The sequence below is a fragment of the Paenarthrobacter sp. JL.01a genome, from assembly GCF_025452095.1.
GTDB lineage: Bacteria > Actinomycetota > Actinomycetes > Actinomycetales > Micrococcaceae > Arthrobacter.
The window spans coordinates 3,321,140-3,435,173 of the sequence record NZ_CP104877.1 but is presented as its reverse complement, the minus strand read 5'-3'; the positions used below and the strand labels follow the sequence as shown (position 1 = coordinate 3,435,173).

Sequence of the window (114,034 nt, the reverse complement as noted above, 5' to 3'; positions counted from 1 at the left end):
TCGCGGAGGATCTTCTGGTTCAGCTGCCGGGCGGCAAAGTTGTCCGGTGTTCCGTGGAAGGTGCTGATGATCTTGGCGGACAGCGGCTGGATGGGTTCGCCCACCAGGGCCCGGGTTCCGGCGCTGCGGACTTCGAATGATCCGGGGCTCACCTGGTTTAGCCCGGCCTGGAGCAGGCGCTCGGCCACGGGGGAGCGGCAGATGTTTCCGGTGCAGACGGTGAGGATCCTGAAGGGCTGGGGCGATTCCACGTAGAGCTCTTTCCTTGCGTTGGCGCGGGGCGGTTGAGGCCCCTCCCCAAGTTAACACGGGGATTCTCAGGAGCCTTGTCAACAACGCCAGAGCGCCGAAACAGGCTGAAGTCTTCCACGGCACCATGCGCTGAACGCTTGACGGCAATCACCCGCTCCGCATATTCTGAACGAACGGTCGGTAATTTATTAGGAGCAACCATGGCATCGCAGAATCTGCAGTCAGTGCCCGCTGAGCTGTCCCCGGAGGAACAGGAGCGGGAGGCAGCCGGTCAGGTGTACTTTGATCGCATCATCTCGGAGGACTCGCGCATCGAACCGCGCGACTGGATGCCGGCGGCTTACCGCAAGACTTTGCTGCGCCAGATCTCGCAGCACGCGCACTCGGAAATCATCGGCATGCAGCCTGAGGCCAACTGGATCACCCGCGCTCCGAGCCTGAAGCGCAAGTCCATCCTCATGGCCAAGGTCCAGGACGAGGCAGGCCACGGCCTGTACCTCTACTCCGCAGCAGAGACGCTGGGTCAGTCCCGGGACCAGATGATGGAAGACCTCATCGCCGGCAAGGCCCGGTACTCGTCCATCTTCAACTACCCCACGATTTCATGGGCGGACATGGGAGCCATTGGTTGGCTGGTCGATGGCGCGGCCATCTGCAACCAGGTGCCCCTGTGCCGTGCCTCGTACGGTCCTTACGGCCGCGCAATGGTGCGCATCTGCAAGGAAGAGTCTTTCCACCAGCGCCAGGGTTTCGAGATCCTGCTGGAGCTCTCCAACGGCACGCCCGCGCAGAAGCAGATGGCCCAGGACGCGGTGAACCGCTGGTACGCGCCGTCGCTGATGATGTTCGGCCCGCCGGATGACGATTCACCCAACTCCAAGCAGTCCATGGCCTGGAACATCAAGCGGTTCAGCAATGACGAGCTGCGCAGCCGGTTCGTCGGCATGATGGTGGAGCAGGTCAAGGTCCTTGGGCTGACCCTGCCCGACAAGGACATCCGTTTCAACGAAGAAACCAAGAAGTGGGAGCACGGACCCCTGGACTGGAACGAGTTCAAGGAAGTCCTGGCAGGCCGCGGCCCCTGCAACTCGCAGCGCATCGAGCGCCGCCGCGAGGCACACGAGAACGGTGCCTGGGTTCGGGAAGCAGCAGTGGCGTACGCCCGCAAGCAAGCAGAGAAAGTGAACGCAGCATAATGGCTCCCCACGGTAACCCTGAAGAACCGGCAAGCGCTGCCGGCGAGATCAAGCGCGAAGCCCCCAAGGTGGCTGCGACCACGGCGGAAAGCACGACGGCGGCACCCGCCTCAGCCCCCAAGGTCACCGCGGGTGGCGCCAAGGAAGAGCACCCCTGGTCCCTCTGGGAAGTCTTCGTCCGCTCGAGCCGCGGCCTGTCCCACGTCCACGCTGGCTCGCTGCACGCCCCGGATGCCGCCATGGCCCTCCGGAACGCCCGCGATCTCTACACGCGCCGCAACGAGGGCGTGTCCATCTGGGTTGTGCCGGCTGAGGCGATTTCCTCCAGCGATCCCGATTCCAAAGGTTCATTCTTCGAGTCGCCGCAGGGCAAGGATTACCGCCATGCGACGTACTACACCAAGAGCGAAGGCGTGAAGCACCTGTGAGTACCAACGAAACCGACTTCGCCATCGAAGGCCACGGCGACATCTCCGTCGGCGTCCACGGCGCCGGTGCTTCCGGCGATGGTTCGGCGAGTGCCACCCGCATCACTCCGGGAAATGCGCTCCGCCCGGAGGACATTGCCCTCGAAATCAGCCGCGGCCAGGTCAAGCCCAGTGAGGACGTGGCAGAGTTTGCGCTGCGTCTTGGCGACGACGGACTGATCCTCGCTCAGCGCCTGGGCCACTGGATTTCCCGTGCTCCTGAGCTTGAGGAAGACATCGCCCTGGGCAACATCGCGCTGGACCAGTTGGGCCACGCGCGCTCCTTCCTGACCTACGCCGGTGCTGCTTGGGGAAAGTCCGAGGACGACCTCGCCTACTTCCGCCGCGAGCACGAATTCCGGTCGGCGCACTTGTTCGAGCAGCCCAACGGTGACTTCGCGGTGACCATTGCCCGCCAGTTCATTGTGAGCATCTACCAGTTCGAGCTCTACACGGCCCTGACGGCATCCACGGATCCCACCATCGCCGCCATCTCCGCGAAGGCCGTGAAGGAAGTGGATTACCACCGCGACCACAGCGCACAGTGGGTCCTGCGCCTGGCCGGGGGCACGGACGAATCCCGGAAACGGATCATCCAGGGTTTCAAGCTGGTGTGGCCATACGTGGAGGAACTCTTCGAGGACGACGAGCTCACCACCCGCCTCAGCGAAGCCGGCGTCACTGTGCGGCCCTCCAGCCTCCGGGAAGCCTTTGATCGCCTGGCTGGAGAGATCTTCGCTGAAGCCGGGCTTGAGGTCCCCAACGTTCCCCAGTCCCTGGGCGGCGGCCGGCGCGGCAAGCACTCCGAGCACTTGGGCTACATTCTGGCCGAGATGCAGGTCCTGGCGCGCGAGCACCCGGGCGCGAGCTGGTGACTGGGATGGCTACCATGGCAAAGACCGCCGAGCAGCAGGCCTGGGAGATTGCCGCCACGGTCTGCGATCCGGAGATCCCCGTCCTCACCATCGAGGACCTCGGGATCCTGCGCGGCGTGCGGGTTGTTGACTCACCTGAGGCGGCGACCGCCGACGGCGCGCACGACGGCGGCCCCGCCAGTACCGCCGTCGAGGTCACCATCACGCCCACGTACTCGGGTTGCCCGGCCATGGATGCCATTGGTGATGACCTGCGAACTGCGTTCCGCGAGGCCGGTTACGCCAGCGTGGCCATCAACCTGGTGCTGTCTCCGGCGTGGACCACGGACTGGATGACCGAGCCCGGCAAGGCCAAGCTTGAGGAATACGGGATTGCGCCGCCAACGGGCCGTGCCGCTGCCGGTGGCCACTCGGGCCCCATCCGCCTGAGCCTGGCGGTCAAGTGCCCCCAGTGTTCATCGCTGAACACCAAGGAACTCACCCGCTTTGGTTCCACGTCCTGCAAGGCGCTCTTTGTCTGCCAGGACTGCAAGGAACCGTTCGACTACTTCAAAGTCCTCTAAGGAAATCCATGACCACCGAAACACAGACGGCCAGCCGCCGTCGTGCGTCTTTCCATAACCTGACCGTCGCGGAAGTCCGGCGCCTGACGGACGATGCCATCGAGGTCACGTTCGGTGTTCCGGCTGAGCTCGCCGGCCAGTACGACTACCTTCCGGGCCAGTACGTTGCCTTGCGCACCACCTTGCCGGATGAGAACGGTGAGCCGCACGAGGTTCGCCGCAGCTATTCGATCTGCGCAGAGCCGCGCAGCTTCGAGGACGGCAGCAGCGAGATCCGCGTGGCCATCAAGAAGGACCTTGGTGGGCTCTTCTCCACCTGGGCGAACGCAGAACTGAAGGCCGGCGACGTCCTGGATGTCATGAGCCCACAGGGCGCGTTCATCTCGCGGCACGGCAAGGACGGCTCCGCAGTCCAGCACAACGTCATGAATTCCATGAACCACCCGGAGGAACTGGCGGGGGAGCCGGGCAACTTCGTGGCGATCGCCGCCGGCTCGGGCATCACTCCGGTGATTGCCATTGCCCGGACGCTCCTCGCGGCGAACCCGGAAACCACGTTCGACCTCGTCTACGCCAACAAGGCGGCCATGGACGTCATGTTCCTGGAAGAGCTGGCGGACCTGAAGGACAAGTACCCCTCGCGCCTGGCGCTCCACCACGTGCTGTCCCGCGAGCAGCGGATCGCGCCGCTGATGACCGGCCGCATTGACGCTGAGAAGCTGCAGGCGTTGTTGTCCTCGGCGATCCACTCCGAGGACGTGGATGAGTGGTTCCTGTGCGGGCCGTTCGAACTGGTCCAGTTGTGCCGCGATACCTTGGCCGCGCGTGGTGTGGAGCCGGAGCATGTGCGCTTCGAGCTGTTCACCACCGGCCGCCCGGACCGTCCCGAGGGCCACGCAGGCCGTCCCGTTGTGGAGGACGAGTCGCAGGAGACGTACAAGATCACTTTCAAGCTGGACGGCCTCACTGGCGACGTCGCCAGCCCCACCCATGCTCGCGAGTCCATCCTTAACGCGGCACTGCGCGTCCGACCGGATGTTCCGTTCGCGTGTGCTGGCGGCGTGTGCGGCACCTGCCGCGCCAAGCTGATCACCGGTACGGTGACCATGGACGAGAACTACGCCCTGGAGCAGGACGAGTTGGACAAGGGCTACGTCCTCACCTGCCAGTCCCACCCCACCAGCGAAGAAGTGACCGTCGACTTCGACGTCTAAGGAGTCCCCATGATCGAGCTCGCCATTGCCAACGGCATCGCCGAAATTGTCCTCAACGCCCCGGAAAAGCTGAACTCGCTCAACGAGGACGCGCTGCTTGAGTTGGGCAAGGCGTACGACGACGCCGCTGCCGCCGCCTCCCGTGGCGAGGTGCGGGCGCTGCTGCTCCGCGGAGAGGGCCGCGCCTTCTGTGCCGGGCGCGACATCGCAGGCGTTACCCCGGAAACCGACGACGCCCAGGCCTACCTGGGCGGCTTGGTTGAGCCTTTGTTGAAGAAGATGGCAGCCTTTCCCGCACCCACTTTCGCTGCTGCGCACGGAGCCTGCCTGGGGGTCGGACTCGGGCTCCTGCTCGCGACGGACGTGGTGTACGTGGCGGAGAATGCCAAGTTCGGCTCGCCCTTTGCCAAGCTTGGGGCGACTCTGGATTCCGGTGGGCACTGGTACTTCACGGAGCGCCTGGGCATGCACCGGACGCTGGACCTGATCTACACGGCGGACCTCATCTCAGGCACCGAGGCCGTGGCCCAGGGCATGTTCAGCAGGGCCATGCCGGACGACGCCTTGCTGGCCATGACCCGCTCCATTGTGGAGCGTGTAGCTTCGGGCGCCACCCAGGCATTCGTTGCTTCCAAGGAGCTGGTGGCGCACATCCGCGACCAGCGCCTCGGACTTTGGGAGTCCATGGCCGAGGAAAACACCGAGCAGGCCCGGCTCTGCAAGACCGATGACTATGCCGAGGGTTTCCGGGCGTTCCAGGAGAAGCGGGCGCCGGTTTTCAAGGGGTAGTGCGCACAGCCTTGCGGGCACTCGGATTGGGACGCCCGAACCACGCTTGGAGGTTTCTCCAAGGTGCGTCCGCCTACGATGGTCAGCATGAAATCCGTCCGTGAGGTGCGCTCCGCCGCCGTCGTAATTAATGCGGCCTCGCGTCGAGGTACCGCAGCGAGCGGGCAGGCCGTGGAGATGTTGCGGCAGGCAGGACTACCGGTTTCTTCGGCGCATGCCGTTACCTCCGGCGCGGAACTTAGACCGACACTCGAGCGCGTGATTGCGGAGCAGCATGACCTGGTGGTTGTCGGTGGCGGCGACGGCACGGTGAGCTATGCCGCCGGGTTGTTGGCGGGAACCGCGACCGCCATGGGCGTCCTCCCGCTGGGCACTGCCAATGACCTTGCCCGCACGCTGGAGATACCTGCCGGACTCGCGGAGGCTTGTGCCGTGATTGCGGAGGGGAAGATCGTTGACATCGACCTCGGCAGGGCGGACGACAAGCCGTTCCTGAACGTCGCTTCCGTCGGTCTCTCCGTGGGCGTGACCGAGGCACTGAGCCCCAAACTGAAAAAGCGCATCGGTCCATTGGCTTACGGGGTCGCCACAGTCAAAGCCTATGCGCGGCATAAGCCCTTCCACGCCAGGCTGGAGTTCCCTGACGGGGACCACCCCACCTTTGAACTGGAGGACTTGCTGCAAGTGGCTGTGGGAAACGGCCGGCACTACGGCGGCGGCAACACGGTGTCCCCTATGGCCGGAATCGATGACCATCTGCTCGATATCTACGCCATCCTTGCGGCACCGCTCCGGGAGCACGTGAAGATCGCGCGGTTGCTCAAAGACGGAAGCTTCATAGATCACGATCGCGTCTTCCATCTGGCGACGCGACGGGTGCGGCTGGATACCGAGCGTCCGATGCCCGTGAACCTCGACGGCGAGATCGCCAGCGCGACGCCGACGGACTTCACGGTGCAGCGGAACGCGGTACATGTAGTTGTGCCACAGGGGACCACGAGCGCGACGTTCGATGGTCCGGCAAGGACCTGAACCCGAGGCCCCAATCCAGCCAAGCAAAAAGCGCTAGACGAATTCCTTGAGGAGTTTGTATCCGGCCACTTTGTCTTCCAGGGAGATGACGGCCATGTCGTGGTCTGTGGTGCTCACGTCGGTCAGGGCGCCGTAGGTGAAGGCCGGGGCAGGGGAGCCGCTCTTGAGACACGGGAAGGCGATGTATTCTCCGGCCGCAGTGCCGTCACCGGAGTAATCCTTCTCGGTGTGGTTCGTCGGCACTTCATATGAGCCGTACTCCCAGCACACGAAAGCGTCCTCGAAGCTGGCTCCGCGGAATTTTCCAGTGCGGGTATCCACCAGGTTTGAGGCCCAGTAGGTGCCTGCTATCAAGAACTCACCGTGACTCGCCGATGGTACGAGGCCAGTAACTCCCCAGCTGTGCACTTCCACCGGCTTGCTCTCCCAGGCGGCACTTCCCGTGAGGGGATCGTAGCCAACCACCTTCGAATGTCCTCCACGGTATGTGCCGGCGGGAAATTCGATGAAGCCGTCTACATACTCGCAGCGAACAGGGAAGGCGTCGCCACCCTCCAGCTTGGTGGCCTGAGTGCCCATGGCGTCAGAACACTCAACCTGCGAACCGTCCGCCGTCCACAGAACACGACCGCTGGATGCACGTAGCCCTACTGTTTTTGTTGTATCCCGCAAGTTCATAGAGTGGGTTTCCTTGGTCACTTTGTCGCGTGCGTAAGGAGTTGGATTGATACCGACCGAGCCAACGTAGAGGTCCAGTTTTTCGGAGTAAACGAAGTGCGCACCTAAATCCGTGCTGGCTCCCTTCCCGAATATCTTTTCCAGCTCCACTTCCCAGACGACCTTGCCGTGGCGGACACGGGCAAGTGATTCCACACCCCCGGACCCCATGGAGTACAGCTCCTTGCCGAGCGGCCGGAAGAATCCCGAAAGTGGGGTGATGTCCGGCTCGTCCTCGCCCAGGTCCAAATCCACCCAGTGCTCGAACGACCCGTATTCCGGGTCGAAGGCGATGAAGCACATGTCCCCGACGTCGCCGCAGGCGTAGGGGCGGGCTGTGACCAGTTCTGCCTTGCCGCGGTAAACTTCCTTGCCCGTCGTGAGGTCAAAGGCCACTGGGGAGGTCCACCAAGTGAAGCCGCTGTTGTCGGCCGGAGGGGTGGCTGCCTGTAGGAAGATGGCTGCGCTCTTCCCTGAATAGGTCTTGGTAACAATGGGTTCCAAGGCGGTTCCGGGGGATTCCAGCCCCGGGTGAACGGGCTGCTTCCACAATTCCCTGCCAGTGGCCACCGAAAGCGCGTGCGCCTCCACTCCGCCGGCAACGCGGGTGTAGACCAGTGCCACACCGTCGGCAACCACCGGCTGACCGATGGGTTCGAGCGCAACCTCCCAGGCCGCCGTCGCGGTTTCCTTGTTGCGGTCCGGCACTTCTGCGGAGGCTGGTGGCGTGGTTGCGCTGGATTCGGCCGGGCGGGGCAACGGAAGCATGGTGCACGCAGAAAGCAGGACGGCTGTGCCGATGGCCAACGCACTGAGTCCGAACGACGTGAAGCGGGCGCGGAACATTGCAGGTCGAGAATGAGTCAAAGATCCCCCAGAAAAAAGGCCATCGAGACGTGGCTCACATAGAGAATACAGCCACTGGAGTCAAGTCACAGCCATTGGCTGTGTGGCCGGACCTGAGGGCGTCTTCAGTCAGGCCGGCCACACTGGCTGCTGCTGGGGAAGGGGGGAAAGCAGCCAAAGGCACCGCTGGCTTCGTCGTCCAAAGGCCAGCCGGTGCTTCGTGATTGGTTGGCGAGGCTCCAGCCACCCCAACTGCGGCCGTCCCCCGTCCCCCATAAATCGGACAGCCTCACACAAATGCAGTGCGTATTGTGGCGGAATCGTGTCGCCATTCGTGGGGAGATTCCGTAGCCGCTGCCTTTGTGACCCGCAACACAGCAGGAAGCAGCCCGGTTTACACTGGAGGGGCGGCGCACGCCCCTGAACGTGGTCCGGCAATTCGATGGTGAGTTGGAGGAATCTGCATGCCAAGTGTCACTGCTGATGCAGCGCGCGTTGATGGCCTGAGGCTGTCCGCTCCCTCCGAGTACGCCCGCATTCTCCGCAAAGCCCACGAAGCCACCATTTCCGGCCATCCGGATCCCCGCATCCCGACGTCGTTGTTGGAGTCGTGGCAGCGATCGATTGCGCTGGGCATCAACCCTGAGCGGCACAGTCCGTTGCGCCGGCACGAGGTGGATGAGGCCCGCACGCTCGGCGCCGGTCATCCGTTGGCGCCCGTGATACCAGCGCTCACGCAACTCCTCGCCGACGAAACCCCGCACGGCAGGCACCTTCTGATCGTTACGGACCATCAAGGCGAGGTGCTGTGGCGCGTGGGCAGCAGCCATGCTTTGCAGCAGGCCGATTCTCTGGAATTCATTGAGGGCGCAGACTGGTCGGAGTCGGGAATCGGCACCAATGCCATTAGTGAAGCCCTTATTACAGGAGCGCCGGCGCAACTGCTCTCCGCCGAGCACCTTGTCCGTTCCCATCACGAGTGGGCCTGCACGGCCTCGCCCATCCGCGACCCACGCACCAGCCGGATCCTCGGGATCCTGGACGTCTCCGGGCCAATCAACACCGTCACCCCGGACAGTCTTCGCATGGTGCGTTGCGCTGTCCGCCTGGCCGAGGAGCTGCTGCGGTCCAGTATGCCGGCTGTCAGCGCGGGAGACGGTCCGCCCGCCACGCTGAAACTGAACCTTTTGGGGGACACGCCAACAGCAGAGGTCGACGGCGGTGCACGCCAACCGTTGACGCTCCGCCGGGCGGAAATCCTGGCTTTGCTGGCCTCGCGTTCGGGCGGCTGGAGCGCTGAGGAACTGGCCTATCACGTGCATGGTGAGGACGGCGCGGCCGCGTCGGTACGCACGGAGATGCACCGGATCCGTGCGGCCCTGGGGAAGGTCGTGGAGGCCAATCCCTATCGTTTCGCGGCCGGCATGGAGGTGGTCACGGACGTTTCCACGGTGACTGGGCATTTGCGGGCTGGGCGGGTTGGAATGGCGCTGGAGGTCTACAGAGCACCGCTTCTTGCGCGTTCGGGCAACCTCGCGATCGAGCTCCTCCGCGACGAACTCAACGCAGCAGTCGGCGCCTCCGTGCGGGCCAGTGGCAACCGGGACCTCATGCTGCGTTGGTGTTCCACCGACATGGGGGCCGATGACTTCCATGCGTGGGCTGCGGGCGGAGCAGCTGTCGGCAATGATCCACGCCTTGGATTGCTGCAGGCACGGATGGCCCGGAAGGATCGCGAGTTCGGAGCCTAGCCGAGGTCCAAGGTGGCGTCGGTGAATAAATAGATTTCGCTAGGAAAACTAGCTAGTTATTCTAGTTATATGTATGCTTACGAATGTTCCTGACGTTGCTTAGCCCCGGAGTCGTGAGTGTCTTGGTTACTTTCATCGAAGTCCCACCGCCTGGGCCCTTCAACGTCCCGGATGAAATCGACGACCACACCGGCAGCCGCATGGACTGCACCCGATCTACCCTGGACGGCACCTCCGCGCCGCAGGGCGGACGGGTGGCTCACTGCGGCACCCTTGATCTCGGCGGGCTGCTTCGGGAAACCGGGCAGGGAAGCCATGAGGCTTTCACGGAGTTCTATCGGCGCACCTCGCCCCGCGTGTTCGGGATGGTGCGCCGTGTAGTAGTCGACCCGGGCCTCAGCGAGGAAGTGACCCAGGAAGTCTTCATTATGGTGTGGCGGCACGCGGCGGCATACGATCCTGGACGGGGAAGCCCGACTACCTGGCTGCTGACGATCGCCCACCGCAAAGCTGTGGACAGGGTGCGCTCGCAGCAAAGCAGTACCGACCGCAACGCACGATGGGCAACAGCCTCGTACACCCGCCCCTATGACGAGGTCGCAACGTCCTCCTTGGACCGCATGGAATCGCTGCAACTCATGGACTCGCTGGCAGCACTGTCACCGCTGCAACGCGAGGCGATTGTCCTGGCATATTTCGGCCCCCTCACCTACCGTGAGGTCGCTGAAAGCCTTTCGAAACCGCTTCCCACCGTCAAGTCCCGCATCCGGGATGGCCTGAATCTACTCCGGGAGCAACTCAAGCCCGCCCGACGGTGGGAACGGCCAGCAACCATCACGGATGTACGAGGATCTTCACCGCCGTGTCATTGTGGTGGATCAGGGTGTTGAAACCCTTTTCCACCAGTTCCTTCAACGCGATCCTGCCCGTGATGAAGGGCTTGAGGTCAACCTTTCCGGCCACGTCCGCGCCTACGCCGTCGGTGAGCTCCAGGATCCGGACCTGAAGATCCTCCTGGCTGGGATCAATCACAAGATCTGCAACCCCGCTGGAGATCGCCTTTTCCTTTCGGGCTTCACTGAGTTCACTGATGACGGTGGTGACCCCCTGGCTTTTCAGAACGGCCGCCGTCAGCAATCCGATGGGTCCGGAGCCGCCCACCAGGGCGACATCGCCCGCTTTTGCCCCACTGCGCGTCACGGCGTGATGGGCTACGGACAGCGGCTCGATCAGGGCCGCTTCGTCCAGTGGAATGTCGCCGATTTTGTGGACCCACCGGGTGTCGACCACCACCATGCTCCCCAGGCCGCCGCCTCCGCCGGAGAGCCCAATGAAGCCCATCTTGGTGCAGAGGTGGTAATTGCCGGCTTTGCAGGGCGGGCACTCATCGCAGACGAAGTAAGGCTCCACCACGACGTTGTCGCCGACTTCAAGAGCCTGAACGCCATCTCCAAGCTCCACGATGGTCCCCGAAAATTCGTGTCCCATGGTCACCGGTGCTTCTTCCTGTGACAGGGGATGGGGGTGCCCCGGTGAGGGTACGAAGATGGGGCCTTCGAGGAACTCGTGGAGATCGGTTCCACAGATGCCGCACCAAGCGACTTGAATCTTGACGCTGCCGGGCCGCACCTGCGGCTCGTCGACGTCGTCGATCCTTATGTCGTTCCGGGCGTGAAATCGTGCTGCTTTCAAAGTTGCTCCTTAGCGCGTGTGGTGGGATGGCTGCAGGCTGTACACGGGGGTGGGCAATCCCTCCATTCGGGCCTTGAGCTGCAGGGCCAGGTACTTGGAGTAGTGCCTGCTCTGATGCAGGTTCCCGCCGTGGATCCAAAGGTTCTCAACATTGGTGGGCTTCCACATGTTGCGCAGTTCGCCCTCCCATGGGCCTGGATCTTTGGGGGTGTCGGAGCCGTAGCCCCAGCACTTGCCCACCTGATCTGCTACTTCGGGGGAGACGAGGTCCGCGAGCCAGCCGTTCATGGAGCCATAGCCGGTGGCGTAGATGATGACGTCGGCTTCGAGTTCGTCGCCGTTGTCCATGATCACGGCGTTCCCGGTGATTTTGCTGACCTGGCCGTTGGCGAGTTTCACCCGACCGTCGATGATCAGCTGAGAAGCGCCGACGTCGATGTAGTAGCCGGAGCCGCGTCGCAGGTACTTGAGGAACAGGCCCGAACCGTCAACTCCGAAGTCCAGCTCAAATCCGGCGGCTTCGAGCTGGGAGTAAAAGTCGGCGTCGCGCTTTGCCATCTCTTGGTACACCGGCACCTGCGCGGCCGGGAGGATGCGGTAGGGGAGCGAGGCGAACAGGAGGTCGGCCTTCTCGGTGGTCACGCCGTTGGCCAGTGCCCGTTCGGAGTAGAGGTCCCCAAGGGCAAGGTCCATCAGCGATTCGCTCCGGGCGATGTGGGTGGATGAGCGTTGGACCATGGTGACGTCGGCGCCGTGCTCCCAGAGATCGGCGCAGATATCGTGGGCCGAGTTGTTGGAGCCGATGACCACGGCCTTCTTGCCGGTCCAGTCACCGCCGCCAGGATGCTTGGAGGAATGGTATTGCTCACCGAGGAAGGTCTCGGCGCCGTCGAAGACTGGGATGTTCGGGTAGCCGGAAACGCCGAGCGCGAAGACGAGTTGCCGGGGACGCAAGGTGACCCGTTCGCCGTCGCGAATGACATTGACCTCCCAGGTGCCGCTCTTCTCGTCCCAACGCGCCTTGGTGCATTCGGTGTTGGACCAGTAATTGAGTTCCATGATGGAGGTGTAGTGCTCCAGCCAGTCGCCGATCTTGTCCTTGGCTGCAAACACGGGCCAGTCGTCGGGGAAGTTCAGGTACGGCAAGTGGTCATACCAGACGGGGTCGTGCAGGTGCAGGGACTTGTACCGGTTGCGCCAGGCGTCGCCGGGGCGGGCGTTCTTGTCCACGATGATGGTGGGCACGCCCAGCCGGCGAAGCCGCGCGCCAAGTCCAATGCCGCCTTGGCCGCCGCCGATGACCACCGCGTACGGCTGGTCCTCGTAGCCGAGGCGGGCAGCCTCCTCCTCTTTGCGTTCCAGCCAGGATTTCCGGCCTTTTTCGATGCTGTGGGTGACCCCTTGTTCGCGGTTGGGTCCCTTCTTTTCTTCGAAGCCCTTGAGCTCCTGCATGGTGGTCAGGAGGGTCCAACATTTGCCGTGGCGGAGCCGCAGGTGTGCATAGCCCCTTCCTTGCAGTGTTTCGAAATTCACCCAGGCTTCGGGGTTGGCGGCGTCGCCCGTGGCGTTTTCGACCAAGGTCCACTGGGCAGGCTGGACGTCTGCGAGAACGGCTTCCAGCATGTCCTTGATGGCGTCCTTGCCCTCGAGGGTCTTGAGATTCCAGGTGAAGGAGACGAAGTCGCGCCAATACGATTCGTCTTCGAAGAGTTCCAATACGGCGTGGATGTCCTGGCTGCGCAGAGCGTCGTCGAACTGCGTTAACCAGGCTTCCACCGCACCGTTGGCTGTGTCAGGCATGATTCCTCTTTCCGTTGCTGGCGAGGGGACACCATCCGGCACGTCATTGGCTGGAAAGTGGCCCACGTCACAAGTAAAGGTCGGAGGGGGTTACAAGAGGGTTACACGACGGGTTGGCGTCGACGGTCGACGGCGGTCGCGTCACCTCCGTTGGACTGTCGGCGCCCGGTGGTCAGCCGCCCATCTCGCTGACGGTGAAAGCCGTCAGAAAACCGACTGACGCGATGAGTCCGCTCAGCAAGTGGTGCTCTTCAAAGGCCTCGGGAATCATCGTGTCCGCAAGCATGGCCAGAATTGCCCCTGCCGCCGTGGCAGTGATGAAAGCGACCACCCCGGCCGGGGCGCTCTCCAGCGCTGTGAACCCGATCAGGGAAGAGATACCGCACAGCACCGCGATTCCGCCCCATACGCCGAATACGTATGCCGCGCTGCGTCCGGATTTCTTCATCCCAGCGGTACTGGAGAGCCCCTCCGGGACATTGGAGATAAACACCGCAGCAAGCATCGCAGGGCTGACTGCGCCGCCGGTGATCAGGCCGAGGCCCAGGACTACTGACTCGGGGATGCCGTCCAGGAGTGCGCCGACAGCGATTGCTGTCCCGCTGCCTGGGGACTCGGCCTCGCTTGGTTGCCGGTCACCGGAGCGCTTCCGATGTTTTGCTCCCCGTCGGGCCAGCAAGAAGTTCGCGCCAACATAGACCACGGCGCCAGCCAGAAAACCGGTGACCGTCGGCCAGAGCCCACCACCGCTGGCCGCTTCATCCACGAGGTCAAAGGCCAAGGCGGAGATTAGGACACCGGCGCCGAATGACATCACCGAAGACACGATCTTTGGCGGGATCGTCCACTTCCACGACAACGCCGCACCGAGCACCAAGGCGCCTCCGGCGATCGTTCCCCACATCAGGGCCTGCAACCACATCGGCAACGCGTTCTCCTCCCGCCTACCTCCACCGCCCGAAGCGGCAGACATCAATAGGTCGTAAGGTTACTTGCTATTTGGATATGGACCAAAACCCTTTTGTGAGGAGGGGCCGTTCACTGGGTACTGGTTCCCGTTGGAGCGGCGGGGCCGGGGCCGACGAGCTGTGTCCTGAGCCGGACGGGGATGCCGTTGGTTTCAAACTCGTGGTCCATGGACTGTTGGGCCGTGGTGAATTTATTGTTGGGGTCGTTTTGCAGGGCGAGTGAGTGGAATTCCCAGTTGTGGACGCTGGAATACACCTGCCCGTACTCATCCAGGTATCTTCCGTTGCCCTGGAGCCTGGCAATCCTGTACCAGGCGTTGCCGCCGTCCAGGCCGATGGCCCTGATCCCCTCGTCTGAGATGGCGTATGCGAGCCAGCCTTCAGCACAGCCGAGGACGGTGTAGTACTGCTGCTCATTGGCCGGGATGGGCTTGATCGCCCGGACTTGGTCGTTCCGCCGGATGTCGATACTGTCCGGGGTGCATGCTCCTGCGGCGGGTCCTGCAGGCGCGGTGGTCGGCGGTACCGTGGCCGGTGGCGGGGGCGGGGTGATAACCGTGGTCGAGGTCGGAGAAGGGGTCCATACCGGGGTTTCGGTTGGGGTCGTTGTTGGTGTGGGGCTGGCCGTCGCGGAAGGGGTGACCGTCGGAGAGGCTGTCGGCGTGGGGGTGGCCGTGATGCTCGGGGTGTCGGTAGTGGCCGGTGCCGGGGCCGATTGCGGGACAAGATTGTCTGCTACAACGACAGCACCGACGACGGCGGCAGCGGCCAGGACGACGCCGGCTGTCGCCGCCCAGCCGGTCCGGCGGGAGGTGCGGCCGGCGAGGGAAACGAGGTTGGGGTCATCGGAGAAGACATGCGACCGGCCCGGCAGGACACCGGGCGTGGTGCCGGGTTCGGGCACGTTTGGTTTGGCATTTTTCATGAGTTGTTCGATGCGGTCCATGGTTAGACTTCCCGTTCTGTCATGAGGTGTTGTGGTGCGGCTTTCGCAAAGGCTTTACGCGCCCGGTGGAGCCTGACCGCGGCAGCGGAGGCTGTGCATCCAAGGCTTTCGGCCAGTTCCGCGGTGGTCAGGTCATCCCAGTAGGAGAGCATCAGGATTTCCCGATCCCGGTCTTTGAGCTTGGAGAGAATCTCCGCAACGCTGGCCTGCTGCTCATCGTCGTCGGTGGTGACGGCCTGGACCCGGGCTTCTTCAGCCAGACGATGCATAAGTTGATCGCGACGGCTCCGCCCTTTGTATTCGTTGCCGAGCACATTCCTGGCCGTAGCTATCAGCCATCCGACACCGGGCGGCTCCGGCGGTTGCTTCTCCCACACGATACGGAACACGTCGTTGGCTAATTCCTCGGCCCGTTCGCGGTCGTTGATCCGGTACGCGATGTACTGGTAGATGCGGCTGAAGTGTTCAGCGTGAAGAGCAATCAGTTCCTGCTCTCTGGTAGCCAACATCCTTGTTCTGATCCCCCGGGGCTAGTGCGATGTGATGAGTCAACCCTTTAGTGTCCTGGGAAGCGGCGTTTCTTACATAACCGGAGAAAAAAGTTTCAGCTTTCTGTTCCGGTAACCCTGGGAACACGGCGATACCCGGCAAGCTCCCCCAATGAGCGTGCCGGGTATCTGGACCTGGTGGTGGTCAGGCAGCGTAGCGAAGGCTCGTCAGCAGTGCCCGCAGCTTGACGTATTGATCGCTTTTCATCCATGCTTCAGCGGTTTCAGGCGTCATGGACGCGTCGATCTCGGCTACCGCGGTAGCCAGCCCGTTCGGCATGATCATGAAGCTGTTCACGGAGGTGCTGTCGGGACCCTCTGTCATGAAGTAAGAAGACACAACACCCATGTAGTAGCGGACCGGAAATTCAGGGAAGGGATAGTCATCCCTCACGAAGACGAAGTGTGAAGCTCCATCACGGCTGTCGAACGCGCTGAGTTCCTGGGCATCGAGGATGGTGCGATTGACCGGCCCACCGACCAGACCACCGGTTCCTCCGCTGGTGATGCGAGCGACTTTGCCACCGGTTTCGTCGAAGATAGTGGCAGCCAGCGAGTTCTCCTTGCCGCCAGGGTGGTTTGCATTTTCGTTGTAGTCGTCCTGCTCGATCTTTGCGCTCCAGCCCGCCGGTAGATCAAACGAAATGTGCCCATCAGGGAAGGTGTACGTGCCAGTCACTGGAGTACCAAGTGAAGTGTGAGGTGTGGAGGGAACCACCGGGGAGACCGGAACAACCTCGGGGACGAGTGGTGTGGCAGGCGGAAGGGGTGCGGCGTCAGGTGTGTGGGGAACAGCGACCGGCGCTGCCGGAATGGTGGCAGCTTCCTGCCGTGGCAGCGGGCCCTCGTTGGCGGGCAAAGGTGCCGCCAGCAGGATGGGAGCACCTGTTTCTTCAGCGGTACTGGGTTCTGGCGTCGGCAGTACCTGTTCCGGGTCGGCCACCGTTGCCGGGGCCTGGGTGCTGGCTTCTGATGCTGGGGTGATAGCAGTACTGGCCCGCGGCGTTGCTGGTGCGCAGGCTGTGAGTGTCAGTGCCAGCGCAAGCGATGCGAGAGTGGCGGTCTTGGCGTGGCCGGATCGGTGGTAATTCATTGGTCTGGGTCCTTCCCCCAAGGAGTGAGTAAGCAGAATGGCCTGCTCGTACATGTTGTTTCCGGGGTGGGACGAATAATTACACGCGGCACCAATAATTTCTGCGTGCGGAACGGTCGACGGCGCTAGGGTCCGACGGCGGTCGCGTCGCCATCTGCTTGTGCTTGCCCAGGGTTAGGCTGGGGCTTCTCATGTTTGGGGGAATGAATGAAACGTGGCTGGAAGATTGGCTGCGCAGGGGCCGTCCTGCTGGCTTTGTCCTCATGTGCCGGACCTGGCATCGAAGAATTGGGACGAAGCGCAATCCGGGACCGCGCCGCAGACGGCATGGACTGGTTCACCGGGTTCACCTCAGCCGCTGATACCTCCGATCGGAACGCGGTGCGCTCAAGGTTGCAGGGAACCAACATCGCATACATGTACGGCTGGGACCCCGACGGAAATTTCTATGCGGACCGGTACTACCGCGAACACCTGACCACCAGTGGGGGTTGTGGGCTGAGCAGCGAACTGTCAGCGCCTGTGTGCGATACACGGAAAAACCCGGAGGGCCGGTCATGGAATCGGTAGCCTGTCCTGACGAGCCACCGTTTACAGAGCGGGTCGACGAACAGGTGGCCATTCCTTAAGGTGGCATCTTTCGGGCGCGCAGCAAGAGTGGTCTTGAACCGCCGGCAATGACTTAGATGGGAACCCTGCCAATCCTGGAATGTCCGACGATAACTAATGCCCGTCGGCTAACTTTTTCAGCCCTAGATTCTGCTCTTCCCACTGATCGGGGGTGAGGTCTGGAATATTCGGCGCGGACGGACGCAGGCCTACGAAACCGTCCAACTGCTCGCGAACGATGTCCAGGTGTCCGGCGTGACGATGAGACTCGGCGATCATGTGTACCAAAAGGCGTTCCACCGTAGTCTTCCGATGCTTTGTCCACCACTCCACTACGGCCGGTGAATTCAGTTCAACTCCATCGAACACTGCATCGACTGCGACGATGGTCTCGCGATAGATATTGACCGCGTCGACAAGCGTCATATCCGGCGGTGGGAGGAAGTCTGCCCGAGCGTCCCCTGCTTCGATAACGTGCCGTATAAGTACATTCTTAATTTCCCGTCCAAGACTTGAAATAAAGTATTGGGATTCGGTGACAGCCAGGTGGAGCAGTAGGCCCATGACATGGGTGCCTGTCGGAGTCAGGGGAGTACGCGCCTGGGCATCACTCAAACCCTCGCATTTCCACAAGATTGCTTCCCGGGCATCATTCAGATACTCACGAAGCTGCGCCCCTTGGTCATGGTCAGCGATCGGCATGAACTGAACGCTACACGGTAGTTCGCCTCTAATCCCTGACGGCTTGGCTGCACATACCCCTCCAACGTCATGTTTGATGCAGATCGAAGCTCAACAACATCATGGCCATGGCGGAAGTACTCACTCGCGACCGTGACGCCGGCAGGATCCCCCGGGACACAGACACCCATGCATGCCATGGCTGGTTTTGTTGGAGCGACGTTGCAAGGAATGAGCCAGCAAGCCCGCGACGGCGCCAGTAAAGAGGACCTTCTCATCGGGGGCTGTCCCCAAACAACGCGCCATCAGTAGGACTCACGGTACTGTCCACAGGCCCCAAGGGGGTTGACGACAATTTCCTCCAGTTGTACCATTTAGTACAGGTTGTACCAATTGGTACAACCTGCATTTTCCAAAGGAGTCCGCCATGTCTCGTCCCCCTTTCCCTCCGTACACCGAAGAGACCGCTATTCAGAAGGTCCGTGCAGCCGAGGATGGCTGGAACACCCGGGACCCCGAGCGCATTTCCCTCGCCTACAGCGAGGACAGCTGGTGGCGTAATCGCTCGACGTTTGTGCAGGGTCGGGCCGCCATCGTCGAGTTCCTCGCTGACAAGTGGGAACGCGAGCTCGACTATCGGCTCATCAAGGAGCTGTGGGCCTACACTGATGACGTCATCGCCGTCCGCTTCGCGTACGAGTACCATGACTCCACGGGCCAGTGGTTCCGCGCTTATGGCAACGAGAACTGGCACTTCGACAAGGATGGACTCATGACGCACCGGCACGCGAGCATTAACGACCTGGCCATCGACGAGGCCGAGCGTAAGTTCTTCTGGGACACTTCCGGACCCCGTCCTGCGGATCACCCTGGCCTGAGCGAACTCGGACTGTAATGCCACGCACCCTTCTTGAACGCTCGGACGCCGTCCGCGCCCTCGCCGGTGTTTTCCGCCGGCGAGGGTTTGAGAGCAGCTCCCTGTCTGTAATCCAGCAGGAAGCCGGCATCGGGCGGGGCAGTCTGTACCACTTCTTCCCGGATGGGAAAACAGACATGGCCAGGGCGGTTCTTGACCAGGTGAGCGACTGGTTCGAGGATGAGGTCTTCGCACCGCTTCGCTCCTCAACTGACGCCGCTGAAGCGGTCTCCGCGATGACTAAGGCGGTCTCTGACTACTTCGTTACCCGCGAGAACGTCTGCCTGTTCGCGGCAATGACACTCGGTGAAGAGAAGGAGACGTTCGCCGACGAGGTCAAGACATATTTCGCGGATTGGATCGACGCGTTGACCGCACTGCTTCAGCGCGGCGGGCTCAGCCCCGGGGACGCTCATGGCAACGCACTGGACGCCGTTGCGGTGATCCAGGGTGGACTAATCCTTACCCGTGCCTACAGCGACGAAACTACGTTCTTGGGGGTCATGGAGCGCGTCGAGCGTCGCCTCCTCGCGCAGCTCAACTGACCCCCGGACGCGCAGCCAGATCTCAATTCTTGTAACCAACGTGAGAGTCAGGGCGTATGAGACGGCGGTCTAGGTCCTACTCTTCTTCGTTCTCCTGCGCTGCGCGCTGTCGAAGAACCTGCCGGTCTTCCCAGATCCTGGCGCCGATGAAGGCACCTCCACCAATTCCAACGAGGGCCGTCACAACCAAGACCACCAGACTTGAATTGCCCTTTCCGAGAACAGAGAGCACCAACCACGCGACAGGCACACCTGAAGCGGTAACTCCGGCCGCAAAAAGGAACACAAACAATGGCTTCTTCATGCGTAGATCTCCCTGTGTCATACCAGCCATCGAGTCGCCATAGTCATGTTGTGCAGCGTTTGGGTCGCCTCTTTAGTGAAACTCTCAGTCGTCCTCTGACCGCGCTGCCCTTTTCAGCTCGGCGATCCGCAGCCGTAGGAAAATGATCGTCAAGACCAGGGCGTACAGAGCCAAGACGAATACCGCAATCACGAAGACTGCGTACAGAATGCCGATGATTCCGAAGGCCGGATTTAGATTCACTGATTCCCTAAGAGTCGTTGGGTCCCAATGCTAGGCAGGCTGCCGGTCGTTCGCTTGGATGGATAAAGGTGTGTCACCGGACCGCGGTCCAGCCGGCGGATTGCCCGTGACTAAATGTTGAACGGCCTCATTACCACCATGATCACGATTGCGAGCACGATATCGAGCACCGCCAGCACGATCCCAGGGGTGGCTTTAACCCCCTGCACCTCCGCCTTGCGGGCAAAGATAAAGGCCGCGATGCCCAGGGGAATTCCCAGGATGAAGATCCCTATGACGCCCAGGATGATCGACGTCTTCTTGTATGACCGGCCGAGCCTTCGTTGAATTTCGATCTCAGTGGAGTCGGTTACAGTCGTCATGGTTTCCCCCTGTTTTATTGGTATTCGGCTTGAAGGATAACCCGCGGACGCCCCAACTCCTGCAGTCCGTGTCCCTAAGTAGCCTTACCACCCCCACCCAAAACCGCCCTATCCTTAATTGATGAGCCACTCCGCCGAATCCACCATCGCCTTCGAGGGTCAGTTCGCCCGCGACTTCCCTGAGCTGGCCATTCCGTGGCGCGCGGAGGAAGCCCCGGATCCGCAGCTTCTGCTGCTCAACCAGCCACTCGCCGTCGAACTCGGTTTTGATCCTGACTTCCTGCGGAGCCCGGAGGGTGTGCGGCTGCTGATCGGCAATGACCTCCCGGAGACTGCAACCCCTGTCGCGCAGGGCTACGCGGGGCACCAGTTCGGCTGGTATTCGCCGCGGTTGGGCGATGGGCGCGCGCTCCTTTTGGGCGAGGTCGCCGACGTGGATGGGAAACTGCGCGACATCCACCTGAAGGGTTCGGGCCGGACACCGTTCGCGCGGAACGGTGATGGCCGGGCCGTCGTCGGGCCTATGCTGCGCGAGTACATCGTCAGTGAAGCGATGCACGCCCTGAATATCCCGACGACCAGGTCCCTTGCGGTCGTCGCGACGGGACACTCGGTTCCGCGTGAGACGGTCCTGCCGGGCGCGATCCTCACCCGCGTGGCCAGCAGCCACATCCGGGTCGGCAGCTTCCAGTACGCGAGGGCCAGCAACGACATCGAACTGCTGCGCCGCCTCGCCGACCATGCAATCGAACGCCACCACCCGTCGTCGAGCACTGAAGAGAACCCGTACCTCGCCCTGCTCAAGGGGGTCATAGCGGTCCAAGCGCGGCTCGTGGCCGAGTGGATGCTGGTCGGCTTCGTCCACGGCGTGATGAACACGGACAACATGACGGTGTCCGGCGAAACCATCGACTACGGTCCGTGCGCCTTCATCGACGGATTCGATCCCGGCGCGGTCTACAGCTCCATCGATGAGCAGGGCCGCTACGCCTACCGCAACCAGCCGTTGGTGGCCGAGTGGAACCTCGCCCGCTTCGCCGAGTCGCTGGTGCCCTTGATCCACGAGGACGAGGAGCAGGCCGTGGCGCTCGCGGTGGAGGCGCTGGGCGGCTTCCGGCAGCAGTACAGCGCCGTCTGGTTCAGCGGCATGCAGGCCAAGCTTGGGTTGCCTGAGGGAATGGACGACGCCGGTGCCTCGCCTCTGGTGGATGACCTCCTTGAGTTGGTCAAGGAGGCGCGGGCCGATTACACCTCATTCTTCCGTAATCTCAGCAAGGCCGCCCGGGGCGATGCCGAACCCGTCCGCGGCGCGGTCCTTGACCTTCCCGCGTTCGATGACTGGCTGGAGCGCTGGCAGGCCGTAGGGCCGGACGCTGATGCCATGGACCGGGTGAATCCCATCTACATTCCGCGCAATCACCTGGTGGAAGAGGCCCTTGCGGCTGCAACAACAGGGGATATGGGCCCGACGGCGGAACTGCTTGAGGCGCTCGCTTCACCTTTCGTTGAACGCCCTGGTTTGGAGAAGTTCGCTACTCCGGCACCTGAGAGCTTTGGCCCCTACCGTACGTTCTGCGGCACCTGAGTTTAATGCCAAGGGCAAGCGTCCCGAAGGGAATCGCTTGCCCTTGGCATGCCTCTTGCCTTTAGCTCCAGACGGCCCTGACCACCAGGTCTGCGCCCGCAGCAAGATGGTTGCCTGTGTGTCCTGCATCGAGAACGCATACGTCCTCGGCCTCGGGCGGCCCGGTGGATACCAAGCATTCAGCAGCTTGGAAGCTCAGAAGGTCTACTGGGAGGCTGTCGCCTATGTGAAGTTCACTCATGATGCCCTTTTGTTTGTCCGGGCATCGCTAAGCTTTGCTGGCCCGGGATTTTGGAGAGACTTCTCCTGTGCGCGCCGGACTTCATCAGCGATAACTCCATACTGCCTTGTTGGATGGCTCACGTCCACGTGGCCATCAGTTGGACTAGCCGATTTCGGTTTCCCTCACGATAGCGATGAGCTCCTTGCGCAGGCTCTCGGAGTCGAGGTCTACGTTGGCAAGTGCTGCATTTTCCAGGCCGTGGGACTGTTCCAGCAGATCCTTGCCCAGGGCGGTGATGGAGACCAGTTGGCCGCGGCGGTCGAAGCGGTTGGCCTCACGGACTATGAAGCCGCGTGACTCGAGCCTCGCAAGGAGCGGTCCGATGGTCTGGGCTTGCACGCGGATGTTTTGGGCCAGTTTCCCCGGGGCGATGGGGCCGGCGGCCGCGACCGCATCGAGTGTCAGGACCGCCGGGTAGGTCAGACCCAGCGGGCGGAGTTTCTCATTCCAAGCAAGTTCCACCAGCCGTGCCGCAGTGGACAGCAACCGGCTGGTCGGCCAACGTTCCATATCAGGCATTCAGGCACCCCCCGCCTTGTCGCTAATGATCAGGTTGCTTATTACATTACATGAATTGCTGCCCGAGGGAAGTTGATCACCTTACGTATGGTCGTTGCTGCCGTTTCGGGGTCCTGTGGATCTTCCTGTTCGACTCCGGCGTGGAGGCGAAATCTGATGGCCAAAGCGAAGTCGAATGGGAAGAAGTCCGCGAGTCAGCCCGGGCGTGGCGTAGTTCGGTCGTGGCAAGGGATATTCAGCTGGCCGAAGAAGGATCAGTATCCTCGTTCGATCTGACTGCTGCTCTTGAAGACGGCTCGAACGTCAGAGGCCGCTGGCGCCCGGTGAAGGCGTCCTCAAGGTTGCCGCTTCAGCCGCAGGTCCCCGGCGTCGGTTCTGACGTGCTCGTTTGGCGGGTGCCCGGGGCGGACAGTGCGACACTGATCATCCAGGTCATCGACCCGACGGTCGTAAATCCGAGGCCTAATACGGAGTGGCGTTCAACCTAAAGGTGAGCGGGTGGCCCGCTTAGGGTCACCCGCCCGGTCGGTGGGCGGGGAGTCAACGGTCTCCCATTTTCCGCGTGTGTCATAATATGCGTATGAATGCAGATAAGTGTGGACTGTCGGTCGATAGTGGTTTTGTCGAGTTGGCGGTTGAGGTCTTCGCGATGCTCGCGGACGCTACCAGGGTGCGGATTGTCCTGGCACTCCGCGATGGCGAGATGTCTGTGAATGAGCTCGCTGAGAGGGTAGGCAAGCCTCAGTCGGCAGTGTCCCAGCATTTGGCGAAGATGCGTCTGGCCAGGATGGTGTCCACCCGCCAAGAGGGGACCCGGGTGTACTACAGGCTGGAAAACGAGCATGCCCGGCAGTTGGTCGCCGACGCGATCTTCCAGGCCGAGCACAGCCTCGGGGGAACGCCACCGCACCACCACCAGCAAGCGGCGGGTGGGGCAGCATGAGCCGCGCAGATGGCGGCCGTGAGTCAGGGGCGGGACAGCTGACTGAAGCGGCCGATCTGCACGCACATGGCCACGAGCACGGCCATGATGGCCACCACAGTCATGACGGGTACAGTCACGGCCACCACCATCATGATCATGAACACCCGGGTGGGTTGAAGGGTTTCCTGCACGGACTCTTTGTCCCGCACAGTCATGACGCCGCGGATTCCGTGGACGAAGCCATGGAAAGCTCTAAAAAGGGCATTCGTGCACTGAAGATTTCGCTGGCTGTCCTGTTGGTAACGTCCCTGCTCCAGTTGGGTGTTTTCGTCCTCAGCGGGTCGGTGGCACTCCTGGCCGACACGATCCACAACTTCTCAGACGCCCTGACCGCTGTTCCGTTGTGGGTGGCCTTTATCTTGAGTCGACGGACGGCAACGAGGGCTTATAACTACGGCTTCGGCCGTGCCGAAGACCTTGCTGGGCTTTTCATCATCGCCATGGTTGCTCTCTCCGCCATCGTCGCGGCAGCCGAATCAGTTGTCAGGATCTTCCAGCCCCAGCCGTTGAGTAACCTTGGCTGGGTGTTGGCTGCGGGGCTGATCGGGTTCGCCGGGAATGAAATAGTGGCGGTGTACCGCATTCGGGTCGGCAAGGAAATCGGCTCCGCAGCGCTGGTGGCCGACGGGGTCCATGCCCGGACAGACGGATTCACTTCACTTGCTGTAGTCGCCGGTGTCATAGGGGTGTGGCTCGGTTTCCCTCTCGCCGACCCGATCATCGGTATCTTGATCTCCGCCGCCATCTTCGTCCTGCTATGGGGCACGGCCCGGGATATCGGACGGAGGCTGCTTGATGGGGTGGATCCTGAGTTGCTCGGACGGGTCGAAGACGCCATTGCACCCATAGCCCCGGTGAAATCGACCGTAAAACTTCGCTGGAGCGGGCACCGGTTGCACGTCGAAATCATCGCCCCCGTGGATCCGCACTGGACCATGTCAGAGGTCGCCGGCCTCCGGCACAGGCTGGAAGAGACAGTCCGGGCCAGCATCCGCAACGTCGGTTCGGTGACGATCGTTGCCAGCTAACGGCCCGTCCGGTCCCAGGGCCGGGGCACGTGGCGTCGGTGGTGCTCAGGACGCGTGGTGCTCCAGGCCGGATCATGGTCACTTCTCGTCGACCCAACGCGCCAGCGCTTCGATCGCCTCGCGTAAGGCGAGCCCGCGATCGGTCAGTGCGTAGGCGCGGGTGTTGTGTTTGAGGGGCAGGCGGATCAGTACTCCGGCGGTTTCGAGCTCACGGAGGCGGGTAGCGAGGATGTTGGTCGGCACTCCCAGGTCGCGCTGCAGATCGCCATACCGCTGTGGCCCTTCGAGCAGCCGTTCCACGATGAGCAACGCCCATCGTGCGCCGACTTTGTCGAGGGCCGCGGCGAGGTCGCTCACGCGGTCGGTTCGGTGTCCGGCTTCATCCAGAAGGGTGAGTAGTGGTAACCGTCGGGGTCGTCGAATTGGCGCTGGTACATGAACGGGTAGTCGTCGGTGTCGCCGACCCGGCCGCCTGCGGCGCCGGCGCGTTCGGTGAGTTCGTCTACCGCCTCACGGCTGCCGAGGTCGAAGGAAACCGTGACTTTCGACGGCGTGTCGGGTCCGCCGACCAGTTCCTCGAAACCGCCTACGCTCGCGTACATCTCGCGGCTGCCGAGCATGACGTACTGCTCGGGCGCGATCTCGAAGCATGAGACGTTGTGGTCTGACATCTTGGCATTGAGGGTCCAGCCAAGGGCGTTGTAGAAGGCAGTGGAGCGCTCGACGCTCTCAACGGGGCACGTGATAAAGAGGCTCATGCGGCCATACTTGCAAAATGCAAGTGCGACGTCAAGGCGTTGCCTCTAACGAAAATCCTTGCGGGCAAAACCGCTGATTCAGGACAGCTCGTAGGCTGGCCGTCCGCCATTTCGCTCGTCGCCATGCACCTGAAGTGCGCGGCGCATGGCCTGGCGGTTTTCTTCCACGGCGTCCGGTTGGCCGGCGACGCGGTAGAGGTCAGCGGCCCATTGGAACTCGTCGGCTGCGGACCGGAAGCGGGCTTCGTCAAAGAGGCGGCGGCCGATGTGGTGGCGGACGTACGCTTCTTCGTCGGGGGTGCGGACTGTCCGGAGTGCCTTTTCGTGCAGCACTGCGGCGTCGTGCCAGTGGTACTGCCGTTGATGGATCTGGGCCAGGATCAGGAGCAGCTCACGGCGATCGGATGTGTCGGAGTCGGACAGAAGCTTGCGCCCTTCTTCCAGGGCTTGGCTGTCACGTCGCAGCAAGCCCAGGTACCTTACGCGCTCCACGGGCGGACAGTCGCCTTCCAGTGCAGCTTCGAGTGCGGCGCGGTTGATCACCACGTCGCGGAATGTCGAAGGGTCAGTACGCCAAAGACTTGCAGTATCTTCCACCGTGATGTGCCCCCCATAGGACTGTTACGGAGCCGACTGGGTTCGCAACCGCCGTCGACGGCTAGCTGCGGAAGTCTCCATAATCTCATGAAGTCCCCACCCCGCAAGTCAGGCGTCAGTGAAGCTGGCTGTCCGGGGGAGTGGCGCGCCAAGAATGGAAGGGAACGGTTAGGCCAGCTCGCGTGGGGGCGCAGACGAGGGGACCGGCAGACGCGGTCAGTTCCGGTGCGAACGGCACTACGCGGACCAGTTGAAGGTCGCCCGACCCGGCGGCAGCGCGGATGGTCAGGGCGTCGCCCGAGCGGCTGATGCGCACGCGGACCCGGCCGCCGTTCCATTCCGGGACGGGCGCCAACGACCAGTCCGAGAAGCGGTCGGTGACCACCGCGCCCAGTTGTGCGGCGCCGTCGGCGAATTCCACACCCGCCTTCACCCAATGCTCGGCGCTGACGCGGACAAAAATCCCCGCTTGGTCGAACTGCTCCGAAAACGCGGCGGTGAACTCGACCTCCATGGCGCTGTCCTGCGGAAACGGAGTCAGCAGCGCGTGTTCGGTGTCGTGCACGAAACCGTAGGAGGTGACGCACCAGGCGTCGCTGCTTTCAGCTGCGGTCACCAGCAGGTCAGTTTCATGCTCGACGACGGCGACCGGCTGATTGGTCCACTCGCCGCGGCTCCACGGGATGTCGGTACTCATTGGGCTCCTTCATGTGCGGAATCGGGCAGGTAGTTCGCTCGTTGTCATAGGCAAAAGGTGAGTACAGGCTACCCGTGCGGAAGCCGGGCAATTGCCCTTTACTGAGTTCAGTGGATCCACGCCACAGCAGGACACAAGGAGGTGCAGGATGAACCGGATTGAACTGGACGACAGCGTCCTTAGTCTCGAAAACGGACTCCTGCACTTGGTGTGGAACCACGGTGTGCACATCGACGCGGGCAACGCCCGGGCAGCCATGGACGCTGTCAATAAGCTGGCCAAGGGCCGGTCCTTGCCCCTGCTGGTGGACATGGCCCAGACCGGATTCCTGAGTCATCAGGCGCGTGAAATCTTCGAAGAACCGTGTGCAGCTTCGAGGATCGCGCTGCTCGGCGAGAGCCCCGTTGACCGAACTGTGGTCCAGTTCCAACTACAAACCAGCCACGTCCCGTGTCCCACCAGGTTCTTCACGTCGCGGCTGGAGGCCTTGGCCTGGCTTGCGGAGGCAGTGCAGGCGATCCCGGGCTAGTCCTCGAAGTTCAGCTTGGCGTCGGCGCTTCCGGCCACCTTTTCCACGACTTCCTCGGCCACATCGCGGAGCTTCTGGTTGCGGTGACTGGAGGCCTGAGTCAACAGCCGGAATGCTTCGTCTTGGCTGATACGGCTTTGGGCCATGATCACGCCACAGGCCAGGTCGATGGCGGTTCTGCTGGCCATTGCAGCCTTCAAGTCCGCGTTGAGTTGTTCCATGGCCTCAATCCGGATGGCCAGGCGCAGGGTGCTGCCGGCAACGTCGGCGAAGGCTTCTGCTTCCTTAATGACTTCCTCGGTAAAAAGCCCAGGGGCCGGAGCGAAGAAGTTCAGAACGGCCTCCGAGGTTTCTCCGAGCAGCAGGGGCACGCCAAGTGCGCTGTGGCAGCCGTGTTCGGCCAGGAGCTTGCTGTATTCGGGCCAGCTCGTGTCAGTCTCGACGTCGGCAAGGAGTACCGTACGGCCCTTGTCCAAGGCATCCAGACACGGGCCTTCCTGAAGCGACTGCTCAAGCTTGTCCAGCTCCACTGCCTTCTCGCTGCTGCCCGCAACCGTGGCTGTGCGCTTGCGACGGCGAAGTGTCACCGCGCAGTCGATGGGAGCCCCGCTGCTTTGGCTGATGGCCGTTGCGGCGAATCTGGTCAGGCCGTCGAGGGTCCCTTTGATGTCGGCGGAGCCGGCTACCAGTTCGTGCAGCCCGCGGATGTGTTCGCCATGATCAAAGGTCTCCATGGGGCCAATGGTAGGCCACTCCCGCCAAGACTGGTCCCTGCTTTTGCCGCGTTACGCGGATGGACCGTCAGTGGTCTCAGGTGCCCCCATCTTGGACGGGTGTGCAGGCCTCCGGCGCTGGTGAAAATGTGAACCATTCCGGCAGTGCTGACGTGTAGGCGGCACGCACCTCAGGATCCTTTGTGGAGGTCCAGTCCACCACGCCCTTGACCTCTACCTCGTTCTTGTCCCACTCGAACCAGTTGATCATTTTCAGTTCCGGGTAGTCCCGTGGAATCGCGGGGTCGAAGAGCTGGCCCCACCATGCTTCTTTGATGGCCAAGGGGTTGGCGCCTTCGCCGGACGCCGTGGTAAGCGCCGCAGTTTCGGGGATAGCGACGGGCTTGTTTCGCTTGGCGCCGTACTCCGTGTAGAAGTCGGGAACTGCGAGGTCGTTTCCGCCGGCTCCGTTGTAGTTGCCCGTGAGCTGCTGGATGAACTTGCCCGGCTCGGGAATGACGTTGGCACCCCAGGGATAGGTGTTGCCCCAGTGGTAGAGGGACATACCGACCCAGTCGACAGCTGCGTCGCCGGGGTAGTAGGGGGCGTACGGATCGTCGGCCCCGGTGACTTGGCCGTCTTTGTCGGTGTCCAGGAGCGCGTAATCCGGGGTTCCGGCCACTGCTTCATATTTGCCGCCGCTGAAGGGGTAACCGCCGCCGTAGTTCGGCGCCCACATCATGGCACTGCCCGGAGCCTTTGCGTGGATTGCTGTGGCCACAACCTGATAGGCGGCAACGTAGGCGGTGGGTTGCTGGCCCCAGGCATACCAGGAGCCGTTCATTTCGTGCGCGAACCTGACGATCACGGGCACACCCGCGTTGTTGAAGCGTGCCAGCGTGGATGCCAGTTCTTCCGCGACCTCTGGAGTGACAGCGGCCAGTCCCAGCTTGGGTTCAAGGGTGAGCAGCATTGTGCCGCCGTTGGCGCGGATCTGTTCGTAGGCTGCGTCGACGTTCCGTTTGTCGGTATCCGCCATGGGGAAGTCCGTAAAGGTCACGGTGACTGCAGGGCGCTCGCCGAGGTTTTTAGCGTATTGCTCCAGGGTTTCGTGTTCCCAGTCGAGGTTTACCCCGGCCAGTATTCCGTCCTTGGGAGCCGACGGCGGCGTGGGCTGGCACGTGGGGAGCGGGGGAGGGGTGGCACCCGGCTGCGACCCAACGCAAGCACTCAAGCAGCTTCCCAGCACAATGCTTGCAGCAATGACAGCACCGATCTTTTGTGGTCCCCAAGTCATGGGTTTCAATGTAGCAGCGCAGCTGTACCATCATCACTATCACCGCATTCCCGCGCAGAGGAGCCGGAAGCCATGCCTGAAATATCCGATGGAATTGCCACCACTACCAGCAAGACTTTCAGCCGGGAAACGCGCGTCGCCACCGTCATTGACGCATCTCCATCCAAGGTGTGGGGATTGTTGACGGACGCCAAGAACTACCCGAACTGGAATTCCACAGTGGTCTCCATTGATGGTGACATCGCCCCGGGCTCCAAGATCACCTTGGTTTCCACTTTGGACCCCAGCCGCACGTTCAAACTGAAAGTCAAGGAATTCCAAGCGCCCACCAAGCTTGCATGGGGCGACGCCCTGGGAACCCGGACGTACACCATCACCGAAACCAATGATGGCCGCTCCCGTTTCGAGATGGCCGAGAAAATCGGCGGCCCTGTCTTCCCCCTTTTTGCCAGCAAGATTCCGTCATTTGACGGCAGCTTTACCCGTTTCGCGGCCGACCTGAAGGCTGCTGCCGAAAAAGCTTAAGAATCACGACGGCGGTGCGGGGCACCATGGCTCATGGAACAAACCTGTAGCCCATCCCTGGCTCGGTGATCAGGTGGCGGGGGCTGCCAGGTTCGTCCTCGAGCTTCCTTCGCAGCTGGGCCATGTAGACCCGCAGGTAGTTGGCTTCCTTGGCGTAGGCCGGACCCCACACTTCAGTGAGGAGCTGCTGCTGGGTGATGAGTTTGTCCGGGTTCCGGAGCAGGATGTCCAGGATGTTCCACTCGGTGGGAGTCATCCGGACATCTTCGCCCGCTTTGGTGATCTGTCGCCGTTCAAGGTCCACGGTGAAAGAGCTGGTTTCCACTGTGGTGAAGTTCTCGCTGGATTCCGTAGTTCTGCGAAGCACTGCCCGGAGCCTTGCCAGGAGTTCTTCCAACCCGAAGGGTTTGGTGACGTAGTCGTCGGCGCCCGCGTCCAGGGCCGCCACTTTGTCGTTGGATCCATGCCTCGCGGACAGGACCAGGATCGGTACGGCGCTCCATTCACGCACCGCTGTGATGACGGCGTTTCCGTCCATGTCGGGCAGGCCAAGGTCCAGGATCATCACGGCTACGGGCCGTTGGGCGGCGGCGCGAAGAGCTGATTCGCCGTCCGCGGCTGTCACCACGGTGTAACCCTGTCCCTTCAACGTAATGGCGAGCGCCCTGACAATGTGGGGGTCGTCGTCGACAACCAGAATGGTGTTCACTGGGGGCCTTTCGGGGCGGGAAAAGCAAGAGTTTCAGGTCGTTCCACGGCGGGGCCGGTGGAGAGAGGCAAACGGATCAACATGGTGAGGCCGCCTCCCGGAGTTTCTTCTGCGGTGAGGGTCCCGCCCATGGCCTCGGTAAATCCCTGGGCTACCGCGAGGCCCAGTCCTACGCCCGTTGTGGCAGGAACGTCGTCGAGTCTTTGGAAAGGCTGGAAGATCTTGAGGACATTGCTGGCCGGGACGCCTTGGCCATGGTCAATGATCCGCAGTTCTCCGGCGGGCCTGCCATCCAGTGTCGTTGTGCTGAATCCGCCGGTGGCCCCGGAGATCACCACTTCGGAGTCGGGGGCGTACTTGACCGCGTTCTCAACGATGTTCGCAATGACCCGTTCCAGCATTCCGGCGTCAGCGTCCACTTCGGGCATGTTCGGTGGCAGGTCCACCCTGACCCGTCCGGGAGCGACGCCGTGCAGGGCGGCGGGAATTACGTCATACCAGCGGTGGGGTTTGATGAGGGCGTTGACGGCGTCGGAGGTGATACGGGACATGTCCAGCAGGTTGCCCACCAAACCATCCAGACGGTCTGAGCATTCATCGATGGTGGACAGCAGCTCCTGCTCTTCCTCTTCCGTGTAATGGACACCTGTTTGGCGCAAACCTCCGACGGCGAGCTTGATGCCCGCCAGCGGCGTACGGAGATCGTGGGAGACTGCCCGGAGGATGGAGGTGCGCATGGTGTTGCTTTCGGCCAGCCGAGCCACTTCGCGGCGGGTGGCCGCGAGCTGGCGTCGTTCAAGCAGCGCGGAGAGGTGGGCACCAAAGGCTCCCAGAAGCCGGCGGTCGCTTGCGGGCAGGACCCGGCCAGTGAGAATCAGTCTGGTGTTGCCGTCAACCTGTTCAATGTTCTCGGTGTCGTCCGGGCTGGCCTCCGTGGTGCCTGCAGCTGACACCAGTTTCCACCCTGCCCGGTCATCGGACCGGTCTTGTGGATCAGCCGCCGAAACGTAGAGTGCCGCGCCATTGACCTGGAAAACCTCCAACGCCTGTTCCAGTAGGTCCTGCACCGGGTCCTCAGCCGTGGTTGCCCCACGCGTGAGGTCGGCCAAGGTCGCCGCCTCTGAACGTGCCCGTGCTGCTTCTTTGGAACGCCGTGCGGAGAGGTCCACCACCGCTGCCACGGCTGAGGAGACACCGGCGAACACCAGGAGGGCCAGTAGATTTTGTGGATCACTGATGGTCAGCGTCCCCGTGGGCGGGATGGAGAAGTAGTTCACCAGAATGCTGCTCCAGAGGGCGCCCAGGAGTGCGGGCCACAAGCCACCAACCAAGGCCACGGCGACCGAGCCGGTGAGCTGGATCAGCACTGCAGTGGCAATGTTGTGCGACGGCGCCGCAGCAAGTATCAACTGCAGCAGCACCGGCACAATGACAGCCATTGCAAAGCCAACAGCTACCCGCACCCGGCCCAGTTCGCGCTTTCTGGGCCGCTCCACTCCACGGCCGCCCAGCGGGTGGGAAACCATGTGCACGTCGATGTCACCGGAGCCGCGGACCACGCGGCTTCCCACCCCGCTGCCCAGCAAGCTTGCCGGGAACTTGCGGCGTGAAACACCGACCACAATCTGGGTGGCGTTCACACTCCGGGCAAAGTCCAGCAGGGCCCTGGCGGGGTCCTCTCCGGAAACGGTGTGGTAGCTGCCGCCGAGGTCCTTGATCAAGGTGCGTTGGGCTTCCAGATCCTGTGGTGACTCGGCTGCCACACCGTCGGCAGCGCGGACGTGGACGGCCAGCAGATCGCCGCCGTTCACCCGCTTGAGGATCCGGGCAGCACGCCTGATCAGCACTTCGCCCTCGGCGCCACCGGTCAGGCCGATGACGATGCGCTCGCGGGCCGGCCAACTCTCCTCGATCTGGTTCTCGGCCCGGTAGCGCGCCAAACCTTCGTCCACCCGGTCGGCCAGCCAGAGCAGCGCCAACTCGCGCAGCGCTGTCAGGTTTCCCACCCGGAAGTAGTTCGAGAGCGCGGCGTCGATCTTATCGGCGTCGTAGATCTTTCCGTCGCCCAGGCGCTGGCGGAGCAGCTCGGGGGAGATGTCCACCAGATGTATCTGGTCCGCACGGCGCACGACGTCGTCGGGTACTGTTTCGGCCTGCTTCACGTCGGTGATGGCACTGACCACATCGCCCAGGGACGCCAGGTGCTGCACGTTCACGGTGGACAGGACGTTGATGCCCGCATCCAGCAGTTCCTCAATGTCCTGCCAGCGTTTTTGGTTGCGGCTGCCGGGGATGTTGGTGTGGGCGTATTCGTCCACGATCGCCGTATGCGGGCGCCGGGCGAGGACCGCGTCCAGGTCCATCTCTTCGAAGGTGCTTCCCCGGTATTCCATGGAGCGCGTCGGCAGGACCTCCAAGCCGTGCGTGAGTGCCTGGGTGTCGGCGCGTCCGTGGTGCATGGCGAAGGCCACCACCACGTCCTCGCCGCGGCCCAGTAACCTGTGGGCTTCTTCGAGCATGGCGTACGTTTTGCCGACGCCGGGTGCTGCCCCCAGAAAAATCCTCAGTGTCGCCCGCGCCATAGCCTCATTCTTCCACTCTGAATCCGTAGCTACTCACGGGTTCGCGGCCAGCTGGGCAACCGCCAGATTCAGCAGGGTGACGTTGACCGACGGCTGGCCGAGGAACGCCTCGAGCCCACTGCTGGTCTGTTGCTCCACCAACGTCCGGACGTCCTCCGTGCTGAGTCCGTGGGCCTTCGCCACCCGCTCCACCTGGAGTTTCGCGTAGTCAGGGGAGATGTGCGGGTCCAGTCCTGATCCACTGGCCGTGAGTGCGTCCGCCGGGACGCTGGCAGGGTCAACGCCCTCGGCAGCGGCTATGGCTGCGCGGTTGTTGTTGACGGCGTCCAGGAGTTTGGGATCGTTGGGTCCCAGGTTGCTGGCTGAGGACGACGCCGGGTCCCAACTGACTGCCGACGGCCGCGCATGGAACCACTCCGGGCTCTGTGTGCCTGATGCGTCAGCGGCAGCCTGCACGATGAGGGCGGACGCGGCAGGCCGCCCGGCGGAGTCCTTCACGGTGGATCCGTTGGCCTGGGACGGCGCAACCAGCTGCCCCGCGCCGAAGACCACCAGGGGGTAGATCAACCCCAGCACGATGGTTGCCAGCAGCAGGAACCGGAACGCGGTCCCGGCTTGGCGAAGGTATCCGGAAATGGTGTTCATGGTTGGCTCCTAGCCGATGCCTGGAATGAGGGAGAGGACCAGATCGATGAGTTTGATGCCGAGGAACGGGGCAATCAGACCTCCTACCCCGTAGAGCAGCAGGTTCCGGCCCAGGGCTTGGTTGGCGGACACGGCCCGGTACTTCACGCCCCGCAGCGCCAGGGGGACCAGCACAATGATGATGAGCGCGTTAAAGATCACGGCTGAGAGAATGGCCGACGCCGGACTGGCCAGCCCCATGATGTTCAGCAACCCCAGCCCAGGGAACGCGGCCGTGAACAGTGCCGGGACGATGGCGAAGTACTTGGCGACGTCGTTGGCTACGGAGAAGGTGGTCAGCGCACCGCGGGTGATCAGCAGCTGTTTGCCGATGCCCACAATGTTGATCAGCTTGGTGGGGTCTGAGTCCAGGTCCACCATGTTGGCCGCTTCCTTGGCGGCCGGCGTACCGGAGTTCATGGCCACTCCCACGTCTGCTGCCGCCAGGGCAGGAGCGTCGTTGGTGCCGTCGCCGGTCATGGCCACCAGGCGCCCTTCGCCTTGCTCCCGGCGGATGACGTCCAGTTTGTCCTCGGGCGTTGCTTCGGCCACGAAGTCGTCGACGCCGGCTTCCGCCGCGATCGCTTTGGCCGTCACCGGGTTGTCTCCGGTGATCATCACCGTGCGGATGCCCATTTTGCGGAGCTCGGCGAAGCGGTCTTTCATGCCCGGCTTGACCACATCGGCAAGGTGCACTGTTCCCAGAACCCGCGCACCGCCGTCGTGCGTGACTTCGGCGACCAGCAACGGTGTGCCGCCTTGGGCGGAAATCTCCTGGACGCGGCGCTGGACTTCGGCTGGGAGGCGGCCGCCGGCGTCGGTCACGAAATTCCCGACGGCGGACGCGGCGCCTTTGCGGATCAGGCGCCCGTCCAGGTCCAGGCCGCTCATCCGGGTGCTGGCGGTGAACTCCACAACCGTAATGTCCGTGTAGGCGGTGCGCAGGCCGGCGAGGTCCGGGCCCCCGACACCGCGGGAGTCGGCGAGCTCCACGATGGAGCGGCCTTCCGGGGTTTCGTCGGCCAGGCTGGAGAGCCGGGCGGCGGCGGTGAGCTCATCGGTTTCGACGTCGTTGGCCGGGAAGAAGTTCACGGCACGGCGGTTTCCGTAGGTGATGGTGCCGGTCTTGTCCAAGAGCAGTGTGGTGATGTCGCCGGCTGTTTCCACTGCCCGTCCGGACGTTGCCAGGACGTTGTGCTGCACCAGCCGGTCCATGCCCGCGATGCCGATGGCCGGGACCAAAGCGCCGATGGTGGTGGGGATCAGGCAGACCAGCAGGGCAACCAACACGATGGGCGACGGCGTGGCGTTCGCCAGTGAAGCGAAGGGCGCCAGTGCCATGGTGACTACCAGGAAGACGATGGTCAGTGAGACGAGCAGGACGTGGAGGGCGATCTCGTTGGGGGTCTTTTGCCGCACGGCGCCCTCCACCAACTTGATCATGCGGTCGATGAACGTTTCCCCGGGCTCGGCGGTGATGCGGACAACGATCCTGTCGGAGAGGACCTTGGTTCCGCCGGTTACTGAGGACCTGTCGCCACCGGATTCCCTGATGACCGGGGCTGATTCGCCGGTGATGGTGGATTCGTCCACGCTTGCCAGGCCTTCGATGATCTCGCCATCGGAGGGGATGACGTCCCCGGCTTCACAGATGACGACGTCGTTGAGCTTCAGGTCTGTGCCGGGCACCTCTTTGGTGGTTCCGTCGTCCTGGCGGAGCCGTGCCATGACACCTTGACGGCTTGCCCGGAGGCTGTCCGCCTGGGCTTTGCCGCGGCCTTCTGCGATGGCTTCGGACAGGGTCCCGAACAGCACTGTCAGCCAGAGCCACGCTGTGACGGCGATGCCGAAAATGTCCGGTTTCAGGATGCTGATTACGGTGCATGCGGCCGCTCCCACCAGCACCACGAACATGACAGGGGAGTGGACCATCTGCCGGGGGTCGAGCTTCTTGAACGCGACTGGGAGGGCTGCCCGCACGGTGGCTGCATTGAGCTTGGCCGGCGCCTTGGTGTGGTGCCTGTGTTCTTCGGGAGCGCCGGAGGGTGTTCCGCTGGCAAGGTTGGTGGACTCCGCGGCCGGGGCCGTGCTGGAGTTGGTCATTTGATGAGTCCTTCTGCGAGGGGGCCCAGAGCCAGGGCCGGGAAATAACTGAGCGCCGTGAGAATGACCGTCACGCCCAGCAACAACGAGCCGAACAGCAGGCCATGGGTTGGAACAGTTCCGGACGAGACCGGGACTTTCCTTTGCCGTGCCAGCGACCCTGCAAGGGCAAGTACCAAGGCGATGGGCAGGAACCGGCCCAGGAGCATCGCCACGCCCAGCAGCATCGAGAGGTAGGGGCCGGAGCTGGTGATGCCCCCGAAGGCTGAGCCGTTGTTGTTGGCGCCGGAGGTGAACGCGTACAGCAATTCACTGAACTGGTGCGGTCCGGAGGCCGGGGCGTTCGCCATCACGTCAGGCAGAAGCGCCGAAACAGCCGCAAGAACCAGCACCAGAGTGGGCGTCACCAGGATGTAGAGGGCCGCGAGTTTCATTTCCCGTGGGCTGATCTTCTTGCCCAGGAATTCCGGGGTCCTTCCCACCATGAGCCCGGCAATGAAGACCGCGATGATGGCCAACACCAGCATGCCGTAGAGCCCGGATCCGGTTCCGCCAGGGGCCACTTCGCCGAGCATCATGTTCAGCATCGCGACGCCGCCGGCCAGGGGAGGCAGCGAATCGTGGGCGACGTTGACCGCACCGGTGGAGGTAAGTGTTGTGGAGGCGGCGAAGATTGAGCTCGCTGCCGGACCCAGGCGCTGTTCGAAGCCTTCACCCAAGCCGCCGGCCGCCGTCGTCGCCGTTCCTTGTGCGGTGGAAACCGCCCAAGCCATCAGGCACGTGGACGTCAACCAGAGAGCGCCCATCACAGCGGCGACGGTGTGGCCCTGGCGTTGGTCGCCCACCATCCGCCCGTACATGTACGGCAGTGCGGACGGGATGAGGAGGATGAGGAACACCTGGAACAGGCTGGTGAAGACGTTCGGGTTTTCGAACGGGTGGGCCGAGTTGGCGTTGAAGTAGCCGCCGCCGTTGGTGCCCAGGACTTTGATGGCTTCCTGCGAGGCCACGGGACCGCCGGGGATTGTTTGGCTGACGCCCGTGGCCGCGTTGGTGACGTCGGTGGACCAGAAGTTCTGTACGACGCCGCCAATCACCAGGGCGATGGCCGCCACCGTCGCTATGGGCAACAGGATGCGGAACGATGCCCGGGCGAGATCCACCCAGAAGTTGCCCAGACGGTCGGTTTTGGTCCTCACGATGCCACGGATCAGGGCGACGACCACCACGATTCCGACGGCGGCAGACAGGAAGTTCTGCACGGCCAGCAGGCACATCTGGACGAAGATGCCCACAGTGGCCTCCGGCACGTACGTTTGCCAGTTGGTGTTGGTGACAAAGGAGATGGCCGTGTTCATGGCGACCCACGGGTCAACGCCGGGCAGCGAGTTGCTGCCGGGGAGTACGCCTTGGAGGCGTTGCAACGCGAAGATGACCAGAATAGAGATGAGCGAGAAGAGCAGAACGCTGCGCAGATACACAGACCAGCTCTGTTCAGTCCCGGCGTCGACCCCCGCGAGCCGGTAGAAGATCCGTTCCGGCTTTGCGTGCTTGGTGCTGGAGAAGACCCGGGCCATGTACGTGCCCAGGGGCTTGTGGAGCAGAGCCAGAACCAGCACCAGGACGGCGACCTGGGTGATGAAGGATGCAGTACTGAAGACCACCCGGTGTCACCACTTTTCCGGGTTGATGAGCACTGCCAGCAGGTACCCTGCCATGGCCAAGCCGAGGACGAACAGGCTGACCCACATGATGGCGTCCGCGGTCATCGCCCACTCACCGGGCCTTCGCCGTCGACCATCTTGCCCAAGAGGTGGGCCACCCACATCACGATTCCCATGCAGACCAGGAGAATCACCACAACAGCCACGTCGGCCACTGGAACGTCCTTTCATCAGTGCCCCTTTCTTTGGGGGCTGATGTCAGTCAACTCCTCGAAAAAGGGCGGAAAGGGGTTCCTTACGGTTCCTTAATGCGGTGGTGGGAAATCTTGATGCGGTCTTAACGCGGGGGCGGTGCGGTGGTCATCATCCTGACGAGAACGCCCCCGTACCCCGAAAGGCGTACCCAAGTGAGAACCCTGGGGTGACGCGCCCGCGGCCGTGAAACGAAAGGCTGGATACAGGGCGCACGGCGCGTGCTGGAAAGGGATGTTTGAAGAGGTCAGTTAAGAAATTGCTCGTGACAGTCTCCGCCATTGGAGCCGTGGTGGCGCTGGGGTTGGCGACCACCACCGTGGTGAACGTGGTCGCGAGCAACGCCGAGAACAGCAAGATCGAGTCCTATGGCCAGCGTGTAGATGTGAACGGCAGCAAGATGAACGTCCTGGTGACCGGTAGCGGGCTCAAAGACGTCGTCCTCCTGCCGGGGTTTGGAACGTCGTCGCCAGTTCTCGACTTCGCGCCCTTGGTGAGGGAGCTTGCCAAGGACCATCGAGTGATTGTGGTGGAACCTCTGGGCTATGGGTTGAGCGACGGAACGGACCGTGAGCGGACCACTGAGAACATCGTGCAGGAAGTCCATGGCGCGCTGCAGTCCCTCCACGTCAACCGCTTCATCCTGATGGGACACTCGATCGCCGGCATCTACGGCATCGACTACGTCAAACGCTACCCCGACGAGGTGAGCGCATTCGTCGGCATCGATACTTCCGTCCCCGGGCAACCGGGCACCGATACACAATTCCCCACGGCACTGATGTCAGTGGCGAAGAACCTTGGCCTGCTGCGGGTGGTCACTGCTATCGCGTTCGCAGACGACAACAACCCTGCCTACTCGGACTATGCGAGCGATCAAATGCAGATGCTCACCAACCGGAATTCGATGGCGCCCACGTACCTCAACGAGATGGAGCACATAGGCAGGAACTTCCAGCGTGCCTTGGGAACCGGCTTCCCGAAGGAGCTGCCGCTGCTGCTGTTCGCCGTTGCGGAGAACAAACAGAACCCGGAGTGGCTCGAGCTGCACCGCCGCCAGGCCGCGAGCGTCACCGACGGCACGGTGGTGCCCATCGCCGGCGAGCATTACCTCCACCACACGCATGCGGAGGAGATCGCGGATGGAGTGCGGGCGTGGGAGGTCGGGCGGGGTTAGCACTTGCCTTCCTGCCAGCGGCGGGGCGAGCGTACGCTGAGGCCATGGAGTCCGAAGTCAGGACCGTGTCGTTGAAAACCGGAATCAGCGTGCCCTGTTTTGTGCAGGGGAACCTGGAGCAAACAGTCGACGACGGCGGCAGGCCACTGCTGCTCTTGCACGCCTGGGGCGAATCCTGGCGGAGTTTCGATCGCCTCATTGCGGCACTCCCGGGGTTGGTGATTGTGGCACCTGACTTGCGGGGTCATGGTGCGGCTGACAAGCCGACAGACGGCTACTTGCTTTCCGACGTTGTTGAGGACATCGTGGCCCTGCTGGAGGCCCTCGGCGTCAAACTTGCACATGTCCTGGGTTCATCCAGTGGTGGTTACGTTGCCCAACAACTCGCTGTGTCGCATCCGGATCTTGTTGCATCCCTGACGTTGGTAGGCGCACCCCTGACGCTCCGCGGCAGGCCACCGTTTGCGGCCGATGTCGAGCAGCTCACCGATCCGATCTCAGAGAACTGGGTTCGTGAGTCTTTGGCTTGGTACAGAATGCTACACGCCGTGCCGACCTCATACATTGAGGACCGTGTGCAGGACGGTCTCGCCATGCCAGCCGCGATTTGGAAGGCCACACTGCGGGGATTCTACGAGGCCGACCCTCCGACGAAGACCTGCGACATTTCCGTCCCGACGCTGATACTTTGGGGCGCCCACGATCACCTTGTGCCGAGACAGCATCAGGAAACCTTGGTCGGCCGTATCAAGGGCGCACGACTGCAGATCTACGAGGGGACAGGCCATCTGGTGCTCTGGGAGTGCCCGGAGAGAGTCGCCGAGGATTTGAGAAGTTTCCTCGGAGGGCTGTTAAAACGCCGGTAACTTCTCCGACGATTCCGGCCCTTACGGGATGGACTATGCCAGCCGCTTCCTGGAAGAAGTGAGCGTTCGTTGGCATCGACACTTCTGTCCACGGGCAGGTTCCGAAGTTTCCCACAGCTTGACGTTCGCGGCGAAAAACCTTGGCTGGTCTGGACTGCTCATGGCTCATACCTCAGCGAACGACTCCTCCGTCTACACCCTCTACACCTGCGCCCAGTTGCAGACGCTCGCCAACCGGAATTCCATGTGGACCACTTACCCCAACGGAATGGTTCTCATTTCCTCGAACTTCCAGCGTGCCTTGGGAACCAGCTTCTCCAAGGAGCTACCCCCGCTGCTGTTCGAGGCGGCGGAGAACAAACAGACAGCCGGGTGGTTCGCCCACGTCATCGCCAGCCTGCAGGGGTCACCGGCGGCACATGTCGGGGACGAGGAAGGAAACGCGCGGCGGTGGTGCTGCTGCCTCCGTAGGCTTTGGCGGATCGTAATGGTCCAAGAAGGCGGCACAGCCGATGGCCTCAGGGGGCAATCCATCTCAGTCGCGTGTCAAGCAACGTCTTGCCACGTATGTCACTCTCGTGAATAAAGTCACGGGCCTGCCGCTAGTGGACATTTTCAGCTGCCCCTTATCGGCTGCGGTCGTTCAATTTTACGTGGACTGCCGCCTTGCTGGACCGGTCCTTCCCGTCCTGGCGCCGCACTCATCACAAGAGCGCGGTCGGAAGCATGCAAACCGACGCTTAGTTGGTGTGGTCTCCCGTGCGTTGAATGTAGGGGAAGCCTATTCCTCGGGCCTAGTCAGGCCCGCCGCCTTTAAGTTGTTGAGCACGAGGCCAAGGATCAGCTCATGCCCTTGGTTGTTTGGGTGCAGACCATCACTCCCGATTAGGTCTGGTCGCCCCTGCAATGGTTGGCCCAGATCGAAGTAGAATCCACCAGCAGCAGTAACGGATTCCTTCACTGCCTCGGAGATGTCGGCTAGCGCTGGCGGCATGGGAGTCGCGTCCCATAATGCGTTCGTCGCGACGATTTTGGCAACAGGAAAATCCTGCCGAAGCTGTTGGAAAAAACCTGCGATCGCAGCGGCTTCCTTCGCCGCCGGGACCCTCTGGTCGTTCCGGCCGCCACTGACAATAATGATGTCCGGCGCGACCACTTTCGCTTCTGGGATCATCTCGCCGAAATTCGGGCAGCGGGCGCGCCGGCAAGACTCCTGCGCGGCCGCTTCCCGCTCTACGGTGCTTACGAAACCGGTGCCGCCACGGGCGAGGCTGGTCATATTCCACGCTTGGTGCCGCTTGAGGCGACCTGCCCAACCAAGGTTAGGATCAGTTGCTCCGGAACCGTGTGCAATCGAATCGCCAAATAGGGCAACGTTGATGACCTTGAACTCAGGTTTCGGCGGTGGTGTGTAGATAGCCACGCGCTCTGACACCGCCGGAGGGGCCGGGACAAATGTCCCAGCCGCCACAAGAACGATCATGACGATGCAGGCAATCGCCAGAAAAACTATCCCGATCACATTCTGTTGGTGATCGTCGGGCATCTTCAGGCGCATGGTCCCCCATTTTTCACAAGCCGCACAATGTCAAAGGTCATTCTACGTCCTAGCGACGTAGAGCCAGCTTCGCTACTTTTCGCATGGCACTACGGGATGAGCCCACCGCATAACCTAGATGGTAACCGGCCCCAAGCCGACCTTGCCCTTGCTGGACCGCAGACCCAGACGGTAGCTGCGCACCGAGAGCCTCAGCCGCGCGATCGGCAATCGCGAGGTGGCCAAGGGCGGTTGGGTGCACCCCATCCGGCTTTAGTAGGCGCGGGCCGCGCACCTCCGCGTCAATCACAAGCACACCGAGATCAGCCGCCACGCGGCGGATGATCTCCGTGGCCTCTGCGGAGACCGGGACTGTGAGAGCCAATACCTTGTCGCAATGCGAGACTAGCGTCTCAGCGGCAAGGCCGAAATTCTGCTCAAAGACGGTGGCATCCCATTTTCCGAGTGCATCGTTCGTCCCCATGTTGAGCACACCCACTGCATACCGCGTCCGAACCCGCGGCAGTAGCTTGTCCACGATCACGGATGATGTAGCCCCGCCAAGTCCGTAGCGCGTGTAGGAAAGCCCCAAAGAGTCGGCAAGCCATTGCGGCCAGCCCAGCGCTGGCACTCCGGCCATGCTATCCCCGTGTCCATTCACAATGCTGTCGCCAACCGCGACGAGTCCCCCCATAAATGCCCCCATGATTCGAAATGTCAAGTCAAGTCAGTATAGGGGCACTTGAAGGTACAACTTGCTTTGTGACAACCCGGAGTTATTCAGCTTCTGGGCGGGCGTCCCGCGCCCCCTTTCCAAGGAAATGCGAACTCCGAGAAACCGTTTTTGCGAGTCGATGCGGCGTCATGATGACTTCTCACGGTTTCGGTGCCCGATGTAGATTGCAGACGATCTGGATCCGTCTCCGCTTTTCGTCCGCTACGGCCGAGGCGTGCAGCGAGACATACGTCTTGAAATTGGCACTGGCGAAACTGCTCGGGTAAGTCGTCTGCGCCGGCTAAAGCTTGGCGTAGCGTGCACGAGGGATTCTAAGCGGCACATTGGGTCGTAAATCTTGATTCGGTCGGCTGTCCGGTGTTTTGAGGGCAGCTGCCGCTCCGAGGGAAGCCAATGCGAAAACCCAGGTGGAGTCCAATGCTGGCTGGGACATCAGAAGCGTGGAGAACAGCGCAGCAGAGATTGGCATAAGGCGGTAACGGTTGGGGTGCCTAAGCATGGGGGCGCTAACGGCCAATCCCATCGCTACTGAGAAGGGAACCCCGTAGGCAGCAACGGCCGCTACAAGGTTGACAGCCCCCACCTTTTGAGCCGCTGTGCCGCCCGAAAAGGGGTCATGGAACAGTGCCCAGATTCCTGCGTTCGTCGCAGCGGAACGCTCCGAGAGTGAGATGCCATTCTGCTCACCCTTTGCTCCGAAACCAAGTACGGGAGCATAAAACGCAGCCCAAATTGCGCCGGCAAGTAGCGCGAGGCCAAAGCACACACGAATGAAGCGACCCAAGGTGGTTTTCGACCGAAGACCAAATGTGAACTGCAGGGCAATGCAGATGATCAAGACGCCGAATCCGGCTGTTGACACGGTGCCGAGTATGGCCACAACAATAATCGCCTTGACGATTTTGCTTCGCCAGCCGACAAGCGGAAGCAAGAAGAAGGCAACAGCTCCGTACATAGCCATCCAGCCAGGTTCCCGCCCAAATCCGACGAATCGCGGCACCGCAAGGCCGAATATAGGCTGAGTGGCTACTGTAGTGGTGAAGGGGAAGTACACTGGCTGCGGATCGGGCCAGCTGCCGACGAGCATGGTGCCCAGACTGCCGTTTCCGACCCCAATGATGACCCAAAGGGCAACTGTTACTGCGTAGGATCCCGACACCGCGATTACAGCAACGACAAAGCCCTTCACCAAGAAATCGCGCCTGTCGCTGTCCCCAACAATGAGAAGGACAGCTAGGACACAGGCTGCCATACTGGCATATCCCCCGAGACTCTGGGCCACAGTGTCAAGCCCTTGGAAGCTGGCCCTCACAAGAAGCCACAGGTAGGCGAGAGTCGTCCAGAATAGCGGGCTCCGCAAAGGCCGGTACTCTTTCCCGACAAAAGTCAGGCGTCCACCGTCCTGTATGAGTGCGACAATCGCTGCGAGAAGAAACAATCCCAGGCCGATGTTTGTGTAGAGTTCGCCCCAAATGTTTGGGCGAACAAATAGCATCCCGACTATGGCAATAGCGGGTGCCGTGAGCTTCGGTTTCAGGGTCCATATCACAATGATGGTGACTAGTCCAACGACGGCGGCTACAGCTAAAAGTGACGTAACAACGGCAATTGCCACGATGACGAGGCACAGAGTCCCTATGGCCAGTGTCCCTAATTTCGCGCGCACTTTTCCCTCATCCGATTAATCTGTATGGCCCGATGTTACTAGATCGGCGGTCAGCTGCAACGATAGATCGGAGTACTCTCCGGGACATTCTGTTGCTTGTCCCCTCACTTAAGACGCCATCGAATCGCCGAGGTGTGAGGTTAAAGTCCGTCTCTGCTTCGACACTGAAGGCGGTCATGCTCTCTGGCGGCCTGCTGTCATCTGCGCCCTCCGGTCACCTTGTGTGATTGCCGTCGACTCATGGGCTGCTCGACTCACGAACCGTGCGAACGTGGCTCCTGAGGCGCGTCGCCTGCGTTCGGTTGTACGCGTCATAAAACCACCACTGAATGTTTCCTTCTATCACGCTTGCCGCAACAATTATTTCTTCGCTTTCCAGGCCCTCATCGATTATGTACTTGGGCATTTCCCCCCCCCCAAAAAAAATTGGAATTGCACTAAGGTAACCTCGCAGTCCCTATCCTCGACCGCGGTCACTCAAAGCGGCTCCATGTGGACGTCATTCGTCTAGCCGCCGGTGAATTCTCAATATCGGAAGGATGAACTCACTGTATAAGTTCCGGGAATCACTCTGCACGGATCATGTGTTCGGTTGTGACCTGCAATGGAAGCCAGCTTCGCTCAGTAACGCTCTTGTGTCTTGCTTGAGCTGTTTGTTGAGGGCTGCCCACAACGAGTTTGGGCAGCTTGCTGTGGGCAGCCCCACTCCATAGTAAGGCAACTGTCTATCGATTCCTGTGTTTGTGCGCTTGCAAGAAGGAATAACGTCACGCTTGTGGGCTGGTTCGGTCATACGGATACCATCGGCTCCCGCTTCCTGCGCTGGCAGTCGCCGGACACTTGAAACTTAGCGGCAGTATGACTGGATTCAAGCCATTCGCCGATCTGCAACAACTGTTCCGTGGGCTCAACCTAGCGATTGTTTGCTGCTGAGCTCCGCCTTTTGGAGGCTGTTCTGGCAACCGCAATCCCTATGACGGCACCAGAAGTGTTAGTGACTACATCCAGGAAACTTGCAAAACGGGCCGTCAGAAATAGCAACTGCCCCAGTTCCACGGTGATGGATGCTAACGAAGCTAGGCCCGCTAGTTTCCACCAAGCTTGAGCTCGGAAAGTGACCGCGAAGATTAGTCCTAACGGTACGAAAAGAACGACGTTGGCTAACGCTTCCACGAAACTGTAGCTCAGCCAAGCGGGTACGCCGCGATGGTGCAAGTAGTCCAGAATGGCCGTAAGGGTGCCGTGAATGGGTTTGTCGACCGGAGTTGGCCAAAAGGCAACTACCAGGATGCACGCTATGTATCCGACAATCGCAAGTCTCCAGACGACTGTCCTTTTCAAGCGCCACCTCAGGTGTTGGATAAGTTTCGGGTTTGGCATCCTTGCGAACCGCGCGGCGAGTTTCGATGCATATTTCGATACGTCCGTCACAGCTTAGTGCAAACCTCGGATACAAATAGGGTGGGTTGCCAACAACATAAATGCTGGCAACCCACCCTAAGTGGTTCAGAGCCTGTTACTAGGCAGAAACCTCGCCCTTAGTAGCGCGGCGGCGAGCCACCACGACCGAGGCCGTGCCGGCGGCCAAAGCGCCTGCACCTACAAGTGACCACAGGATAAGGCTTGAGTCAGCGCCGGTGTTTGCCAGCGGAACTCCACCCGTGTTAGCCAGGCCGGTTCCGGTCCCCGTACCAGCGTTGCCGCCAGTGTTGGAGAGTGCAGCGCCACCAACGACTACGGTTACCGGTCCGACGGTCTTGCCAGACAAGTTACCTGTAGCAGTGATGGAATACGTGCCCGGTTCGTTGATCGCGATCGGAGCCGAGAACGCTCCATTTCCGTCGGCCGTCGCCCCAAGCTGAGACGGAGCCAGCGGGATGCGGGCAGATACAGCAAGGCTTCCGGCGGAGACGCTGCCACCGCTAGCGGCGGGCGTTCCCGTCGGCGTCACCGTGATAGTGATGCCTTCATTCGGAGTGAAGCCCGTGCCGCTGAAGACGAAAGCTTCGCCGGGTGCCACAGAGGCATCGGAGACGGCGACACTGGTGTTTGGCGCCGGGTAGTTGGCGTTGTTTGCGACAGCCGGAACTGCGCCGAGAAGTGCGATGGAGCCTGCAAGCGTAAGCGCTGCAAGAGATTTCCTCATGTTTGTCCCCCCTGAGACCTTGATGGTACGACGTGGTATTGGAGATTTCCGAGACCCTACGAAGACCGTAAGTGAAATCTCATGTGCTGCCCACGTAGAACCTACCATTTATTGGATGCTCCCGGCAAAGAAAATCCACTCCCGTTACAAAGGATTAACACTGTGGCCTTTTCCTATTCACAGCTTGCTGGCGACGGGGCTTGGACAACGTCCGCAATCCGCTGTGTAGTAGGCGTGACAACCAGCTTCGGGTCGGCATGCTGGACTATATGGCCGAACGTGAAGTCAAGGCTCGCGCTTTGTCCCGGTGCAAGTCGGATAGTGGAAGTTCCTACAGCGCGGTCGCTATGACGCTGAGCGGCGAACGGTATGTTTTCGCCGTCTTTGACAACAGTGTCAATATTTGAGAACACCGGCCCGTAGGCGACGACATTGGTTTGTACGGTCCCCGCCGGAACCCCGAACTTCCCGCCTCCGGTGACGTAATCAGGCAGTGATGTGCCAGCATCTGCCGGTGCCTGATTAGTACTCGTCACCCTGATGGAGACCTCACGATATCCGTCACGGGTGCAATCTTTGACGACTTGCGTCGTGCGCTTGATCCAGTAGTCCATTTTGGCTCCGGTACCGTCGTTGAAGTAGACCCCGAACTCGGCGGGCGAGACCGCGGGTCCTGAGATGAGTCCCCCAACGGCGTATTGAGCAATTGTGTTCTGATACGTTGCGGACGATGACCAAAGTAGGACCCGCCGTTCGTCGACTGCTTTGGTGATAGCAGTCAAAAGCTTTTTCGGATCAGCTTTCCCAGTTGAGATGGAACCGAAAATCTCCCCGGCAGCGCCTGCGAAGTAGGCATCCTGGTATTTGGGTTCCTTTATCTTGGCGTACGCATCCGACAGCAGTGTCTGCACGACGTTTTGAGCTGTCAGTTGGGGCGGTAGTCCGCTGCTTATGCCATGAACCGCAGTGTCAGAAATTGTCACTGGCCCTGTAGCTTCCAAGATAAAGCTGAGAGCAACGGGGTCCAGCGACAAGACTCCGTCCAACTTTTCGCCTGTGCTTCTCTCCCACATGGCATGCGCCGTGCTCGCCGTCGTTGCAAAGTCGGGCGTGAGGTTTACGTCCTGCATGAACTTGCCAACACGGGGGCTATAAATAGCTGTCTGCTCAGCGTCAATCGGTATCGGCGGAGTGAACGTACCCAATGCTGTTGCGCTTGTTTGTGACTCCAGCTTTAGGTGGCCTTTGTCGAGGCTAAGTACGGCCAAAGCTCCTGGAATCCCACCTGTTGCTCGCGCTTCGGCGTTGTTCTGCATGAGCAGTAGATAGCGCCGAGGTCCATCGGCACCCAGCATCGCTGGCGCCAACGAAGTTGCGTCGGCTGCGCTGTCCAGTTCCCCGCTGAGTGTGGCCAGTTGTTGGCGGGCCTCCGTAAGAGGTGTTGCAATTTGGGGCATTAGTCCGTCGGCATCGATGGCGGCCAGGCGTTTCGAAGACTCTCTAACAGCGTGTGCCGCGGCGTCAATGCGAGGTGCAGCAGCTTTGATTGGAGCCAAATCCACTCCAGCCGGACCAGGGGCCAAGGACTCCCAATCGAGCGACTGGAAAGTTTCCACGAGGGGAATGGCGCCAAGCCGTGCGACATCGTCAGCGGCAGTAGCGACAATAGTTGCTGCCTCAAAGTTTGAGCCCAACCAAGGCAGCATCGCAGAAAACTTCCAGAGCGGGTCATTCGCCGCCTGACGAGCCGCACTGGTGTGCTGCACGAGGGCTTCCACCGTTTGTGCAGCTCCACTGGCGTCGTCGGCTGCCACTTGCGCCTTAAGTGTGGGCAGCAGATTCGTGGATGCCTGCAATTCTGACTTTACGGTGGTCGCTTTTGAACTCACCCATGCGACGGCAGCAAGCACCACGAGCGCGATGGCAAGAGTCAGTAAACCGGCGATCAAACGCCGTCGGGGCTTCTTTCTGGACTTGATCGCACGGTCAGATCGGCCACCTTGGCTGGTTCTGTGGATTTGCACTTGCTACGGCCGTCCAAGTCCGCGGTACTGCCAGCCCGCAGAACGCCATTTGGCAGGGTCCAGCACATTTCGTCCGTCCAAGATCCTTGGTGCAGATACCGACTTTGCCAGTAGATGCGGGTCGAGTTCCTTGTATTCGGTCCATTCGGTCAGCAACAAAACTGCATCCGCCTTTTCCAAAGCCAGGTCGACATCCTGCACGTACTGGAGTTCGGGGAACCGACGTGCAGCGTTGTCTAAAGCCTTGGGATCAGTCACGGTGACCACTGCGCCTTGGAGCTGTAGCTGTGCCGCGATACTCAACGCCGGAGAATCACGAACATCGTCACTCTCGGGCTTGAATGCCGCTCCGAGGACTGTTATTCGCTTACCCAGAAGCCCATCGCCGCAAAGTTCACGAGTGAGTTCCACAACCCGCGATCGGCGCCTCATGTTGATTGCATCCACTTCCCGGAGGAAGGTAAGTGCTTGATCAGCGCCGAGCTCGCCGGCTCGGGCCATGAATGCTCGGATGTCTTTGGGCAGGCAACCTCCCCCAAATCCAATCCCGGCATTGAGGAATTTGCGACCGATCCTGTCGTCGAGGCCGATCGCATCGGCAAGCCGGGTAACGTCCGCGCCCGCAGCGTCGCAAAGTTCGGCCATTGCATTGATAAACGAGATCTTTGTCGCCAGGAACGAGTTCGCAGCAGTCTTGACGAGCTCCGCTGTCGGCAAATCAGTGACCAAGCGAGGAGTCCCTGTCGACAATGGGATCGCATAAACCTCGTCAAGCACTTCCACACATGGGTTGTGTTCAGCACCGTCGGATACGCCGTAAACCAAGCGGTCTGGGCGAAGTGTGTCAGATACCGCGTGGCCTTCACGAAGGAACTCTGGATTCCACACAAGGTGCGCCTCAGGCTCAGATTGCCCGATGACACCAGCAAGTCTTGAGGCTGTTCCTACGGGGACTGTTGATTTTCCGACGACCACGTCGCCAGAACTTAGGTAGGGCAATAGGCCCTGAACCGCTGCATCCACGAAGGTGAGATCGGCTGCATTTTCGCCTTTCTTCTGCGGAGTACCAACACAGATGAAATGGACGTTGCTGCCCGCCGCCGCGGAGATGTCGGTTGTGAATGTGAGACTGCCCGTCTCCTGGACATCCTTGAGAAGTTCTTCCAGCCCTGGTTCATAGAACGGTGCCTTCGCCGATGCAAGCTCGGCGATCTTGCGCTCGTCGACGTCGATGCCTACGACACTGTGTCCCAACTTAGCCATGCAAGCAGCATGTACAGCCCCCAAGTAGCCGCACCCAATTACTGATATTCGCATGCAAAATGCCTTCCCGATATTTGAAATTCCCGAGCGTCCATGAGGTCAGACTGCACCGGTACTGGCAAATACAGCTTTGAATGTTCGAAATAGTATTACGACATCGCCCATCAGCGACCAGTTCTCGACATAGTAGAGGTCGAGGCGGATGCTCTCCTCCCAGCTGAGATTGGACCTTCCACTGACTTGCCAGAGGCCACTCATGCCCGGGCTGACATACAGGCGTCGATGAGCGGCGTCGTCATACAGCGCCACCTCCCCGTGTCTTTGCGGGCGAGGTCCAACCAAGCTCATGCTTCCACCCAATACATTGAGCAGCTGAGGGAGCTCGTCAAGAGAGTACTTGCGCAGAATACGGCCGATCCCCGTGATGCGCGGATCGTTCTCAACTTTGAAGAGTGGCTTGTCACTAGTGCCCTGTGCCTTGAGCAGAGCCTCGAGCTCCTCATCGGCGTTGACTCTCATCGAGCGGAACTTCAGCATGTTGAAAGTTGTGCCATGCAGTCCAATTCGCTCCTGGCGATAAAACACCGGGCCAGGGCTTGTGGCTTTGACCAGAAGGGCAAGTACTGCGAAAACTGGCGACAGGCACAACGTGAGAAATCCGGCGATTATGATGTCGAATGTTCTCTTTGCAACTCTTTTTCCGCCTGTGAGCCTGGGCGTAGAGACATGGATGAGTGGGAGACCTGCCACGGGCTGAGTATGGATCCGGGGGCCAGCAACGTCAGTTAGCGCTGGGGCGAGGATCATTCCAATATCCCGCGCCGCCAGCTCCCAACCCAATCGACGAAGGTCGCGAGGATGGAGGTTAACACCCGCCGAGATCGCAACTGCATCAACCTGGGTTCTGGTGATTGCCGCAATAATCGAGTCAAAATCATCCTGCACCCCTGTTACCGGCACTGTAAGTTGCTTGGTTGATTCCGACTCCTGATTTGCGCCGGGCAAATGAGCTGCCACCGGAAGATATCCCGCGGCGGGAGCGCCTTTCAGCGACTGAACAAGGTGCTGGGCGGAGTGCGGACTCCCGACGATCAGAACCCTGGCATTGCTAAGGCCTCTCTTCCGCTCCATGCTTAGGTGCTGGCGAATCAGCCACCTTGCGGCCAGAAGCCCTAGCGCGCCGGCAGGAAAAGCTAAGCCCACGTAGCCGCGGGCTGTATCGATGCGAAGCGCGTACGAGAGAACTGCTACGAATCCGAATAACCACCCGGATGCAGAGATTACTCTCTTGTATTCTTCTGCCCCTGCCCCGAAAACCTTAGTTTCCCGGGAGCCCCAAAACTCGAGCATTACCCACCATGCGACGACGAGCCCGACAGAAAGGACCACGTAGTCGAAGTCCCTACTTCTTCCGTCAGCGAGGTCACTGAACCCAAACCGAACACCGTAGGCTCCAATCACAGCCCAGATGATCACGCCCGCATCTATGAACCGAATGCGCTGTTGATAGCGGCGCCTCCAGGTGTCTGAAGGCGCCTGCTGTTCCAGGCTAGGAGCGAATGGAATCGACATTGGCCCGGTACCAATCGACGGCGTCCTTTATGCCTTCTTCAAGACCTATGGAAGCTTTCCACCCTGCTGCCGCGAGCTTGGAGACATCGAGGAGCTTTCTTGGGGTTCCATCCGGCTTGGTCGCGTCCCACTCAATTTGTCCGGTGTATCCCACGATCCGCGCCACTATCTCGGCAAGCTCCTTGATGGTTACGTCACTGCCCGTGCCAACATTCACCTGCTCGGGCCCGTCGTAATTCTCCAAAAGGTGCAGGCAAGCTGCCGCCATGTCATCGACATGCAGGAACTCTCGCCGAGGTGATCCCGAGCCCCAATTGGTCACAGTCTCGGCACCGGAGGCGGCTGCCTCGTCGTATCGGCGGATGAGGGCTGGCAGAACATGCGAACCGGTTGGGGAAAAATTGTCGCCCGGGCCGTAAAGGTTAGTTGGCATGGCCGAGATCCAGGGCAATCCGTACTGCCTGCGCATTGCTTGAACATGCATAATGCCCGCAATTTTGGCGATGGCGTACGCGTCGTTGGTTGGCTCGAGGTGTCCAGTGAGAAGGGAATCTTCCCGAATCGGCTGCTCTGCGAACTTGGGATATATGCACGAGGACCCCAAGAACAGCAGTCGTTCCGTTCCGTGCTCGCGCGCAGCATCCAAGACGTTCACTTGGATTCTAAGGTTGTCGCTCAGAAAGTCCACTGGGTATGTGTTGTTGGCAAGGATTCCGCCCACCTTGGCTGCTGCCAGTACGACATACCGAGGCTTGTTCTCAGCGAAGAAGGCGAAAACAGCCTCCCTATCCTTGAGATCAAGTTCTGAGGACGTGCGTCCTAAAAGATTACTGAACCCCTGCGACTCAAGATGGCGCCAAATTCCTGACCCGACAAGTCCACGATGTCCTGCTACGTAGAACGCCGCGTCTCGATCCAGAGGGGCCGGTTCGAAGGCCATGTCCATCCTCAGTTCCAAGTTTCCAGGTCGACTGAGTCGATCCAGTGATTGCCCGCGTGCTTGAGCGCTTCAATGTCCGCATCGACCATAATCCTGGCCAGCTCTGGCGTTTGAACGGTCGCCTTCCATCCAAGCCGCTCGTGGGCTTTGGACGCATCTCCGACCAGTGCATCTACTTCTGTCGGCCGAAGGTAGCGCTCGTCGAAGCGCACATGCTTCTCCCAGTCAAGGCCAGCATGTTCGAACGCGATTTGAAGGAAGTCTTTTACCGTGTAGTTGCCTCCGGTCGCGAGCACAAAGTCCTCGGGCTCGTCAGCCTGCAGCATTCTCCACATGCCTTCAACGTATTCCGCTGCATACCCCCAGTCGCGAACTGCGTCCAAGTTGCCCATGTAGAGGAGATCCTGCTTGCCGGCCTTGATAGCTGCCACGGCCCTAGTGATTTTCCTCGTGACAAACGTCTCGCCGCGACGCGGAGATTCGTGATTAAAGAGGATGCCGTTAACGGCAAACATGCCGTATGCCTCGCGATAGTTTTTTGTTACCCAGTAGCTGTACACCTTGGCAGCGCCGTATGGGGAGCGAGGATAGAAGGGCGTTTCTTCGTTCTGCGGCGGCGGCGTTGCCCCAAACATTTCGGACGACGAGGCTTGGTAGAACTTTGTTTCAATCCCGGACATCCTGACAGCCTCAAGGAGCCGGATTGAGCCGACGCCGGTGGTGTCCCCCGTGTGCTCCGGTTCGTCGAAGGAGACCCGCACATGAGACTGTGCCGCAAGATTGTAAACCTCGTCTGGCTGAATTTCGGCCATGAGAGTCACCAGCCGGGCGCCATCACTGAGGTCGCCGTAGTGCAAGAAGAGTTTGGCCGAGGGATCGTGCGGGTCCACGTAAAGGTGATCGATGCGCGAAGTGTTGAACGTGGAAGCTCGTCGAATGAGGCCGTGAACTTCGTAGCCCTTGTTGAGCAGCAGCTCGGCCAAGTACGAACCATCTTGCCCAGTGATTCCGGTGATGAACGCGCGTTTAGTCACGGTGCCCCCATTAGATTAGCGAAGTGAAAAGAGCCGCGGTTGTTATCGCCCGCGCGACTCTACAAGAGTCAGGATGAAATCATCATAGTGGGCGATGGCCGTGGTTTTTGACAATGTTTCGTTACGGAACTGTAAACCGTTGGCACCTAGCTCACGAGCGAGTTTCTGGTTCGCTGCCAAGGATTCCGCCGCCTGGACGAGCGCTACGGGATCCCCGGCGTCAACCCTTACACCAGCCTTAGAAGCCTCTATCTCGTGTGCAGTCACGCTGCCCGGATCAGTCGCCGCTAGCACGGGTCGCCCCGACGTGAAGTAGGAGGTCAGCTTGCTGGGAACCGACATGTCTTTGACTCCAGGAAGCTCGTTGACTAGGAGGATGTCTGCGGCGTGAAGCGCAGCTTGAAAGTCGCTTTGTGGCAGGGAGTCTACGAAACGCAGACTCGATGTTTCACCCGCCATCTGCATTAGTGATTCGCGTTGATTGCCGTCGCCCATCAGCACGAACTTCACGGCACTGCCCTCTGCCTCGGCATGCTTCGCGGCCCTAACCACGTTTTCAAGGCCTTGCTTTTTGCCCATGTTGCCGGAATGCAGCACGATCACCTCGTCAGCGGCCCATCCCAAGCTGCGGCGGGTGGCAAAGGCATCAGAATCCGGAGCTTGAGGTAGATGTGTCCAGTTGCGGATTACTTTCACGGACTCTGCGGGAGCTCTGAGACTCTTCACCACATAGTCGGCAAAGCGATCATGGATGGCCACGACCCCGGTTGCTGACCTTAGGACGCGACTTTCGACGAAGAGGGCCAGCTTGGAGAACACACCTTGGTTTCCGCCGGTTTCAACGATGCCGCGGCTGTAGAGGTCTTGAACCCAAATGCCCACAGGCGGCCGCTTCCTGCCCACTCGCGCTCGAAGCATAGCCAGCCCCGTGGAGAATAAGGCAGGACTAACGGCGATCACCACATCAGGTTTACCCCAACGGGCTGTAAGCAGCCGGATTCCGAAACTTAGCTCCATGTGAAGTCTTGACAATGCTGTTGGGCGGGATGGCACATGGTGTCGGAGACGCGTTACCGGAACGCCGTCGATCTTCTCGCGGATCGTCCATCCCTTGTACTCCGGAGGAACCGACCACGATGGGTAATGCGGGAACCCCGTGAGGACATGCACAGAATGGCCCAGTTCAGTCAGGCCTTGCGCCAGACTTGTGGTGTAGGGAGCGTTGCCGGAGGGTTCTGGCGCATAGTGCAAGCCAAGGATCACGACGTTAAGCTTCGTTTTCTTCACGGATGCAACAATAGTGGCCGGACTGGATCAAAGCTGAGGGGAAACATGCAAAGAGATCTGTTACCGGATAATACTGACCAACAGAGGGCACGGGTCATCGACCTTTCTCTAGCACCGGGGGAACGTCAGTCTTGGGGTCGGCCGAGCTGGATGGTCTACCTCTGGGGTGCGGTGGAGATCATTTTCGTAACGAATCCTTGGCAGATCAGCTCGTCGCTCCGCATTGCGGTTCTTCGGCTGTTTGGAGCTGAGATCGGCGAGGGCGTGATATTCCGGCCTCGAACCCGGGTCAGATTTCCTTGGAAGTTGCATATTGGGTCTCGTAGCTGGATCGGTGAGGGAGTCTGGTTCCACAACCAGGATCACTTATACGTCGGCAACGATGTTGTAATCTCCCAAGAGTCCTTCTTGACAACAGGCAGTCATGCTGTACGAAACGACATGGGCTTGCTGACCAAACCGATCAAGATCGAGGATGGCGCATGGGTGACCGCGCGCTGCACGATACTTGGCGGGGCGTCCATTGGAAAATCAGCGATTCTCACGCCGGGGACCGTTGTGAAGGCCGGTGAGAAAATTCCAGAAGGAGTCATTTTCGGCCCACCCTCAGGAAAAATTCTAGGCAATAGATACCGTGATGAGGGCCCGCGGCGAGATATTAAGGAAGCCCAATGAGGCACGATTCGCGAAGCGCTACCAGATACGCCTTGTACTTAGCGGTTTTACCAAAGTATCGAACAGAATGCATTAAGATCCTTCATGAGCAGCTGGGGGATGAGCTAAGTATTTTCATAAGCGACGCCCATCTGGATGAGTCCGTTCGCTCAGGCATTCCCGAGCACCTGTTTAAATCCGTTTCGATTCATCGAATACTCAAGCGTCGGGCGTTTATTCAGACTGGCCACATAGCTGAGGCTCTGCGCGCAGAGACCAGCATCGTTGACCTCAACCCACGCAGCGTCACCGCGTGGCTAATCCTCCTTGTCCGTGCAGTGCTCCGTAGACGGACCCTTGTGTGGGGTCATATTCACCCTCAGGCTGGTCCACAGTCCAAGACGGCATTTCTTCGGCTCATGATGCGGCGCCTCGCCAGCGGCACCCTTTCTTATACGTACCGAGATGCCGAGAAGGCGAGTGCCGATCTTCCAGGAAAACTCGTCTGGGTAGCTCCGAACTCGCTGTACCGAGCCTCGGTAATTCAACCAGCCATCGCCGATCCACCGCTGGAGCGGACAGAGCTGACCTACGTCGGACGGTTTGCCCCAGCAAAGAAGGTCGATCTTCTGGTTCGGGCCTTCGCTAAGGCTGTGGCTTCAATACCGGAGATGCGCCTTCGCCTCATCGGTGGTGGAGTCACCGAGCAAGAGCTCCGTCTGCTCGCGCACGACCTTGGTGTTGCTGAGAAGGTCGAGTTTTCAGGATGGATCGATGAACTGGACGCGTTGCGTCCTTACTACGAAAGGTCCTTCTGCAGCACATCACCTGGTTTTGCAGGGCTTGGCCTGACGCAAAGCCTTGGCTTTGGGGTGCCCATGATCGTTGCAGACGACGAGCCTCATTCTCCTGAGATCGAGCTGGCAGCTGTCGGGGGAGTTGAATTCTTTGCCGCTGAATCCGTAGACGAGATGGCGGACAGTATTATTCGAATGTGGGAGACCAAGGAAAGAATGCCGCTGTCTGACGTTTCGGAATACGTGCGGGACAGGTACTCCGCAGAAGCCATGGCCGACGGACTCAAGTCTGCTTTGACTAACGCCCCTGGTTACTCCAGCTTGGAAGGTATCAAATGAATAAGGAAAATCGATCCGTCATTCCACCTTGGCTGACCGGTGGTGTTAGGGCCCTCATGCGGAAGGTCGCAATTCATGGGAACGTGATTCATGGATCGGATTTTCGGGTTGGTCGAGGAGCAATTATTGGTGCGCCCCACGAACTGCGGGTTGGTAAGAACGTCTCCATAGGACCGCGGAGTGTCGTCCAAGTTAACGGTTCAATCGGCGATTTCGCATTGATCGGCATGCATGTGCAAATTATTGGCCGCGAAGACCACGAAGTTTCTGAGGTGGGCGTGCCCATGGCGATGTCTACTTGGGTGGGCTCGCGCGATTCTCGGGAACGCGATGAAGTCACGATTGGTCGCGATGTGTGGATCGGAGCTTCTTCCGTCATCCTGGGCGGCGTAACAATCGGCGAAGGGTCTGTTATCGGGGCAGGATCTGTCGTGACCAAGGACGTACCCAGCTATTCGATCGCCGTTGGAAACCCGGCTCGGGTAGTTCGTCGCCGGTTCGAGAGCGACGAAGAACGCAGGGACCACAGCGAGGCATTGGCTACCATGTCGCTTTCTGTGGGCGAGGGGCACCAAAGCGCCTGACCGGACGCAAGTAGTGACCCGACTGCAACTTAGGGCACGGGGTCTAGATTTGTGACGATGCGTCCAGCAAGGGTCAGTTCCTGCGCTGGCTTGTATGTCGTGAAGAACGACAGTCGGCGGCACTTTTGAGGCCGGCGCGACTGCGAGTCGCCGCAACACAGAATTCGATGACTCAACTAGCAAGTAGGATTACCATTGACCGCACTAATAGCTCTGGGCAGGCCGTACAGCAGGTCTTCAGCCGTTACCACAGGGAGACCCGATTGGACTTAAGAGAGTATGTGCGCATATTGCGCCGCAACTGGATTCTGATTGTTGCGATGGCGCTAGGCGGACTGTTGGTGAGTGGAGCCGCATCGCTACTTGTTAAGCCGACTTACACGGCTGAGACTGAGCTCTTCGTTGCGATTCAAAACTCAGGATCGGCGCAAGAGCTTCAGCAAGGAAATACCTTCACACAGGCTCGCGTGCAGTCTTACGTGCGGACGGTAACGACGCCTATCGTTTTGAAGCCCGCGATTGATGCCCTAGGGCTTGACATCTCTGTTGACGAACTTGCGCGACGTGTCAAAGGTACGACAGATCCGAACACCGTAATCATCAATATTTCTGTTTCCGACACTTCTCCTGTGCAGGCGGCTGCAATCTCCCAAGCCGTTGCGACGAGCCTCGTTAATGCAGTCGAGTCGCTGGAAAAGCCAAAGACCGGGGGGTCCTCACCTGTCGGTTTGTCGATCATCACTCCCGCGGAAGCTCCCCTGGAACCATCGGCTCCAAACACAAAGTTGAACCTGGTTCTCGGCCTGGCATTGGGTCTTGCCGTTGGTATCGGGATAGCGGTTCTACGATCCACTCTGGATAGCCGGATTCGTAGTGAAGCGGACCTTAGGGGGATCACGGAATCGCCACTTCTCGGCGGAATCGCCTATGACGCAGATGCAACGTCCAGGCCCTTGCTGACCCAAGTAGCGCAACAGAGCCAGCGTGCGGAGTCGTTCAGGCAGTTGCGCACCAATCTTCAATTCGCGAATGTCGCAGACCACGCGAAGACGGTGCTCGTTACTTCCTCGATTCCTGGGGAAGGTAAGAGCACGACTGCTACAAACCTTGCCATTGCGTTGGCGCAGGCCGGCCAGACCATTTGCTTGGTTGATGCCGATCTTCGTCGACCACGAATCAATGAATATCTGGGCCTCGAGCGCAATGCGGGTCTGACTACCGCACTTATCGGTGCTGCAGATGTTAATGATCTTCTTCAGCAGTGGGGAGAAGATGAGCTATACGTACTCACCGCCGGCCAAATTCCGCCTAATCCAAGTGAATTGCTGGGATCGGAAGAAATGAAGCGGCTAATAGTGCGCTTGGAGCAGGTTTTTGACACTGTAATCATTGACGCGCCGCCGTTGCTCCCGGTAACGGATGCCGCCGTGCTCTCCCAGCATGTAGGCGGGGTCCTCGCTGTGGTCGGAGCACACAAGACCAAGCAACACGACCTCGAGAAGTCGCTTGCGTCGCTAACCCTGGTAGGGGCCAACATCCTCGGCCTGGTGATGAACCGGCTCCCGATCAAGGGTCCTGATGCGTACAGCTACACGTATACGTACAGCAGTGAACCGAGCAACGCTGAAAGTACTGCTAAGAAAAAGGTTTCGGCCGGTCGCCAGCGTTCACGGCGTTCGGACCAGGCACAGGCTGAAACTGTTTCATCAGACTTTGAGGAAGTAATTCTTGGCAGCGGTAGCGCCTCTCCGACACGTTTCCCGGGACGTAAGTCGACCTCCTGAGTTGGCATCTTGAACCGGGCCGGGTGCATCATCTAGTGCCGGTCATTCAAATTAAAGGAAATGACCCATGAACGCTAATCGAAGTTCCGTGTTTCTCTTTGCGGAACCAGCAGTTAGTGGTCACCGCTTGTCTTATGTGAGGCTTTTGGCCACGGAAGCCCTTAGGCGCGGCCATTCAGTCCATATCGCTTTGCCCGAGGGCGGAACGACCTCACCGGAGTTCGGGACACACATTGCAGATTTGGCACGTGACGTGACACTGCAAACGCTAAAGCGGTTTTCACTGGCTGAGCTCGCGGCATTGACTGACCGTACTGGGGCATGCCGGACTGTTGTTACGGACGGCGATGCACTGGCACTTGAGCTCGCTCGCACTGGACGTTGGAGTGGCAGGGGAAAGCTGTCCCTTCTGATCATGCGCGAAAACGCTCAGACTGATTCTTTGCGTGTCCGAATGTGGGCCAAGAACCTCGCCAAGAAACTTGTCATACGCCGTGCTGCGTCGACTCGCAATGTGAGCCTTGCGGTGCTGAAATCTGCAACTTGGGCGGGAGCCTCGCGCTACCCGGTGGCCGTTGACCCGGTTGAACTTATCTGCGATCAATCCGATGTTGACCGCCTGCGCCATGAGTGGGGCCTTGAGGACTCTACTTGCTGGTTTGGTGTCCTGGGTGCTATCACAGCTCGAAAGAACGTACCCCTACTCATGGAGAGCTTGGCAGACACGGCCGGGAAGTCCGCGGGGTTACTCGTTGCTGGCAGAATAGACCCCCTATTGCGCCCGGAAATTGACGCGGCTGCATCGCGCCTAGCCGATGTAGGCAAAAGGGTCGTCATTGTTGACAGAATTCTGAGCGATGTAGAGCTAGATGCGGCAGTTAGTTCTGTCAATTGCCTCCTGTTGGCCCACTCTAATGAGGGTCCGAGCGGATTGTTGGGAAAGGCGGCATGCTGCGGGACCCGGGTTATCGCATCAGGCGCAAGGTCGCTGAGGGCGGACATTGAGGGATTGCCGTCGCTTGGTCAGTGGACCGAACTGGATCGGGATGCTATCAGGGCGGCCATGCAGGAGACCTTGCCCATAGAAGCGGGCAAATCGGTGCTCCAAACCAATGTTGACTCGTTTGTGCGCGTGATGTTGGCTGATGACTAGCACCTCCACCGAGACGACGAGGCGAGCTCAGCGTAGCTCATCTCGTCGCGGGTTGGTCTCCCAGACGCTATTGCTGGCCTTTAGCACGGGTGTCGGTCAGCTGATCGTTGCCGGGCTGTACATTTGGACGGCGCGCCTTGTAGGGCCGGACGATTTTGGGCCCGCTGTGGCAGCCATAGGTATCGGCAGCACGATCGCCGGCTTTCTGGACTTTGGATCGAATAACTTATGGGTTCGCGAGATGGCGGCGTCCAGGCTTGAACTCGACGCCGTTGGCCGCAGGCTGTGCAGCAAGTTGTTCTTCTCCGCCATGGCGATTTCTGTTTGGGCGATAGTCTTCGTGTTCGTTTCCCCAAGTTCGCTACTATGGATCGCCGCTCCCATTGCAATTTCGCTAGTTCTAAGCCAGAGTTTCGCGGTGCCGCTTCGGGCTGCCGGGAGATCTGACCTCGTCGCAGTGTCCATGCTTACAGACCGACTAGTGGCGGGTTCGGCATTTGGTGTAATGCATCTGGCTCACGTTCCCCCAACGGTTGCGCTGTGGTTAGCCATGACTTTAGGGCCTGTCGTAGCAACTGTCGTATCACGGAAAATTCTGCGCCGCTCTGACAGGCCCCGGCTGTCGCTCAATTTGCGCACAAATCCATGGCGAGGTTCCGGCTTCTATGGTCTTTCATCCGCGGCCGCTAGCGCGCAGTCTTTGGATCTAACGATCATGAACACGGTCGGTGGGCCGGCTGTGGCGGGTCTCTACGGTGCAGTGAATAGGTGGACGCAGCCCATGAGTCTGCTTGCTGGAGCTTTCACCATTTCCGCTGCCCCGCTTGTAGCGCGGGCTGCTTCATGGACCGCAGTTTGGCCGCAGATCAAACGAAGTGTTTGGCTCCTGGGTGGTTCCGTTCTCATGTGCGTCTTCGTCGCAGTCATGGCGGAACCGGTTGTCGCAATTCTTGTAGGCAATGAGTTTGCGGACTCAGCGATGGTGCTCAGGGTGCTGGCTTTAGGTACCATCGGGACCGTCTTGAACCAACCGCTCGCTGCATTCTTGCAGGCCTTGGGCAAGGATCGGATCGTTTCGTTGATCGTTACGTCGGGCGTTGTAGTGCAACTCCTACTCGTCGGAGTTTTGACCGTGGCAACGGGAGCCACTGGGGCTGCCCTTTCGTACTGCGTTCTTCAAACTCTGATATTTGTTCTACTGGTCGTCACAGTGTTGACTTCACGTAAGCGTCGGCCAGCGGGTTTTGGCGGCAGGCATTGCGCCTGATTCATTTCTGGAGTTTGATTTCCGCCAGACGCTATTAGTCCGTTGCGCCATATGACTAAGGAGTTGGGAGATTCCCCGAGTTAACCCACCCGCTCCATCCCGAACTCCTCCACGCGCCGGCCCACACCCAACAGCTCCGCAATAGCGGCAACAGTGCGCTCCGCAGCCAGGCCATCTCCATACGGGTTCACCGCATTCGCCATGGCCTCAAAGTGGGAAGTGTCGTGAAGCAGCCGGCTCACTTCGGCCACGATCCGCTCTTCGTCCGTGCCGATCAGCGCAACTGTTCCGGCTTCCACAGCTTCGGGGCGCTCGGTGTTATCGCGCATCACCAGGACGGGCTTGCCCAGGCTCGGTGCTTCTTCCTGGACACCGCCCGAATCGGTCAGGACAACGTGGGCCAGGGAGAGCATGCGGGTGAACTCGCCGTAGGCCAAGGGCTCCGTGACCAGCACATTCGGCTTCCCGGACAAAGCAGGCAGCACGGCTTCGCGGACCACAGGGTTCTTGTGCGCCGGCAGCACGATCGTCAGCTCGGGTTCGGCGTCGGCAATGCGGGCCAGCGCCCGGCCAACTCCGCGCATGGCGTCACCTTGGTTTTCGCGGCGGTGCGTCGTCACCAACAAGATACGTCGCTCACTGGAAGCAAGAGACTCCAACGCAGGATCAGAGAACGGCACCTGCTTATCCACCGTGGTCAGGAGTGCGTCGATCACCGAGTTGCCCGTCACTACAATGTCCGCGGCCGACACACCCTCGGCCAGCAGGTTCGCCCGGCTGGTGGTCGTCGGCGCCAAGTGCAGGGATGCGATCTGGCTGGTGATCTTACGGTTCGCTTCCTCCGGGAATGGGGAGAGCAGGTTCCCGCTGCGAAGGCCGGCCTCCACATGGACCACGGGAATGCCGTGATAGAACGCAGCGATGGCGCCAGCGGTTGAAGTAGTAGTGTCGCCCTGGACGATCACCGCATCCGGCTTTGAAACAGAAAACAGGGAGTCCAGCCCACTCATGGTGCGGGTCATGATGTCCGTGAGGGACTGGCCTGGCTGAAGAATGTTGAGATCGTGGTCCGGGGTGATCCCGAAAAGCTCGTTGACCTGATCCAGCATTTCCCGGTGCTGTCCCGTGACCGTCACAACGCACTCAAAGAGGTCCGATTCCATCAATGCGCGCACAATCGGCGCCATTTTGATGGCTTCCGGCCGCGTCCCAAAAATAGGCATGATGGTGTGCACGTTTTACCCCCATAAAGACCGGCCCGAAGGCACCAGAAACTAGTGCAATCCTAACCGCTCAAAAACCCGGGAAATTCACCAGAACCCTTAGCATTCCGGGCGAATCCAGACATCAAAAAGCCCGCCGGTTTCCACCACGAATCGCCACAGCCAACCGGCAGGGGAGAGCTGCGGTTCGGTGCCCACCATTTGCACGTCGGCAGCGATGCATTGCTTCATCAAAGTGCCGGCCCTGAGCACGTGATAATCGGACGTCACCACAGTCACGGACTTCCACCCGCGCTCCGCCGCCAGCTCCCTGAGGCGGACAGCTTCGCCACGGGTGTTCAGCGGATCCGGACGGAAGCAGTCAAGGTGAGCGTCGCCGTCGTGCGTTTGGCAGTACTCATCCGAACCGGCGTTGGCGGGCAATCCCGTGGTGACCACCACCAGGTCCGGAATGTCCAACTGCTCCCGCAAGGACAAGCCCACCGGGAGCCGCTCGTCGCTCATCCCGCCCAGCACCACAATCGCGTCGGTCCGCTGGGGAGTGGCATGGGGCGGGTTGTGGAAGAGCTGGTAGGCCCCAACAAGCCACAGCAGCCCGGCGAGCACGCCGGCAATTACTGTCCAGGCAACCTTCCGTCGAAACGTCACCGGGTATCGACGTCTTCGAACACCAGGAACGTCTGCGTATCCAGGATGCCCTCCATGGACTGTAGCTGGTCGAAGATCACCCGGCGCAGATGGATGTTGTCGGTGGCGCGGACCAGGAGGATGACGTCGAAGTCGCCGCCCACCAGGGCAATGTGGTGGATCTCCGGGATGGCCCGCAGCTGCTCCTTCAGCTCACGCCACGAATGCTGCTGGACCTTCAACGTCACGTACGCGGAGGAGCGCAGGCCGGCTTTGATGGGATCCACCAGGGCCGTGAACTTGGTCAGGACGCCCTCGCCGGTGAGGCGGGCAATCCGGGTATAGGCGTGCGCGCGGCTGATGTGCACGTTCTCCGCCACCTGGGTGATGGACATGCGACCGTCGGTGGTGAGCTCACGGATGATGTCCCGGTCCACGCTGTCCAGCGGTACGGCGGTCTGCTCCGCCTCCGTCTCACTCAAAGCACGCTCCAATTCGTCTACAGCACGGGCACGTAACCCAGCTCACAATTGCAATTTGTCTTTCAGAATACCCAGTTTAGACAAGGGCTTCCATGATTTTGCGGAAAGCTGGATACGAAACTTCGTCCGGGAACATACTGGAAGCACATAGTGGCTAGAGAAGGACGGACCAATGACGATCCACGCAGACCACTCTGCGCCGGAAACGGCAGTAGAGGACCAGGCTGCTGACGTTCGGACAAAATTCGGCATCAGCGTTGAGGACTACATGCTCCCCGCCCGGCACCAGATCCAAATGGTGAACCCGGACGGCACCCTCCGCCCGCACGACGAGCAAGGCACCGAACCCGGCCACGAGTACCCCACGCCCAGCGATGCTGAACTAATGGCCGCTTACGAGCAGCTCGTCGTCGGACGCCGCGTCAACGACCAGAACTCAGCGCTGGTCCGGCAGGGCCGCATGGCCGTCTACCCCTCAAGCCACGGCCAGGAAGCCTGCCAGGTGGCAGCTGCCATGTGCCTCAAGGAAGGCGACTGGCTGTTCCCCACCTACCGTGACGCCGTCGCCGTCATGACCCGCGGCGTGGACCCGGTTGAGGTGATGACCATCTTCCGCGGCGACTGGCACGGCGGGTACGACCCCAAAGAACACAACGTCGGCATCCAGTGCACCCCGCTGACCACCCAGCTGCTGCACGCCGTCGGCGTCGCCCATGCCGCCAAGCTTCGCGGTGAAGACACCGTAGTTATGGCCATGTGCGGCGACGGCGCCACCAGCGAAGGCGACTTCCACGAGGCACTGAACTTCGCCGCAGTCTTCCACCTGCCCGTCATCTTCTTCGTGCAGAACAACAAGTACGCCATCTCAGTTCCGCTCAGCCACCAGTCCGTGGCGCCGTCGCTGGCCCACAAAGCTGTCGGCTACGGCATGGCCGGTGAGCGCGTGGACGGCAACGACCTCGTAGCGTTGCTCGCCGTCATGGACCGCGCTGTGAAGTTGGCGGGCGAAGGCTCCGGACCGCTGCTGATCGAGGCCCACACCTACCGCATGCAGGCCCACACCAACGCCGACGACGCCACCCGCTACCGCCCGGACAGTGAAGTCGCCGAGTGGCAGGCCAAGGATCCGCTGGCCCGCATGAAGTCGTATCTGACGGACAAGGGCCTGTTGGATGACGCAGCATCGGAGCGCATCGCCGAACACGCCGAGGATGTTGCCACCCAGCTCCGCGAAGGCCTGGGGGAGGACGTGCCGGTGCAGCCGTTGGACCTCTTCAAATACGTCTTCGACAAGCAAACCCCGCAGTTGAAAGAACAGTCTGAGCTGCTGGCTGACGAACTCGCCCGCGAGGAGGGTGCAAAATGACCATCACCACGTCCGTGAACGGAAACGTCAGCGCCGCCACCGCCAGCGCCGCCGCATCAGCCGCAGCGACCGCCGAGGCAAGCGGCCCGCAGAGCCTCACCATGGCCAAGGCACTCAACACCGCAATGGCCGACGCCATGCGCGCCGACTCTTCAGTCCTGGTCTTCGGCGAAGACGTCGGAATGCTCGGCGGCGTCTTCCGCATCACCGACGGCCTCATGGCCGAATTCGGCGAACAGCGCTGCTTTGACACGCCGCTGGCCGAGTCCGGCATCGTCGGCATGGCCGTGGGCATGGCCATCAACGGCATGCGGCCCGTCATCGAAATGCAGTTCGACGCCTTCGCTTACCCGGCCTTCGAACAGATCGTCAGCCACGTCGCCAAGATGCACAACCGCACCAAGGGCAAGCTCAAGATGCCCATGGTCATCCGTGTTCCGTACGCCGGCGGCATCGGGGGAGTGGAGCACCACTGCGATTCCTCCGAGTCCTACTACGCGCACACCGCTGGCCTGAAGGTCTACACCCCGGCCACTGTGGCCGACGGCTACCGCATGCTCCGCGAAGCCATCGACTCCGATGACCCCGTGATGTTCATGGAACCCAAGAAGCTCTACTGGTCCAAGGACCAGGTGGATCTGGGCGCCTTGCGCGCAGAGCACGACGCCGGAACCTCCACCGAGGGCCGCGCGGCTGTCGCCCGACCCGGCACGGACGCCACGCTCATCGCCTACGGCCCGTCCGTTCCCACCGCGCTCGCAGCCGCAGCTGCCGCCGCTGAGGAGGGCCGCTCGCTTGAAGTCATTGACGTGCGCACCATAGTCCCCTTCGACGACGAAACCGTCTGCGCGTCCGTGCGCAAGACGGGACGCGCCGTCGTGATCGCCGAGGCCCACGGGTTCGCGTCCGTGTCCTCCGAAATCGTGGCCCGCGTCCAGGAACGCGCGTTCCACTATCTGGCCGCGCCCATCCGCCGCGTGACCGGCTTCGATGTCCCGTTCCCGTCTCCCAAGTTGGAGCACTACTACCTGCCAAGCGTCGACCGCATCCTCGACGCCGTCGACGACCTTCAGTGGGAGGACTAACCATGAGCTCAGATCTGCAGGTATTCCGTCTGCCCGACCTTGGCGAAGGACTCACCGAAGCCGAACTGGTCAACTGGCTTGTGGCCGTGGGGGACCAGGTCAAAGTGGACCAGCCCATCGCCGAAGTCGAGACCGCCAAGTCCATGGTTGAGGTGCCCTCACCGTACGCCGGCACCGTCGCCGAACTCCACGGGGAGGCCGGTCAAACGCTCGACGTCGGCAAGCCGCTGATCTCGATTGCTCGCGTTGGTACGGGGTCGGGTTCGCCTGACGCTCCGGCGGATGCGGCGGATGCGGTATCCACGGGAGTGCTGGCCTCGCCGGAGGTATCCGCAGCCGCCGAAACGTATCGGACTGAGGAGAAGGCTGGCTCGGGGAACGTGCTCATCGGTTACGGCACTCCTGGGGGAGCCACGGGTGGCCGGACCCGACCGCGGAAGGCGAGTGTCGCCGTCGTCGAGCCCGCCGCTGTTCCTGAGGCGTCGTTTGAGCCGGCTGTGGCCGGGACGCGTATCCCGGGAAAGCTCAGTGCTGTCATTTCCCCGCTGGTGCGGAAGATGGCGCGCGACCACGGTGTTTCGCTGGACTCGATCGAGGGTTCGGGGGCCAGTGGGCTGATCATGCGCCGGGACGTTGAAGCCGCGATTTCTGCGCCGGAGGCTCCGGCTGCTACGGCTCCTGCTCCTGCTGTTGCGGCTGCCGCCTCCGCTGCCGAGGGCTCCGTTGATGGCCGGACAGGCCTGGCTGTGTCGGCGCGGACGCCTGTTCGTGGAGTGCGCAAGGCCGTGGCTGCGAACATGACGAAGAGCCGCTCGGAAATCCCCGAAGCGACCGTTTGGGTGGACGTCGATGCCACGGCGTTGCTCGACATGCGTGCCGAACTGAAGAAGCGCGCACCGCACGATACCCCCGGTCTGCTGGCCTTCATCGCTCGTTTTGTCACGGCTGGGTTAAAAAAGTACCCGGCCTTGAACACACGCTTTGAGACCGCTGCCGATGGCTCGCAGGAGATCGTGGGCTTCGACGGGATCAACCTCGGGTTTGCAGCCCAGACCGACCGCGGACTCGTGGTCCCGTCCGTACGCAATGCGCACGAACTGAGTGCCCGCGAACTGGACGCCGAGATCCGGCGGCTCACCGCCGTCGCCCGTGACGGAAAGGCGACCCCGACGGAACTGGGCTCGGGCACCTTCACGCTGAACAACTATGGCGTGTTCGGCGTCGACGGTTCCGCGGCGATCATCAACTATCCCGAGGTCGCGATGCTCGGAGTGGGCCGCATCATCGACAAGCCCTGGGTAGTAAACGGCGAGCTGGCCGTCCGTAAGGTAACCGAGCTGACCCTGGCGTTCGACCACCGCGTGTGCGACGGCGAAACCGCGGCGGGCTTCCTCCGCTACGTAGCCGACGCCATCGAAAACCCCGGCGGCGCCCTAGCGGACATGTAGCACCCTCGCTCACATCCCCCGGGTTTGGGCGGCACCCTCGCTCACATCCCCCGGGTTTGAACCCAACGCCCGCTCACTGACGTGTGGCTGAATATGTGAAAAGGACCCCAACTTGAACAGTCGGGGTCCTTTCCGTTTAAGTTTCCAGCTTCAGTGCTTGAAGTCTGCTGAGATCTCAGCGAGCGTACGACCCTTGGTCTCGGGTGCGAGCCATTGCGAGAGGATGGCGCCGAGGAAGGCGACGACGGCGGCCACCACCATGCTGGGGCCCATGCCGATGTTGGCGATCGCCCACGGCAGGGCGAAAGTGCCGAGCGCGGCTCCAATGCGGCTGAAGGCCGCGGCGAAGCCCATGCCGATACCGCGAAGGTGGCCGGGGAAGACCTCGGCCGGATAGACCTGGGTCATCGTGGTGTAGCCGGCGTTGAAGAAGGAGAAGGCCAGGAACAGGGCCAGCACCAGGATGGCCGGCGCGTCCGCCCAGACGCCGATGACCAGCAGGATTCCGGCACAAAGCCACTGTCCCGGCACGGTGAGGATCCGGCGGCCGAGCCTGTCGATCAGCAGCACAGTGGTGACAACACCTGCGGCCGCGAGTGCAGACAGGCCAACTCCACCAGCCCAACCGCCGCCGAAGCCGAATTGGTTGAGTACCTCGTCGGCGAACGTCGCAATCGCGAAGTAAGGGGTGACTGCGCAGAACCAGAAACCTGCGGTGAAGAGGGTGGTTCGCCAGTACTGCTTCGAGAAGAGCATGGAGAAGGACGCATTCTTGAGGGTGCATTTGTCCTTGGCGGCTTGGGCTTCCTGGACCATCCTCAGGTTGATCTCTTCGGTGATGCTGTCGTGCATTTGTGGTGATTCGACGTACTTGCGCGCGATCGCCAATGCCTCGTCGCGCCGGCCCTTCGTAATGAGCCAGCTCGGCGATTCGGGGAGGCCGATGCGGGCGACGAACAGGACGGCGGCGAGGATCGTGCTCGTGCCGATGACGATGCGCCACGGGGCGCCAGCGTCGTGCAGGAGCGTGCCGATGATGAACGCCATCATGAAGCCGACGTACCAAGCGATCAGGGTCAGCCCGAGCAGGCGCCCGCGGAGCTTGGGCGGGGAGAACTCGGAAAGCAACGGTCCGCCGATGGAGTACTCGCCGCCGATCGCGACGCCCATGAAGAACCGGATGATGGCCAGCTGGATCACCGCGCCGTCTCCGGAAGTTACGAAGAACTGGGCAGCAGAGGCGACCAGGAACAGGCCCATGTCCACGAGGAACATGGGCTTTCGGCCGAACTTGTCAGCAGCCCACCCGGCAATCGGGGAGCCGACGAAGATGCCAACCAGCGGACCCGCAGCGATCAAACCCAGGGACAGCGCGTCGAGCTGGAGGTCAGTCCGCATGAGGCCGGTGACCGGGCCGATGATTCCGAGGATGTAGCCATCGAGGAACATACCGCCGATGAAGACAGCGACCAGCCGAAACATGAAGCGGCGTTTGAATGTGGAGCTGGTCTCTTTTGGTACGGGGACGTCGACGGCGGCCGTCGTCTTGGTCGGGTGGATCATGGAGGTGTGTTCCCTTCTGGCTTCAGCGAAAAACGCTGACGGCACCAGAGCGCCGTTTTCTAGACGTGCGGACAGTCGCAGACCTTAGCGACCTGTGAGGAGGCCAGCTGACTCGAGGCCAGCAGATTGCCGCGCTGGGCCCGCGAGGTGTTTTCAGCGGTTTAGTCGCCGCTCTTCGACAGCGAGACCTCGGGCCGGGGTCGACCAAAATGTGACATACGACTCATATATCAGAACTTTAGAGGCCTGATCCACCTGGGTCAAGGGTTTGAAGCTAATTCGGCGTTTACGTCTTTTGGGTTGTGCTCGGTGGCATTCGCCGGATCGGCAGACCCCCGGCATCCACTGGCATGCCAGCCTCGCTGCTGATGATCCTAAGCACCCGTTGGTTGTGACGATAGTCACATTTTGGGCGTTCTGCGTCACGTTTAGTTCGAGAGCCAGACCCCTTCAGTGGTTGAGCCATTCACGACGACGGTTCAGCTGCGCGTGCACGTCGCCGACCATCTCCAGGAGATGTGAACGCGGGAGTTGCAACTCATCAAAACTGAAGGAAACCATGATTAGAAGAATCGCCGCGGCTTTCGCCGCGACCACCTTGTTGGCATCGGGGGTGTTTGCAGCCCAGCTAGCCATGCCATCTCCCGCAAGTGCGGCCGCGCCACCAACACCTGCGACTGCCTTCGAAGCTCCACTTTGCCCGGGCGCTACAGATCACGTGCCTGACGCTACGATTAGCGGTACCTACCTTGATGAATATAACCAAGGCCTCGTGGTTCCGCTCTACAACCTGGATGGTGATCCCGCCGGTGGCACGGACCTGCCACCGTTGTGCGGTGTCCGCTATACGACAGAGGCTGAGGGCGGCCCTGTGGGTGGTGGGCCCGTCAGTGCCTGGATGTTCTGCACGGACCGCGATCTGCATACCTGCCACGACGGACGGCCTCTCGATGTAGATCTCGAGAAGAACGCTGACATGACGGACGCGCAGCGCCGCCAGTTCGCTTACATCGTCCAGCACGGTTTTCAGTACGTAAAAGGCGACGGTACCGTAAACAAGTTCGTCACTTCCGGCTCGAACTCCACAGATCGATACCGGCTGCAGATGTTGGCTTGGTGTGTCGCTGACTATGCCCAACTGACTGCGTCCCAGCAGGAGACCTGCGTGGCCAGCAAGCTCGGCCCCGGTGATATCGACCAGACACTCGGCTTCCTCGCCCAGGCCTACACGCCTGAGCTGGCGATCGATCCTGCCACGTCGGGTCCTTATGACGTTGGCACGGAAGCCAAGGTCACTGTGAACACCAACGTCGTGAAGACCCCGATCGAGCTGAGCAGTGTTAATGGCACCGTGCAGCTGTGCGCCGGCGAAACCGATGCTACGTTGAACGGCGGCATCCTGACGGTCAACGAACCGGCCACCATTGGCGACAACGTTGCCGTGGACCTTTGTACTACGGCGAGTGCGGCTGGCACAGTTACCGTCAATGCCTCGGTGCTGCCCACCACGGATGCCACCCTTAATTGGTTCCACAACGGCGACTCCGACTGCCAGGTTTATGCGGTGTTCACTCGCGTTGAAGCCCAGGTAATCAAGGCTGCCGCGGAGATTACTTACCAGACGCCTGCCCCGCCCAAGGGCAGCTTCAATGTCACGAAGACTGTTGTCAATGATGGTGGTCTGACGGTTCCTTCGGATTACACGGTTGGTTATGACTGCACCAACGGTTCGACGGGTTCGCTGGTTCTGGTTCCGGGTACTTCCCAGGAAGTCACCGATTTGCCGGTGGGTACCTCGTGTGAGCTGACCGAGCAGGCTTTGACTGCTCCGGCTGACGGTACCTGGTCTGCTCCGGTCTGGACTCCGGGTGATGTCACTGGGGATAAGTTCACGGTTGCGATTACTGACGCTGCTGTGACCGCTCCGGTTGCTGTGTCGCTGACGAACACCGCTGTGAAGAACCCGGTTCTGAAGGGCAGCTTCAATGTCACGAAGACTGTTGTCAATGATGGTGGTCTGACGGTTCCTTCGGATTACACGGTTGGTTATGACTGCACCAACGGTTCGACGGGTTCGCTGGTTCTGGTTCCGGGTGCTTCCCAGGAAGTCACCGACTTGCCGGTGGGTACCTCGTGTGAGCTGACCGAGCAGGCTTTGACTGCTCCGGCTGACGGTACCTGGTCTGCTCCGGTCTGGACTCCGGGTGATGTCACTGGGGATAAGTTCACGGTTGCGATTACTGACGCTGCTGTGACCGCTCCGGTTGCTGTGTCGCTGACGAACACCGCTGTGAAGAACCCGGTTCTGAAGGGCAGCTTCAATGTCACGAAGACTGTTGTCAATGATGGTGGTCTGACGGTTCCTTCGGATTACACGGTTGGTTATGACTGCACCAACGGTTCGACGGGTTCGCTGGTTCTGGTTCCGGGTACTTCCCAGGAAGTCACCGATTTGCCGGTGGGTACCTCGTGTGAGCTGACCGAGCAGGCTTTGACTGCTCCGGCTGACGGTACCTGGTCTGCTCCGGTCTGGACTCCGGGTGATGTCAGCGGGGATAAGTTCACGGTTGCGATTACTGACGCTGCTGTGACCGCTCCGGTTGCTGTGTCGCTGACGAACACCGCTGTGAAGAACCCCCCGAGCCCGACGCCGACGCCGACCCCGACTCCGACGGATACCCCGACTGAGACGCCGACGCCGACCCCGACTCCGACGGATACCCCGACTGAGACGCCGACGCCGACCCCGACTCCGACGGATACCCCGACTGAGACGCCGACGCCGACCCCGACTCCGACGGATACCCCGACTGAGACGCCGACGCCGACCCCGACTCCGACGGATACCCCGACTGAGACGCCGACGCCGACCCCGACTCCGACGGATACCCCGACTGAGACGCCGACGCCGACCCCGACTCCGACGGATACCCCGACTGAGACGCCGACGCCGACCCCGACTCCGACGGATACCCCGACTGAGACGCCGACGCCGACCCCGACTCCGACGGATACCCCGACTGAGACGGATACCGCCGACGCCGACCCCGACTCCGACGGATACCCCGACTGAGACGCCGACGCCGACCCCGACTCCGACGGATACCCCGACTGAGACGCCGACGCCGACCCCGACGGATACGCCGACGGAAACTCCGCAGCCGAGCGAATCGGGCACGCCGACCACTAGTGCTCCGGTCATTTCCGTTCCTACAACGGACGCCCCGGCAGGCGATTCATCAGTAACCGGTGGCAACGGCAGCGACCTTGCGTACACGGGAACCCAGGTGCTTCCCTACATCGCTGCAGCTGCGGTGCTCCTGGTCTTCGGAATCGTCCTCATGGTCATTGCCCGCCGCAGGACGGCATCGCGTCACAGCTAACGCCTGACGCTTAGTTAGTGGCGACAAGTGCGGCCCGGAAGCTCAAGCTTCCGGGCCGCATGCGTTCCCGTCACAATTGCTCGACATACACCAGAGAGCCGATAGTCCGCTTACAATTCTCTGGGGGTCAGCTGGTGGTCTCCAGTTGCCCGCGATCAGCCGTTCAAGGCTGCCCGCGATTTTCCCTAGGATGCCCAGTGAAAAATCCCCGACTCCGCCCTGTAAGGGCCGTTGGCATAGCCATGACCACTCTTCTCATTGGCGCTGGCCTGGCCGTTCAGCCGGCCGTTGCCGATAAGATCGACATCATTCCGAGCACCCCGAAGGTCCTCAAGCCCACAGCCGACGTCCCCACGGACCAATTCATTGTGGGCATTCGGGACAGCGCCGCCCAAACAGCCGCAGTGAAAGCCGAGAACGCAGCGGACCATGCAGCTACCAAGCTGGGTGTCGCCGCCAAGAGTTCCCGCGAGAATGCCACCGGCGGGCACGTCATCAAGCTCGACGAAGCACTTTCGGGATCTGAAGCCCAGGCCTTCGTTGAAACCCTCCGGGCAGACCCCAATGTGGCTTACGCAGAGCCCGACGCCATCATGCGCCCGACGTCGCATTCGCAGGACTACGGGTACTTGGAGCAGTGGAACCTGTGGGACAACCTTTCCGGCATCCGCACGCCCGGAGCCTGGGACTACAACCACGGTGAAGGTGTTGTGGTGGCGGTGGTGGACACCGGTATCACCAGCCACCCGGAACTCAACGCCAACGTGCTGCCCGGTTACGACATGATTTCCAGTGCTGCAGATGCGCGCGATGGAAACGGCCGGGACGCCGATCCCACCGACCAGGGTGACTGGGTACCCGCGGAAGAGTGTGAAGCCGGCAGCCCTGCCATGAACTCTTCGTGGCACGGAACCCACGTGGCTGGAATCGTGGCCGCGCTGGGGAACAACAAAATCGGCATATCCGGCGTTGCTCCAAGCGCCAGGATCCTTCCGGTCCGGGCCCTCGGCGTCTGTGGCGGGTACACATCGGACATCGCCGATTCCATCATCTGGGCTGCAGGTGGCGTGGTTACTGATGTTCCCGTTAACCCCAACCCGGCCAAGGTGATCAACCTGAGCTTTGGCGGCACCGCAGTGTGCTCCGCCACCTACCAGAACGCCATCAATACTGCGTACAACGCAGGCGCCGTGGTTGTGGCCTCTGCCGGAAACTCCAACGTTCCCGCAGCTGACGCGAGCCCCGCAAACTGCCAGAACGTGATTACCGTGGGAGCCAGCGACAAAACTGGAGCCCGGGCCTCGTACTCCAACTACGGCCCCACCGTGGACATCACGGCACCCGGCGGCGACATGTCAGTTGACGTCAGCAACGGCATCCTGTCCACGCTGAATTACGGGACCACCACTCCGGGCGAGCCTGCCTTCGCCTGGATGGAAGGCACGTCCATGGCCGCTCCCCATGTGGCCGGCGTTGCAGCACTCCTCATGTCCGCTGAAGGCGGCACAGTTACTCCTGCTCAGGTGGAGCAGCAGCTCAAAGAGTCGGCCAGGCCATTGCCGGGAGGCTGCTCGGTCGGTTGCGGCGCAGGCCTGGTGGATGCGACGGCGGCTCTGAAGAAGTTTGGCGGGACGGCTCCCGCCGCAGCGCCGAACAAGAAGCTCACCGACTTCAACGGTGACGGCACGAGCGACGTTATTGCCCGTGATGGCAGTGGCGCATTGTGGCTGTACCGGGGCAACGGCTACGGAGGATGGAAGGGCGCCCGCACCCAGATCGGTGTCGGCTGGAACGGCATGACCTCCATCGAGGCGCCGGGTGACTTCAACGGCGACGGCTACGCAGATGTCATCGCCCGCGACGGCAACGGCGTGCTTTGGCTCTACCCTGGCAACGGATTCGGGGGCCTGCTGGGTTCCCGTCAGATCGGCGCCGGCTGGAACGTCATGACCTCCATCAAGGCACCGGGCGACTTCAACGGCGACGCAACAGCTGACATCATCGCCCGGGACGGCAACGGCGTGCTCTGGCTCTACCCGGGCAATGGCACCGGCGGCTGGCTGCAGCCGCGTCAGATCGGCGCCGGCTGGAATGTCATGACCGCGATCGACGGCGTCGGCGACTTCAATGGCGACGGCAAAGCCGACGTCATTGCCCGCAATGGCTCTGGCGCACTGTTGCTCTATCCCGGTAACGGCGCGGGTGGGTGGCTTGGTACCAGCCAGATCGGTTCGGGCTGGAACATCTTCAACGCCCTCGAAGCTCCCGGCGATTTCGACGGCGACGGCAAGGTTGACGTCCTTGGCCGCACCACTGGCGGTGACCTGATCCTGTACGCAGGCAACGGCGCCGGCTGGTGGCTGTACTCCGCCCAAGTAGGCGCAGGCTGGAACGTCATGACGGCCATTCTCTAAATCCCTGCACCAACGGCTCGGTTCATTCCGCTCCCTCCCAGCTTTCCGTGGGTAGAGTAGAGGCCTGAACATCGCCGGATTGCACTGGATACGGAGAACGCATTGTCAGCTTGGCTGGAACTTGGACCGGACAACTACGTCTTGGAAACCGAGGGATCGTTACTCAACACCGGGCTGGTGGTGGGCTCTGAGCTCGCCATGGTCATCGACACCGGCTGCGGCCCGCGCCAAGGCCGGGAGATCCTCGCTGCAGTGCGCGAAAAAACCCAGCTGCCGCTGGTTGTGGTGAACACCCACGCGCATTACGACCACTTCTTCGGTAACGCCGTTTTCGCTGACGACGGCGTTACCGAGTTTTGGGCGCACGCCAACTGTGCGGCCACTATCGAACGCGACGCCGATAACCAGCGTCGCTTCGTGGCCACCAACGAACCCGAGATGGCAGCGGGGGAGGGTGATGCCGTCGAGATCGTTGTCCCGAACGCGCTGGTCCGCGACCAGCCGGTGTTGGTGGACCTTGGCGGGATCACTGCGACGCTCTTCTACCTGGGCCGTGCCCACACGGACGGTGACCTGCTGGTTGGAACCAGCTCCACCCTGTACGTGGGTGACCTGGTGGAGCAGGGAGCGCATCCTTCGTTCGAGGATTCGTACCCGGAAGAGTGGGCTGACGCCTTGCGGCACATTTCCGCCTTGCGCCACCGTTACGAGTTCCTGGTCCCGGGGCACGGCAAGCATGTCAGTGACGAGTTTGTGAAGACCATGGCGCACACCATGAGCACCGCGGTTCGCCAGGCAACCCAGTCCATCCGCGACATGCCCTCTGATGCGACCAAGGCGATTCCTGTGCTGCCGTACGGGCCGGAACAGTCACGTTGGTTCATAAAGAGGCTTCAGGAAACCAACGCACATGGTCGCACCTCCCTGGGAACACCGGACTTCGGTCCGAGCGAAACGGGTTCTTACCCCTCGTAAACAAGGTTCCTTACAAATTTGTCATCTTGTTTACTCACAGGCATGGACTAATGGCTTAAACACGTCTTAGGATGAACACGACCATTGGTTCGCGACTACCTGGGGGTGTCGAGATGAGGGGTTCACGCGCATTCCCGCGTGCTGCCAGCATTCTCCGCTCTGTCATGGTCGCGGGCGCAGGCACCGCAATCTGGATGGCACTCTCGGCCACTGCCGCAAATGCGGACTCGGATACGCACGACAAAACCTTGCTGAACAGCGTTGCTTCGTCGAGCTCCATCAGCGTCCCCTTGCCTGACGTGGCCCTTCCTGCAGCCGTCAAGGGATTGCTGCCTGGTGACAAGATCGACGTCCCCGTCCCCGCAGTCACTCCCGTAGTGCAGCAGGTGGGCGGCGCGTTGGATCACGCAGTGGGCACCGTGCCGGTTGCCAACCAAATTCTCCCCGCAAACACGGCGGGAACCATCGTGAACACCGTGGTCACACCTGTCACCGACCCCGTGGACCAAGCTGTCAACGTGGTGGTGCCTCCCGTGAACTCGATCGTAGAGCCGGTGCGTTTGGAGCCGGTGACGGGCGCGGTCAACCCTGTGGTGGAGCCTATTGTGGGGGTGGTAGACACCGTCCTGCCGCCCCTCGACTCAGTGGTCCCGCCAGTCACTGTTCCACCCGTAGTGGTGCCACCGGTGACGGTCCCTGACACCGAATTGCCAGGGATTCCTGGCGCCGACGCAGTAGCCCCGGCATCGCCGGAATCGGACGCTGAGCCGGCGACCGACGTCGTGGGTTCACCGGAGCCAGCTGGCAGCAGCCTGGCCGCTCAGGCCGAACAATCCGCTGCCGTTGGGCTCGCGGCCGATGCTTCGTCGGGCCTGGCCCACACCCGGAACTTCGGCCCCACGGGCATCACTGCGGTGCTCGGCGGATCGTCCTCTGCTGCCGAGCCTGAGGCCCCGACCGGGCTGCCCGGCGACTTCGACGCCGTACCCTCCGGCCTGGCCGGCAGTGGTTCCGGCGGGTCTTCAAACGGGCCGCCCAACCCTGCAGCCGCATTCCTCCACGACGCACTTATCATTCCAGCCGACGCTCTTCCTGGCCTCGCCACGGCCAGCGCTGAACAACATCCACAGCCGGTCTCATTCGACCCCGGCTCATCTCCTGACTAATTCCCCTGCCTCGCTGCACCAACTTTTGCGGCAGACGGCTCTACAGACGATCCTTGATCGGACGTCTCCGGGAACTAGATCTTCAGGAGAGAAACACCATGAACACGACCATTCGCAAGTGCCTGATCGGCACCTGCTTTGCCGGGGGCATGATTGTCCTCAGCGCCACCGCTGCAAACGCCGCGGATACCACCAGCGGCAAGGACGGATTGCTCTCCGGCACGCAGGTGGTGGCGCCAGTAACAGCGCCCGTCAACGTGGGCGCAACCTCTTTGGGCCTGGTAGGGGATTCGGCAGCAACCAGTTCGGCAGCACCCGCCGCCGCTTCCGGTTCGGCGCCAGCCACCACCAACGGTTCCAACGGCATCGGCTCCGGAACGCAAGTAGTAGCTCCGGTAACGGTGCCCGTAAGCCTGGGCTCGTCGTCAGTGGGTCTGCTGGGGGGCTCCACTGCGACGAGCTCAGTCACACCTTCCGCCCCTGCCGGGGCAACAAGTTCGACGCCGGCGGCCGCCACCAGCGGTTCGGACGGTATCGCCTCGGGAACCCAAGTTGTGGCACCGGTGACGGTCCCCATCACGGTGGGGTCGACGTCGGTCGGCGTCCTGGGTGACTCGGCAGCCACTTCGGGTTCGAACGGTTCTGCCAGCGGCTCGGCGCCTGCTTCGTCCGGTGCCGCTACTTCCGGTTCTGATGGCGTCGCTTCCGGTACGCAGGTTGTTGCTCCGATTACGGCTCCGGTCACTGTCGGATCCACTGCCGTGGGTGTGGCTGGGGATTCCTCAGCTACCTCGGGTTCGAGCGGTTCTGCCGGCGGTATGGCTCCTGCTTCGTCCGGTGCCTCGACTTCCGGTTCTGATGGCGTCGCTTCCGGTACGCAGGTTGTTGCTCCGATTACGGCTCCGGTAGGCCTTGGTTCTGTCGGTGCTGGTGTGCTGGGTGATTCCTCGGCTACGTCGGGTTCGAACGGCACCACTGGCGGCACGGGCAGCACGCCAGGCGCCACCACGACCGGCTCTGACGGCGTCCTTGCAGGTACGCAGCTGATCGTTCCGATCACCGCTCCCATCACCATTGGCTCCACCTCGGTAGGCATCGGTGGCGGTTCTGCCGGCAACGTAACCCCTCCGGTTGTCACGCCTCCGGTAGTCACCCCGCCCGTCGTCACCCCGCCCGTAGTTACGCCTCCCGTTGTCACCCCTCCGGTGGTTACCCCTCCTACCGAAACCCCGATCACCGGAAGCCCCTCGACCGGTGGAGAAACTGGCGATGATCAGCCCATCGGTGGCCCCGTAACGGGTGGCGCAACGAACAGTGGCGCTACTAACGGAAACCTCACCGGCGGAACCATCCAGACCGCGGGCAGTGTTCACTCAATGGTTACTACCCAAGGTTCCGTGACCGCGGCAGCCTCCACCGCCGTCGGAAGCGCCAAGACCCTGGCCGCAACGGGCCTGGACAGCAGCTTCGTACTCTGGGCAGGAGCAATGCTCCTCATGGGCCTGGTAATGACCGCCCTTGGTCGTCGGAAGGCAGCAGCCAGCCGTCGATAGGGCCGAGCGGTAATTCCGCTTCGCATCCAGTTGTTGCGGCTCCGATCTCCAGAGCCGCAACAACCGCGCATTAAACCCGCGCACCCGTTGCCGCCGATCGCACCCGTAACCTCTGGTGCGCCGAGCGCGTACGGGTGCGGGCCAGCCCACGAAAGGGTGCGCCGGGCGCGTACGGGTGCGGGCCAGCCCACGAAAGGGTGCCCGCCAGACCACGAAAGGCAGCAGGGCACTTGCCCGGGTCCTAGGATGAAAGGGATGACCACCACCCAAGCAGACACGAACTTCAGCCTTCGCAGCGTCGCACTCCCGGCTTTCGGGCCAGCGCTGCTGTTTTGTATCGGCGAGGGGGCGGTCCTGCCGGTCATAGCGCTCTCGGCCAGGGAGCTGGGCGCCTCGGTGGCTGTGTCGGCGTTGATCGTGACGCTCATTGGGCTGGGCTCGTGGATCTTCAACATTCCGGCCTCGATCATCACCGAGAAGTTTGGTGAACGATGGTCCATCGTTGGCGCCGGTGCACTGGGAGCCATGGCCTTGGGCGCGGCGGCTTTTGCCCCGCAGGTGGAGCATGGACTCTGGTTGCTGGCGGCCTCCATGACATTGGTGGGCATGTCCGCCAGCGTCTTCAACCTTGCCCGGCAGAAGTTCCTCACCGAGGCCGTGCCGGTCATCTTCCGTGCGCGTGCGCTGTCCACCTTGGGTGGCGTCACCCGGATCGGCATCTTTATCGGCCCGTTCATAGGGGCCGGAGTCATGCAGTTCGCGGGCATCAGCGGAGCGTACTGGGTTGGCTTTGCAGGGATGATGGCGGCGGCAGCCTTATCGCTCACCGTCCCGGATTTGGTTGCGCCCGAGACGTCCGACGGCGGTCCGCGCCCTCCGGCGTCGACGCTGCGGAGCGTCGCGGTGTCGCACGCGGGGGTGTTCCTGAGCGTCGGCTTCGGCATCCTGCTGCTGAGTGCATTGCGTGCTTCGCGACAGGTCGTTATCCCGCTGTGGGCAGAGCATCTGGGCCTCGACGCGACCCACGCCTCACTGCTGTACGGCTTGTCTGGAGCGATCGACATGCTGGTCTTCTACCCTGCGGGGAAGCTCATGGACAGGAAGGGCCGGCAATGGGTGGCCATTCCGTCCACGGTGATCATGGGATCGGCGCTGATCCTGATTCCGTTCACCGCAGGCTTTGTCCCGTTGCTCCTGGTCGCGTTGCTGATCGGCTTTGGAAACGGGATCAGTTCAGGGCTGATCATGACATTGGGCGCCGACTTCTCGCCGGACAACGGGCGGAGTCATTTCCTGGGAATCTGGCGATTCATCGCAGACTCGGGCGCCACCGGGGGACCGGTCCTGCTCTCCGGATTGACGGCCGCCGTCTCCCTATCCGCCGGTATCTGGGCCACAGGGGTACTGGGCTTCGCAGCGGCAGCGGTGTTCGCCGTCGCAATTCCCCGGCTGAAGCACCGCCGCAACTACTGAGGCGCGTGGCTTCCCGACCCACTCTCAAGCCGCAGCAGCCACAAATCACCCCCATCAGGTTGTTTTGTGGCTGTGAGCCGTTGAAAAGAGGTCAGGAAGGCACGCGCTCAGCAGAAGCGGGACGCTTCAACGCATGGCCGGGCACCTTGCCGGTCACCAGAACCACAGCAACCACCAGCAGCAGCAAACCCCACGTGGCGTTGGCCGCGCCAAGGGCCGTGCGCATCACCACGAAGGGCGGAATGATGGCAAGCACAGTCGCAACAACGATCCGCCACATCGCAGGCCGCGAGGCTCCCGGGGCCAGCGCGGTGCTTGCGAGCTCCAGACGGACCAACGGCATGGAGACCAGGAGCACCAAGGCCCACGCCGCCACGTAGAAGGCCGGCCGGCTGAGCCACCATTCGGCACTGGCGGGCTCAGGGAAGGGCAGCCGCAGGAGCAGGGCGATCCCGAACATCGCGATGATCAACGGCAAGTGCCACAGATAGATGGTCATGGCCCGGCTGCCCACCACAAACATCACCTTCTGGACCCAGCCAAGCTGCACGCACCGCTGCAGCACCGGGTAGAAGGCCTTTACCAGAAGCACGTGGGCCAGCCCAACCAGGATCAGGGGAAACATGGGTGGGTTTTGGCTGGTCAGCATGTCCACCGGGTAAGGACCCGAATGCGTCAGCAGCACCAACGATGCATAACAACCAGCCGCAGCAAGAACCAGGTGCCAACGCGCAAACCGGTCAAAGAACCCATCGGCATAGAAGAACCCCAGCTGCTGCAGCAGCCCCCACACGAACACCATATTCAGCAGCCCGATCGGGTTCGAGTCGAAGCCCCAGGAATTGTGCTCCAAGCCTAATCGGAAAACATCCACGACGACGGCGCCCGCGGCCAGCGCGCCGATGGTCCGGTACGGTGCTGCTTCATGAAGTTTCGCCATGGTGGGCACCATCGCCTGGCAGATCAGGTAGGCGGCAAGGAACCACAATTGCACTCCGGCGCCCGCGGCAATCACGGCGAGCAGATCGCCCGGCACGCCGGCCGCGGTAGCACTCCACAGCGCAACCGTGAGGAACGCGTACAACGCAACGGTGGGGCGAACCAGCCGCAGCACCCGGTTCCTCAGATAGTCGCCTGCATCGCCTCCCTTCCGCCGCAGGCTTCGCCACGACGTCAAGGACGCGAATCCGCCAACGACGAAGAAGAGCGGCATGACCTGGCCAAACCATGTGCCCTGGGCGAACCAGCTGAGGGAGGTCAGCGGGTTGTCCACGCCGATGCCGGAGTCGTCCACGCTGATGCCCATCATGAGCAGGTGGACTGCGACAACGGCGAACATGCAGGCCACCCGGATGACGTCCACAACGAGGTCACGTGAGGCCGCGACAGTTGCGGTGCTGCCGTGCAAGCCGGGTTTCAGTGTGGAAGACATGGGAGCTCCTGGAGTTGGCCACTGTTTATCCATCGAATGGAGTAACTGTAGCGCACCGCGAAAGATTCGTCGACGTAATCCACGGAAACCTTGGACCCGGCGGGTCAGGATCGGCCTTTCCCGTCGTAGCCTAGTGGGGGGACCCGGCCAATTTCCCGAGTTTGAGGCAGTGCATTGAGGGTCCCCGCCCTATCCCACCAATCAAGAACGGCAGCGCTGATCACTATGCACATCAGGGAATTTTGGAATCAGCTTTCTCCCGAAACGCAGCAATGGCTCATCGACAATCCCGGCAGCGTCATGGTGCCGCGGACGGTGACGACAATCATCAAGGGACAAACCGGCGATGACAGTGACGTGGATATCCATGGAGCCACTGTGCTGACCGATGAGGACCGCGCCTTCATCCGGGAGCAGGCCCGCCGGGTGCGCAGCGACGCTACGGAGGGCTGACGCCTACGGCGGTGTGCCGCCGTCGGGCCTTAGTTCTTGCGGGCCGCCAGGCCGAACAGCCACGTGCCGCCAAGCGCTGAGAGGTATCCAGCGATGGCTATGAAGGCCGTGCCTGCCCAAAAGTAGTCGATGGTGCTGTCGGCGCTGAGTCCGGGCATCACCTGGAACAGTGAGTACGCGGCCACCATGACGGCGATCATCAAGGCGCCGACGGTAAGCCATACCCAGATCCGGGATGCGGCCCAGTGCTCGCCGTAGCCCTTCCAGACATTCCAGCTGCCGCCGGTGCGCAGGACAATCCAGCCGGCTGGAAGCATCACTGCGGCAACCACCAGGAAGGCGGCGATGACGTCGGCGGGGCGGTGCCACTGGTTGATGAGTGTGGAGACGCCGGTGGCAACGGCGAACGTGCTGCCAAGGAAGCCGGCCAGTGGACGCCAGCGCGGTGAAACCATCAGGAACACCGCTGCCGCTGCGGAGGCGGCAAGGGTGGTGTGACCGGAGGGGAGTGAGTTCAACTCCAGGGTCTGCACGCCACGGTCGGGCCGGTCCGGGATGAAGAATTTGAGGACCTGGGTGGCCAGGTTGGCAGCGACGCAGGCGGCCACGGCGATTCCAGCAGCCCTCCAACGGCGTCGTGCCACGGTCACGAAGAGCACCATCACGGTGGCGATCGCCAGGGAAAGCATGGGGAGCATGTCCAGGAATTCCGTGGACGCCCGGCCTGCTGTTCCGCTCAGGGCTGTGGCTTCGACCAGCGCTGACTCGTCGATGAACTGGCCGGGGGTGGTGCGCACGAAGAAGTAGTACGTCGCCGCGAGGCCCACGATGCTGGCAACGGTGGCCAGGCAAAAAAGGAAACCTGTGCCACTGCCTGCGGCGCGTGCTTCAAGCGGCCGTTTGCTCGACCTCCCGCTGGTGCGGAATTGCTGGGAACTCATTCTGACTAGACTGCCACAATTCGCTGGACGGCTCATGTGAATCGGGGCCTCGCGTGGCGGGCTTGCGTGAGGCGCACGCAACAATTCTGTGACACTTGACACGTGTTAGGTGGCAGGCATACTGTTCCTAACACGTGTTAGGGAAGGAAAATGACATGTCGGGAACCAATGGGGCTTTGCGCGAATTCACACGTAGAAGTGCCCTCACAGCCCTCGGCGCCGGAATTGTCGGACTCACAGCGGCGTCGTGGCCGCGCTTGACCGGCACTGATATCCCAGGCCGGGGAGACAACAGCCTCAGCATCGCCATCATGGGCACCGCCGCAGACGCCGCAGCCCGCCAGAAGGTTATCGACGCCTTCGCCAAGGTCCACCCTGAGATCAAGGTCAAGGTCCAAGCCATCCAGGCCGTGGACTGGAAGGACTTCTTCACCAAGATCCTCACCATGGTGGCCGCCGGGACACCACCGGACGTCGTGTACGTGGCAACAGAAGGCGCGCAGCTCTTCGCCGAGAAGCTCGCCCACCCGTTGGACGAGTACCTCCGTCGCGATGCCGACCACATGAAGGAGTACTTCGCAGACGTCCACCCCAGCTTGGTGGAAGCCTTCATGTACAAGGGCAGCCTGTTCCAGCTTCCCATCGACTGGAACGCCGCCAACATGTACTACAACACAACAGCGCTCCGGCAGGCAGGCCTGGACCGGCCCGCGGATGACTGGACCCACACCGACTTCCGGGCCACCCTCGCCGCCATGAAGAAGGCGAATCCCAAGGACTTCACTCCGTACTACTGGACCAACAGGCTCTTCGGCGGAGTGGTGCCGTGGCTCTACGCCAACGACACGAGCTTCCTCAAGGAAACCAAGTCCGGCGGAGGCGAGTGGCTGTGGGACGGCTTCTATCCCAACGACCCCTCGCGTGGCCTCCGCTCCGGCGGCTACCAGTGGCTCGAACCCAACGCAGACGATCCCCGGGTCTTCGAATCCTTCGATTACCTCCGCGGGCTGGTCAAGGACGGACTCGGCGTCCGACCCGAAGAAGGCGGCGGAAGCTCGCTGATCGGCCTCTTCGCCTCCAACCGCATAGGTACGACGCCGGCAGGCGGCTATTGGGTTCAAGGCCTCCACGAGGCGGGGATGACTGAGGACGGATTCGATGTCCAGTTCTTCCCCAAGTGGCGGTCCCAACGGCACCAGTTCGGCACCGCAGGCTACGCGATCATGAAGACAGCCAAGGACAAGGACGCCGCCTGGGAATGGGTGAAGTTCTCCTCGAGCCTGGAAGCCATGAGGATCGTGTTCCCGACGCCGAACACCACGCCCGCCCGCCGCTCGATGGTTAACGAGCAGCTCTATGCAGGTACAGGGCCCCGGCATTGGAAGGTCTTCTACGACACACTGGACCGTTTCCCCACCACCGGCCCCATTCCAGCGCCACCCCAGCAGGCCGCCGTCGAGACCGCCCTGATGAAAAACGTAAGCCTGGCTGTCAGCGGCGACGAGCGCCAACTTAAGGACGCGCTCAACTCCATGCAGCGTGACCTTGAACTGGCCCTGAGGAGGCAGCCATGAGCACAACCACCAGTGCGCCCGCCCGGACAGGAAGACAGGCCGTCCGCAAATCCCCGCACGATGCCAAGCGGGGACGGGTTCAACAGCGCTGGCTCCCGTGGGCCTTCCTGGCACCGACCATCGCAGGCATGGGCATCTTCACCTTGCTGCCCATCGTGGCGTCGATCGCGCTCGCCTTCTTCCGCTGGGACATCATCTCGGCGCCGACGTTCGTGGGCTTCGACAACTTCGCGGAGGTAGTCCAGGACCCCACAGTCCGGGTGTCGTTCCTGAACACCATCGTGTTCGTGGTTGTTGCCGTGGCGCTGCAGCTCGGGTTGGCCCTGGGCCTGGCGATCATGGTGCAGGAGAAGCTCCCGGCCTGGTTGAGGGTGTTCTTCCGCTCGGCGTTCTTCTTCCCGCTGATCCTGTCCGCGGCGTCGGTCTCGATCTTCATGCGGTACTTGTTCAACGAGCAATTCGGCGTCGTGAACTGGTTGTTGTCCATCGTCGGCATCCCGGCGGTTCCGTGGCTGACCACGCCAGGTGGGTCGGCCGCCGTCGTGATTCTTGTGTACGTTTGGCAGAACTTCGGTTTCTCGTTCCTGCTGTTCATCGGCGGCCTGGCGTCGATTCCGGTGGAGACCTACGAGGCCGCCTCCATCGACGGAGCGACGGGTTGGCGCAAGCACTGGTACGTCACCCTGCCGCTGCTGAGCCCCACCACGCTGGTGGCCTCGGTGATGGCCATCATCAACGCACTGCAGGTGTTCGACCAGCCCTACGTCCTCACCCGGGGCGGACCCGGCGACTCGACACGAACCGCGGTCATGGTGATCTTCGAGTCCGCGTTCCAGCGCCTTGAATTCGGCCAGGCCTCGGCGATCGGCGTGATCCTGACGCTCATCATCATGGGCATCACCGCCCTTCAGTTCCGGCTCAGCAAACGATTCGTCTTCTACCAGTAAGGCCCGCCATGACCACCATTCAAGAACGTGTCACCACCACGGCGCCCGTAGTCACCCGGAAGAAGCGCGACTGGTCAGTGGCCGCGCGCGTCATCGTCTTGCTGATCGCGTCCGTCTTTGTCCTGGGCCCGGTTTTGTGGACGCTGTCCACCTCGCTGCGTCCGCCGTCGGAATCCTTCCAACTGCCGCCCGCCTTCCTGCCGCTCAATCCGGACCTCACCTCATACGAGCAGGTCTTCAAACAGCTCAACATCGTGGCGCTGGTCATTAACAGCGCCTTGGTCACCGGGCTGATCGCAGTAGGACAGATGATCACCGCGGCACTGGCCGGATACGCTTTCGCCCACCTTCGCTTCCGCGGACGGGGGGCGCTGTTCTCCATCGTCCTGGCCACCATGATGGTGCCGGCGCAGGTGACGATCGTGCCTGTCTTCATGCTGATCCGCGGTGTGGGTTTGTCGGACACGCTGCTCGCGCTGATCATCCCGGCCATTCCGACGGCATTCGGCACCTTCCTGATGCGCCAGTACTTCCTGGGGTTGCCGGGCGAGCTCGCTGAAGCGGCCGCTATCGACGGTGCCTCGCCGTGGCGTACGTTCCGTTCCGTATATGCGCCGCTGGCCATGCCGGGCCTGGCAATCGTAGGCATCCTGGCATTCAACTTCCACTGGAACGAGTTCTTCAGGCCGCTCATCATGACCATCTCGGAGCAGAACTTCACGCTGCCACTGGGCTTGGTTTCCCTTCAGGGCAACCTGGGTACAGGAAGCATCTCCGTGGTCCTTGCCGGCGTTGTCCTCTCCATGATTCCCGCGCTGGTGGTGTTCATGTTCGGTCAGCGTGCGCTGCAGGACGGGCTCACCGCAGGCGCGGGCAAGTAGTTTCTTCTTCACTTTGAAAGGGGTTCCGTTGACGGACCTTGTACTCTCTGACTCCCTGTTGGCTGCCTCGACGCACCCGGACCCTGCCTTCCCGAGGTTCCACCCACGTCCGGCGCAGGGCTGGATCAACGACCCCAACGGCGTCAGCTTCATCGACGGCCGCTACCACGTGTTCTTCCAGTACAACCCCTTGTCCGCCCGGCACCACCAGATCCAGTGGGGCCATGTGAGCTCCCCGGACCTGGTCCGCTGGGAAGAACACCCGGTGGCACTGGTTCCCCAAGCGGGCGGCCCGGACTCTGCCGGCTGCTGGACTGGCGTGGTGACCTCGGATAACGGCGTTCCGACGGCCGCATACTCCGGTGTGAAGGACCACGGCGGTCACTCCCAGGTAGTGATCGCGCGTGGTTCCGCGGATCTGGTGACGTGGGAGCAGGACGGACACGTGGCCGCTCCCATGCCTGCCGATCCGCTGGTCACTGCTGTGCGCGACCCCTTCATCTTCCACTTCAACGGCGTCCGCTACGCCATGCAGGGCGCCGGACTGGCCGATGGGCGTGCCGCCTTGCTGCTGTACACCGTGGACTCCCTCGACGACTGGAAATACCAAGGGATCTGGCTCACCACGGCCAACCCTGTGGCTGCCGAGCACACGCCGGCTGAGATCTGGGAGTGCCCTCAGTTGGTAGAGGTGCCGGTGGCATCCGGCGGTTCCACGTGGGTCATGATGTTCTCGCTCTGGCTTTCCGGAGACGACCACGAGCACGCCAACGGCGTGGGGCACCTGATCGGTTCGCTCTCAGCCGACCCGGAGACCGGGTTGCCGGTGTTTGCTCCTGTCTCGGGCGGGAAGTCCGACCTTGGCCGCGACTTCTACGCGCCGCAAATCGTGCAGCTTTCTTATGGCCGCTCTGCTTCGGCTTTGCTGTTCGGTTGGGCCAACGAAGGGCCCGGACGTGACGGTCGCCGTGGCCGCACCCAGGAAGAAATCGACGACGCCGGATGGTCGGGTGTGTTAACGCATCCCCGCCTTTTGTCTGTGGTTGACGGGGCGCTGGCTGTTGCTCCCGCGCCGGAAGCCGGCGTTTACCGGGGTGCTTCCGTGGCTTCCAGGGCTACCGGATCCGTGGAGGTTCCTGGGTTTGCCGAGGTGCTGGTGTCCGGTTCCGGCACTGTTTCCTTGGAACTCGGTGAGGGTTCTGGTTCCCAGGCGGTCTATTCGGGTGAGCTGGTTGAGGGGGAGGAGCTCCGGATCTTCATCGATGCCTCCCTGGTGGAGGTGTACCGTTCCGGTTCCGTCGCCACCACCCTCCGGGCCTACCCTGCGCCCGGAGAATCCTGGACGCTAAACCTTCCCGATGGCGCGACCGCCGAGGTGTGGGAGTTGGCACTGCCTCGCTGAGTGTCCTCCGCTGCGAGGCCCGCTCTGCGCGCTATTTCGAGGATTTGGGGCGCTGAGCGGGCCTCGCAACGACGGGCTCAGCGTGGTGCTGGGCCCGTCGACTCACGCACCACCAAGCGGCAGGGGACAAGCGTCTCCAGGGTGGGGGCCGCCGTCGTGCTTTCCTCGCCCTCAATGGTTCGCAAAAGTGCTGTCATGGCCGCCTGGCCGATCTCGCGCAACGGCAGGGCCATGGTGGTGAGGGCGGGAACCATGGTGTTGGCGATCCGGTGTTCGTCGTCGTAGCCCATGATGGAGAGGTCGCCGGGGATGCTGAGGCCCAAGCGCGAGGCCGCCAGCGCAACGCCGATGGCCAGGCGGTCGTTGGCGCACATGATGGCCGTCGGCCGGTTGGTGGGTTCGACGTCGTCGAGCAGGCGCATGGCCCAGGTGAAGCCGTCATTGATATCCCAGCCGGCGTGCGTAATCCGGTCCTCCCTGATGCCGATCCCGGCGCGCGCAAAGGCGTCCTTGTAACCTTGCACCCGGAGGGGAGCGGCCGGGTCTTCGCTGGCGCCGGCCACAAGGGCAATATCCCGGTGGCCCAGCTGCAAGAGGTGTTCGGTGGCTTCACGGCCACCGGTGACTTCGTCCGGGATGACGTGGTGAAGCTGGGGTTGGGGATGTTCGTCGTAGCAGTTGGCCAGGACTGACGGGACGCGGAGCATGCCTTGGGGGATCTCGATGGGCTTCAAGCCGACAGTCACGTACATGAGGCCATCAACTTGCCGGTCCAGGAGGGTTTCGATGGCACTGGCATCCCGGGCGGCGTCGCTTTCGGTGTCCATGACAACGGTGACGAAGCCACGGCTGCGTGCGACGTCGTCCGCGCCGCCGATGATGTTGCCGTCGAAAGGGCTCACTACCACCGCGTCGGAGACTATGCCGATGACGCGCGACCGTTGGTTCCGCAGGCTGAGGGCAATAGCATTGGGGGAGTAGTTCAGCTCCTGGGCTGCCAAACGGATGCGGTCCTGGCTCTCCTTGGCCACGTTTCCGTCTCCGCGCCCATTGAGGACCAGTGAGACCGCACTTCGGGACACGCCGGCCCTCTTGGCGACGTCCAGTGCGGTTGCCTTGCGGTTCATCGGCTTCCTCTCCTGCGCTTAGCCAGCAGTCTACCTAACGCGTGTGAGGGCGGATTACTGGCTCAGGCCCCGTAGCCCATTCCCGAGAAGATGGAGCGCATAAATTCCATACTTTTGAGGCTGGCCAGGACCATGTAGAGCAACCACCCTGCGATCAGCACAGCCATTGGCCACCGCCCACGTCCGGGGGCGACCTTGTTGACCACCACTGTCCGGCCAATCATGTAAACCACGCTGCCCATGTACATAAGGGCCCAGGCCCAGTGAAATGGCCGGACGACTCCATTCCTTCGTAGCCTCCGGTAGTCGAAGAATGCCAGGACAACCGACGCCAGGTACACAAACGCCAAGGTCCCAATGGTCAGGAAGTAGCCGAGGTCCAAGAGAGACGACGGATCAGGAACGGGATCGCCTGTGGATGATGTCACGAAACGGACCTGTGGGTTCCACGCCGGACGAGCACCGCTGGAAGCAACGGCAGCCCGGCGAAGACCCAGACGAAGGCGTTGTAGACCGGAGTCCCCGGGCGGAGGGCTGGGCGCTGGTTGAGCAACGGCGAAGCCGGTGGTCCTATATGTTGTGTCCAGGCCGAGCCATCCCACCAACGGAAGTACCGTGGGTCCGCAGCATCGGCGTACCAGCCAGGTTCCGGCGTCGTGGTGGGACTCGAAAGCGGGCCCGGCGCTGAGGCGTCAGTCATTGCGTCCCTTCGGCGTTAGGCGTTTACGGAGTAGCCAATCTGCGAGTAGATCTGCGACATGAAATTGGCCATCCAAATGCCCACCACGATCAGCGACACAATGTAGGTTCCGATCATGGCCCAGATCGGGGCGAGACCCCGGCCAAGAGCTACCTTCCGAACGATCACGGTCCGGCCAATGATGTAAACCGTGGGGCTCAGGAAGCACCAGGCCCAGTGGAACGGTCGGATCACTCCCGAATTCGCAAGGCGCTGGCGATCAAGGAACGCGAAGAAAACCGATAGCCCGTACGTGACGAACCCGACGCCCTGGAGCAAGAAATATCCGGGGGAGTAGATCGACGTCGGGTCGACGGTGGTGGTGCCTTGGCGCGTTGTGATGAGGCGGAACTCTGGCTGCCAGGTGAGCATCAGGAGGAGCGTGACGAGCGGGAGCAATGTGATCGCCCAAATGAACGGGTTGTACACCGGCGTCTGGTTGCTGATGAGAACGCGCTGGACAGGCATGGTCTGCGCCGTGGCTGGGGCCAGATGCGGTGTCCACTGCACACCGTCCCACCACCGCATCCGCTGAGGGAATGACGGGTCCGGGTACCAACCGGGAGGCGTTGTTGAACCGGGCATTGCTTGACTCATGTTTCCCCCACATCGTGTTGTGACTTCGAGAATATCGCGGTTGCTGCCTCTCGGTTGTCAGGTGACCTTCCCCAGAGCTTATGTGGCGGTGTATGGATGGAGCATGAGCTTCTTCGACGACCTCCCCGAGGCCCCCGCCGGGCTACGTGAACCGCAGCTGAGCCGGCCGGCATGGTCCGGGCCGCCGTCGGACGAGCTGCCGGGCATGGTGCCCTCCGGAGGCTTTGTACTCCGCGGCCCCAACGCGGTGGTGGCGCTCAAAGCGGTCGAGGTCTTTTCCACGGGATGCATTCTGGATCTTGTGTGGTCCGTGCGGCGCTCCGAAGAGTCCGATTCGGGGTGGCTGGAAGTGATGGAGCGCGGCTTCGAGCGACCCGGCTTGCCGGGCATCCTCATCGGGGTTGCGCTGCCCGATGGTCGCAAAGCCTTCGCCGGGGATCCTTCCATGGTGGAAGGCTCCCTCGACATTCCGGGACCATTCCTGGTGCCGCGGGAAGGCGGTGGCAGCAGTGCCGATGACGAGCAGGCAGAGGGTTCTGCCAAGTATTGGTTGTGGCCGCGGCCCGCCGAAGGTGACCTGCAGATCGTTGCAAAGTGGGATGATGCGGGGTTGCCGGAGGGCTCCCTGATTGTGCCTGCTGAGCCTCTTGCCCGGGCCCGCGAAGAAGTGCGTACGTACTGGTCGGAGTAGTTTTCCACATAGCCCACTTTCCTTCGCAGCGGCGTGAAAGGCCGCCGGTACAGTGGCAATATGCCTGTTCCCCTTCCTGAACTTGAAGAACTCCTTGACTCCGCCTATGTGGTCTCGTTGCCCATGCGCGTGAAGTTCCGGGGCATCATGGAGCGCGAGACTCTCCTGTTGCGCGGGCCGCTGGGGTGGGGAGAGTTCTGTCCTTTCCCGGAATACGACGACGACGAATCCTCCCGCTGGTTGGCGGCCGCCTTGGAGGCGGGCTGGCTGGGGTTCCCGGCACCTCTGCGGGCCGAGGTTCCGGTTAATGCGACGGTTCCGGCAGTTTCTGCTGATCGCGTTCCCGACGTCCTGGCCAGGTTCGGGCGCGTGGATGCTGTCAAGATCAAGGTCGCTGAAAAGGGACAACAACTGTCCGACGACCTCGCGCGAGTAGCAGCAGTCCGTCGGGCCCTTCCTGAGGCCGCCATCAGGGTGGATGCCAATGGCGGGTGGGACGTCGAGGAAGCCGTTGAAGCCCTCAGGGTGCTGGCTCCATACGGGCTTGAATACGCCGAACAACCTGTTCCCACCATTGATGGATTGGCTGAGGTGCGGCGGCGGGTATCTTCCAGGGCGACCCCTGTCCGCATTGCCGCGGATGAGAGTGTGCGCAAGGAAGATGACCCCTTGCGTGTGGCACGCGCTGGCGCCGCCGACCTCATCGTGGTCAAGGTGGCGCCCCTCGGGGGAGTGCGGCGGGCCTTGGCCATCGTCGAACAATCCGGGCTGCCCGCCGTCGTCAGTTCCGCCTTGGACACCTCCGTGGGTATCCGCGGGGGCCTGGCGCTCGCGGCAGCACTTCCAGCGTTGCCATATGCCTGCGGGCTGGGAACCGTTTCGCTCTTCGCCTCAGACATCACTGCCGATCCGCTGGTAGCCGACGACGGCGCCATCCGGTTGCGGGATGTCAGCGCCGACGCCGGGCTGCTGGAGCAGTTTGCGGCCTCCGGGGAACGCCGGGATTGGTGGCTGGACCGGCTCCGGCGCGTCCACGCCGTCTTGGCCACGGACCGGCACGGGTTGTTCACCGGGTCTTAACCGGGCAGACCACTCAGCTTTGGATTGCGCTGAAAGGCTCGTCGGGATCCTCGTACACACTCTGGAAGGTCCCCCCATGTCTGAAACCACCGGCCGCAAGTTCCCGCTGCTGCCCATGCTCGGCCACACCAAGGGTAAGCGCAGTGCGGTAACGTGTGCGCTCAAGTGCGACAACGCCTGTGCAGGCGACGTCTGCAACACCAGCGCCAACGGCTACTTCCGCGATATTGCCTCCACGGCGATGTCCCGCCGCGCGGCACTGGGCCTCGGCGCAGCAGGAGCGCTCGCCGTCGTTCTTGGAGGTGCCGTGACCGGTACCGATTCCGCCGTCGCCGATGCCGGTAACGGACTGTCCGACGCTGCAAAGAAGGGCTTCGACAAGTCCAAGCTCCAGTTCACTGCCATCAAGCCTGTCGATGCCGCCGTCGATGCCTTTACCGTTCCGGAGGGCTTCGGCTGGAACCCCATCATCCGCTGGGGTGACCCTCTGTTCGCGGACTCACCCGCCTTCGACATCACCAAGCAGACGGCCGCAGCCCAGGCATGCCAGTTCGGCTACAACAACGACTACACCGACATCCTGCCGATCCCCGATTCCAAGGATCGCCGTGCCGTGCTCTTCACCAACCACGAGTACACCAACGAGAACATCATGCTGCCTGTCGGCTTCGATGCTGCGGAAGCACGCGCCATCGGCCGCGCCGCACATGGCCTTGCAGTCGTGGAGCTGGAACGCAAAAACAAGAACAAGCCGTGGAGCTACGTTCAAGGTGCTGCCCTGAACCGGCGTTTCATCACCGACACGGTCTATGAACTGACCGGTCCGGCTGCAGGCACCAACCTGGTCAAGACCATCGATGACCCGGCCGGCCGCTACATCAAGGGCACCCTTGGCAACTGCTCGGGTGGCACCACCCCCTGGGGCACCATCCTCTCCGGTGAGGAAAACTTCAACGGCTACTTTGCAGCACCCGGAACCAGCGACGGAGACAAGCGCTACGGTCTCTCATCGAAGCCGACCACCCGCCAGTGGGAGCTCGACGAGCCACGTTTTGACACCCGCAACTCCGGATATGCCAACGAAAGCAACCGCTTTGGCTGGATCGTCGAAGTTGATCCGTTCGACCCCACCTCCACTCCCCGGAAACACTCCGCCATGGGACGGTTCAAGCACGAGGGCGCCAACGTCATTCTTGCCCCGGACGGCCGCGTTGTGGCCTACATGGGTGACGACGAGCGCTTCGATTACCTGTACAAGTTCGTCTCCAAGGGCAAGTACCAGCCCGGCGACTCCAAGGCAGCTCGCAAGAACAACATGAGCCTGCTCTCCGAAGGTGACCTGTACGTGGCCCGCTTCACCGGCGACTCGCCTGCTGCCGAGATCGATGGCAGCGGCAAGCTCCCCGCCGACGGAGCGTTCGACGGCTCGGGCGAGTGGCTGCCGCTGGTGGTTGGCGGTGCCTCGGCGGTGCCCGGTATGTCCGTGGCCGAGGTTCTTGTCTACACCCGTCTGGCCGCCGACAAGGTTGGCCCCACCAAGATGGACCGCTGTGAGGACGTCCAGCCCAGCCTGCTCACCGGCAAGATCTACGTGGCCTGCACCAACAACTCCGATCGTGGCAAGGCCGGCAAGGAAGGCGCGACGGAGGTCAACCCGCGCACACTCAACCGGGACGGCCACATCGTGGAAATCACGGAAGGTCCCGGCCAAACCGGGACCAAGTTCAACTGGACCCTCCTGCTGGTTGCAGGCGACCCCTCCAAAAACAGCTCCACGTACTTCTCGGGGTTCCCGGCCGACAAGGTCTCGCCGATTTCCTGCCCGGACAACGTGGCGTTCGACTCCGTAGGCAACCTCTGGATCTCCACCGACGGTGCTCCGTCAACCATCGGCTACAACGATGGTCTGTTCAAGGTCACCCTCGAAGGCCCGGAGCGCGGCAAGGTGGAACAGTTCCTGGCCGTTCCCCGCGACGCCGAGACCTGTGGTCCGATCGTCCACGACGAAGAGCGGACGGTGTTCGTCGCCGTCCAGCACCCGGGCGAAGAAGGCACGTTCGACGCGCCCCACTCGTACTTCCCGGATTACGTACCCGCCGGGGCCACCCCTTTGCCTGGTGCGGTGCGGGCACCCCGCCCGTCCATCGTGCAGGTGTTCCGTAAGTAACTGATCCGCTGAAGCGCTCCCTTATCTCCTGGAGGTAGGGGAGCGCTTGGGCGTTCCTGACGCTCGCTCACGTTCCCGGACTATGGCGGGCTGCGCGACACCGGCGTAGGGTCAATCCCACCATGACTGAACAGCAGCCGTATGATCTGGTCAAGCGCTATCCTCACTTCGAACTGCGCCGGTATCCGGCGCATGTTCTCGCGGAGGTTCAAGTGCATGCCGCGTTTGATCGCGCCGCAAACGAGGCCTTCCGCTCCCTCTTTAACTACATCAGCGGCAGTAACAAAGCCCGGCAGAAGCTGTCCATGACCGCGCCCGTTCTGCAAGAGAACGCATCATCCGAGGAAATGGTCATGACGGCGCCCGTTCTGCAGAGCGGTCCTATCCCGAGAGGCGAAGACGAAGACTACGTCGTGGCTTTCGTCCTGCCGCCTGGAGTGACAGTAGATAGCGCCCCTGTCCCCGACGAACCCAGGGTCAAAATCCGCGAGGTACCAGGGTCCTTGACGGCTGTCGCCCGGTTCTCTGGGAGCGGATCAGCTACGGCTTTTCAACGCCATAGTGTGGCGCTGCTTGAGGCCCTCCGCCTGGCAGGTCTGCTCCCCCTTGGGGCTCCCCGGTTTGCGCGTTTCGATCCCCCTTTCAAGCCATGGTTCCTTCGCCACAACGAGGTCGTGATCGACGTCGAAGAGCCCTGACCGCGGAGATGTGCGTGAGGGTTGGCCGGAAGGTGGGGGGATGTGCGTGAGGGTTGGCCGGAAAGTGGGGGGATGTGAGCGAGCGTTGGGGAGGGACGAGCGCCCATAGACTGGAACGGTGACTTTCCAGGACTCTCTGACATCCATCGCCGCTGCCCGGATCGCGGTAACTGCACTGCTCGACGGCGGCGTTCGGCACGCCGTGGTTGCGCCGGGGTCCCGTTCCGCGCCCATGGCGTACGCGCTCGCCGAAGCGGAAGCAGCCGGCCGGATCCGGCTCCACGTAAGGATCGACGAACGCGACGCGGGATTCACCGCGCTCGGTCTCGCCCTATCCTCGGAGGCTCCCGTTGCCGTCCTGACCACCTCCGGCACCGCAGTGGGAAACCTGCTGCCCGCCGTCATGGAAGCGAACCACTCGGCCGTTCCGGTAGTGGTTATATCCGCTGACCGCCCCGAAGAACTCCACGGCACCGGGGCGAACCAGACCACCATCCAATTGGACCTTTTCGGCGAGCACGTTCGCTTCGCCGTCGACGTCGGCGCGGGGGAGAATCCGCAGAAAGCCGTTGCCACCGCACTCTACGCCGCTACGGGCGCGCTCGAAGATACTCCGCCCGGACCCGTCCAGGTGAACCTGGCGTTCCGCGACCCGCTGATTCCGGCGGCCGGGGACGCCCTGCCGGACACGCAAGGGCACGGCGTTTTCCATTACGACGCCGGTCCCCGGGCTTTGGATCTTCCGGCGGCTCCCAGCGAACTGCCGGAGCGACGAACCGTGGTCCTCGCAGGGCACGACGCCGGCCCTGTCGCCGACGCCTTCGCCCGCGCGCACGGCCTTCCGTTGCTGGCAGAACCGTCCTCCAACGCCCGCTTCGGACCCAATGCGGTGGGGCCGTACAGGGTGTTGCTGGAGCATTTCGGGCCGGAGTCGCCGAGCCCCGTCGAGCGCGTGGTCCTCTTTGGCCGGGCCACATTGTCCCGCCCTGTTGCAGCACTTCTGGCGCGTGAGTCCGTCGAGTCCGCGATCTACCAACCTGTCCCGGTCGCCTGGTACGAGGCCGGTCGCCGCCGGGAAACGCCCGTGGAAACCCTCCCCGAACTGGCGGACTTCGCTGGCCGCGGCTCCGCGGAATGGCTGGATTCCTGGCTTCTTGCCGGGGCCGCTGCCCAACATGCCCTGGACGGCGTGCTTGCGGGGGAGAGCGTCGCGAACGGCCCATCCGTAGGCGCCACAGTGTGGGAACACTCCCGGGGCCAGTTGGTGCTGGGCTCCTCCAACGGCATCCGCGACGTCGATCTCGCCGGCCAACCGCACCACGAACCCATCGCCACCGTCTACGCCAACCGCGGCCTCGCCGGCATCGACGGCACCATCGCCACGGCTACCGGAATCGCCCTGGGCAGCGGACGCGAAACCACCGTCCTGCTGGGCGATGTCACTTTCCTGCACGACGCCGGCGGCCTTCTTTTGGGCCAGGGAGAACCAACTCCGGACCTCCGCATCGTGGTGCTCAACGACTCCGGCGGAGCGATTTTCAGCCTTCTCGAACACGGCGCGGTGGAGGACTCGGGCGCTTACGGCACCGCCGTCGAACGCCTCTTTGGCACCCCGCACTCAGTGGACATCGCGGCACTCGCGGCGGCGTACGGCGTCGGGCACCAAGCGGTCAGTACGACGGCGGAACTCGCCGACGCACTGAGGGCGCCGCTGAAGGGCCGCACCATTGTGGAAGTGCGCGTGGACCGGGCAGGGCTGCGTGGACTTCATGCCCGGATCAAGGAAGCGATCAGCGCGGCCGTTGGTCAGGTTTTGACAGCCGGTTGAGCCCTTTCCCGGTAGGACGTGATTGAGCGTCGGCGGCAAGCCGCAGGGATGTGAGCGAGCGTCGGCGGCAGGCCGGGGGGATATGAGAGAGCGCCGGCAGGAAAGCGGGGGGATGGGAGAGAGCGTGGGGAAACGGAAGGCGGGCGGCACTCAATGTGCGTGCCGCCCGCCTTTTGCGTCAAACCAGAGGAGTTACGCTTCCTCGACGCCGATGTGCGTCGGGTCAAGGACGCGGCGCAGGAATTCCTTGGTACGCGGCTGGGTGGGGGCGCTGATGACCTGCTCGGCCGGGCCTTCCTCCACGACAACGCCGGCATCCATGAACACAACGCGGTCGGCCACTTCCCGGGCAAAGCCCATTTCGTGGGTGACCACCAGCATGGTCATGCCTTCCTGGGCCAACTTCCGCATGACGGCAAGGACGTCGCCCACCGTTTCAGGGTCCAGCGCGGAGGTGGGCTCATCGAAGAGCATGAGCTTGGGGTCCATGGACAAAGCGCGTGCGATGGCCACGCGCTGCTGCTGGCCACCGGAGAGCTGGTCCGGGAAACGGTCTGCCAAGTGTCCCAGGCCGACGCGTTCGAGGTTGTGGCGTGCCACCTCACCGGCTTCGGACTTGGAGCGCTTGAGCACCTTCATCTGCGAGATGGTGCAGTTCTCCAGCACGCTCAGGTGCGGGAACAGGTTGAAGTGCTGGAAGACCATACCGACGCTTTGGCGCATCTTGTTGAGGTCGACGTCGGGATCGGTCGCCTCGAACTCGCCTACGTTGATGGTGCCGGCGTTGGGGTGTTCCAGCAGGTTGACGCAGCGAAGGAGGGTGGACTTGCCGGAGCCCGACGGGCCGATCAGGCAGACTACCTGGCCCGGTTCCACGGTCAGTGAGATGCCCTTGAGGACCTCGTTGTTGCCGTAGGACTTGCGGAGGTCCTTGATGTCGACGCCGGCGGCGCGAACGGCTGCCGTGCTCCCAGTGGAGTTGTTCATGACTGTCCTGCCTATCGCTTGGTCCGCGCGGAGCGGCTTTCGAACTTCCTCGCAAGGAGGCTCAACGGGATGGTGATGACCAAGTAGAAGGCACCAGCCACCAGCAAGGGGGTGAGGCCTGCGCCCAGGCTCGAGATGCCGTCGCGGCCGAACTTGGTGAGCTCGTACTGGGAAGCGGTGAGGCCCAGGACGTAGATCAGCGAGGAGTCCTTGGTGAGCAGGATGATCTCGTTGGTCAGCGGGGGAAGGACGATCTTGAACGCCTGGGGAATGACAATGGAAACCATCGCCCGCCAGTGCGGCATGCCCAGCGAACGGGCCGCTTCCATCTGTCCCTTGGGCACAGCCTGCAGGCCTGCGCGGAGGGTTTCAGCGATGTAGGCCGAGGCCACCATGCCCAGCGAAACCATGACCACCACGTTGACATCCCACTGGACACCGAAGGCAAGCGGAACACCGTAGCCGAAGGCGATGAAGACCAGCAGGGCAGGGACGCCGCGGAAGAACTCGATGTAGCCGGTGGCGATCCAGCGGTACAGCGGGAAGGAGGAGAGCTTCATGAGGGCGAGCAGGAGGCCGCCCGACAGGCCCACCACGAAGGCCAGCGCTGTGTAGATCAGGGTGTTCTTGAGGCCCACCAGGAAAATGTCCGGGAACATCGGGCCGATCTTGGCGAAGTTGAAGACGCTGGTACCGATCGTCTTCCAGTCCACGGCAAGGATCACTGCGGCCAGGACCACAACGAAGATGCCCGCCTGGACGTACAAACTGACTTTGGCTCGTTGACGTGCAGTCATTGCCATGGTGTTCTCACATTCATGTTGCGCAGCCGGGCCCCGAAACAACGAATCGTTTCGGGGCCCGCCTGCGTGGATCTCGGGAGAGCCGGGGCTCGGACTACTTGGTGGCTTCGCCGAACCAGGTGGTCTGGAACTTCTTCAGGGAGCCGTCGTCAGTGATGCGCTTCAGGGTGCCGTTCACAGCGTCGGCCATGGCGGTGTTGCCCTTCTTGATGGCGATGCCCAGCTTCTCACCCGTCGCGTAGTCCTCAACGCGCTTCAGGTTCGAATCGTCCTTGATGGCGTAGCCAAGAACGGACTGGTTGCCGATGGCGGCGTCGATGGTGCCGGCCTTGAGGGCCTGGACCAGCAAGCCGGAGTCCTCGAACTGTTGCGCGTCGATGCCCTTGTCCTTGGCGTACTGGGCACCCGTGGTCGCCTGCTGGACGCCGACCTTCTTGCCCTTGGCGCCGTCGATGTTGTTGATGCCGGAGGACGAGGTGGCCACGAGGGTCAGGTCATCGTCCAGGTACGGGTTGGAGAAGTCCATCACGTTCTTGCGGACGTCCGTGATGGAGATCGAGGAGATGGAGACGTCGCAGCCGGTCAGTGCGGTGCCGGTCTCGATGGCCTCGAAGGAGCTGTCCACCACGTTGAGTTCTGCCTTGATGTCCTTGGCAATCTCTGCAGCGATGTCCATGTCGAAGCCGACAATCTTGCCGTCCTTCTGGAATTCGAAGGGCTCGTAGGGTACATCCGAGCACACAGTCAGCTTGCCGGCGTTGATGAGCTTCAGGCCCGAGCCATCGGAGGCTGCGGGGGTGGAGGAACCACCACAGGCGGTGAGGGCCAATGCGCCGGCTGCGAGCACGGCGGCAATCTTGGTGCCGGACAGAACCGAACGGGAGATCTGCATGTGTTTTACCTTTTGTTGCGGTGGATGCTGAACTGAGTCGGTTTTAGTGTAGCCCCGAACGTGAGATGTGCATCACAGGAAACGAAGTTTCACTATTAGATAACCAGTTTACGCACTTATCAACCGCTAGAAGAGAAGCCCTGTCTGAAATCCCAGATTCAGCGCTTGATTCCCAAAGCCTCCAGCATCGGCCGGAACTTGGCCCAGGTCTCCGCCAGTTCCGCCTCCGGCTGCGAGCCCTCCACGATGCCGCAACCGGCGTAGAGTCGCACGGTGTTGGCATCTTCGATGACCGCTCCGCGCAGCGCTATGCCCCACTCTCCGTTGCCGGCGGCATCGAGCCACCCCACGGGACCGGCGTAGGGTCCGCGGTCGAGGTGCTCGAGTTTCCGGATCAGGGCACCCGCCACCAGGGTGGGGGTTCCGCAGACAGCGGCCGTGGGGTGCAGGGCGTTGATGAGCGCCAGGCACGTGGGCACGTGACCCTCAATATCGGCCAGCTCGGCCTTCACATCCGAGGCCAGGTGCCACACATTGGGCAATTCAAGAATGAACGGCTCGCTGTGGGAGTTCATCGCCTCGGAGAAAGGGGCCAGCTGGCGGGTCAACGAATCAATGGCGATCTCATGCTCGTGACGCTGCTTGTCCGAACCGGCCAAAACCCGCTCGGCGTATTCCATGGGGGAGCCGTCCATGCCATCGGCATCCCGGCGGTCCAGGGTTCCCGCCAGGACCCGGGCCTGCGCGGTACGGCCCTCCACCTGGATCAGCATTTCGGGCGTCGCGCCAACCAGGCCGTCAACGCCGTACGTCCAGCATTCCCGGTACCTCGCGGCCAGCTGGCGAAGAACCTCCGCCGCGTTGACGCCGGCCGGCAGGGTGGCAACGACGTCGCGCGCCAACACCAGTTTTTCCAGCTTGCCCGCGCGGATCTCCTCGACGCCATCGGCCACCGCCTTCATCCAGTTGGCTTCGCTGAGCGAGCCGTGGCTGAGGTAGCCGTCTTCGGCAACAGCCTCAGGTGACGGCCCGACGTCGGACCCTCCCTGGGCGGGTTCGTCACCGTTGGTGCCGGCGAGCCAGCGGTCCACGCTGGCGAGGACGCCCGCCTCGGTGAGGGGGTCGCCGTCGAACGTCAATTGAGTGGCCCAGGCGCGGCCGTCGCGGATGCCGATGACCAATTCCGGGAGGATCAGGCGGGAGACGTGCGGGGACGTCTTGGAGAAAGCGAAGGAGCCAAATGCGACGGGACCGGTGCCCGGGAGTTCCACATGATCAGTGATTTCCGCCTCAAGAATGAGGTGCCGCCACCAGATATCGGCCTCGAGGAAACGCTCGGGGCCGGTGGCATTGAAGCGGCTCAGCTCGCCATAGCCCACCAGGCCGGCTTCGCGCCGCGACCAGCAAAGAACGTCGTCCCGCACCAGAAACGACGGCAGCCCCCCGGGGGATGATCCAACATCGAGGGGGACTGTCAAGGTGCGGAGCGTGCTCGTCATGATGGAACAACAGTACTCCCGCGCGGGAGCAGAACCTGAGCCGACTTCTACAGCGCAGCAAAGTCTGCGGAATGTCTGAGACAATTACTGGGTGAACCGAGCATCCTTGGAAAAGCGTCCGGACGAAGTTGCGACGATGTTTGATGATGTCGCCCCAAAATACGACGTCGTCAATGACGTCCTGTCCATGGGACAGACCCGGCGTTGGCGCCGGATCGTCGTGGACGCCATGGATGTAAAGAAGGGCCAGAAAGTCCTGGACCTCGCCGCCGGAACGGGAACGTCCAGCGAGCCCTACGCCGACGCGGGCGTTGATGTTGTGGCCTGCGACTTCTCCCTGGGCATGCTCAAAGTGGGCAAGCGCCGCCGCCCCGACATCGATTTCATCGCAGGGGATGCCACCAACCTGCCGTTCGCGGACAACAGCTTTGATGCCTCCACCATCTCCTTCGGCCTGCGCAACGTCGTGGAACCCCGCAAGGCCCTCGAGGAAATGCTGCGCGTGACCAAGCCCGGCGGCCGGCTGGTCATCGCCGAGTTCTCCCACCCCGTGGTTCCCCTGTGGCGCAACCTGTACACCGAGTACCTGATGCGCGCCCTCCCGGCCATCGCCACCAAGGTCTCCTCCAACCCGGACGCCTACGTGTACCTCGCCGAGTCCATCCGCGCGTGGCCGGACCAGGACCACCTGGCACAGTGGCTGGCCGACGCCGGATGGACGGACATCACCTACCGCAACCTCAGCGGTGGGATTGTTGCCGTGCACCGCGCGCAGAAGCCCGCTGAGCACCGCGAAAGTGTTCCCGTGGCCAAGTTGCGCCGCCAGATCAAACCGCGCCGAACAGGCGCCCAGTCCGGCTAAGTTGCTGATTAGGACGACGTGAAAGTACTGATTGTCGGCGCGGGCCCTGCCGGGTCCACAGCCGCGTATTACCTCGCCCAAGCGGGCATCGACGTCACTGTGCTGGAAAAAACGTCGTTTCCCCGCGAGAAAGTCTGCGGAGACGGCCTCACTCCACGTGCCGTCCGCGAGATCCAGAAGCTTGGCCTGCCCCACGCCGTTGACGAGGGATGGCGCCGCAACAAGGGTCTTCGCCTCATTGCCGGCGGCCGCACCATCGAACTGCCCTGGCCTGAGGTCGCGGACTTTCCCACCTATGGCCTGATCCGCACGCGCCTGGGCTTCGATGAGGACCTTGCCCGTCACGCCCAGGCTGCCGGCGCCGTGGTGCTCGAACACCACAGCGTCACCTCAGCGCTGACCGACGACGCCGGTCGTGTCATCGGTGTGCGCGCAGCGATCCTTGACGAGTCCGGACGCAAGACGGGCGAACAGCGCGACTTCCATGCCGACGTCGTACTCGCCGCGGACGGTAACTCGACGCGAACCGCCGTGTCGCTGGGCATGCACAAGCGCGACGACCGGCCGCTGGGCGTCGCGGTGCGGACCTACTTCACCTCGCCGCGCCACGAGGACGACTGGATGGAAGGCTGGCTGGAACTGCCCGGCAAATCCGGCAAGCCGCTTCCCGGTTACGGCTGGGTGTTCGGCGTCGGCGACGGCACCTCCAACGTGGGCCTTGGCATCCTGAACTCCTCCAAGGAGTTCGGCAAGCTCGACTACAAGCAGGTCCTGCGCGAATGGACCGCCGGCATGCCCTCCGAGTGGGGCTTCACCCCGGAAAACCAGGTGGGGGAGATCCGTGGTGCGGCCTTGCCCATGGGCTTCAACCGCACGCCGCACTATTCACCCGGGCTGCTGCTGCTCGGCGACGCCGGTGGCATGGTGTCTCCGTTCAACGGTGAAGGCATCTCCTACGCGATGGAGTCGGCCCGGTTCGCGGCTGAGTTCCTGATTGATTGTTCGTCCCGTTCGGCTTCTGCGGCTTGGTCCACGCACGACGCCGATGCCCACCTTTCGCGGTACGCGGACTACGTGCGAGACCAGTGGGGCTCGCACTTCACGCTGGGACGGATGTTTGCGACGCTGATTGGGAAGCCTGCAGTGATGAAGCTTGCTCTGCGGACGGGCATGCCCATTCCGGTCCTGATGCGCTTTGTGGTGCGTATGCTCGCCAACCTGACCGACCCGTCCGCGAAGGGCTTCGAAGACCGCGTGATCCGGGTCCTTGAGATGCTGGTTCCGGCAACGTCCAACACTTCCTCTGCCCGCGCCCTGACGCAGGCATGCTCCGACACCGCGGTTTCCGCAACAACTAGTTAGGGTTAACCCGTGACGAACTCTGCCGAACACAGCTGGACGCATGCCGGGCACGGCTTGCCGGACTCCAACGAGCCTTCCCTGAACACCACAGCCATTGCAACGGGGCTCCAGCTGCCCGCAGGTTTTGCTGCCATCGCAGGCGACGCCGAGCTTGGCCCGGCCATCACCAACAACCTTGCGCGCGTGGAGAAGAAGCTTCGCGAAGCGATCTCCAACTCCGACCCTTTGGCTGACGCGACGTCGCGGCACCTGGTGGAAGCCGGAGGCAAGCGGATCCGCCCGCTGCTGACCCTGCTGTGCGCACACCTGGGCGACGCCTCACGTCCCGAGGTTGTCCAGGCAGCCGTTGTCGTTGAGCTTACGCACCTTGCCACTCTCTACCACGACGACGTGATGGACTCCGCGCCGTTCCGCCGTGGAGCTCCCACTGCCCACGAAGTCTGGGGCAACTCCGTGGCCATCCTGACCGGCGACCTCATCTTTGCACGGGCTTCCATCCTGGTTTCCGAGCTTGGATCCCGGGCTCTCGGCATCCAGGCCCGCACCTTTGAGCGGCTTTGCCTTGGCCAGCTGCACGAAACCGTGGGGCCGCGGGAAGATGAAGATCCAGTGGAGCACTACCTTTCGGTGATTGCCGACAAGACCGGTTCCTTGGTTGCAGCTTCCGGCCAGCTCGGTGCAATCTTCGCCGGCGCTGCTCCGGAATACGAGGACGTGCTGGTTGAGTACGGCGAAAAGGTTGGCGTCGCCTTCCAGCTGGCCGACGACGTCATTGATGTCACCGGTGTAAAGGTGAAGTCCGGCAAGTCCCCGGGCACGGACCTCCGCGAAGGCGTCCCCACCCTGCCGGTTCTGTTGTTGCGCCGTGACGCAGCGGCGGGTGACGCGTCCGCCGTCGCCCTTCTTGAACTGATCGACGGCGACCTGTCCTCCGATCCGGCGCTGGCTGAGGCCGTGGCCGGCCTGCGTGAGCACCCTGTCACCAGCGAGTCCTGGAAGATCGCCCGCCAGTGGTCAGCCGAAGCCGTTGCAGCCCTTGCCCCGCTGCCCGAGGGTGTCGTGAAGGACTCCCTGACCAACTTTGCCCACGCTGTGGTGGACCGCAACAGCTAAGTTCCCTTCTGCAGCGCGGGTTCCTGACCTTCTTTTTACAGCGCCACGGCCCCTATGCACCCTCGATGGGTGGCAAGGGGGCCGTGGCCTTCTTAAAAGAGGTCAGCAGGCCACGGGCTCCTGGGTCCATATCGTCCGTTCTCCCTCATTTTCAGGACATCCAGGACTTCCGCCACCATGCGTTCCGGGCGATGAACGACATCCGCATAGTAATAGCGCAGCACCAGTAGTCCTCCCCGCAAGCTGGCGTTGTTCCGATACTGGTCCTTCTTGACCTGCTTGCCTTCCACATGAGTGCCGCCGTCCAATTCCACAATCAGACACCCGTTGATGAGGCAATCGACTTCTCCAACGCCTGGAATATCGACGTGCATCTGTACGGATACCCCAGCTCGCACGAAGTGTGTATGCGCCAGGACTTCCAGCAAAGAATCCGCACGGGGGATTACCAGGTCGAGTACCGCTCTGGCCCGGCCGTTCCGCTTTCCGGGCAGTTTTGAGTTCAGGAAGGCGGGGCTGAGAAGTGCTTGGCTGACCGCGCTCTGTACAAGGACCAAGGCTTCAAGTTCGGGAAGGCAACGCAGGGCGTGAAGCAGGACATCGGCCACCCCGGCAACCGGCAGGTGTGGGTGCGGCGGGTGGGTGCACGGGGCATGGTCGACGACGCCGGTTCGTGGAATCCCGTTGCCGCAACTGACGTGGAGTTCTTCCGGTGGCGGCTTCAAGGTCCAGAGCCGGTGGAAGCGGGCAGCCGAAATGCAGGTCAAGCGCCCGTTTGAATGGAATGCGCCCAGTACGGCTTGGTCTGCCCCCGGCGCAGTATAAACACCTCGCTTGATGCGGCGGAGGCTTCCCTTTGCAACCGCAGCAGCCAGCATCCGCTCGGAGAATCCCGCCCGCCGGAGGTCTGCTGTCCTGGCGGTCCCATGGCGAAAGCGAACATACTCCATCAGATCCATCAAGCCATCGTCCGGGCCTGCCCGTGAGCACTCAGCACTGGATCATTCATATGTGGACAAGTCGCTGCGTTCGTCAACAGGCTTGCGGAGCCGGGAAATTGGTTTACTCCGAGAGTTGTAAATGTGACAGCTTTGTCATAAGCTATTCACGGATCCACTAAATGCCTCCGGTGGGTCTGATGCGAACGGAGATTGTGGTCCCGGTTCGGTGCAGCGTATGACTCGTAACGTTGCAGCGAGCCGGGGCCATTCCTTTTGGCAAGCATGCGAGCCGCTTGCCGCTGGCCCGCGGTGTCATGACCCTCTTTTAGTACGGCTCACCCCCTATATCAACCAAAAATGGGTGTCGATCGCCGGCTACGGGTCAAAAAAGGGTCAGGAAGCCAGTGGCGGTACGGGGCGCCACACAAAAACAGCCCCCACGCAACCAATCGGCTGCGCGGGGGCTGGCAAAGCAGGAAAACCTAGTCTTCGTCGTTGAACGCCCACTCAAACATGTCGAACACGAACTCGGAGAACGTACCTTCCTCGCTCTTCCACTGGCCGCGGGCGTTGTTGCGGCGCCACACGATGGGGTCGGGGATGTTGAGGTCGGCGGTGCGGAAGCCCCACGTGAACTGTTCGTCCTCGTCCTCCAGGAACATGAGGAAGCCTTCGTCATCGACTTCGAGTTCCTCGGGGTCCCAGAAGTAGTGGTAGGCCTCCATGAGGTCCTCGCAACCGCCGATGGCAAGGTAGAACTCGCGCAGGACCATCGGGATGGTGAAGGAGTGTTCAGCGAGGGCGTCGTCCAGTTCCTCCGGCGTAAGGCCGTCTTCTTCCTGCCATTCATCCTCGAGATACTTTGGGACCAGCGCGCGGAACTTCTCGAGGAACATGTCAGTCATGCTCTTATCCTAGCTAATCCCGGGCGCCCGAAATTGCGCCTCCGCCGCTCCCGGCACGGTGCCAACCACGGACCGCCAACGGCACGTACCAGCCGCGTCGCCAGGCAGTGACCCGGAAGGCGAAAACAATCCCGGCGATCACACAGGCCGTCAGCCCGCTGAAGAGCCCGAGGTGCCACAGCAACGTGGTCAGACCCGCCCCGACAAAGGCAGGCAGCGCATAGATATCGCGGTTGTTGAACAGGGTAGGGATCTCGTTCGCCGTGATGTCCCGCAGCAGGCCACCGCCCACTCCCGTGGTGACGCCCAGCAGGATCGCCGCCACGGGATTCATGCCGGCACTGATTGCCTTGAGGGTGCCGGTGATGCAGAACAAAGCCAGCCCGCCGGCGTCGAACAGCGTCAACAGCGAGGTGAAGCGCTGGACAGAGGAGAACAGGTAGTAGACCAGCATCGCCGCGAGCAGTGGAGGCGCCAGATAGGCGGGATTTGTGAAGGCGATGGGCGGACCGGCGTTGATGACGATGTCGCGGATCACGCCGCCGCCAAGTGCTGCGATGGAGGCCAGCAGGATGGAACCAACGAAGTCGAACTGCTTCCGGGCAGCCAGCAAGGACCCCGAGACGGCAAAAAAGAACACACCGATGAGGTCAAGCCAGAGAAGAACAATGTCAAAGGAAATCAAGGGGACTGGTTCTTTCTTAACGTGCTTCACAACAGGTGCTGGCTCAACGTTACGCTAGCTCCCATGAACAGCCCCGTTTTGATCGCCTGTGCCCACGGAACCCGCAACGCCGAGGGGCAGGCAGCCATCCGCCAGGTCATGGCCGACATCGAGGAACTCCGTCCCGGGCTTCGGGTCCTGGAGGCCTACGTGGACGTGCAGGAGCCCGAATTGTCCGGGGTGGTGGAGGGCCTGCCCGAGGGGACTGCCGCCGTCGTCGTACCGCTTTTGCTCTCCACCGGCTTCCATATCAAGGTGGACGTGCCCAAAGCGATCAAGAGCCGGCCCGAAGTGGTGGCCGCCCGGCCGCTTGGTCCCGATCCGCGCCTGGCGGAGCTGCTGGCCACCCACTTGCGCAACGCCGGGCTGCAGGAGAACGACGGCGTCCTGCTGGCTGCCGCTGGATCCTCGCTGCCGGACGGGTCGGTCGATTCGGAGGAGCAGGCGCGTTTGCTCGCTGAGCTGCTGCCGAACAAGGTGCGGGTCGCCTATGGCGCCAGCGCCCAGCCGACAGTGCCCGACGGCGTCGCCTCCTTGCGTGCTGAGCTCGCCGGGAGCGGTGGTCGCGTTTTTGTCGCGTCCTACCTGTTGGCCACGGGCTATTTCCATGACCAGCTCGCCAAGGCCGGCGCCGATGTCGTGGCGGCTCCATTACTTCCTTCGACGGTTCTGGCGGAGATTGCGCTGGAGCGTTACGACGCAGTGCTGGGAAGCCTCTCCTAACCTTTGTTTGCAAGGAAATCGAGGCTTTTGGGACCTGCATATCCAGCGCCCCGGAACAAGGCCGTCGGCGTGTTCGTGACGAAATGTTTCCCTAGGTGACTCAACATTTCCAGACCTTTGCTGGCCAAATCTGGCCAGACCTACAGTCGATGTATGACAGATACAGCTGTAGCCGGTGCGTCCGCTGACGCCGCAGTCCCTTCGCGCCCAGCACGCACCCGTCCGGCGGCCAAGCCCCACGGCCAGTGGAAGGTCGATGGCACCACGCCGCTCAACGCCAACGAGACCTGGAAGCAGGAAGACAACGGGCTGAACGTCCGTGAGCGCATTGAGTCTGTCTACTCAAAAGAGGGCTTCGACTCCATTGACGGCACGGACCTGCACGGCCGTTTCCGCTGGTGGGGCCTCTACACGCAGCGCAAGCCCGGGATCGACGGCGGCAAGACCGCCACGCTTGAACCGCACGAGCTCGAAGACAAGTACTTCATGTTGCGCGTGCGTATCGACGGCGGTGCACTCACCACCGAGCAGTTGCGGGTCATCGGCCAGATTTCCGTGGACTTTGCCCGCGGCTCAGCCGACCTGACGGACCGCCAGAACATCCAGCTGCACTGGATCCGCGTGGAGGACGTGCCCGAGATCTGGCGCCGTCTTGAGGGCATTGGCCTCTCCACCACCGAAGCGTGCGGCGACGTGCCGCGCGTTATCCTCGGCTCTCCGGTTGCGGGCATCGCCAAGGACGAGATCATCGATCCAACGCCGCTCATCCACGAACTCGCCGAGCGTTTCATCGGCGACCCCGAGCTGGCCAACCTGCCGCGTAAATACAAGACCGCCATCACCGGCCACCCGTCCCAGGACGTGGTGCACGAGATCAACGACTTTGCCCTGGTTGGCGTTGTCCACCCCGAACTCGGCGCTGGGTACGACCTCTGGGTCGGCGGCGGATTGTCCACCAACCCCCGCCTTGCCGAACGCCTCGGTGTCTTTGTCTCGGCCGATGTTGCCGCTGAGGTGTGGCTGGGTGTCACCAGCATCTTCCGTGACTACGGCTACCGCCGCATGCGCACCAAGGCCCGCCTCAAGTTCCTGATGAACGACTGGGGTCCTGCCAAGTTCCGCCAGATCCTCGAGGACGAATACCTCGGCTTCAAGCTTCCCGATGGTCCCGCCGCTCCGAAGGCCAGCGCCCCCGGCGACCACATCGGCGTCCACGAGCAGAAGGACGGCAAGTTCTTCATCGGTGTTGCGCCGACGGTTGGCCGTACCTCGGGCGAGGCACTCGTGAAGCTCGCGGACACCTTGGAGAAGCACGGCAGCTACCGGCTGCGGACCACCCCGCACCAGAAGCTCGTCATACTGGACGTCGCCAAGGAGCAGGTGGAACCGCTGATCTCCGAACTGGACACCCTGGGTCTGTCCGCCCGGCCGTCTGTGTTCCGCCGTGGCACCATCGCCTGCACGGGCATCGAGTTCTGCAAGCTGGCCATCGTCGAAACCAAGGTCACCGCTGCCACCGCCATCGCCGAACTGGAACGCCGCCTGGCCGACCTCGTGGAGACAAAGCAGTTGCCCTCGGCACTGTCCCTCCACATCAACGGCTGCCCGAACTCCTGCGCCCGCATCCAGACGGCCGACATCGGCCTGAAGGGCATGATGCTGCCAACGCCCGACGGCGACCCCACCCCGGGTTTCCAGGTCCACCTTGGTGGCGGGCTGGCCAACAACGAGCGCGAGGAAGCAGGTTTGGGACGTACCGTCCGCGGCCTGAAGGTCACGGTGGAAGACCTGCCCGATTACGTGGAGCGCGTGGTCCGCAAGTTCGTCGCCGTCGGCGCTGAGGGCCAGACCTTCGCTGAGTGGGCACACTCAGCAGATGAAGGAGACCTCCAATGACAGATCCCCAGACGCTTCCGGCCGTCCGCACGCTGCGGTCCCACGAAGAACTCAAAGCATTGGCTGAGGCCGGTGCCGCGGAGCTTGGTTGGAACGCGACTGCCGAGGAAGCCATTGCCTGGGTTGCGCGCAACTTCGAGCTGCCCGCGGTGACCGTTGCCTGCTCCATGGCCGACGCCGTGCTGCCGGCCTTGGTGGCGGACCAGCTTCCCGGCGTCGACGTTCTGTTTCTCGAAACCGGCTACCACTTCAAGGAAACGTACGACACCCGCAACGAAGTAGCTGCCAACCTGCGCGTAAACGTGGTGGATGTCCTGCCGGAGAACACCGTCGAGCAGCAGGACCGCCTGCGGGGCAAGGACCTGTTCGCCCGGGACGCTGCCCAATGCTGCGCCCTCCGCAAGGTCCAGCCGTTGCGCCGCTCCTTGGCGGGCTACGAAGTGTGGTTCACCGGCGTCCGCCGCGACGAAGCCCCCACCCGCACGAATACCGCGGTGGTCACTTGGGATGAAGGCTTCGGCCTGGTCAAGGTGAACCCGATGGTGGACTGGTCCTTCGATCAGCTGCTGGAGTACTCCGAGGACAACATCCTCCCCGTCAACCCCCTCCTGAGCCAGGGCTACCCGTCCATCGGATGCCAGCCCTGCACCCGCAAAGTGGCCCCGGGCGAAGACCCCCGAGCCGGCCGCTGGGCAGGATCCGACAAGACAGAATGCGGACTACACACATGAGCACGTACACAACAGAGGAGTCCACGGTGGAAGTTGCAGCGGCAGTAGACGCCCCCTCGGTCGAGCGTCTCAGCTCACTGGACACCCTCGAGTCCGAGGCCATCCACATCATTCGCGAGGTTGTCGCCGAATTCGAGAAGCCTGCGCTGCTGTTCTCCGGCGGCAAAGACTCCGTGGTGATGCTGCACCTGGCCACCAAGGCATTCTGGCCGGGCAAGGTGCCTTTCCCCGTGCTGCACGTGGACACCGGGCACAACTTCCCCGAGGTCATCGACTTCCGCGACCGCACGGTGGAACGCTTGGGCCTGAAGCTTGTGGTGGGTTCCGTCCAGGAATTCATCGACCGCGGCGAACTGGCCGAACGCGCAGATGGCACCCGCAACCCGCTGCAGACGGTTCCACTGCTGGACGCGATCCAGAAGAACAAGTTCGACGCCGTCTTCGGCGGTGGTCGTCGCGACGAGGACAAGGCCCGTGCCAAGGAGCGCATCCTGAGCCTCCGCGACGAGTTCGGCCAGTGGGATCCGCGCAACCAGCGTCCCGAGCTGTGGAACCTGTACAACGGCCGCCACACCGTGGGCCAGCACGTCCGCGCGTTCCCCATCAGCAACTGGACCGAGCTGGACATCTGGCGCTACATCGAGCGTGAGAACATCGAGCTTCCCAGCCTTTACTACGCCCACGAACGCGAGGTCTTTGCCCGCGATGGCATGTGGCGTGCAGTGGGCGAGGTCTCCCAGCCGCTTCCGCACGAGGACGTCATCACCAAGCTGGTCCGCTACCGGACAGTGGGCGACATGTCCTGCACAGGTGCCGTCGAGTCAGACGCACGCACCGTGGCCGACGTCGTAGTTGAAGTCGCTGCCTCCACCCTGACCGAACGTGGCGCCACCCGAGCAGATGACCGCATCTCCGAGGCAGCCATGGAAGACCGCAAGAAGGACGGCTACTTCTAAATGAGCACCGAAACATTGGCTGCCGGGCTGGAGACAGCCCTGCCCACCACCCTTTTCCGTTTCGCTACAGCCGGATCGGTCGACGACGGCAAGTCCACTTTGGTGGGCCGCCTCCTTCACGATTCCAAGGCCATCCTGGCTGACCAGCTCGACGCCGTTGCCCGCACCTCCGCGGACCGCGGCTTTGGCGGCGACAAGGGGGGCATCGACCTTGCCCTCCTGACCGATGGCCTGCGTGCAGAGCGCGAGCAGGGCATCACCATCGATGTGGCCTACCGCTACTTCGCCACGGACCGCCGCAGCTTCACCCTGGCGGACTGCCCCGGCCACGTTCAGTACACCAAGAACACGGTGACGGGCGCGTCCACTGCGGATGCCGTCGTCGTACTGATCGACGCCCGCAAGGGCGTGCTGGAGCAGACCCGCCGCCACCTGTCCGTGCTGCAGTTGCTGCGCGTGGCGCACGTGATCGTGGCTGTGAACAAGATCGACCTCGTGGACTTCAGCGAGCAGGTCTTCCGCGACATCGAGGCCGACGTGCAGAAGGTGGCCCGCGAGCTCGGCCTGGGTTCCGATGGGGTCGCTGACCTGCTGGTGGTGCCGGTCTCGGCCCTCGACGGCGACAACGTGGTGGACCGCTCCGGGCGCACTCCTTGGTACACCGGTCCTGCGCTGCTGGAGGTCCTCGAAACCCTCCCGGCCGCCGATGAGCTCGAAGCCGAACTGGAAAGCTTCCGTTTCCCGGTGCAGTTGGTCATCCGGCCGCAAGGTGCCCTGGCCCCTGATGCTGTTGCTGCCGGACTCGACGTGGAGGCGTACCGTGACTACCGTGCTTACGCCGGGCAGATCACCGAAGGCTCCGTGAAGGTCGGTGACGAAGTGTCCGTCATCAGCCCGGGCCACGAACCGCGCGTCACCACCGTGGTGGGCATCGACTTCGCGGGCCAGTCCTTGGAAGAGGCCGCTGCGCCGCAGTCCGTGGCCATACGTTTGGCTGACGAGATCGACATCGCCCGTGGAGACACCATCGCCGCGGCCGGAACCGTCCGCGAAAGCTCGGCTGACCTGTACGCATCATTGGCATGGTTGTCGCCGAAGCCCCTCCGCGAAGGCCAGAAGGTCCTGGTGAAGCACGGGACGCGCACGGTCCAGGCACTGGTCCGCAACGTCACCGGCAAGCTGGACCTGGCCACGTTTGCCGTGGAGCCGACGTCAACGCTGGAACTCAACGACATCGGAAACGCGCAGCTCCGGCTCGCCGCGGCCCTGCCGTTGGAGAACTACCTGCACCACCGTCGCACGGGTGCCTTCCTGGTGATTGACCCCATTGACGGCAACACCTTGGCCGCCGGTCTGGTCAAGGACCACCCCGGTGACCACGAAGACGAACGTTACGTCATCTAAGGACACAGACAGCAACAAAACCGCGGCTTGTTCGCTGCCCCTCCCTTGTGGAGCGTGATGTTCGAACAAGCCGCGGTTTCTTTTTTGGGAAGGCCATATGCCCCGCAACACCACGCTCAGCACCCTCATGGACGCCGGCAAGGACCTGGTCCTGGACGGAGCCCTGGCCACCGAATTAGAAGCCCACGGTTGCGACCTTGAGGATGCGCTCTGGTCCGCCAAGGTCCTGCTGGAGCAGCCGGAGCTGATCAAGCAGGTGCACCGCGACTACTTCGACGCCGGTGCCTCCGTCGCCATCACCGCCAGCTACCAGGCGACGCCGCAGGGTTTCGCGCGTCGCGGTCTGTCCGTGGAGGAGTCGCTGGAGCTGGTTTCGCTGAGTGTCCGGTTGGCCAATGAGGCCCGCCAGGAGTACCTCGCGGCCAACCCCGGCTCGGGGCCCTTGCTGGTGGCCGGCTCGGTGGGACCGTACGGCGCCTACCTCGCCGACGGCTCAGAGTACCGGGGCGATTACACGCTTTCTCCCGCGGAATTTCGGGACTTCCACCGGCCCCGCATCGCCGCATTGGTTGAAGCGGGCGCGGACTTCCTGGCTTGCGAGACGCTGCCGTCGTACGCCGAAGCGGAGGCGCTGTTGGCGCTCGTGGCGGAGTTCGACGTCGAATCCTGGTTCACGTTCACGTTGCGGGACAGTGCGCACATCAGCGACGGAACACCGCTTGCGGACGTGGCTGAGCTGCTCAGCGCGGAACCGCGCGTGGCCGCCGTCGGGGTTAACTGTGTGCCGCTGGACCTTGTGGCCCCGGCGCTGGGCAACCTCCGGAAGTCCGCCAACAAACCGCTCGTGGCGTACCCGAATTCGGGGGAGACGTATGACGCCGTGACCAAGACGTGGGGACCGGCGGAAGGGCTGCGGGGCGACGCAACTCTGGCTGGCAACACGGGGGAGTGGCTTGGCCTGGGAGCCCGTTTGCTGGGCGGCTGCTGCCGTACGAACCCGAAGGACATTGAAGCCCTTTCGGCCAATATGACGCCAAGTGACCCTTCATGAACCTTGATTTCTACGGGATTGAAGCCGAAATATGACAGTCCCTACTGTGAACTCATGACCACTCCGGAACGGTCCTTCCTTGCCCTCGATGGGCGATGTTAGGGGCCTGATCTTCGCCCCGCTTCGCATCCCAAAAATCTCCTAAGGACCCCCATGTCGAACACTCCCGAGTCACCGAAACCCGGTACCACCCGCATCGTCGCGGGCCAGACCCCCGCCAAGAACAAGCGCCGCCGCACCCTGGAGATCGGATTGGCCGTTGGGCTGGTCCTGCTGATCGGCGCAGGCGCAGCCGTAGCCTCCGTCGTCTCGAACAGCAACAACCAGGCAGCACCGGCTGCCAACACCTCGCCGGCCGCGGAGCTTAAGCTGGGCTACTTCAGCAATGTCACCCACGGCCCGGCCCTGGTCGGCACCAGCAAGGGTTTCATTGCCAAGGAACTCGGCGACACCAAGCTCAGCACCCAGGTCTTCAACGCCGGCCCCGCCGCGATCGAAGCCCTGAACGCCGGAGCAATCGACGCCACGTACATCGGCCCGAACCCGGCCATCAACTCCTTCGTCAAGAGCAACGGCGAATCCATCAGCATCATCGCCGGCGCGGCTTCCGGTGGCGCCCAGCTGGTGGTCAAGCCGGAGATCAACTCCGCAGCCGACCTCAAGGGCAAAGTGCTCGCTTCGCCGCAGCTCGGCGGTACCCAGGACGTGGCACTGCGCGCCTGGCTCGGCCACCAGGGTTACAAGACCAACCCCGACGGCAGCGGCGACGTCAACATCAACCCGACCGAAAACGCCCAGACCCTGAAGCTCTTCCAAGACGGAAAGCTCGACGGCGCGTGGTTGCCTGAGCCTTGGGCCTCCCGCCTGGTGCTCGAAGCCGGTGCGAAGGTCCTGGTGGACGAGAAGGACCTGTGGGACAAGGGTGACTTCACCACCACCATCCTGATCGTGAACAAGAAGTTCGCAGCTGAACACCCGGAGACCGTCAAGGCTCTGCTGAAGGGCCACGTCGAATCCGTGAACTGGCTGAACTCCGCTTCTGCTTCGGAAAAGGCGAGCACCATCAACGCAGTCCTTAAGGACACCGCGGGCAAGCCGCTCCCGGCCAACGTGATCGACCGCGCG

At 62.2% G+C, this 114,034-nt stretch carries 110 protein-coding genes (2 of these 110 cut by a window edge); 55 read left to right on the top strand and 55 right to left on the bottom strand.

Annotated features, from left to right (window positions below; genetic code table 11):
• Positions 1-251: the beginning of an arsenate reductase/protein-tyrosine-phosphatase family protein gene (locus N5P29_RS16155; protein ID WP_262275828.1), read on the bottom strand. Its footprint begins 346 nt before the window's first position; 251 of the gene's 597 nt are visible here — the first part of the coding sequence; it begins with the start codon at positions 249-251; its stop codon lies beyond the left edge, outside the window.
• 201 nt (positions 252-452) lie between these two features.
• Between N5P29_RS16155 and paaA the strand changes: the two genes are divergently transcribed.
• The 7 genes from paaA (at position 453) to N5P29_RS16120 (ending at position 6,388) form a co-directional block, all read left to right on the top strand.
• Positions 453-1,448 (top strand): 1,2-phenylacetyl-CoA epoxidase subunit PaaA, encoded by a 996-nt coding sequence (gene paaA, locus N5P29_RS16150; protein WP_262275827.1) that lies wholly within the window; start codon positions 453-455, stop codon positions 1,446-1,448.
• A complete protein-coding gene (paaB, locus tag N5P29_RS16145; RefSeq protein WP_262275826.1) occupies positions 1,448-1,876 on the top strand; it encodes a 1,2-phenylacetyl-CoA epoxidase subunit PaaB in 429 nt (142 codons plus the stop codon). Before paaA ends, paaB begins: the two co-directional genes overlap by 1 nt.
• On the top strand, positions 1,873-2,790 hold the full coding sequence (gene paaC, locus N5P29_RS16140; RefSeq protein WP_262275825.1) for a 1,2-phenylacetyl-CoA epoxidase subunit PaaC: 918 nt from the start codon (positions 1,873-1,875) through the stop codon (positions 2,788-2,790). Before paaB ends, paaC begins: the two co-directional genes overlap by 4 nt.
• 5 nt (positions 2,791-2,795) lie before the next feature.
• A complete protein-coding gene (paaD, locus tag N5P29_RS16135) occupies positions 2,796-3,353 on the top strand; it encodes a 1,2-phenylacetyl-CoA epoxidase subunit PaaD (protein WP_410007881.1) in 558 nt (185 codons plus the stop codon).
• A gap of 8 nt (positions 3,354-3,361) precedes the next feature.
• A complete protein-coding gene (gene paaE / locus N5P29_RS16130) occupies positions 3,362-4,567 on the top strand; it encodes a 1,2-phenylacetyl-CoA epoxidase subunit PaaE (RefSeq protein WP_262275823.1) in 1,206 nt (401 codons plus the stop codon).
• Between the two features lie 9 nt (positions 4,568-4,576).
• Positions 4,577-5,356 carry an enoyl-CoA hydratase/isomerase family protein gene (locus N5P29_RS16125; protein ID WP_262275822.1) on the top strand — a complete coding sequence of 260 codons (780 nt, stop codon included), beginning with the start codon at positions 4,577-4,579 and terminating at the stop codon, positions 5,354-5,356.
• A gap of 87 nt (positions 5,357-5,443) precedes the next feature.
• Positions 5,444-6,388 (top strand): lipid kinase, encoded by a 945-nt coding sequence (locus tag N5P29_RS16120; RefSeq protein ID WP_262275821.1) that lies wholly within the window; start codon positions 5,444-5,446, stop codon positions 6,386-6,388.
• A 33-nt stretch (positions 6,389-6,421) separates the two neighbouring features.
• Here N5P29_RS16120 and N5P29_RS16115 read toward each other — a convergent pair whose 3' ends face one another.
• Complete coding sequence (locus N5P29_RS16115; protein WP_262275820.1) at positions 6,422-7,951, bottom strand: PQQ-like beta-propeller repeat protein; 1,530 nt, start codon at positions 7,949-7,951, stop codon at positions 6,422-6,424.
• A 464-nt stretch (positions 7,952-8,415) separates the two neighbouring features.
• Between N5P29_RS16115 and N5P29_RS16110 the strand changes: the two genes are divergently transcribed.
• A complete protein-coding gene (locus N5P29_RS16110) occupies positions 8,416-9,702 on the top strand; it encodes a helix-turn-helix domain-containing protein (protein WP_262275819.1) in 1,287 nt (428 codons plus the stop codon).
• 113 nt (positions 9,703-9,815) lie between these two features.
• Positions 9,816-10,592, top strand: coding sequence for an ECF RNA polymerase sigma factor SigK (gene sigK / locus N5P29_RS16105; protein WP_262275818.1), 777 nt, complete (start codon positions 9,816-9,818; stop codon positions 10,590-10,592).
• Here the strand turns inward: sigK and N5P29_RS16100 are convergent.
• From N5P29_RS16100 to N5P29_RS16075, 6 genes are all read right to left on the bottom strand, one after another.
• The gene (locus tag N5P29_RS16100) at positions 10,537-11,394 is read right to left on the bottom strand and encodes an alcohol dehydrogenase catalytic domain-containing protein (protein ID WP_262275817.1); all 858 of its coding nucleotides are present in this window, start codon (positions 11,392-11,394) and stop codon (positions 10,537-10,539) included. The genes sigK and N5P29_RS16100 overlap by 56 nt on opposite strands.
• Positions 11,395-11,403: 9 nt before the next feature.
• Positions 11,404-13,194, bottom strand: coding sequence for an NAD(P)/FAD-dependent oxidoreductase (locus N5P29_RS16095; RefSeq protein ID WP_262275816.1), 1,791 nt, complete (start codon positions 13,192-13,194; stop codon positions 11,404-11,406).
• Positions 13,195-13,366: 172 nt separating this feature from the next.
• Positions 13,367-14,122, bottom strand: a complete 756-nt coding sequence (locus N5P29_RS16090) for a ZIP family metal transporter (RefSeq protein WP_262278605.1) — start codon at positions 14,120-14,122, stop codon at positions 13,367-13,369.
• Between the two features lie 110 nt (positions 14,123-14,232).
• Positions 14,233-15,108, bottom strand: coding sequence for a hypothetical protein (locus tag N5P29_RS16085; protein ID WP_262275815.1), 876 nt, complete (start codon positions 15,106-15,108; stop codon positions 14,233-14,235).
• 2 nt (positions 15,109-15,110) lie between these two features.
• Positions 15,111-15,617, bottom strand: a complete 507-nt coding sequence (locus tag N5P29_RS16080) for an RNA polymerase sigma factor (RefSeq protein WP_262275814.1) — start codon at positions 15,615-15,617, stop codon at positions 15,111-15,113.
• A 184-nt stretch (positions 15,618-15,801) separates the two neighbouring features.
• Complete coding sequence (locus N5P29_RS16075) at positions 15,802-16,749, bottom strand: hypothetical protein (RefSeq protein WP_262275813.1); 948 nt, start codon at positions 16,747-16,749, stop codon at positions 15,802-15,804.
• 207 nt (positions 16,750-16,956) lie between these two features.
• Between N5P29_RS16075 and N5P29_RS16070 the strand changes: the two genes are divergently transcribed.
• Complete coding sequence (locus tag N5P29_RS16070) at positions 16,957-17,319, top strand: hypothetical protein (protein WP_262275812.1); 363 nt, start codon at positions 16,957-16,959, stop codon at positions 17,317-17,319.
• Positions 17,320-17,472: 153 nt separating this feature from the next.
• Here N5P29_RS16070 and N5P29_RS16065 read toward each other — a convergent pair whose 3' ends face one another.
• Positions 17,473-18,060, bottom strand: a complete 588-nt coding sequence (locus N5P29_RS16065; RefSeq protein WP_262275811.1) for a DinB family protein — start codon at positions 18,058-18,060, stop codon at positions 17,473-17,475.
• Between the two features lie 406 nt (positions 18,061-18,466).
• Here N5P29_RS16065 and N5P29_RS16060 point away from each other — a divergent pair, with 406 nt between their 5' ends.
• Both N5P29_RS16060 and N5P29_RS16055 read left to right on the top strand, forming a co-directional pair.
• Positions 18,467-18,934, top strand: coding sequence for a nuclear transport factor 2 family protein (locus N5P29_RS16060; protein ID WP_262275810.1), 468 nt, complete (start codon positions 18,467-18,469; stop codon positions 18,932-18,934).
• Positions 18,934-19,500, top strand: a complete 567-nt coding sequence (locus tag N5P29_RS16055; protein ID WP_262275809.1) for a TetR/AcrR family transcriptional regulator — start codon at positions 18,934-18,936, stop codon at positions 19,498-19,500. Before N5P29_RS16060 ends, N5P29_RS16055 begins: the two co-directional genes overlap by 1 nt.
• 76 nt (positions 19,501-19,576) lie before the next feature.
• On the opposite strand, the gene N5P29_RS16050 is transcribed toward N5P29_RS16055, so the two are convergent.
• From N5P29_RS16050 to N5P29_RS16040, 3 genes are all read right to left on the bottom strand, one after another.
• Complete coding sequence (locus N5P29_RS16050) at positions 19,577-19,804, bottom strand: hypothetical protein (RefSeq protein ID WP_262275808.1); 228 nt, start codon at positions 19,802-19,804, stop codon at positions 19,577-19,579.
• Between the two features lie 84 nt (positions 19,805-19,888).
• Complete coding sequence (locus N5P29_RS16045; RefSeq protein WP_262275807.1) at positions 19,889-20,047, bottom strand: hypothetical protein; 159 nt, start codon at positions 20,045-20,047, stop codon at positions 19,889-19,891.
• A 110-nt stretch (positions 20,048-20,157) separates the two neighbouring features.
• Positions 20,158-20,409, bottom strand: a complete 252-nt coding sequence (locus tag N5P29_RS16040) for a hypothetical protein (protein ID WP_262275806.1) — start codon at positions 20,407-20,409, stop codon at positions 20,158-20,160.
• Positions 20,410-20,530: 121 nt separating this feature from the next.
• Between N5P29_RS16040 and N5P29_RS16035 the strand changes: the two genes are divergently transcribed.
• Positions 20,531-21,994, top strand: a complete 1,464-nt coding sequence (locus N5P29_RS16035; protein WP_262275805.1) for a protein adenylyltransferase SelO — start codon at positions 20,531-20,533, stop codon at positions 21,992-21,994.
• Positions 21,995-22,379: 385 nt separating this feature from the next.
• Here the strand turns inward: N5P29_RS16035 and N5P29_RS16030 are convergent, their stop codons facing one another.
• Positions 22,380-22,796, bottom strand: a complete 417-nt coding sequence (locus tag N5P29_RS16030) for a MarR family winged helix-turn-helix transcriptional regulator (RefSeq protein WP_262275804.1) — start codon at positions 22,794-22,796, stop codon at positions 22,380-22,382.
• Between the two features lie 140 nt (positions 22,797-22,936).
• Here N5P29_RS16030 and N5P29_RS16025 point away from each other — a divergent pair, with 140 nt between their 5' ends.
• Together N5P29_RS16025 and N5P29_RS16020 are read left to right on the top strand one after the other, a co-directional pair.
• A complete protein-coding gene (locus N5P29_RS16025) occupies positions 22,937-23,284 on the top strand; it encodes a hypothetical protein (RefSeq protein WP_262275803.1) in 348 nt (115 codons plus the stop codon).
• Positions 23,285-23,376: 92 nt separating this feature from the next.
• Positions 23,377-23,739, top strand: coding sequence for an ArsR/SmtB family transcription factor (locus tag N5P29_RS16020; protein WP_262275802.1), 363 nt, complete (start codon positions 23,377-23,379; stop codon positions 23,737-23,739).
• 23 nt (positions 23,740-23,762) lie between these two features.
• Here N5P29_RS16020 and N5P29_RS16015 read toward each other — a convergent pair whose 3' ends face one another.
• The gene (locus tag N5P29_RS16015; RefSeq protein WP_262275801.1) at positions 23,763-23,936 is read right to left on the bottom strand and encodes a hypothetical protein; all 174 of its coding nucleotides are present in this window, start codon (positions 23,934-23,936) and stop codon (positions 23,763-23,765) included.
• Between the two features lie 27 nt (positions 23,937-23,963).
• Between N5P29_RS16015 and N5P29_RS16010 the strand changes: the two genes are divergently transcribed.
• Complete coding sequence (locus N5P29_RS16010) at positions 23,964-24,809, top strand: cation diffusion facilitator family transporter (protein ID WP_262275800.1); 846 nt, start codon at positions 23,964-23,966, stop codon at positions 24,807-24,809.
• A 78-nt stretch (positions 24,810-24,887) separates the two neighbouring features.
• Here N5P29_RS16010 and N5P29_RS16005 read toward each other — a convergent pair whose 3' ends face one another.
• The 4 genes from N5P29_RS16005 to N5P29_RS15990 all read right to left on the bottom strand — a co-directional run bounded on the left by N5P29_RS16005 (position 24,888) and on the right by N5P29_RS15990 (position 26,861).
• Complete coding sequence (locus tag N5P29_RS16005) at positions 24,888-25,166, bottom strand: winged helix-turn-helix transcriptional regulator (protein ID WP_262275799.1); 279 nt, start codon at positions 25,164-25,166, stop codon at positions 24,888-24,890.
• Positions 25,163-25,567, bottom strand: a complete 405-nt coding sequence (locus tag N5P29_RS16000; protein WP_262275798.1) for a VOC family protein — start codon at positions 25,565-25,567, stop codon at positions 25,163-25,165. Before N5P29_RS16000 ends, N5P29_RS16005 begins: the two co-directional genes overlap by 4 nt.
• A gap of 78 nt (positions 25,568-25,645) precedes the next feature.
• Positions 25,646-26,113 (bottom strand): hypothetical protein, encoded by a 468-nt coding sequence (locus N5P29_RS15995; protein ID WP_262275797.1) that lies wholly within the window; start codon positions 26,111-26,113, stop codon positions 25,646-25,648.
• Between the two features lie 166 nt (positions 26,114-26,279).
• Positions 26,280-26,861: a DUF1349 domain-containing protein gene (locus tag N5P29_RS15990; protein WP_262275796.1), complete on the bottom strand. Its 582-nt coding sequence runs from the start codon at positions 26,859-26,861 to the stop codon at positions 26,280-26,282.
• 148 nt (positions 26,862-27,009) lie between these two features.
• On the opposite strand from N5P29_RS15990, the gene N5P29_RS15985 reads away from it, so the two are divergent.
• Positions 27,010-27,390, top strand: a complete 381-nt coding sequence (locus N5P29_RS15985) for a DUF7793 family protein (protein ID WP_262275795.1) — start codon at positions 27,010-27,012, stop codon at positions 27,388-27,390.
• Here the strand turns inward: N5P29_RS15985 and N5P29_RS15980 are convergent.
• Both N5P29_RS15980 and N5P29_RS15975 read right to left on the bottom strand, forming a co-directional pair.
• A complete protein-coding gene (locus N5P29_RS15980) occupies positions 27,387-28,124 on the bottom strand; it encodes a GAF and ANTAR domain-containing protein (protein WP_262275794.1) in 738 nt (245 codons plus the stop codon). The genes N5P29_RS15985 and N5P29_RS15980 overlap by 4 nt on opposite strands.
• A 76-nt stretch (positions 28,125-28,200) precedes the next feature.
• Positions 28,201-29,400: a glycoside hydrolase family 26 protein gene (locus tag N5P29_RS15975; protein WP_262275793.1), complete on the bottom strand. Its 1,200-nt coding sequence runs from the start codon at positions 29,398-29,400 to the stop codon at positions 28,201-28,203.
• Between the two features lie 72 nt (positions 29,401-29,472).
• On the opposite strand from N5P29_RS15975, the gene N5P29_RS15970 reads away from it, so the two are divergent.
• Positions 29,473-29,925, top strand: coding sequence for an SRPBCC domain-containing protein (locus tag N5P29_RS15970; protein WP_262275792.1), 453 nt, complete (start codon positions 29,473-29,475; stop codon positions 29,923-29,925).
• A 31-nt stretch (positions 29,926-29,956) separates the two neighbouring features.
• Here the strand turns inward: N5P29_RS15970 and N5P29_RS15965 are convergent, their stop codons facing one another.
• From N5P29_RS15965 to N5P29_RS15940, 6 genes are read right to left on the bottom strand one after another with little or no spacing between them, the layout of a single operon-like run.
• Complete coding sequence (locus N5P29_RS15965; protein WP_262275791.1) at positions 29,957-30,634, bottom strand: response regulator; 678 nt, start codon at positions 30,632-30,634, stop codon at positions 29,957-29,959.
• Entirely contained in the window at positions 30,631-33,216 is a 2,586-nt protein-coding gene (locus tag N5P29_RS15960) for a DUF4118 domain-containing protein (RefSeq protein WP_262275790.1), read from the bottom strand. Before N5P29_RS15960 ends, N5P29_RS15965 begins: the two co-directional genes overlap by 4 nt.
• Before the next feature lie 33 nt (positions 33,217-33,249).
• Positions 33,250-33,861: a K(+)-transporting ATPase subunit C gene (gene kdpC, locus N5P29_RS15955; protein WP_262275789.1), complete on the bottom strand. Its 612-nt coding sequence runs from the start codon at positions 33,859-33,861 to the stop codon at positions 33,250-33,252.
• 9 nt (positions 33,862-33,870) lie between these two features.
• On the bottom strand, positions 33,871-36,003 hold the full coding sequence (gene kdpB / locus N5P29_RS15950; protein WP_262275788.1) for a potassium-transporting ATPase subunit KdpB: 2,133 nt from the start codon (positions 36,001-36,003) through the stop codon (positions 33,871-33,873).
• The gene (gene kdpA / locus N5P29_RS15945) at positions 36,000-37,667 is read right to left on the bottom strand and encodes a potassium-transporting ATPase subunit KdpA (RefSeq protein WP_262275787.1); all 1,668 of its coding nucleotides are present in this window, start codon (positions 37,665-37,667) and stop codon (positions 36,000-36,002) included. The genes kdpB and kdpA overlap by 4 nt, the downstream gene beginning before the upstream one ends.
• Before the next feature lie 6 nt (positions 37,668-37,673).
• Entirely contained in the window at positions 37,674-37,772 is a 99-nt protein-coding gene (locus tag N5P29_RS15940) for a potassium-transporting ATPase subunit F (protein WP_262275786.1), read from the bottom strand.
• Between the two features lie 412 nt (positions 37,773-38,184).
• Between N5P29_RS15940 and N5P29_RS15935 the strand changes: the two genes are divergently transcribed.
• Positions 38,185-39,096 carry an alpha/beta hydrolase gene (locus N5P29_RS15935; protein WP_262275785.1) on the top strand — a complete coding sequence of 304 codons (912 nt, stop codon included), beginning with the start codon at positions 38,185-38,187 and terminating at the stop codon, positions 39,094-39,096.
• Positions 39,097-39,140: 44 nt separating this feature from the next.
• Entirely contained in the window at positions 39,141-39,962 is an 822-nt protein-coding gene (locus N5P29_RS15930) for an alpha/beta fold hydrolase (RefSeq protein WP_262275784.1), read from the top strand.
• A 781-nt stretch (positions 39,963-40,743) separates the two neighbouring features.
• Here N5P29_RS15930 and N5P29_RS15925 read toward each other — a convergent pair.
• From N5P29_RS15925 to N5P29_RS15880, 11 genes are all read right to left on the bottom strand, one after another.
• Positions 40,744-41,520, bottom strand: a complete 777-nt coding sequence (locus N5P29_RS15925; protein ID WP_262275783.1) for an SGNH/GDSL hydrolase family protein — start codon at positions 41,518-41,520, stop codon at positions 40,744-40,746.
• Between the two features lie 49 nt (positions 41,521-41,569).
• Positions 41,570-42,139 carry an SGNH/GDSL hydrolase family protein gene (locus tag N5P29_RS21105; protein ID WP_410007927.1) on the bottom strand — a complete coding sequence of 190 codons (570 nt, stop codon included), beginning with the start codon at positions 42,137-42,139 and terminating at the stop codon, positions 41,570-41,572.
• Between the two features lie 376 nt (positions 42,140-42,515).
• Positions 42,516-43,901 (bottom strand): hypothetical protein, encoded by a 1,386-nt coding sequence (locus tag N5P29_RS15920; RefSeq protein WP_262275782.1) that lies wholly within the window; start codon positions 43,899-43,901, stop codon positions 42,516-42,518.
• 912 nt (positions 43,902-44,813) lie between these two features.
• The gene (locus N5P29_RS15915; protein ID WP_262278604.1) at positions 44,814-45,281 is read right to left on the bottom strand and encodes a VanZ family protein; all 468 of its coding nucleotides are present in this window, start codon (positions 45,279-45,281) and stop codon (positions 44,814-44,816) included.
• A gap of 139 nt (positions 45,282-45,420) precedes the next feature.
• The gene (locus N5P29_RS15910; protein ID WP_262275781.1) at positions 45,421-46,047 is read right to left on the bottom strand and encodes an LPXTG cell wall anchor domain-containing protein; all 627 of its coding nucleotides are present in this window, start codon (positions 46,045-46,047) and stop codon (positions 45,421-45,423) included.
• A 173-nt stretch (positions 46,048-46,220) separates the two neighbouring features.
• Positions 46,221-47,996 carry a DUF4012 domain-containing protein gene (locus N5P29_RS15905; RefSeq protein ID WP_262275780.1) on the bottom strand — a complete coding sequence of 592 codons (1,776 nt, stop codon included), beginning with the start codon at positions 47,994-47,996 and terminating at the stop codon, positions 46,221-46,223.
• Between the two features lie 78 nt (positions 47,997-48,074).
• A complete protein-coding gene (locus N5P29_RS15900) occupies positions 48,075-49,388 on the bottom strand; it encodes a UDP-glucose dehydrogenase family protein (RefSeq protein ID WP_262275779.1) in 1,314 nt (437 codons plus the stop codon).
• Positions 49,389-49,433: 45 nt separating this feature from the next.
• Positions 49,434-50,804, bottom strand: coding sequence for a sugar transferase (locus N5P29_RS15895; protein WP_410007926.1), 1,371 nt, complete (start codon positions 50,802-50,804; stop codon positions 49,434-49,436).
• 79 nt (positions 50,805-50,883) lie between these two features.
• Complete coding sequence (locus tag N5P29_RS15890) at positions 50,884-51,852, bottom strand: GDP-L-fucose synthase family protein (RefSeq protein ID WP_262275777.1); 969 nt, start codon at positions 51,850-51,852, stop codon at positions 50,884-50,886.
• A 2-nt stretch (positions 51,853-51,854) separates the two neighbouring features.
• Entirely contained in the window at positions 51,855-52,880 is a 1,026-nt protein-coding gene (gene gmd, locus N5P29_RS15885; RefSeq protein WP_262275776.1) for a GDP-mannose 4,6-dehydratase, read from the bottom strand.
• A gap of 42 nt (positions 52,881-52,922) precedes the next feature.
• Entirely contained in the window at positions 52,923-54,167 is a 1,245-nt protein-coding gene (locus N5P29_RS15880; protein ID WP_262275775.1) for a glycosyltransferase family 4 protein, read from the bottom strand.
• A 150-nt stretch (positions 54,168-54,317) separates the two neighbouring features.
• Between N5P29_RS15880 and N5P29_RS15875 the strand changes: the two genes are divergently transcribed.
• From N5P29_RS15875 to N5P29_RS21100, 6 genes are all read left to right on the top strand, one after another.
• Positions 54,318-54,842, top strand: a complete 525-nt coding sequence (locus N5P29_RS15875) for an LbetaH domain-containing protein (protein WP_262275774.1) — start codon at positions 54,318-54,320, stop codon at positions 54,840-54,842.
• Positions 54,839-55,957 (top strand): glycosyltransferase, encoded by a 1,119-nt coding sequence (locus N5P29_RS15870; protein ID WP_262275773.1) that lies wholly within the window; start codon positions 54,839-54,841, stop codon positions 55,955-55,957. The genes N5P29_RS15875 and N5P29_RS15870 overlap by 4 nt, the downstream gene beginning before the upstream one ends.
• Positions 55,954-56,541 carry an acyltransferase gene (locus tag N5P29_RS21025; RefSeq protein WP_315973356.1) on the top strand — a complete coding sequence of 196 codons (588 nt, stop codon included), beginning with the start codon at positions 55,954-55,956 and terminating at the stop codon, positions 56,539-56,541. The genes N5P29_RS15870 and N5P29_RS21025 overlap by 4 nt, the downstream gene beginning before the upstream one ends.
• Positions 56,542-56,804: 263 nt before the next feature.
• Positions 56,805-58,325 carry a tyrosine-protein kinase domain-containing protein gene (locus N5P29_RS15860; protein WP_262275772.1) on the top strand — a complete coding sequence of 507 codons (1,521 nt, stop codon included), beginning with the start codon at positions 56,805-56,807 and terminating at the stop codon, positions 58,323-58,325.
• 67 nt (positions 58,326-58,392) lie between these two features.
• Positions 58,393-59,478, top strand: a complete 1,086-nt coding sequence (locus tag N5P29_RS15855) for a glycosyltransferase family protein (protein WP_262275771.1) — start codon at positions 58,393-58,395, stop codon at positions 59,476-59,478.
• Positions 59,471-60,745 carry an MATE family efflux transporter gene (locus N5P29_RS21100; protein WP_410007880.1) on the top strand — a complete coding sequence of 425 codons (1,275 nt, stop codon included), beginning with the start codon at positions 59,471-59,473 and terminating at the stop codon, positions 60,743-60,745. The genes N5P29_RS15855 and N5P29_RS21100 overlap by 8 nt, the downstream gene beginning before the upstream one ends.
• Before the next feature lie 80 nt (positions 60,746-60,825).
• Here the strand turns inward: N5P29_RS21100 and wecB are convergent, their stop codons facing one another.
• The 3 genes from wecB to N5P29_RS15840 all read right to left on the bottom strand — a co-directional run bounded on the left by wecB (position 60,826) and on the right by N5P29_RS15840 (position 63,077).
• On the bottom strand, positions 60,826-61,968 hold the full coding sequence (wecB, locus tag N5P29_RS15850) for a non-hydrolyzing UDP-N-acetylglucosamine 2-epimerase (RefSeq protein ID WP_315973355.1): 1,143 nt from the start codon (positions 61,966-61,968) through the stop codon (positions 60,826-60,828).
• 99 nt (positions 61,969-62,067) lie between these two features.
• Positions 62,068-62,616: a YdcF family protein gene (locus tag N5P29_RS15845; RefSeq protein WP_262275769.1), complete on the bottom strand. Its 549-nt coding sequence runs from the start codon at positions 62,614-62,616 to the stop codon at positions 62,068-62,070.
• A complete protein-coding gene (locus N5P29_RS15840) occupies positions 62,613-63,077 on the bottom strand; it encodes an Lrp/AsnC family transcriptional regulator (RefSeq protein ID WP_144659252.1) in 465 nt (154 codons plus the stop codon). The genes N5P29_RS15845 and N5P29_RS15840 overlap by 4 nt, the downstream gene beginning before the upstream one ends.
• Positions 63,078-63,249: 172 nt before the next feature.
• Here N5P29_RS15840 and pdhA point away from each other — a divergent pair, with 172 nt between their 5' ends.
• From pdhA to N5P29_RS15825, 3 genes are read left to right on the top strand one after another with little or no spacing between them, the layout of a single operon-like run.
• Positions 63,250-64,443, top strand: a complete 1,194-nt coding sequence (gene pdhA, locus N5P29_RS15835; RefSeq protein ID WP_262275768.1) for a pyruvate dehydrogenase (acetyl-transferring) E1 component subunit alpha — start codon at positions 63,250-63,252, stop codon at positions 64,441-64,443.
• Entirely contained in the window at positions 64,440-65,528 is a 1,089-nt protein-coding gene (locus N5P29_RS15830; protein ID WP_262275767.1) for an alpha-ketoacid dehydrogenase subunit beta, read from the top strand. Before pdhA ends, N5P29_RS15830 begins: the two co-directional genes overlap by 4 nt.
• A 2-nt stretch (positions 65,529-65,530) precedes the next feature.
• Positions 65,531-66,976, top strand: coding sequence for a dihydrolipoamide acetyltransferase family protein (locus N5P29_RS15825; RefSeq protein WP_262275766.1), 1,446 nt, complete (start codon positions 65,531-65,533; stop codon positions 66,974-66,976).
• Between the two features lie 150 nt (positions 66,977-67,126).
• Here the strand turns inward: N5P29_RS15825 and N5P29_RS15820 are convergent, their stop codons facing one another.
• Both N5P29_RS15820 and N5P29_RS15815 read right to left on the bottom strand, forming a co-directional pair.
• Positions 67,127-68,539 (bottom strand): MFS transporter, encoded by a 1,413-nt coding sequence (locus N5P29_RS15820; RefSeq protein WP_262275765.1) that lies wholly within the window; start codon positions 68,537-68,539, stop codon positions 67,127-67,129.
• Between the two features lie 450 nt (positions 68,540-68,989).
• A complete protein-coding gene (locus tag N5P29_RS15815) occupies positions 68,990-69,175 on the bottom strand; it encodes a hypothetical protein (RefSeq protein WP_262275764.1) in 186 nt (61 codons plus the stop codon).
• A gap of 82 nt (positions 69,176-69,257) precedes the next feature.
• Between N5P29_RS15815 and N5P29_RS15810 the strand changes: the two genes are divergently transcribed.
• The 6 genes from N5P29_RS15810 to N5P29_RS15785 all read left to right on the top strand — a co-directional run bounded on the left by N5P29_RS15810 (position 69,258) and on the right by N5P29_RS15785 (position 79,503).
• Positions 69,258-71,612 carry a DUF5979 domain-containing protein gene (locus tag N5P29_RS15810; protein WP_262275763.1) on the top strand — a complete coding sequence of 785 codons (2,355 nt, stop codon included), beginning with the start codon at positions 69,258-69,260 and terminating at the stop codon, positions 71,610-71,612.
• A 552-nt stretch (positions 71,613-72,164) separates the two neighbouring features.
• The gene (locus N5P29_RS15805) at positions 72,165-74,336 is read left to right on the top strand and encodes a S8 family serine peptidase (protein WP_262275762.1); all 2,172 of its coding nucleotides are present in this window, start codon (positions 72,165-72,167) and stop codon (positions 74,334-74,336) included.
• A 102-nt stretch (positions 74,337-74,438) separates the two neighbouring features.
• Positions 74,439-75,311: an MBL fold metallo-hydrolase gene (locus tag N5P29_RS15800; RefSeq protein WP_262275761.1), complete on the top strand. Its 873-nt coding sequence runs from the start codon at positions 74,439-74,441 to the stop codon at positions 75,309-75,311.
• A 113-nt stretch (positions 75,312-75,424) separates the two neighbouring features.
• Entirely contained in the window at positions 75,425-76,477 is a 1,053-nt protein-coding gene (locus N5P29_RS15795; protein ID WP_262275760.1) for a hypothetical protein, read from the top strand.
• 98 nt (positions 76,478-76,575) lie between these two features.
• Positions 76,576-78,030: a cell wall anchor protein gene (locus N5P29_RS15790; RefSeq protein WP_262275759.1), complete on the top strand. Its 1,455-nt coding sequence runs from the start codon at positions 76,576-76,578 to the stop codon at positions 78,028-78,030.
• A gap of 255 nt (positions 78,031-78,285) precedes the next feature.
• Positions 78,286-79,503, top strand: coding sequence for an MFS transporter (locus N5P29_RS15785; protein WP_262275758.1), 1,218 nt, complete (start codon positions 78,286-78,288; stop codon positions 79,501-79,503).
• A gap of 91 nt (positions 79,504-79,594) precedes the next feature.
• Here N5P29_RS15785 and N5P29_RS15780 read toward each other — a convergent pair whose 3' ends face one another.
• Positions 79,595-80,935 carry an acyltransferase family protein gene (locus N5P29_RS15780; protein ID WP_262275757.1) on the bottom strand — a complete coding sequence of 447 codons (1,341 nt, stop codon included), beginning with the start codon at positions 80,933-80,935 and terminating at the stop codon, positions 79,595-79,597.
• Between the two features lie 315 nt (positions 80,936-81,250).
• Here N5P29_RS15780 and N5P29_RS15775 point away from each other — a divergent pair, with 315 nt between their 5' ends.
• On the top strand, positions 81,251-81,388 hold the full coding sequence (locus tag N5P29_RS15775) for a hypothetical protein (protein WP_262275756.1): 138 nt from the start codon (positions 81,251-81,253) through the stop codon (positions 81,386-81,388).
• A gap of 29 nt (positions 81,389-81,417) precedes the next feature.
• Here N5P29_RS15775 and N5P29_RS15770 read toward each other — a convergent pair whose 3' ends face one another.
• Positions 81,418-82,431, bottom strand: coding sequence for a phosphatase PAP2 family protein (locus N5P29_RS15770; protein ID WP_262275755.1), 1,014 nt, complete (start codon positions 82,429-82,431; stop codon positions 81,418-81,420).
• A gap of 53 nt (positions 82,432-82,484) precedes the next feature.
• Here N5P29_RS15770 and N5P29_RS15765 point away from each other — a divergent pair, with 53 nt between their 5' ends.
• The 4 genes from N5P29_RS15765 to N5P29_RS15750 are packed head-to-tail and all read left to right on the top strand — an operon-like array spanning position 82,485 to position 87,133.
• On the top strand, positions 82,485-83,903 hold the full coding sequence (locus N5P29_RS15765) for an ABC transporter substrate-binding protein (protein ID WP_262275754.1): 1,419 nt from the start codon (positions 82,485-82,487) through the stop codon (positions 83,901-83,903).
• Positions 83,900-84,850 carry a carbohydrate ABC transporter permease gene (locus N5P29_RS15760; protein WP_262275753.1) on the top strand — a complete coding sequence of 317 codons (951 nt, stop codon included), beginning with the start codon at positions 83,900-83,902 and terminating at the stop codon, positions 84,848-84,850. Before N5P29_RS15765 ends, N5P29_RS15760 begins: the two co-directional genes overlap by 4 nt.
• 8 nt (positions 84,851-84,858) lie before the next feature.
• On the top strand, positions 84,859-85,731 hold the full coding sequence (locus N5P29_RS15755; protein WP_262275752.1) for a carbohydrate ABC transporter permease: 873 nt from the start codon (positions 84,859-84,861) through the stop codon (positions 85,729-85,731).
• A gap of 28 nt (positions 85,732-85,759) precedes the next feature.
• Positions 85,760-87,133 carry a glycoside hydrolase family 32 protein gene (locus tag N5P29_RS15750; RefSeq protein ID WP_262275751.1) on the top strand — a complete coding sequence of 458 codons (1,374 nt, stop codon included), beginning with the start codon at positions 85,760-85,762 and terminating at the stop codon, positions 87,131-87,133.
• A gap of 77 nt (positions 87,134-87,210) precedes the next feature.
• Here N5P29_RS15750 and N5P29_RS15745 read toward each other — a convergent pair whose 3' ends face one another.
• The 4 genes from N5P29_RS15745 to N5P29_RS15730 form a co-directional block, all read right to left on the bottom strand.
• Positions 87,211-88,260 (bottom strand): LacI family DNA-binding transcriptional regulator, encoded by a 1,050-nt coding sequence (locus tag N5P29_RS15745; RefSeq protein ID WP_262275750.1) that lies wholly within the window; start codon positions 88,258-88,260, stop codon positions 87,211-87,213.
• 62 nt (positions 88,261-88,322) lie between these two features.
• A complete protein-coding gene (locus N5P29_RS15740; RefSeq protein WP_262275749.1) occupies positions 88,323-88,688 on the bottom strand; it encodes a DUF2510 domain-containing protein in 366 nt (121 codons plus the stop codon).
• Positions 88,685-88,960, bottom strand: coding sequence for a DUF2510 domain-containing protein (locus tag N5P29_RS15735; RefSeq protein ID WP_262275748.1), 276 nt, complete (start codon positions 88,958-88,960; stop codon positions 88,685-88,687). Before N5P29_RS15735 ends, N5P29_RS15740 begins: the two co-directional genes overlap by 4 nt.
• Positions 88,961-88,975: 15 nt before the next feature.
• A complete protein-coding gene (locus tag N5P29_RS15730) occupies positions 88,976-89,596 on the bottom strand; it encodes a DUF2510 domain-containing protein (protein WP_262275747.1) in 621 nt (206 codons plus the stop codon).
• Between the two features lie 103 nt (positions 89,597-89,699).
• Here N5P29_RS15730 and N5P29_RS15725 point away from each other — a divergent pair, with 103 nt between their 5' ends.
• The 5 genes from N5P29_RS15725 (at position 89,700) to menD (ending at position 96,060) form a co-directional block, all read left to right on the top strand.
• Entirely contained in the window at positions 89,700-90,287 is a 588-nt protein-coding gene (locus tag N5P29_RS15725) for a hypothetical protein (RefSeq protein WP_262275746.1), read from the top strand.
• Between the two features lie 60 nt (positions 90,288-90,347).
• Positions 90,348-91,367: an o-succinylbenzoate synthase gene (locus N5P29_RS15720; RefSeq protein ID WP_262275745.1), complete on the top strand. Its 1,020-nt coding sequence runs from the start codon at positions 90,348-90,350 to the stop codon at positions 91,365-91,367.
• Positions 91,368-91,443: 76 nt separating this feature from the next.
• Entirely contained in the window at positions 91,444-93,534 is a 2,091-nt protein-coding gene (locus tag N5P29_RS15715) for a PhoX family protein (RefSeq protein ID WP_262275744.1), read from the top strand.
• Positions 93,535-93,656: 122 nt separating this feature from the next.
• Positions 93,657-94,232, top strand: a complete 576-nt coding sequence (locus N5P29_RS15710) for an SOUL family heme-binding protein (RefSeq protein WP_262275743.1) — start codon at positions 93,657-93,659, stop codon at positions 94,230-94,232.
• Positions 94,233-94,350: 118 nt separating this feature from the next.
• Positions 94,351-96,060, top strand: coding sequence for a 2-succinyl-5-enolpyruvyl-6-hydroxy-3-cyclohexene-1-carboxylic-acid synthase (menD, locus tag N5P29_RS15705; RefSeq protein WP_262275742.1), 1,710 nt, complete (start codon positions 94,351-94,353; stop codon positions 96,058-96,060).
• 192 nt (positions 96,061-96,252) lie between these two features.
• On the opposite strand, the gene N5P29_RS15700 is transcribed toward menD, so the two are convergent.
• The 4 genes from N5P29_RS15700 to N5P29_RS15685 form a co-directional block, all read right to left on the bottom strand.
• Positions 96,253-97,047 (bottom strand): amino acid ABC transporter ATP-binding protein, encoded by a 795-nt coding sequence (locus N5P29_RS15700; protein WP_262275741.1) that lies wholly within the window; start codon positions 97,045-97,047, stop codon positions 96,253-96,255.
• An 11-nt stretch (positions 97,048-97,058) separates the two neighbouring features.
• Positions 97,059-97,850 carry an amino acid ABC transporter permease gene (locus tag N5P29_RS15695; protein ID WP_262275740.1) on the bottom strand — a complete coding sequence of 264 codons (792 nt, stop codon included), beginning with the start codon at positions 97,848-97,850 and terminating at the stop codon, positions 97,059-97,061.
• 94 nt (positions 97,851-97,944) lie between these two features.
• Entirely contained in the window at positions 97,945-98,742 is a 798-nt protein-coding gene (locus N5P29_RS15690) for an ABC transporter substrate-binding protein (protein WP_018776840.1), read from the bottom strand.
• A gap of 158 nt (positions 98,743-98,900) precedes the next feature.
• Positions 98,901-100,241 carry an isochorismate synthase gene (locus N5P29_RS15685; protein ID WP_262275739.1) on the bottom strand — a complete coding sequence of 447 codons (1,341 nt, stop codon included), beginning with the start codon at positions 100,239-100,241 and terminating at the stop codon, positions 98,901-98,903.
• A gap of 91 nt (positions 100,242-100,332) precedes the next feature.
• Between N5P29_RS15685 and N5P29_RS15680 the strand changes: the two genes are divergently transcribed.
• From N5P29_RS15680 to N5P29_RS15670, 3 genes are read left to right on the top strand one after another with little or no spacing between them, the layout of a single operon-like run.
• Positions 100,333-101,103 carry a demethylmenaquinone methyltransferase gene (locus tag N5P29_RS15680; protein WP_262275738.1) on the top strand — a complete coding sequence of 257 codons (771 nt, stop codon included), beginning with the start codon at positions 100,333-100,335 and terminating at the stop codon, positions 101,101-101,103.
• A gap of 18 nt (positions 101,104-101,121) precedes the next feature.
• Positions 101,122-102,465, top strand: a complete 1,344-nt coding sequence (locus N5P29_RS15675; RefSeq protein WP_262275737.1) for a geranylgeranyl reductase family protein — start codon at positions 101,122-101,124, stop codon at positions 102,463-102,465.
• A gap of 9 nt (positions 102,466-102,474) precedes the next feature.
• Positions 102,475-103,578, top strand: a complete 1,104-nt coding sequence (locus tag N5P29_RS15670) for a polyprenyl synthetase family protein (protein WP_262275736.1) — start codon at positions 102,475-102,477, stop codon at positions 103,576-103,578.
• Between the two features lie 92 nt (positions 103,579-103,670).
• Here N5P29_RS15670 and N5P29_RS15665 read toward each other — a convergent pair whose 3' ends face one another.
• The 3 genes from N5P29_RS15665 to N5P29_RS15655 form a co-directional block, all read right to left on the bottom strand.
• Complete coding sequence (locus N5P29_RS15665) at positions 103,671-104,537, bottom strand: type IV toxin-antitoxin system AbiEi family antitoxin domain-containing protein (RefSeq protein ID WP_262275735.1); 867 nt, start codon at positions 104,535-104,537, stop codon at positions 103,671-103,673.
• 464 nt (positions 104,538-105,001) lie between these two features.
• Entirely contained in the window at positions 105,002-105,424 is a 423-nt protein-coding gene (locus N5P29_RS15660) for an SMI1/KNR4 family protein (protein WP_262275734.1), read from the bottom strand.
• A 13-nt stretch (positions 105,425-105,437) separates the two neighbouring features.
• On the bottom strand, positions 105,438-106,109 hold the full coding sequence (locus N5P29_RS15655; RefSeq protein ID WP_262275733.1) for a trimeric intracellular cation channel family protein: 672 nt from the start codon (positions 106,107-106,109) through the stop codon (positions 105,438-105,440).
• 63 nt (positions 106,110-106,172) lie between these two features.
• Between N5P29_RS15655 and N5P29_RS15650 the strand changes: the two genes are divergently transcribed.
• From N5P29_RS15650 to N5P29_RS15620, 7 genes are all read left to right on the top strand, one after another.
• Positions 106,173-106,871: a sirohydrochlorin chelatase gene (locus N5P29_RS15650; RefSeq protein ID WP_262275732.1), complete on the top strand. Its 699-nt coding sequence runs from the start codon at positions 106,173-106,175 to the stop codon at positions 106,869-106,871.
• 153 nt (positions 106,872-107,024) lie between these two features.
• On the top strand, positions 107,025-108,767 hold the full coding sequence (locus tag N5P29_RS15645) for a nitrite/sulfite reductase (protein ID WP_262275731.1): 1,743 nt from the start codon (positions 107,025-107,027) through the stop codon (positions 108,765-108,767).
• On the top strand, positions 108,764-109,498 hold the full coding sequence (locus N5P29_RS15640) for a phosphoadenylyl-sulfate reductase (protein WP_262275730.1): 735 nt from the start codon (positions 108,764-108,766) through the stop codon (positions 109,496-109,498). Before N5P29_RS15645 ends, N5P29_RS15640 begins: the two co-directional genes overlap by 4 nt.
• Positions 109,495-110,454 carry a sulfate adenylyltransferase subunit CysD gene (cysD, locus tag N5P29_RS15635; RefSeq protein WP_144659289.1) on the top strand — a complete coding sequence of 320 codons (960 nt, stop codon included), beginning with the start codon at positions 109,495-109,497 and terminating at the stop codon, positions 110,452-110,454. Before N5P29_RS15640 ends, cysD begins: the two co-directional genes overlap by 4 nt.
• Complete coding sequence (locus N5P29_RS15630) at positions 110,455-111,858, top strand: sulfate adenylyltransferase subunit CysN (RefSeq protein WP_262275729.1); 1,404 nt, start codon at positions 110,455-110,457, stop codon at positions 111,856-111,858.
• 97 nt (positions 111,859-111,955) lie between these two features.
• The gene (mmuM, locus tag N5P29_RS15625; RefSeq protein WP_262275728.1) at positions 111,956-112,909 is read left to right on the top strand and encodes a homocysteine S-methyltransferase; all 954 of its coding nucleotides are present in this window, start codon (positions 111,956-111,958) and stop codon (positions 112,907-112,909) included.
• A gap of 153 nt (positions 112,910-113,062) precedes the next feature.
• Positions 113,063-114,034 carry the 5' portion of an ABC transporter substrate-binding protein gene (locus N5P29_RS15620; protein ID WP_262275727.1) on the top strand. The gene runs 177 nt beyond the window's last position, so only the first 972 of its 1,149 coding nucleotides appear in the window; it begins with the start codon at positions 113,063-113,065; its stop codon lies beyond the right edge, outside the window.

Bases quoted from the DNA above. Each gene is read 5' to 3' on its own strand.
- paaA (WP_262275827.1), top strand. From the start codon at position 453: ATGGCATCGCAGAATCTGCAGTCAGTGCCCGCTGAGCTGTCCCCGGAG.
- paaB (WP_262275826.1), top strand. From the start codon at position 1,448: ATGGCTCCCCACGGTAACCCTGAAGAACCGGCAAGCGCTGCCGGCGAG.
- paaD (WP_410007881.1), top strand. From the start codon at position 2,796: ATGGCTACCATGGCAAAGACCGCCGAGCAGCAGGCCTGGGAGATTGCC.
- paaE (WP_262275823.1), top strand. From the start codon at position 3,362: ATGACCACCGAAACACAGACGGCCAGCCGCCGTCGTGCGTCTTTCCAT.
- N5P29_RS16125 (WP_262275822.1), top strand. From the start codon at position 4,577: ATGATCGAGCTCGCCATTGCCAACGGCATCGCCGAAATTGTCCTCAAC.
- N5P29_RS16120 (WP_262275821.1), top strand. From the start codon at position 5,444: ATGAAATCCGTCCGTGAGGTGCGCTCCGCCGCCGTCGTAATTAATGCG.
- N5P29_RS16115 (WP_262275820.1), bottom strand. From the start codon at position 7,951: ATGTTCCGCGCCCGCTTCACGTCGTTCGGACTCAGTGCGTTGGCCATC.
- N5P29_RS16110 (WP_262275819.1), top strand. From the start codon at position 8,416: ATGCCAAGTGTCACTGCTGATGCAGCGCGCGTTGATGGCCTGAGGCTG.
- N5P29_RS16095 (WP_262275816.1), bottom strand. From the start codon at position 13,194: ATGCCTGACACAGCCAACGGTGCGGTGGAAGCCTGGTTAACGCAGTTC.
- N5P29_RS16085 (WP_262275815.1), bottom strand. From the start codon at position 15,108: ATGGACCGCATCGAACAACTCATGAAAAATGCCAAACCAAACGTGCCC.
- N5P29_RS16080 (WP_262275814.1), bottom strand. From the start codon at position 15,617: ATGTTGGCTACCAGAGAGCAGGAACTGATTGCTCTTCACGCTGAACAC.
- N5P29_RS16075 (WP_262275813.1), bottom strand. From the start codon at position 16,749: ATGAATTACCACCGATCCGGCCACGCCAAGACCGCCACTCTCGCATCG.
- N5P29_RS16070 (WP_262275812.1), top strand. From the start codon at position 16,957: ATGAAACGTGGCTGGAAGATTGGCTGCGCAGGGGCCGTCCTGCTGGCT.
- N5P29_RS16065 (WP_262275811.1), bottom strand. From the start codon at position 18,060: ATGCCGATCGCTGACCATGACCAAGGGGCGCAGCTTCGTGAGTATCTG.
- N5P29_RS16060 (WP_262275810.1), top strand. From the start codon at position 18,467: ATGTCTCGTCCCCCTTTCCCTCCGTACACCGAAGAGACCGCTATTCAG.
- N5P29_RS16055 (WP_262275809.1), top strand. From the start codon at position 18,934: ATGCCACGCACCCTTCTTGAACGCTCGGACGCCGTCCGCGCCCTCGCC.
- N5P29_RS16050 (WP_262275808.1), bottom strand. From the start codon at position 19,804: ATGAAGAAGCCATTGTTTGTGTTCCTTTTTGCGGCCGGAGTTACCGCT.
- N5P29_RS16040 (WP_262275806.1), bottom strand. From the start codon at position 20,409: ATGACGACTGTAACCGACTCCACTGAGATCGAAATTCAACGAAGGCTC.
- N5P29_RS16035 (WP_262275805.1), top strand. From the start codon at position 20,531: ATGAGCCACTCCGCCGAATCCACCATCGCCTTCGAGGGTCAGTTCGCC.
- N5P29_RS16030 (WP_262275804.1), bottom strand. From the start codon at position 22,796: ATGCCTGATATGGAACGTTGGCCGACCAGCCGGTTGCTGTCCACTGCG.
- N5P29_RS16020 (WP_262275802.1), top strand. From the start codon at position 23,377: ATGAATGCAGATAAGTGTGGACTGTCGGTCGATAGTGGTTTTGTCGAG.
- N5P29_RS16015 (WP_262275801.1), bottom strand. From the start codon at position 23,936: ATGACTGTGCGGGACAAAGAGTCCGTGCAGGAAACCCTTCAACCCACC.
- N5P29_RS16010 (WP_262275800.1), top strand. From the start codon at position 23,964: ATGGAAAGCTCTAAAAAGGGCATTCGTGCACTGAAGATTTCGCTGGCT.
- N5P29_RS16000 (WP_262275798.1), bottom strand. From the start codon at position 25,567: ATGAGCCTCTTTATCACGTGCCCCGTTGAGAGCGTCGAGCGCTCCACT.
- N5P29_RS15990 (WP_262275796.1), bottom strand. From the start codon at position 26,861: ATGAGTACCGACATCCCGTGGAGCCGCGGCGAGTGGACCAATCAGCCG.
- N5P29_RS15985 (WP_262275795.1), top strand. From the start codon at position 27,010: ATGAACCGGATTGAACTGGACGACAGCGTCCTTAGTCTCGAAAACGGA.
- N5P29_RS15980 (WP_262275794.1), bottom strand. From the start codon at position 28,124: ATGGAGACCTTTGATCATGGCGAACACATCCGCGGGCTGCACGAACTG.
- N5P29_RS15975 (WP_262275793.1), bottom strand. From the start codon at position 29,400: ATGACTTGGGGACCACAAAAGATCGGTGCTGTCATTGCTGCAAGCATT.
- N5P29_RS15970 (WP_262275792.1), top strand. From the start codon at position 29,473: ATGCCTGAAATATCCGATGGAATTGCCACCACTACCAGCAAGACTTTC.
- N5P29_RS15960 (WP_262275790.1), bottom strand. From the start codon at position 33,216: ATGGCGCGGGCGACACTGAGGATTTTTCTGGGGGCAGCACCCGGCGTC.
- kdpC (WP_262275789.1), bottom strand. From the start codon at position 33,861: ATGAACACCATTTCCGGATACCTTCGCCAAGCCGGGACCGCGTTCCGG.
- kdpB (WP_262275788.1), bottom strand. From the start codon at position 36,003: ATGACCAACTCCAGCACGGCCCCGGCCGCGGAGTCCACCAACCTTGCC.
- N5P29_RS15940 (WP_262275786.1), bottom strand. From the start codon at position 37,772: ATGACCGCGGACGCCATCATGTGGGTCAGCCTGTTCGTCCTCGGCTTG.
- N5P29_RS15930 (WP_262275784.1), top strand. From the start codon at position 39,141: ATGGAGTCCGAAGTCAGGACCGTGTCGTTGAAAACCGGAATCAGCGTG.
- N5P29_RS15925 (WP_262275783.1), bottom strand. From the start codon at position 41,520: ATGCGCCTGAAGATGCCCGACGATCACCAACAGAATGTGATCGGGATA.
- N5P29_RS21105 (WP_410007927.1), bottom strand. From the start codon at position 42,139: ATGGCCGGAGTGCCAGCGCTGGGCTGGCCGCAATGGCTTGCCGACTCT.
- N5P29_RS15915 (WP_262278604.1), bottom strand. From the start codon at position 45,281: ATGCCAAACCCGAAACTTATCCAACACCTGAGGTGGCGCTTGAAAAGG.
- N5P29_RS15910 (WP_262275781.1), bottom strand. From the start codon at position 46,047: ATGAGGAAATCTCTTGCAGCGCTTACGCTTGCAGGCTCCATCGCACTT.
- N5P29_RS15900 (WP_262275779.1), bottom strand. From the start codon at position 49,388: ATGCGAATATCAGTAATTGGGTGCGGCTACTTGGGGGCTGTACATGCT.
- N5P29_RS15890 (WP_262275777.1), bottom strand. From the start codon at position 51,852: ATGGACATGGCCTTCGAACCGGCCCCTCTGGATCGAGACGCGGCGTTC.
- N5P29_RS15875 (WP_262275774.1), top strand. From the start codon at position 54,318: ATGGTCTACCTCTGGGGTGCGGTGGAGATCATTTTCGTAACGAATCCT.
- N5P29_RS15870 (WP_262275773.1), top strand. From the start codon at position 54,839: ATGAGGCACGATTCGCGAAGCGCTACCAGATACGCCTTGTACTTAGCG.
- N5P29_RS21025 (WP_315973356.1), top strand. From the start codon at position 55,954: ATGAATAAGGAAAATCGATCCGTCATTCCACCTTGGCTGACCGGTGGT.
- N5P29_RS15855 (WP_262275771.1), top strand. From the start codon at position 58,393: ATGAACGCTAATCGAAGTTCCGTGTTTCTCTTTGCGGAACCAGCAGTT.
- N5P29_RS21100 (WP_410007880.1), top strand. From the start codon at position 59,471: ATGACTAGCACCTCCACCGAGACGACGAGGCGAGCTCAGCGTAGCTCA.
- wecB (WP_315973355.1), bottom strand. From the start codon at position 61,968: ATGCCTATTTTTGGGACGCGGCCGGAAGCCATCAAAATGGCGCCGATT.
- pdhA (WP_262275768.1), top strand. From the start codon at position 63,250: ATGACGATCCACGCAGACCACTCTGCGCCGGAAACGGCAGTAGAGGAC.
- N5P29_RS15830 (WP_262275767.1), top strand. From the start codon at position 64,440: ATGACCATCACCACGTCCGTGAACGGAAACGTCAGCGCCGCCACCGCC.
- N5P29_RS15825 (WP_262275766.1), top strand. From the start codon at position 65,531: ATGAGCTCAGATCTGCAGGTATTCCGTCTGCCCGACCTTGGCGAAGGA.
- N5P29_RS15820 (WP_262275765.1), bottom strand. From the start codon at position 68,539: ATGATCCACCCGACCAAGACGACGGCCGCCGTCGACGTCCCCGTACCA.
- N5P29_RS15815 (WP_262275764.1), bottom strand. From the start codon at position 69,175: ATGGCTAGCTGGGCTGCAAACACCCCCGATGCCAACAAGGTGGTCGCG.
- N5P29_RS15805 (WP_262275762.1), top strand. From the start codon at position 72,165: ATGACCACTCTTCTCATTGGCGCTGGCCTGGCCGTTCAGCCGGCCGTT.
- N5P29_RS15795 (WP_262275760.1), top strand. From the start codon at position 75,425: ATGAGGGGTTCACGCGCATTCCCGCGTGCTGCCAGCATTCTCCGCTCT.
- N5P29_RS15790 (WP_262275759.1), top strand. From the start codon at position 76,576: ATGAACACGACCATTCGCAAGTGCCTGATCGGCACCTGCTTTGCCGGG.
- N5P29_RS15785 (WP_262275758.1), top strand. From the start codon at position 78,286: ATGACCACCACCCAAGCAGACACGAACTTCAGCCTTCGCAGCGTCGCA.
- N5P29_RS15780 (WP_262275757.1), bottom strand. From the start codon at position 80,935: ATGTCTTCCACACTGAAACCCGGCTTGCACGGCAGCACCGCAACTGTC.
- N5P29_RS15765 (WP_262275754.1), top strand. From the start codon at position 82,485: ATGTCGGGAACCAATGGGGCTTTGCGCGAATTCACACGTAGAAGTGCC.
- N5P29_RS15760 (WP_262275753.1), top strand. From the start codon at position 83,900: ATGAGCACAACCACCAGTGCGCCCGCCCGGACAGGAAGACAGGCCGTC.
- N5P29_RS15755 (WP_262275752.1), top strand. From the start codon at position 84,859: ATGACCACCATTCAAGAACGTGTCACCACCACGGCGCCCGTAGTCACC.
- N5P29_RS15745 (WP_262275750.1), bottom strand. From the start codon at position 88,260: ATGAACCGCAAGGCAACCGCACTGGACGTCGCCAAGAGGGCCGGCGTG.
- N5P29_RS15735 (WP_262275748.1), bottom strand. From the start codon at position 88,960: ATGACTGACGCCTCAGCGCCGGGCCCGCTTTCGAGTCCCACCACGACG.
- N5P29_RS15730 (WP_262275747.1), bottom strand. From the start codon at position 89,596: ATGAGTCAAGCAATGCCCGGTTCAACAACGCCTCCCGGTTGGTACCCG.
- N5P29_RS15725 (WP_262275746.1), top strand. From the start codon at position 89,700: ATGAGCTTCTTCGACGACCTCCCCGAGGCCCCCGCCGGGCTACGTGAA.
- N5P29_RS15720 (WP_262275745.1), top strand. From the start codon at position 90,348: ATGCCTGTTCCCCTTCCTGAACTTGAAGAACTCCTTGACTCCGCCTAT.
- N5P29_RS15715 (WP_262275744.1), top strand. From the start codon at position 91,444: ATGTCTGAAACCACCGGCCGCAAGTTCCCGCTGCTGCCCATGCTCGGC.
- N5P29_RS15710 (WP_262275743.1), top strand. From the start codon at position 93,657: ATGACTGAACAGCAGCCGTATGATCTGGTCAAGCGCTATCCTCACTTC.
- N5P29_RS15700 (WP_262275741.1), bottom strand. From the start codon at position 97,047: ATGAACAACTCCACTGGGAGCACGGCAGCCGTTCGCGCCGCCGGCGTC.
- N5P29_RS15695 (WP_262275740.1), bottom strand. From the start codon at position 97,850: ATGGCAATGACTGCACGTCAACGAGCCAAAGTCAGTTTGTACGTCCAG.
- N5P29_RS15690 (WP_018776840.1), bottom strand. From the start codon at position 98,742: ATGCAGATCTCCCGTTCGGTTCTGTCCGGCACCAAGATTGCCGCCGTG.
- N5P29_RS15685 (WP_262275739.1), bottom strand. From the start codon at position 100,241: ATGACGAGCACGCTCCGCACCTTGACAGTCCCCCTCGATGTTGGATCA.
- N5P29_RS15665 (WP_262275735.1), bottom strand. From the start codon at position 104,537: ATGGATCTGATGGAGTATGTTCGCTTTCGCCATGGGACCGCCAGGACA.
- N5P29_RS15660 (WP_262275734.1), bottom strand. From the start codon at position 105,424: ATGACTGACATGTTCCTCGAGAAGTTCCGCGCGCTGGTCCCAAAGTAT.
- N5P29_RS15650 (WP_262275732.1), top strand. From the start codon at position 106,173: ATGAACAGCCCCGTTTTGATCGCCTGTGCCCACGGAACCCGCAACGCC.
- N5P29_RS15645 (WP_262275731.1), top strand. From the start codon at position 107,025: ATGACAGATACAGCTGTAGCCGGTGCGTCCGCTGACGCCGCAGTCCCT.
- N5P29_RS15640 (WP_262275730.1), top strand. From the start codon at position 108,764: ATGACAGATCCCCAGACGCTTCCGGCCGTCCGCACGCTGCGGTCCCAC.
- cysD (WP_144659289.1), top strand. From the start codon at position 109,495: ATGAGCACGTACACAACAGAGGAGTCCACGGTGGAAGTTGCAGCGGCA.
- N5P29_RS15630 (WP_262275729.1), top strand. From the start codon at position 110,455: ATGAGCACCGAAACATTGGCTGCCGGGCTGGAGACAGCCCTGCCCACC.
- mmuM (WP_262275728.1), top strand. From the start codon at position 111,956: ATGCCCCGCAACACCACGCTCAGCACCCTCATGGACGCCGGCAAGGAC.